This is a genomic window from Massilia aquatica (assembly GCF_011682045.1).
Lineage (GTDB): Bacteria > Pseudomonadota > Gammaproteobacteria > Burkholderiales > Burkholderiaceae_D > Telluria_A > Telluria_A aquatica.
The window spans coordinates 112636-226949 of the sequence record NZ_VVIW01000002.1 but is presented as its reverse complement, the minus strand read 5'-3'; the positions used below and the strand labels follow the sequence as shown (position 1 = coordinate 226949).

102 protein-coding genes, 1 pseudogene and 1 riboswitch (2 of these 104 only partly in view) are annotated in these 114314 nt (G+C 64.7%); of the genes and pseudogenes, 46 read left to right on the top strand and 57 right to left on the bottom strand.

Annotated elements, in window-relative coordinates:
• The 5 genes from F1609_RS04065 to F1609_RS04045 form a co-directional block, all read right to left on the bottom strand.
• Nucleotides 1-462, bottom strand: partial view of a LytR/AlgR family response regulator transcription factor gene (locus tag F1609_RS04065; protein WP_167074956.1) — the 5' portion only. 261 nt of this gene lie to the left of the window's left edge; the window shows 462 of its 723 coding nt (coding positions 1-462); the start codon lies at nucleotides 460-462; its stop codon lies beyond the left edge, outside the window.
• The gene (locus tag F1609_RS04060; protein WP_167074954.1) at nucleotides 450-1511 is read right to left on the bottom strand and encodes a sensor histidine kinase; all 1062 of its coding nucleotides are present in this window, start codon (nucleotides 1509-1511) and stop codon (nucleotides 450-452) included. Before F1609_RS04060 ends, F1609_RS04065 begins: the two co-directional genes overlap by 13 nt.
• Nucleotides 1511-2263 carry a LiaI-LiaF-like domain-containing protein gene (locus tag F1609_RS04055; protein WP_167074952.1) on the bottom strand — a complete coding sequence of 251 codons (753 nt, stop codon included), beginning with the start codon at nucleotides 2261-2263 and terminating at the stop codon, nucleotides 1511-1513. The genes F1609_RS04060 and F1609_RS04055 overlap by 1 nt, the downstream gene beginning before the upstream one ends.
• Complete coding sequence (locus tag F1609_RS04050) at nucleotides 2253-2627, bottom strand: LiaF transmembrane domain-containing protein (RefSeq protein ID WP_167074950.1); 375 nt, start codon at nucleotides 2625-2627, stop codon at nucleotides 2253-2255. The genes F1609_RS04055 and F1609_RS04050 overlap by 11 nt, the downstream gene beginning before the upstream one ends.
• Nucleotides 2628-2742: 115 nt before the next feature.
• Nucleotides 2743-3354 carry a LysE/ArgO family amino acid transporter gene (locus tag F1609_RS04045; protein ID WP_167074948.1) on the bottom strand — a complete coding sequence of 204 codons (612 nt, stop codon included), beginning with the start codon at nucleotides 3352-3354 and terminating at the stop codon, nucleotides 2743-2745.
• 112 nt (nucleotides 3355-3466) lie between these two features.
• Here F1609_RS04045 and F1609_RS04040 point away from each other — a divergent pair, with 112 nt between their 5' ends.
• Nucleotides 3467-4360 (top strand): LysR family transcriptional regulator ArgP, encoded by an 894-nt coding sequence (locus F1609_RS04040; RefSeq protein ID WP_229421635.1) that lies wholly within the window; start codon nucleotides 3467-3469, stop codon nucleotides 4358-4360.
• A gap of 4 nt (nucleotides 4361-4364) precedes the next feature.
• Here F1609_RS04040 and F1609_RS04035 read toward each other — a convergent pair whose 3' ends face one another.
• From F1609_RS04035 to F1609_RS04020, 4 genes are all read right to left on the bottom strand, one after another.
• Nucleotides 4365-5225 carry a hypothetical protein gene (locus F1609_RS04035; RefSeq protein ID WP_167074944.1) on the bottom strand — a complete coding sequence of 287 codons (861 nt, stop codon included), beginning with the start codon at nucleotides 5223-5225 and terminating at the stop codon, nucleotides 4365-4367.
• A gap of 61 nt (nucleotides 5226-5286) precedes the next feature.
• Nucleotides 5287-6114 carry a hypothetical protein gene (locus F1609_RS04030; protein ID WP_167074942.1) on the bottom strand — a complete coding sequence of 276 codons (828 nt, stop codon included), beginning with the start codon at nucleotides 6112-6114 and terminating at the stop codon, nucleotides 5287-5289.
• Between the two features lie 180 nt (nucleotides 6115-6294).
• A complete protein-coding gene (locus tag F1609_RS04025; RefSeq protein WP_164557843.1) occupies nucleotides 6295-6471 on the bottom strand; it encodes a hypothetical protein in 177 nt (58 codons plus the stop codon).
• 95 nt (nucleotides 6472-6566) lie between these two features.
• Nucleotides 6567-6725 carry a hypothetical protein gene (locus F1609_RS04020; protein ID WP_166869967.1) on the bottom strand — a complete coding sequence of 53 codons (159 nt, stop codon included), beginning with the start codon at nucleotides 6723-6725 and terminating at the stop codon, nucleotides 6567-6569.
• Nucleotides 6726-7222: 497 nt separating this feature from the next.
• Between F1609_RS04020 and F1609_RS04015 the strand changes: the two genes are divergently transcribed.
• The gene (locus F1609_RS04015; RefSeq protein WP_167074940.1) at nucleotides 7223-8311 is read left to right on the top strand and encodes an N-acetylmuramoyl-L-alanine amidase-like domain-containing protein; all 1089 of its coding nucleotides are present in this window, start codon (nucleotides 7223-7225) and stop codon (nucleotides 8309-8311) included.
• A 150-nt stretch (nucleotides 8312-8461) separates the two neighbouring features.
• Here the strand turns inward: F1609_RS04015 and F1609_RS04010 are convergent, their stop codons facing one another.
• Together F1609_RS04010 and dnaK are read right to left on the bottom strand one after the other, a co-directional pair.
• Entirely contained in the window at nucleotides 8462-9112 is a 651-nt protein-coding gene (locus F1609_RS04010; RefSeq protein ID WP_167074938.1) for a glycoside hydrolase family 19 protein, read from the bottom strand.
• A 112-nt stretch (nucleotides 9113-9224) separates the two neighbouring features.
• Nucleotides 9225-11141 carry a molecular chaperone DnaK gene (gene dnaK / locus F1609_RS04005; protein WP_167074936.1) on the bottom strand — a complete coding sequence of 639 codons (1917 nt, stop codon included), beginning with the start codon at nucleotides 11139-11141 and terminating at the stop codon, nucleotides 9225-9227.
• 544 nt (nucleotides 11142-11685) lie between these two features.
• Here dnaK and F1609_RS04000 point away from each other — a divergent pair.
• The 15 genes from F1609_RS04000 (at nucleotide 11686) to F1609_RS03930 (ending at nucleotide 28331) form a co-directional block, all read left to right on the top strand.
• Entirely contained in the window at nucleotides 11686-13614 is a 1929-nt protein-coding gene (locus F1609_RS04000) for a polysaccharide biosynthesis protein (RefSeq protein WP_167074934.1), read from the top strand.
• A gap of 76 nt (nucleotides 13615-13690) precedes the next feature.
• Entirely contained in the window at nucleotides 13691-15019 is a 1329-nt protein-coding gene (locus tag F1609_RS03995) for a nucleotide sugar dehydrogenase (RefSeq protein WP_167074932.1), read from the top strand.
• 36 nt (nucleotides 15020-15055) lie between these two features.
• Nucleotides 15056-16117, top strand: coding sequence for a Gfo/Idh/MocA family protein (locus F1609_RS03990; protein ID WP_167074931.1), 1062 nt, complete (start codon nucleotides 15056-15058; stop codon nucleotides 16115-16117).
• Nucleotides 16118-16119: 2 nt separating this feature from the next.
• Nucleotides 16120-16710 carry an acyltransferase gene (locus F1609_RS03985; protein WP_167074929.1) on the top strand — a complete coding sequence of 197 codons (591 nt, stop codon included), beginning with the start codon at nucleotides 16120-16122 and terminating at the stop codon, nucleotides 16708-16710.
• 33 nt (nucleotides 16711-16743) lie between these two features.
• Entirely contained in the window at nucleotides 16744-17859 is a 1116-nt protein-coding gene (locus F1609_RS03980) for a DegT/DnrJ/EryC1/StrS family aminotransferase (RefSeq protein ID WP_167074927.1), read from the top strand.
• A gap of 13 nt (nucleotides 17860-17872) precedes the next feature.
• Complete coding sequence (locus F1609_RS03975; protein ID WP_167074925.1) at nucleotides 17873-19123, top strand: oligosaccharide flippase family protein; 1251 nt, start codon at nucleotides 17873-17875, stop codon at nucleotides 19121-19123.
• Nucleotides 19120-20385: an O-antigen ligase family protein gene (locus tag F1609_RS03970; RefSeq protein WP_167074923.1), complete on the top strand. Its 1266-nt coding sequence runs from the start codon at nucleotides 19120-19122 to the stop codon at nucleotides 20383-20385. Before F1609_RS03975 ends, F1609_RS03970 begins: the two co-directional genes overlap by 4 nt.
• On the top strand, nucleotides 20291-21427 hold the full coding sequence (locus tag F1609_RS03965; protein ID WP_167074921.1) for a glycosyltransferase family 4 protein: 1137 nt from the start codon (nucleotides 20291-20293) through the stop codon (nucleotides 21425-21427). Before F1609_RS03970 ends, F1609_RS03965 begins: the two co-directional genes overlap by 95 nt.
• A 258-nt stretch (nucleotides 21428-21685) precedes the next feature.
• The gene (locus F1609_RS03960) at nucleotides 21686-22390 is read left to right on the top strand and encodes a hypothetical protein (protein ID WP_167074919.1); all 705 of its coding nucleotides are present in this window, start codon (nucleotides 21686-21688) and stop codon (nucleotides 22388-22390) included.
• Complete coding sequence (locus F1609_RS03955) at nucleotides 22387-23160, top strand: polysaccharide deacetylase family protein (protein ID WP_167074917.1); 774 nt, start codon at nucleotides 22387-22389, stop codon at nucleotides 23158-23160. Before F1609_RS03960 ends, F1609_RS03955 begins: the two co-directional genes overlap by 4 nt.
• A gap of 28 nt (nucleotides 23161-23188) precedes the next feature.
• Nucleotides 23189-24418 (top strand): glycosyltransferase family 4 protein, encoded by a 1230-nt coding sequence (locus tag F1609_RS03950; protein ID WP_167074915.1) that lies wholly within the window; start codon nucleotides 23189-23191, stop codon nucleotides 24416-24418.
• Nucleotides 24419-24689: 271 nt separating this feature from the next.
• Complete coding sequence (locus F1609_RS03945; RefSeq protein ID WP_167074913.1) at nucleotides 24690-25910, top strand: DegT/DnrJ/EryC1/StrS family aminotransferase; 1221 nt, start codon at nucleotides 24690-24692, stop codon at nucleotides 25908-25910.
• Nucleotides 25907-26497, top strand: a complete 591-nt coding sequence (locus F1609_RS03940) for a sugar transferase (RefSeq protein WP_167074911.1) — start codon at nucleotides 25907-25909, stop codon at nucleotides 26495-26497. Before F1609_RS03945 ends, F1609_RS03940 begins: the two co-directional genes overlap by 4 nt.
• A 10-nt stretch (nucleotides 26498-26507) precedes the next feature.
• Nucleotides 26508-27101 (top strand): hypothetical protein, encoded by a 594-nt coding sequence (locus F1609_RS03935; protein WP_167074909.1) that lies wholly within the window; start codon nucleotides 26508-26510, stop codon nucleotides 27099-27101.
• Between the two features lie 96 nt (nucleotides 27102-27197).
• Nucleotides 27198-28331 carry an acyltransferase family protein gene (locus F1609_RS03930; protein WP_167074907.1) on the top strand — a complete coding sequence of 378 codons (1134 nt, stop codon included), beginning with the start codon at nucleotides 27198-27200 and terminating at the stop codon, nucleotides 28329-28331.
• A gap of 137 nt (nucleotides 28332-28468) precedes the next feature.
• Here F1609_RS03930 and F1609_RS03925 read toward each other — a convergent pair whose 3' ends face one another.
• From F1609_RS03925 to F1609_RS03910, 4 genes are all read right to left on the bottom strand, one after another.
• Nucleotides 28469-29182 (bottom strand): class I SAM-dependent methyltransferase, encoded by a 714-nt coding sequence (locus tag F1609_RS03925; RefSeq protein WP_167074905.1) that lies wholly within the window; start codon nucleotides 29180-29182, stop codon nucleotides 28469-28471.
• A gap of 54 nt (nucleotides 29183-29236) precedes the next feature.
• A complete protein-coding gene (locus F1609_RS35015) occupies nucleotides 29237-31546 on the bottom strand; it encodes a right-handed parallel beta-helix repeat-containing protein (protein ID WP_167074904.1) in 2310 nt (769 codons plus the stop codon).
• A 238-nt stretch (nucleotides 31547-31784) separates the two neighbouring features.
• Nucleotides 31785-34058: a polysaccharide biosynthesis tyrosine autokinase gene (locus F1609_RS03915; RefSeq protein WP_167074902.1), complete on the bottom strand. Its 2274-nt coding sequence runs from the start codon at nucleotides 34056-34058 to the stop codon at nucleotides 31785-31787.
• A 21-nt stretch (nucleotides 34059-34079) separates the two neighbouring features.
• A complete protein-coding gene (locus tag F1609_RS03910) occupies nucleotides 34080-35189 on the bottom strand; it encodes a polysaccharide biosynthesis/export family protein (RefSeq protein ID WP_167075568.1) in 1110 nt (369 codons plus the stop codon).
• A gap of 177 nt (nucleotides 35190-35366) precedes the next feature.
• On the opposite strand from F1609_RS03910, the gene F1609_RS03905 reads away from it, so the two are divergent.
• The 3 genes from F1609_RS03905 (at nucleotide 35367) to F1609_RS03895 (ending at nucleotide 38458) form a co-directional block, all read left to right on the top strand.
• The gene (locus tag F1609_RS03905; RefSeq protein ID WP_167074900.1) at nucleotides 35367-37442 is read left to right on the top strand and encodes a hybrid sensor histidine kinase/response regulator; all 2076 of its coding nucleotides are present in this window, start codon (nucleotides 35367-35369) and stop codon (nucleotides 37440-37442) included.
• A gap of 123 nt (nucleotides 37443-37565) precedes the next feature.
• On the top strand, nucleotides 37566-38021 hold the full coding sequence (locus F1609_RS03900; RefSeq protein ID WP_167074898.1) for a glucosaminidase domain-containing protein: 456 nt from the start codon (nucleotides 37566-37568) through the stop codon (nucleotides 38019-38021).
• The gene (locus F1609_RS03895; RefSeq protein WP_167074896.1) at nucleotides 38012-38458 is read left to right on the top strand and encodes a Tgi2PP family T6SS immunity protein; all 447 of its coding nucleotides are present in this window, start codon (nucleotides 38012-38014) and stop codon (nucleotides 38456-38458) included. The genes F1609_RS03900 and F1609_RS03895 overlap by 10 nt, the downstream gene beginning before the upstream one ends.
• Before the next feature lie 232 nt (nucleotides 38459-38690).
• Here F1609_RS03895 and F1609_RS03890 read toward each other — a convergent pair whose 3' ends face one another.
• Nucleotides 38691-40523: a TonB family protein gene (locus F1609_RS03890; protein WP_167074894.1), complete on the bottom strand. Its 1833-nt coding sequence runs from the start codon at nucleotides 40521-40523 to the stop codon at nucleotides 38691-38693.
• 135 nt (nucleotides 40524-40658) lie between these two features.
• Nucleotides 40659-41468, bottom strand: a complete 810-nt coding sequence (locus F1609_RS03885) for an EAL domain-containing protein (RefSeq protein WP_167074892.1) — start codon at nucleotides 41466-41468, stop codon at nucleotides 40659-40661.
• Nucleotides 41469-41678: 210 nt separating this feature from the next.
• On the opposite strand from F1609_RS03885, the gene F1609_RS03880 reads away from it, so the two are divergent.
• The 12 genes from F1609_RS03880 to F1609_RS35010 all read left to right on the top strand — a co-directional run bounded on the left by F1609_RS03880 (nucleotide 41679) and on the right by F1609_RS35010 (nucleotide 58985).
• A complete protein-coding gene (locus F1609_RS03880) occupies nucleotides 41679-42506 on the top strand; it encodes a class II glutamine amidotransferase (protein WP_167074891.1) in 828 nt (275 codons plus the stop codon).
• Between the two features lie 47 nt (nucleotides 42507-42553).
• The gene (locus F1609_RS03875; RefSeq protein ID WP_054267531.1) at nucleotides 42554-42772 is read left to right on the top strand and encodes a TOBE domain-containing protein; all 219 of its coding nucleotides are present in this window, start codon (nucleotides 42554-42556) and stop codon (nucleotides 42770-42772) included.
• A 44-nt stretch (nucleotides 42773-42816) separates the two neighbouring features.
• Nucleotides 42817-43557 (top strand): substrate-binding periplasmic protein, encoded by a 741-nt coding sequence (locus F1609_RS03870; protein WP_167074889.1) that lies wholly within the window; start codon nucleotides 42817-42819, stop codon nucleotides 43555-43557.
• Nucleotides 43558-43642: 85 nt separating this feature from the next.
• A complete protein-coding gene (locus tag F1609_RS03865; protein ID WP_167074887.1) occupies nucleotides 43643-44146 on the top strand; it encodes a flavin reductase family protein in 504 nt (167 codons plus the stop codon).
• A 12-nt stretch (nucleotides 44147-44158) separates the two neighbouring features.
• Entirely contained in the window at nucleotides 44159-45541 is a 1383-nt protein-coding gene (locus F1609_RS03860) for an MBL fold metallo-hydrolase (RefSeq protein WP_167074885.1), read from the top strand.
• A gap of 100 nt (nucleotides 45542-45641) precedes the next feature.
• Complete coding sequence (locus F1609_RS03855; RefSeq protein WP_167074883.1) at nucleotides 45642-46346, top strand: FadR/GntR family transcriptional regulator; 705 nt, start codon at nucleotides 45642-45644, stop codon at nucleotides 46344-46346.
• A 200-nt stretch (nucleotides 46347-46546) separates the two neighbouring features.
• Nucleotides 46547-49252, top strand: coding sequence for a TonB-dependent receptor (locus F1609_RS03850; protein WP_167074881.1), 2706 nt, complete (start codon nucleotides 46547-46549; stop codon nucleotides 49250-49252).
• 30 nt (nucleotides 49253-49282) lie between these two features.
• Nucleotides 49283-51106 carry a glycoside hydrolase family 28 protein gene (locus F1609_RS03845; protein ID WP_167074879.1) on the top strand — a complete coding sequence of 608 codons (1824 nt, stop codon included), beginning with the start codon at nucleotides 49283-49285 and terminating at the stop codon, nucleotides 51104-51106.
• Nucleotides 51107-51244: 138 nt separating this feature from the next.
• Nucleotides 51245-51754: a PEP-CTERM sorting domain-containing protein gene (locus tag F1609_RS03840; protein ID WP_167074877.1), complete on the top strand. Its 510-nt coding sequence runs from the start codon at nucleotides 51245-51247 to the stop codon at nucleotides 51752-51754.
• Nucleotides 51755-51769: 15 nt separating this feature from the next.
• On the top strand, nucleotides 51770-55312 hold the full coding sequence (locus F1609_RS03835) for a pectinesterase family protein (RefSeq protein WP_167074875.1): 3543 nt from the start codon (nucleotides 51770-51772) through the stop codon (nucleotides 55310-55312).
• A 155-nt stretch (nucleotides 55313-55467) separates the two neighbouring features.
• The gene (locus F1609_RS03830) at nucleotides 55468-57288 is read left to right on the top strand and encodes a sensor histidine kinase (protein WP_167074873.1); all 1821 of its coding nucleotides are present in this window, start codon (nucleotides 55468-55470) and stop codon (nucleotides 57286-57288) included.
• A 476-nt stretch (nucleotides 57289-57764) separates the two neighbouring features.
• Entirely contained in the window at nucleotides 57765-58985 is a 1221-nt protein-coding gene (locus tag F1609_RS35010) for a PAAR domain-containing protein (protein WP_167074871.1), read from the top strand.
• Nucleotides 58986-59099: 114 nt separating this feature from the next.
• Here F1609_RS35010 and F1609_RS03820 read toward each other — a convergent pair whose 3' ends face one another.
• From F1609_RS03820 to F1609_RS03790, 6 genes and pseudogenes are all read right to left on the bottom strand, one after another.
• The gene (locus F1609_RS03820) at nucleotides 59100-59648 is read right to left on the bottom strand and encodes a hypothetical protein (RefSeq protein WP_167074869.1); all 549 of its coding nucleotides are present in this window, start codon (nucleotides 59646-59648) and stop codon (nucleotides 59100-59102) included.
• 160 nt (nucleotides 59649-59808) lie between these two features.
• Nucleotides 59809-60345, bottom strand: a complete 537-nt coding sequence (locus F1609_RS03815; protein WP_167074867.1) for a hypothetical protein — start codon at nucleotides 60343-60345, stop codon at nucleotides 59809-59811.
• A 33-nt stretch (nucleotides 60346-60378) separates the two neighbouring features.
• A complete protein-coding gene (locus F1609_RS03810; RefSeq protein ID WP_167074865.1) occupies nucleotides 60379-60963 on the bottom strand; it encodes a hypothetical protein in 585 nt (194 codons plus the stop codon).
• A 146-nt stretch (nucleotides 60964-61109) separates the two neighbouring features.
• Nucleotides 61110-61277, bottom strand: coding sequence for a hypothetical protein (locus F1609_RS03805; protein WP_167074863.1), 168 nt, complete (start codon nucleotides 61275-61277; stop codon nucleotides 61110-61112).
• Between the two features lie 142 nt (nucleotides 61278-61419).
• Nucleotides 61420-61797 (bottom strand): annotated as a pseudogene (locus F1609_RS03800) (enolase C-terminal domain-like protein); the annotation flags it as partial.
• A 397-nt stretch (nucleotides 61798-62194) separates the two neighbouring features.
• Nucleotides 62195-62545: a hypothetical protein gene (locus tag F1609_RS03790; protein WP_167074861.1), complete on the bottom strand. Its 351-nt coding sequence runs from the start codon at nucleotides 62543-62545 to the stop codon at nucleotides 62195-62197.
• Nucleotides 62546-62755: 210 nt separating this feature from the next.
• On the opposite strand from F1609_RS03790, the gene F1609_RS03785 reads away from it, so the two are divergent.
• Complete coding sequence (locus F1609_RS03785) at nucleotides 62756-63478, top strand: hypothetical protein (RefSeq protein ID WP_167074859.1); 723 nt, start codon at nucleotides 62756-62758, stop codon at nucleotides 63476-63478.
• Here F1609_RS03785 and F1609_RS03780 read toward each other — a convergent pair.
• The 21 genes from F1609_RS03780 to F1609_RS03680 form a co-directional block, all read right to left on the bottom strand.
• Entirely contained in the window at nucleotides 63475-64047 is a 573-nt protein-coding gene (locus F1609_RS03780; protein WP_167074857.1) for a HupE/UreJ family protein, read from the bottom strand. The genes F1609_RS03785 and F1609_RS03780 overlap by 4 nt on opposite strands.
• A gap of 43 nt (nucleotides 64048-64090) precedes the next feature.
• Nucleotides 64091-65194, bottom strand: coding sequence for a CobW family GTP-binding protein (locus F1609_RS03775; protein WP_167074855.1), 1104 nt, complete (start codon nucleotides 65192-65194; stop codon nucleotides 64091-64093).
• A complete protein-coding gene (gene cobJ, locus F1609_RS03770; protein WP_167074853.1) occupies nucleotides 65191-66744 on the bottom strand; it encodes a precorrin-3B C(17)-methyltransferase in 1554 nt (517 codons plus the stop codon). The genes F1609_RS03775 and cobJ overlap by 4 nt, the downstream gene beginning before the upstream one ends.
• Complete coding sequence (locus F1609_RS03765; RefSeq protein WP_167074851.1) at nucleotides 66744-67499, bottom strand: cobalamin biosynthesis protein; 756 nt, start codon at nucleotides 67497-67499, stop codon at nucleotides 66744-66746. The genes cobJ and F1609_RS03765 overlap by 1 nt, the downstream gene beginning before the upstream one ends.
• Entirely contained in the window at nucleotides 67496-68278 is a 783-nt protein-coding gene (gene cobM / locus F1609_RS03760) for a precorrin-4 C(11)-methyltransferase (protein WP_167074849.1), read from the bottom strand. Before cobM ends, F1609_RS03765 begins: the two co-directional genes overlap by 4 nt.
• A 1-nt stretch (nucleotide 68279) precedes the next feature.
• Nucleotides 68280-69005 carry a precorrin-2 C(20)-methyltransferase gene (gene cobI / locus F1609_RS03755; RefSeq protein WP_167074847.1) on the bottom strand — a complete coding sequence of 242 codons (726 nt, stop codon included), beginning with the start codon at nucleotides 69003-69005 and terminating at the stop codon, nucleotides 68280-68282.
• Nucleotides 69002-70150: a cobalt-precorrin-5B (C(1))-methyltransferase CbiD gene (gene cbiD, locus F1609_RS03750; RefSeq protein ID WP_167074845.1), complete on the bottom strand. Its 1149-nt coding sequence runs from the start codon at nucleotides 70148-70150 to the stop codon at nucleotides 69002-69004. The genes cobI and cbiD overlap by 4 nt, the downstream gene beginning before the upstream one ends.
• Complete coding sequence (locus tag F1609_RS03745; RefSeq protein WP_167074843.1) at nucleotides 70137-71699, bottom strand: precorrin-8X methylmutase; 1563 nt, start codon at nucleotides 71697-71699, stop codon at nucleotides 70137-70139. The genes cbiD and F1609_RS03745 overlap by 14 nt, the downstream gene beginning before the upstream one ends.
• Nucleotides 71696-72400, bottom strand: coding sequence for a cobalt-precorrin-7 (C(5))-methyltransferase (locus F1609_RS03740; RefSeq protein WP_167074841.1), 705 nt, complete (start codon nucleotides 72398-72400; stop codon nucleotides 71696-71698). The genes F1609_RS03745 and F1609_RS03740 overlap by 4 nt, the downstream gene beginning before the upstream one ends.
• Before the next feature lie 28 nt (nucleotides 72401-72428).
• On the bottom strand, nucleotides 72429-74312 hold the full coding sequence (locus F1609_RS03735; RefSeq protein ID WP_167074839.1) for a magnesium chelatase subunit D family protein: 1884 nt from the start codon (nucleotides 74310-74312) through the stop codon (nucleotides 72429-72431).
• Nucleotides 74313-74316: 4 nt separating this feature from the next.
• On the bottom strand, nucleotides 74317-78390 hold the full coding sequence (locus tag F1609_RS03730; protein ID WP_187362916.1) for a cobaltochelatase subunit CobN: 4074 nt from the start codon (nucleotides 78388-78390) through the stop codon (nucleotides 74317-74319).
• Nucleotides 78380-78715, bottom strand: coding sequence for a (2Fe-2S) ferredoxin domain-containing protein (locus F1609_RS03725; RefSeq protein WP_167074837.1), 336 nt, complete (start codon nucleotides 78713-78715; stop codon nucleotides 78380-78382). The genes F1609_RS03730 and F1609_RS03725 overlap by 11 nt, the downstream gene beginning before the upstream one ends.
• A 3-nt stretch (nucleotides 78716-78718) precedes the next feature.
• Entirely contained in the window at nucleotides 78719-79468 is a 750-nt protein-coding gene (locus tag F1609_RS03720) for a CbtA family protein (RefSeq protein WP_167074835.1), read from the bottom strand.
• The gene (locus F1609_RS03715) at nucleotides 79459-79656 is read right to left on the bottom strand and encodes a CbtB domain-containing protein (protein WP_229421633.1); all 198 of its coding nucleotides are present in this window, start codon (nucleotides 79654-79656) and stop codon (nucleotides 79459-79461) included. Before F1609_RS03715 ends, F1609_RS03720 begins: the two co-directional genes overlap by 10 nt.
• Nucleotides 79657-79808: 152 nt before the next feature.
• Nucleotides 79809-80033: riboswitch (cobalamin riboswitch) on the bottom strand.
• Between the two features lie 66 nt (nucleotides 80034-80099).
• Nucleotides 80100-80468, bottom strand: a complete 369-nt coding sequence (locus F1609_RS03710) for a hypothetical protein (RefSeq protein WP_167074831.1) — start codon at nucleotides 80466-80468, stop codon at nucleotides 80100-80102.
• A 67-nt stretch (nucleotides 80469-80535) separates the two neighbouring features.
• A complete protein-coding gene (locus F1609_RS03705) occupies nucleotides 80536-80901 on the bottom strand; it encodes a hypothetical protein (RefSeq protein ID WP_167074829.1) in 366 nt (121 codons plus the stop codon).
• Nucleotides 80902-81142: 241 nt separating this feature from the next.
• On the bottom strand, nucleotides 81143-81895 hold the full coding sequence (locus tag F1609_RS03700) for a YfaP family protein (protein WP_167074827.1): 753 nt from the start codon (nucleotides 81893-81895) through the stop codon (nucleotides 81143-81145).
• 20 nt (nucleotides 81896-81915) lie between these two features.
• Complete coding sequence (locus F1609_RS03695; protein ID WP_167074825.1) at nucleotides 81916-83610, bottom strand: DUF2300 domain-containing protein; 1695 nt, start codon at nucleotides 83608-83610, stop codon at nucleotides 81916-81918.
• Entirely contained in the window at nucleotides 83610-88193 is a 4584-nt protein-coding gene (locus F1609_RS03690; RefSeq protein WP_167074823.1) for an alpha-2-macroglobulin family protein, read from the bottom strand. The genes F1609_RS03695 and F1609_RS03690 overlap by 1 nt, the downstream gene beginning before the upstream one ends.
• Nucleotides 88190-88858, bottom strand: coding sequence for a DUF1175 domain-containing protein (locus tag F1609_RS03685; protein WP_196785393.1), 669 nt, complete (start codon nucleotides 88856-88858; stop codon nucleotides 88190-88192). Before F1609_RS03685 ends, F1609_RS03690 begins: the two co-directional genes overlap by 4 nt.
• Nucleotides 88855-90435, bottom strand: a complete 1581-nt coding sequence (locus F1609_RS03680) for a DUF2138 family protein (RefSeq protein WP_167074821.1) — start codon at nucleotides 90433-90435, stop codon at nucleotides 88855-88857. Before F1609_RS03680 ends, F1609_RS03685 begins: the two co-directional genes overlap by 4 nt.
• 219 nt (nucleotides 90436-90654) lie before the next feature.
• Between F1609_RS03680 and F1609_RS03675 the strand changes: the two genes are divergently transcribed.
• The gene (locus F1609_RS03675) at nucleotides 90655-91413 is read left to right on the top strand and encodes a hypothetical protein (RefSeq protein WP_167074819.1); all 759 of its coding nucleotides are present in this window, start codon (nucleotides 90655-90657) and stop codon (nucleotides 91411-91413) included.
• A gap of 108 nt (nucleotides 91414-91521) precedes the next feature.
• Here the strand turns inward: F1609_RS03675 and F1609_RS03670 are convergent, their stop codons facing one another.
• Together F1609_RS03670 and F1609_RS03665 are read right to left on the bottom strand one after the other, a co-directional pair.
• Nucleotides 91522-93468 (bottom strand): leucine-rich repeat domain-containing protein, encoded by a 1947-nt coding sequence (locus F1609_RS03670; protein WP_167074817.1) that lies wholly within the window; start codon nucleotides 93466-93468, stop codon nucleotides 91522-91524.
• A complete protein-coding gene (locus F1609_RS03665) occupies nucleotides 93465-94208 on the bottom strand; it encodes a penicillin-insensitive murein endopeptidase (RefSeq protein WP_167074815.1) in 744 nt (247 codons plus the stop codon). Before F1609_RS03665 ends, F1609_RS03670 begins: the two co-directional genes overlap by 4 nt.
• A gap of 168 nt (nucleotides 94209-94376) precedes the next feature.
• Between F1609_RS03665 and F1609_RS03660 the strand changes: the two genes are divergently transcribed.
• The gene (locus tag F1609_RS03660; protein WP_196785392.1) at nucleotides 94377-96563 is read left to right on the top strand and encodes a metallophosphoesterase family protein; all 2187 of its coding nucleotides are present in this window, start codon (nucleotides 94377-94379) and stop codon (nucleotides 96561-96563) included.
• On the opposite strand, the gene F1609_RS03655 is transcribed toward F1609_RS03660, so the two are convergent.
• A complete protein-coding gene (locus F1609_RS03655) occupies nucleotides 96560-96877 on the bottom strand; it encodes a histidine phosphatase family protein (RefSeq protein ID WP_167074813.1) in 318 nt (105 codons plus the stop codon). The two genes, F1609_RS03660 and F1609_RS03655, sit on opposite strands and share 4 nt — an antisense overlap.
• Before the next feature lie 115 nt (nucleotides 96878-96992).
• Between F1609_RS03655 and F1609_RS03650 the strand changes: the two genes are divergently transcribed.
• Together F1609_RS03650 and F1609_RS03645 are read left to right on the top strand one after the other, a co-directional pair.
• Complete coding sequence (locus tag F1609_RS03650; protein ID WP_167074811.1) at nucleotides 96993-97472, top strand: cache domain-containing protein; 480 nt, start codon at nucleotides 96993-96995, stop codon at nucleotides 97470-97472.
• Between the two features lie 190 nt (nucleotides 97473-97662).
• Nucleotides 97663-98187, top strand: coding sequence for a hypothetical protein (locus F1609_RS03645; protein WP_167074809.1), 525 nt, complete (start codon nucleotides 97663-97665; stop codon nucleotides 98185-98187).
• Here F1609_RS03645 and F1609_RS03640 read toward each other — a convergent pair.
• On the bottom strand, nucleotides 98163-99614 hold the full coding sequence (locus F1609_RS03640; RefSeq protein ID WP_167074807.1) for an FAD-binding oxidoreductase: 1452 nt from the start codon (nucleotides 99612-99614) through the stop codon (nucleotides 98163-98165). The two genes, F1609_RS03645 and F1609_RS03640, sit on opposite strands and share 25 nt — an antisense overlap.
• Before the next feature lie 104 nt (nucleotides 99615-99718).
• Between F1609_RS03640 and F1609_RS03635 the strand changes: the two genes are divergently transcribed.
• From F1609_RS03635 to F1609_RS03625, 3 genes are all read left to right on the top strand, one after another.
• A complete protein-coding gene (locus F1609_RS03635) occupies nucleotides 99719-101107 on the top strand; it encodes a hypothetical protein (protein ID WP_167074805.1) in 1389 nt (462 codons plus the stop codon).
• 157 nt (nucleotides 101108-101264) lie between these two features.
• A complete protein-coding gene (locus F1609_RS03630) occupies nucleotides 101265-102512 on the top strand; it encodes a hypothetical protein (protein WP_167074803.1) in 1248 nt (415 codons plus the stop codon).
• A complete protein-coding gene (locus F1609_RS03625) occupies nucleotides 102509-103837 on the top strand; it encodes a hypothetical protein (RefSeq protein WP_167074801.1) in 1329 nt (442 codons plus the stop codon). The genes F1609_RS03630 and F1609_RS03625 overlap by 4 nt, the downstream gene beginning before the upstream one ends.
• 10 nt (nucleotides 103838-103847) lie before the next feature.
• On the opposite strand, the gene F1609_RS03620 is transcribed toward F1609_RS03625, so the two are convergent.
• On the bottom strand, nucleotides 103848-104030 hold the full coding sequence (locus tag F1609_RS03620) for a hypothetical protein (RefSeq protein WP_167074799.1): 183 nt from the start codon (nucleotides 104028-104030) through the stop codon (nucleotides 103848-103850).
• 128 nt (nucleotides 104031-104158) lie between these two features.
• Between F1609_RS03620 and F1609_RS03615 the strand changes: the two genes are divergently transcribed.
• Entirely contained in the window at nucleotides 104159-104791 is a 633-nt protein-coding gene (locus F1609_RS03615) for a hypothetical protein (protein ID WP_167074797.1), read from the top strand.
• A 4-nt stretch (nucleotides 104792-104795) separates the two neighbouring features.
• Here the strand turns inward: F1609_RS03615 and ubiG are convergent, their stop codons facing one another.
• Both ubiG and F1609_RS03605 read right to left on the bottom strand, forming a co-directional pair.
• The gene (ubiG, locus tag F1609_RS03610; RefSeq protein WP_167074795.1) at nucleotides 104796-105518 is read right to left on the bottom strand and encodes a bifunctional 2-polyprenyl-6-hydroxyphenol methylase/3-demethylubiquinol 3-O-methyltransferase UbiG; all 723 of its coding nucleotides are present in this window, start codon (nucleotides 105516-105518) and stop codon (nucleotides 104796-104798) included.
• Between the two features lie 34 nt (nucleotides 105519-105552).
• On the bottom strand, nucleotides 105553-105930 hold the full coding sequence (locus F1609_RS03605; RefSeq protein ID WP_167074794.1) for a thiol-disulfide oxidoreductase DCC family protein: 378 nt from the start codon (nucleotides 105928-105930) through the stop codon (nucleotides 105553-105555).
• A gap of 130 nt (nucleotides 105931-106060) precedes the next feature.
• Here F1609_RS03605 and F1609_RS03600 point away from each other — a divergent pair, with 130 nt between their 5' ends.
• From F1609_RS03600 to F1609_RS03580, 5 genes are all read left to right on the top strand, one after another.
• Nucleotides 106061-106378 carry a metalloregulator ArsR/SmtB family transcription factor gene (locus F1609_RS03600; RefSeq protein ID WP_167074792.1) on the top strand — a complete coding sequence of 106 codons (318 nt, stop codon included), beginning with the start codon at nucleotides 106061-106063 and terminating at the stop codon, nucleotides 106376-106378.
• A gap of 105 nt (nucleotides 106379-106483) precedes the next feature.
• On the top strand, nucleotides 106484-107935 hold the full coding sequence (locus F1609_RS03595; protein WP_167074790.1) for a radical SAM protein: 1452 nt from the start codon (nucleotides 106484-106486) through the stop codon (nucleotides 107933-107935).
• A complete protein-coding gene (locus F1609_RS03590) occupies nucleotides 107932-108096 on the top strand; it encodes a hypothetical protein (protein ID WP_167074788.1) in 165 nt (54 codons plus the stop codon). Before F1609_RS03595 ends, F1609_RS03590 begins: the two co-directional genes overlap by 4 nt.
• Nucleotides 108093-108758, top strand: a complete 666-nt coding sequence (locus F1609_RS03585; protein ID WP_167074786.1) for a zinc dependent phospholipase C family protein — start codon at nucleotides 108093-108095, stop codon at nucleotides 108756-108758. The genes F1609_RS03590 and F1609_RS03585 overlap by 4 nt, the downstream gene beginning before the upstream one ends.
• A complete protein-coding gene (locus F1609_RS03580) occupies nucleotides 108755-109759 on the top strand; it encodes a lysylphosphatidylglycerol synthase transmembrane domain-containing protein (protein WP_167074784.1) in 1005 nt (334 codons plus the stop codon). Before F1609_RS03585 ends, F1609_RS03580 begins: the two co-directional genes overlap by 4 nt.
• Here the strand turns inward: F1609_RS03580 and F1609_RS03575 are convergent.
• The 6 genes in view from F1609_RS03575 to F1609_RS03550 are tightly spaced (at most 20 nt apart) and all read right to left on the bottom strand, a layout consistent with a single transcriptional unit that may run on beyond the window.
• The gene (locus F1609_RS03575; protein WP_167074782.1) at nucleotides 109752-110264 is read right to left on the bottom strand and encodes a hypothetical protein; all 513 of its coding nucleotides are present in this window, start codon (nucleotides 110262-110264) and stop codon (nucleotides 109752-109754) included. The genes F1609_RS03580 and F1609_RS03575 overlap by 8 nt on opposite strands.
• Before the next feature lie 20 nt (nucleotides 110265-110284).
• Nucleotides 110285-110986, bottom strand: a complete 702-nt coding sequence (locus tag F1609_RS03570; protein ID WP_167074780.1) for an SDR family NAD(P)-dependent oxidoreductase — start codon at nucleotides 110984-110986, stop codon at nucleotides 110285-110287.
• Nucleotides 110983-112281, bottom strand: coding sequence for an aspartate aminotransferase family protein (locus F1609_RS03565; protein WP_167074778.1), 1299 nt, complete (start codon nucleotides 112279-112281; stop codon nucleotides 110983-110985). Before F1609_RS03565 ends, F1609_RS03570 begins: the two co-directional genes overlap by 4 nt.
• The gene (locus tag F1609_RS03560; RefSeq protein WP_167074776.1) at nucleotides 112281-113048 is read right to left on the bottom strand and encodes an SDR family NAD(P)-dependent oxidoreductase; all 768 of its coding nucleotides are present in this window, start codon (nucleotides 113046-113048) and stop codon (nucleotides 112281-112283) included. Before F1609_RS03560 ends, F1609_RS03565 begins: the two co-directional genes overlap by 1 nt.
• A 20-nt stretch (nucleotides 113049-113068) precedes the next feature.
• Nucleotides 113069-114106: a radical SAM protein gene (locus F1609_RS03555; RefSeq protein ID WP_167074774.1), complete on the bottom strand. Its 1038-nt coding sequence runs from the start codon at nucleotides 114104-114106 to the stop codon at nucleotides 113069-113071.
• A protein-coding gene (locus tag F1609_RS03550; protein ID WP_167074773.1) for an aspartate aminotransferase family protein crosses the window boundary here: on the bottom strand, nucleotides 114094-114314 show its end. The gene runs 1147 nt beyond the window's last position; only the last 221 of its 1368 coding nucleotides appear in the window; its start codon lies beyond the right edge, outside the window; its stop codon occupies nucleotides 114094-114096. Before F1609_RS03550 ends, F1609_RS03555 begins: the two co-directional genes overlap by 13 nt.

The following is a 114314-nucleotide window of genomic DNA, read 5'->3' as shown; positions in this document are numbered from 1 at the left end:
GATCTGGCCGGCGGCGATGATGTGCACGCGAGCCCCGTCACGAATCAAGACCCGCTCCAGCGGCTTGCCGCGCAACGCGGACTCGCGCAGCACCGCGTCGACGCCGCCCTGCTTGACGCTGGTGCGCGCATGCGCCAGCGCCGCGTCCAGGCGCTGCTGGCTGAATGGCTTGAGCAGGTAATCGACGGCGTGGATATCGAAGGCCTTGAGCGCGTACTGGTCGTAAGCGGTCACGAAGATATAGCGCGCCTTGCTGCCAGCCAGTTCCACCACGTCGAAGCCGTTCAGCTTGGGCATCTGGATGTCGAGGAAGACAAGGTCCGGCGCCAAGTCGGTGATGGCCTTGACGGCGTCGAAGCCGTTGGCGCATTCGGCCACGATCTCGATGTCGGCATGGCGCGCCAAAAATTCGCGCACCAGGCCACGGGCCAGGTCTTCATCGTCGACGATTATGACGCGCATGGGTCAATCTCCATGGTCTGAAAGGGCAGCGACAGCGCCACCCGGAACTGGTGCGCTTCGCGCGTCCAGGCGATGCCGGCCTCGTGGCCGTAGGTGGCCGCGAGGCGCTGGCGTACGCTGGCAAGGCCGATGCCATGGCCGCCCACGGCCGGCGGATCGTCGTCGATATCGTTTTCCACGACGATTTTCAGGACCGAACCGGCACGCTGCGCCGCGATGCGGATGGTGCCGCCGCCGGTCAGGTGGGCGATGCCGTGCTTGACGGCGTTTTCGACCAGCGGTTGCAGGATCATCGGCGGCAGCAGGCAGCCGAGCGCGCCGGCGTCGATCGCCTGCTCGATGTTCAGGCGCGCGCCGAAACGCACTTTTTCGATGGCGATAAAATGCATCGCCAGCGCCGTTTCCGCTTCCAGGGTGACCTTGCGGCCCGCCTCCAGGCCAAGGCTGTAACGAAAAAAATCGGCCAGGCGCAGCGTCATGTCGCGCGCGCGCGCCGGGTCGATCGAGGTGAGCGCGCTGATCGAATTGAGGCTGTTGAACAGAAAATGCGGATCGATCTGGGTGCGCAGCATGCGCAGCTCGGCGTCCTGCGCCATGAGCGCCGCTTCGAGTTCGCGCCGTTCGGCGGCGCGCGCGCGCCCGGATTCGAGCGCCAGGTAATGCGCCACGGCGCACAGCGCGTACAGGATCACGCCCATGCCGAAGATTGCCGCCTGCAAGGGCGCGCTCATGGCAATGGCGGCGCACGCGTGGTTCCAGGCGATGCACAGCGCGGTCCACACCACACTGGCCACGACGGCGGCGACCGCGAACACCAGCAACACGGAAATGGCGCCGCGCTCGCTGAGCGGATAGGCGCGGCACAGGTAGTAGCTGGAAAACCCGGTGGCGCAGGCATACAGCAGCGTCACCGGGACGGTAAACAGCAAACCGTCGGTCCATGCGGCGCCGGTGGCGGCCACGATCAGGCCCGCGAACACGATCGCCAGCAGCAGCCACGCGAGCAGGTACAGCCCCGCGCCGCGCCGCGTGGAGAACGGTCCCTGCATCAGTTGCGCACTTCCACGCCGCCCATGATGGCGTAACCGCGGATGGTGAGGCGCTTGCCGGGGTCCGGCGCGGGGGCGGTTTTTTCTTCGAAGCCGCCGAGCACCGGCACGCCCTTGAGGATGATGGTCCAGTCGGGCGGACACCTGATCGTGATGCCGCCCATGACGGCGAACACATTCAGTTCAGCGTCGCCGACGATGGACGACTCGCGCAAATCGAGCTCGCAGCCGCCCATCAGGGCACTGATGTCGCCGCCACGGAAGTCCGGGGTGCTGATACGGCGCTGGAAGCCGCCGAGGATGGCCGTGATATCGACCACGCCGTCGCTGTCGGGAGCGGCGCCGGGCCTGGCCGCGGCGCTTGGGCCTGGGTAGGCGTCGTCCTTGAGCGGCATGCCGCGCGGCGCATCGCGTTTGCGCAGGGCTTTGTGGACCACGCCGATGCCGAGCAAGATCACCAGCACCGGCCACAGGGTGCGGGCGTTGAACAGGTAGCCGTAGCCGAGGCGGTTGAGCGTGAGGACCACGCCGGCGGCGGCGATCAGGCCGAACACCATGCGTTCGTGGCGCGAGCCGGCGTCGGCCACCTTGACCAGGCCGAAGATGACGACCAGCACCGGCCAGTAATGCGTGACCTGGCGGCGGTCGATGATGTACAGGTTGTCGAGCAGGTACAGCATGCCGAAGGCGATCACCGCCAGGCCGACCCAGACCTGGTTGGGTACGCCGGAGATGCGGGCTTTATTTTTCATTGGACGGCTCCGTGCCGGGCGCGAGGCGGCGTTCGATGAACGGTTCCAGGATCATGGTCACGCCGCAGAAAATCACCGGAACCGGCCAGCCGTTGCTGAAGGTCAGTCCGAACAGGTGCTCGAACACGGCGAACAGCCACAGGCTGGCGAACACCATCCACAGGCCCATGGTGAAGTCCTTGGCGGTCGGGAAACCGATCATTTTATTCACGCCCATGACGGTCAGCACCAGCGGCGCGTAATGCCAGAGGCCATCGGCGTAATAGACGCCGAGCCGGTCGAGCAGCACAACGGTGCCGAAGCCGATCAGCAGCAGGCCCCACATCATCTGCTTGCGCCATTCATAAGAGGATTTATTCGACACGATTGCTCCTGTAGTCAGTTCAGGCGCAACGATACAACAGCGCGCAAGCGCTGCCCAGCGGATTTCGGCCAACGGCGGCTGGCGCCCGGTGAATGGCGGCGCCAGCGCGAAGCTCCTAGCCGAACGCCACCGAGGCCGACAGCGCCAGCATCATGGTGCCGGTGATGGCGTCGATCCATTTCCATGCGGCGGGACGGGCAAACAGGCCGGACAGCCGGGTGGCGCCGTAACCAAGGGCGCAGAACCACAGGGCCGAGGCGCTCATGGCGCCCAGCGCGAAGGCCGGGCGTTCTTGCGGCGCAAAGTTGCCGCCGATGGCGCCGAGCAGGACCACGGTATCGAGGTAGACGTGCGGGTTGAGCAGCGACAGCGCGATCACGCTGGCCAGCGCCTGGCGGGCACTGCTGCGCACCGTGGCCGGCCCGGCCGTGAGGGCGGCGTCGGCGAACACGGCGCGCCAGCTGCGCAGGCCGTACCACAGCAGGAATGCCGCCCCGCCCCAGCGCGCCGCACCCAGCAGCAGGGGCGACGATTGCACCAGGCTGCCCACGCCCGCCACGCCGAGCCCGATCAGCGCGGCGTCGATCAGGATGCAGGCGGCCACCGTCAAGCCCACGTGTTCCCGCTTGAGGCCCATGCGCAGCACGTGGGCATTTTGCGAGCCGATGGCGACAATCAGCCCGAAGCACAGGGCCAGGCCGTTGAAAAACGTGGAAAGGTAGGGCATGCAGACTCCGCTCGGTCACTAGAAGATGCGAGTTTGCAATATTGGTGGCGGCAAGTGAAGCTGAATTAACTTTTCTACGTATAATTAAATTTTTCTAATGTGGAGCGTGACCATGCTCGATACGCGCAAGGGCGAAGCGTTGCTGGCCGTGATCGACAGCGGCAGTTTCGAGCAGGCTGCCGTCCTGCTCCACCTGACGCCGTCGGCGGTGTCGCAACGGATCAGCGCGCTCGAGAGCGAGCTGGGCATGCCGCTGCTGGTGCGCGGCAAACCGTGCCGCGCCACGCATGCCGGCCAACGCCTGGTGCAATACCTGCGCCGCAGCCGCCTGCTGGAAGCCGAGTTTCTGGCGGAATCGGCCGACAGCGATGCGCATCCCCTGAGCATCGCCCTGGCGGTCAATAACGATACGCTGGCGACCTGGCTGCTGCCGGGGTTGGCCTCGTTCCTGATCGAGGAACAGATCCTGCTCGACATCGCGCTCGACGACCAGGACCATACCTACACCTTGCTGTCGCAGGGAGCGGCGCTGGCCGGCGTATCGAGCGAAGCGCAGCCGATGCGCGGCTGCACGGTGGAGCAGCTGGGCGCAATGCGCTACCGCCTGCTCGCCACGCCGGCGTTCGCGGCACGCTGGTTTCCGGACGGCTTGCAGCGCGAGGCGGCGCGGCGCGCGCCGGTGATGGTGTTCGACCGCAAGGATGCCTTGCAGGCGGCGTTTTTATTGCGCGAATTGGGACTGCCGCCGGGCAGTTATCCCTGCCACTACATTCCGTCGAGCGACGCCTTCACCCATGCGGTGCGGCTGGGGCTCGGTTACGGCATGGTGCCGGAGCAGCAGTTCAGGGACGATATCGACACCGGCGCGCTGCTCGACCTGGCGCCCGCCAAGCCGACCGATGTGATGCTGTACTGGCATGCATGGCGGGTGCAGTCGCCCAAGCTGGAGCGCCTCAGTGCGCGCCTGATCGAGGTGACGCGGGCGGCGTTGCGGCAGCCGGGGTGAGCGTTTACCGGTTTCTCACACAATTGAGCGATTTGCCGCCGATGCGCATGATGCCGAACTGCGTCATCCGGCCTTGCGCGTCGAGATCGATCGCGACTTGCTCGCCATTGAAGGTCGTTGCGATGAAGTTGAATTTGTCTCCCGGTACGACATTCAGCGTCTCCATCCGCAAATTATTCAAGTCGACACGTTCTTCGCCAGCTTGGATGACCCCATTCGCCAGCGCGTAATCGACACGAACGCTGTCAACACCCGGCGGCGACGTGCACGTCAGCGGCATTTTTGCATCCAGCACCTTGGCATACCGGGCATAGATGCTCTGGCGATACAAGCCGGACGGTTTGCTGTTGGAACATTTTGCCGCGTCTTCATTGATGCGCAACACGCCGTCTGAACGATCCTTGTCCTCTTCGATTGACACCATCAAGGTATCGGTCTTGATCGCTGCGCTGAAGTTAGCAGCGCCGCCGTCGGGAGCTTGCTGCCGCACCATCATGATCGCGCCGGACAGTCCGAGCTCGTAGGCGCCTGCCGGTGCGCTGATCTTGCCGTCCGCGGCAAGCGTGAAAGGCCAAGTCGGCGGGGATTTCTTTTCATCGCCGCCGCCGATCGGGGCGCAGTTGCCGCCGTAAGTGCCCGCCAGCGCGGCGAGTGCCGGCGACATGTAGTCGGCGTTTGGCAATGCGGGCGCGCTGTCAGGTTTGACAAGCTCCGCTTTGGCGGTATCCGCTTGCGCAAGGACGGCGGTCTCGCGGCCATTGTCATCCGGGGTGGTCGGCTCAGTTTGTTTTTTGCCGCACGCGCTCAACAGCAACATGGCCGCCGACATAAGGACCAGCGACGCACGCCGAGAGGACTTGATCATCTTTACTCCATTGCCTGCAAAAATTTGCAATAGCATCATAATCGAAGTGGGCCTTTTGTCATCATTTGGTGGAGCACACGATTGCCCGGCTCTTTTTGCGCGTCAAGAAAAGTTGAGTCAACTGGCCTTGCGCGTCCAATGTGATGATGAGATGCTCCTCGTCGGGCAACTCCGCGCTGTAAACGAATCCGGCATCCGCATGAATCGTCACAATTTCATGGCTTGGATCTTTAAGATCGACAAGGCGCCCCTCAAAGTCAAGAATGCCTTTCGCCAATTTGTAAGGATGCACATCCATTTTTAACCCTCCGGCGCTTATGCATTCCACTTGCAAGTTGGCATCGAGGACCTTGGCATAGGTGGTGTAAAGACTCTGACGGCTGAGCGGCAAAGGGCGGGCTATCTTGCATCGCTTGAGACTGTACGGCATGCCGAACATGATCCAGTTGCGGCGGTCCCGTTGTTCCAGCGAAAACGTCATCATCTTCTCAGTCATTGTGCCCATGGACAGATTGACCGCTTGGCCGGCCTGACGTCTTCGCTCCAGGGTCGAGACGATCTGCGTGCGCAAGTTGAGCGATTGACCTGCGGATCGCACGTTCCCATCGGCCATCACCACGATCGGCCCAGGTAACGGTGGTATCGCCTGCATTCCCGGCACGTTCACATCGACAGGTTCACATTCGCTATCGTAGGTACCAGCGATTCCGGCCAGCAGCGGCGCCCAAAAATCAACTTTTGGCAAAACGGACGCCGCATGGGCCTGCTCGGCGGCCTGCGGAAGCTCTGGTGCTTCCTGTTCCGGTGCCGACTCGTCGCTGTCATCGCTGCATGCGCTCAACAACAGGATGGCGGATATCACCAGAAAGTGCCGGGGAAATATCTTCATGGGTGGACTCCGTTGAATGCAAGAATTTGCAATCAACAGCATAGCCGCGCACTGTCGTCTGACATTGCTTATGGGCAAATTATGAAATCATTCCTGCACATTGCGCCCTTGACGCCACACCGACAACAAAAAACCCGCAGCGTTGCCGGTGCGGGTTTTTGTCGTGACTTCAGGCGGGCATCAGGCCGGTGGCAGGAATGCCTCTGGCGCAGGCTGATTGCGGACCTGATTGCGGTATTTGGAAGCGGCAATTGCCTTCTTGATGGCTTCGCGCGCGATGTTGGTGCGCTTGATATCTTTTTTCTCGGCTTTGCCACGATGTTGGGCGATGTCTTTGTTACCGATTCGATTTGTCATTTGATACTCCTGTGTTGATGTTTTTAGGATTATGGTAGAACGATGCTACAGAAAAAATAGGACAAAGTGCAAGGTTCTTGTAGGACAGGAGGCAGTCAGCGGCGTACCGGCGCCAACTTCAAGCCCGGAAGCAGCAAACCCCATCCGAGTTCGCGCCGGATTTCTTCGGGCGATGGCGGCGGCTTCGGATCGCGCGAGCGGCGTTGAAGATATTCGCGCACGAGATGCTTGGGTGGCTGGCTAATGGCAGGCATGACGACCTCCGCTTCCGTTTGTTGATCACCGCCGGCGCACTGCATGCGCTGGCGTCAAGAATTGGTGCCGATCCTCGAGGCGACCGGCTAACCTGCTGAGGAGGCGTCACCGTTGGACTTTGCCGCTGGGCCCCTCACTCACACAGCTTCATCATAAGTGCTGAGCTGGAACCCAACCGTTCGTTGGCGCACACTTGCGCCAACATCGTGTCCGGGCTTTTCAGGAACCATCGCAGAGATCCTGTACCTGCGGGCGCTATACGATGAGGCGCCGCCGTCAATCGACAGCGAATCGACGCCGTTTTGCTTTCTCCAAAAACAGCTGGTGTCAGGTCTGACACCGCGCGCTGAAGGCGCGCCCATGCCATTTCATCTATCACTATCTGCAATGCCGGAACGGCAAGCTGCAACTTCCTTGTGCGCGCGCAACACATTTCCATTGTCAAACGCAGTGACAGCGGTTAGCTTGTCGCTTTAGCGTTCAAGATTGGTTCCCGATGCGTCTCGCTCCCCTCGTTGTACTTAGTGCCATCCTGGCCGGTTGCGCCAGCGCGCCACCGGCGCCGCCTGCCGTGGCAGCGCCGGCCATCGTGCCGCCGCCTGCCGTACCTGCACCGGCGGCCCTGCCGCCGCCGACGCCCGCGCCGGTGATTGCGGCGCCGTCCGCTCCCGCCGCGCCGCCGTTCGACCTCGCCACATTGCAGCGCAAGCAGATTTACCAGATGACGCCGGCCGAAGTCGGGCGTTACATCGCGTATATGCATACTGCCGAACCGGACCTGCGCAAGCGCATCGCCGCAATCGGCCGCAAGAATATCGGTCAGCCGTATGTATTGAACTTACTGGGCGAGTATCCGTACGAACTGCACGATAACCTGCCGATGTTCAGCCTGCAGGCGAGCGACTGCGTCGTGTTCGCCGAACACACCTATGCGATGGCGCTGAGCCAGTCGTGGGAAGAGTTCTTCTGGATGCTGCAACGCATCCGCTACAAGGATGGCGTGGTTGGCGTGGCGACGCGCAATCATTACACCGAGGTGGATTGGAATATCAATAATGCGTGGCTGGTGTCGGACGTCAGCGCGCTGCTGGCCGGCGCGGACGCCTCGGCCTACGACATGAAAATCGACCGCGCGGCATTCCTGAAGATGCGCCACAACACGGCCAGCAGCACTCCGGTGCAACTGAGCCAGGAAATGTACGTGACCAAGGACAAGGTTGCCAGTGTTGTCGGTCAATTGCAGGATGGCGATCTGGTCAACGTGATTTCCACGCGTGGCGGCAAGTTATGGGCGTCGCACGTCGGTTTGATCGTGGTCGATGCGAATGGGCAGCGTAACTTCTTGAATTCGGCCGAGCCACAAGTGCGCGAGGAAAGCTTTGACGCGTTTTTTGCACGCACGGCGGCACGCGAAGAACGAAATGGCAAGAACGGCATGAAGCTGGCCGGGTTCAAGTTCTTGCGCTTGAATGACCATATCGTGGTGCCGCCGGCCGCGCCGCAGCCGCGTCCTGGACCACCGGCGGCGCTTGTGGGCAAGGCGACGGCGGTTGCAAAAGGGCCAGCGGGGTCGGTCAGCCGTTGATTGTTGTGTAGCAGGCGCTGACCAATGACGCTGGCTCGGACACACGCTTGCGTTTTCAGACACTGGCTACGAAACGAACTTGGACCCCCGCCTGCGCGCGCCTGCGCGGGGGCGACGCGGATTCTCGCCCCACTTTACCCTCGCCAAACTTCAGTTACCCCACACGTCGCGCGTGCGTGCCAGCCAGCGGCGCCGCTCGGCCAGGCCGACCGTGCCGCCGTTGATGCGGGTAGTCACCAGCACGATGTTGTTGGCATCGGCCGCTTCGTTGCACTCCTTCGCAGTCCAGATTGCCGCCGCCGCGCCCAGACACCAGCGTGCCGATAGCACCGCCTCCGGATCGGCCACGAAGTCGGGCGCCGACGGATAGACGCTCTGGAGTGTTGCAGTCGCCTGTGCATAGCTGTCCTTTCCAGTCAGCTGCAACAATCCACGACCGCGGTAAAGATATCCGTCTCCGGGACGGTCGTTGCCCAGCCGGCCGCCATACACCGCATTGGCAAGCCTGACTTCGTCGTCGGCGTAATCGGCAGGATCGAGCGGACCGCGCGGATGAAAACGCTGCGGCCACACCTTCGACAAGCGCTGCGCGCTGTAACGCAAGTTTTCAACCGTGCGCGTCAACGCCGCCGATTCGTGCAAGACCTGCGCCATGAAGTGGCTCACGCGCAATGCGGACGCGGCGATGCCGAACTGCTCAAGGAAATGCTGTTCTTCGCCAAAGGCCATGCGGTAGACCGGGAGTGCGCGTGGAGCAAGCTGGTCGATCTCGCCGAGCGTGATGACGACAGGCCCGGCCATGGCGGCTCCTTCACAGTGCGGTAGCTTCCATCGTATTGATTCTGCCGACAGCGGTCACCAAGCGCATCAAACGATGCCGGTTTACCGGCTCCAGCCCATTCCGCAGAGAATTTCAGCCGTCGCGCACCTCCCGGAAGTCGGCGTCCACCACATCGTCATCCTGCCCGGGCCTGGCTTGCCCGGCGCCGCCCTGCTCCGCCGCGCCCGCTTGCTGCTGGTACAGTTTTTCCCCAATCGCCTGGGCCGCGCCGGACAAGGCCGCGATGCGCGTCTCGATCTCTTCCTTGCCGCCGCTGCGCAAGGCATTCTCGAGACTGTCGATGGCGGCCTGGATGCGCTCGCGCACGGCCGCGTCGAGCCCGGCGCCATGTTCGTCGAGCTGTTTTCGGGTGGCATGCACCAGCGCATCGCCCCGGTTGCGCGCATCCGCCAGTTCACGCGCGCGCCGGTCTTCGTCGGCATGGGCCAGCGCGTCCTGCACCATTTTCTGGATCTCGGTTTCGCTCAGGCCGGAATTGGCCTTGATGGTCACCTGGTTGGCCTTGCCGGTCGCCTTGTCCACCGCGCTGACATGCAAAATGCCGTTGGCGTCGATATCGAAACTGACCTCGATCTGCGGCATGCCGCGCGGCGCCGGTGCGATGCCGACCAGATTGAATTCGCCCAGCAACTTGTTGCCAGCCACGACTTCGCGCTCGCCCTGGTAGACCTTGACGGTCACCGCCGGCTGCTTGTCGTCGGCGGTCGAAAACACCTGGCTGAATTTGGTGGGAATGGTGGTGTTGCGCGGGATCATTTTAGTCATCACCCCGCCCAGGGTTTCGATGCCGAGCGACAGCGGGGTGACATCCATCAACAGCACATCGGAGCGCTCGCCGGACAGCACCGCTCCCTGGATGGCCGCCCCGACCGCCACCGCTTCGTCCGGGTTGACATCCTTGCGCGCATCGCGCCCGAAAAATTCGCGCACCTTTTCCTGCACCTTGGGCATGCGCGTCATGCCGCCGACCAGGATGACGTCAGCGATCTGTTCCCTGGTGAGGCCGGCATCCTCGAGCGCCAGCTGGCATGGCGCGATGGTGCGGTCGATCAGTTCGTCGACCAGGGCTTCCAGGGTGGCGCGCGACAGGCGCAGGTTGAGGTGGGCGGGCGCGCCGTTGGCCATGGCAATGTAGGGCTCGTTGATGTCGGTCTGCTGGGTCGTGGACAGCTCGATCTTGGCGCGTTCGGCCGAGCTCTTGATGCGCTGCAAGGCGATCGGGTCGCGCCCCAGATCGATGCCACTCTGCTTCTTGAACTCGCTAATGATGTGGTCGATCACGCGCTGGTCGAAATCTTCGCCGCCGAGAAAGGTGTCGCCATTGGTGGAAAGCACCTCGAACTGCTTGTCGCCTTCGAGCTCGGCGATCTCGATGATGGAAATATCGAAGGTGCCGCCGCCCAGGTCGTACACGGCCACCTTGCGCTCGCCGCGCGCGGCCTTGTCGAGCCCGAACGCCAGCGCGGCGGCGGTCGGTTCGTTGATGATGCGGCGCACTTCCAGCCCGGCGATGCGGCCGGCATCTTTGGTGGCCTGGCGCTGGGCGTCATTAAAATAGGCGGGCACCGTGATGACGGCGTCGCTGACCGGCCCGCCCAGGTAATCCTCGGCCGTCTTTTTCATCTTGCGCAGCACGTCGGCCGACACTTGCTGGGGCGCCAGGCGCTTGCCGCGCACCTCGACCCAGGCGTCGCCATTGTCTGCGCGCACGATCTTGAAAGGCATCAGGTGGATGTCTTTCTGCACTTCGGCTTCGTCGAACTTGCGCCCGATCAGGCGCTTGACGGCGAACAGCGTGTTTTGCGGGTTGGTCACCGCCTGGCGCTTGGCCGGGGCGCCGACCAGGATGTCGCCATTGTCCAGGTAGGCCACCACCGAGGGCGTGGTGCGCGCGCCCTCGGCGTTCTCGATCACGCGGGCCTGGCCGCCTTCCATTACGGCGACGCAGGAATTGGTGGTGCCGAGATCGATACCGATCATCTTGCTCATATCCTCCTCCTTGAAATAGTTTGCCAACCGGCACACCCGAAGTGCGCGGCGCGGTCGTCATTCAATAGACCGCGCGCGCGCAAAAATGCTCCCGCAAAGATGGGTAGAGTCGATCTATATCAAACTTAGCGGCTTTTACGATGCGTGCATCGGCCGGGTCCGAATGTATCAGCCCGCTGTTTGCTGCGCCGTTTCCCACAGCCGTTCGGATAATCCACCGTTTTCTCCTCTACGCATCGACAATTATTATTTCCATTTGCAATTCATTCTAAATCCCAATCAAAGCCAACAGGCAATTTTTAAGCTAAGTCAGCCGTTGAGGATGATCAAATCAACATCATCAAGCAGGCAGGATAATAAACTTACGCGTGGATAAGTGATCTAAGCGGCGCATTATATTAATATCGGAATGTAAATACGCGAGCAATCCAAACCGGCAGCACATGATATTCACTAGATAAACCACGCTAATTGATCGCCCATTTCAGCCATGCAGACGCTTATTCGCAAACCGCTCAGCCAATTCTGTACCGAATTGGTCACCATGCACCGCACCGCCAAAATCGCGCTGATGGTCGTGGTCGATCTGCTGGCGCTGCCGCTGTGTTTTCTGGCGGCGATGCTGCTGCGCGTGGGCGACGCCGCGTCGGCCATGCAGTACCCGCTGGCCGCGTATGTGCTGGTGCCGCTGCTGACGGTGGGCGCATTCTCGCTGTCGGACCTGTACCGCGCGGTGATCCGCTTTATCGACCAGCGCATGCTGGCGGTCACCGGCTGCACCCTGGCATTGGCGACCCTGTCGGTGTATCTGATCATGATCGGCATGAACGACCAGAGTTTCCCACGCAGCGCGCTGGTGATTTACTGGTTTATCGCGTTTTCGTACGTGGTCACCTCGCGCATGACGGTGCGCAACTTCTTGCGCCGGCAGATGAACGATGCGGCCCAGCCCGATCATGCGGTGGCTATCTACGGTGCCGGCGAGCCCGGCGCGCAACTGGCGCTGACCATGCGCACCAGCAATGAGTACCGTCCCGTTTGCTTTTTCGACGACAAGCGCGCCCTGCACCAGCGCACCATCGCCGGCCTCCGGGTGTTTCACACCAGCAACCTGGCCGAGACCGTGCGCAGCCTGGGCGTGCGCTCGGTGATCATTGCGCTGCCGTCGGTGTCGCCGCAGCGCTTGCGCGAAATCATGCAGCGCCTGGCCATGGTGGGCGTCAACACCCGCATCCTGTGCCGCCTGCTCGACCTGGCCGATGGCGCGAGTCCGGTACATGCAGTGCGCGACCTCAAGTTCGAGGACTTGCTGGGGCGCCAGCCGGTACCGCCGCGCACCGACCTGTTCGACCGCTGCGTGCGCGGCAAGCGGGTGCTGGTCACCGGCGCCGGCGGCTCCATCGGAAGCGAGCTGTGCCGCCAGATCGCCACCCTGGCGCCGGCCGAGCTGCACCTGGTCGACCATTCCGAGTTCGCGCTGTACACAATCCGCCAGGAGTTGCTCGGGCGCCACCCGGAGATGCGCATCAAGGCGCACCTGGGCTCGGTATGCAGCGCGCGCCTGGTCGATCGCATCTTCCAGGAAAACCCGATTGACACGATTTACCATGCGGCCGCCTACAAGCACGTGCCTCTGGTCGAGAGCAACATCGTCGCGGGGCTGCGCAACAACGTGCGCGGTTCGCAGGTGATCGCCGCCGCCGCAGGCAAGTTCAAGGTGCCGACCTGCGTGCTCATTTCCAGCGACAAGGCGGTGCGCCCGACCAATATCATGGGCGCGAGCAAGCGCATTGCCGAGCTGATCTTCCAGGCGGCTGCCGCCGTGCACGGGCCGGAAACGACCTTTTGCATGGTGCGCTTCGGCAATGTGCTGGGGTCGTCCGGCTCGGTGATTCCCCTGTTCCAGCGCCAGCTGGCCGAGGGCGGGCCGCTCACCATCACCCATCCGGACGTGACGCGCTATTTCATGCTGATCGCGGAGGCGGCGCAGCTGGTGATCCAGGCCGGCGCCATGGCCAAGGGCGGCGATGTGTTCGTGCTCGACATGGGCGAGCCGGTCCGCATCGTCGACCTGGCGCGCACCATGATCATGATGTCGGGCCTGACCGAAAAGACGGCGCAAAACCCGGCCGGCGACATCGGACTCAAGTTTGTCGGCTTGTTTCCTGGGGAAAAACTGTACGAGGAATTGCTGACCGACGGCACGGTTTTTCCAAGCGACCATCCGCGCATCATGCGCATGAAAGAACACGCGCTCGATCCCGGCGTGCTCGACACCTATATCACTTGCCTGATGCTTGCCTGCAATACGCACGACCGCGGCATGATCGAATCGATGGTCAAGGCAATCGTATCCGATTATACCCCGCAGCCAAATGCAGCACGCCCGGTTATTCCGCCGCCGATGGTGGCGCCGCTTGACAAAAACCGGCCGGCATTATTACGCAATTTCTCGCCGCACCGCATTGAATAAATACCGGCCATTCTCAAACGCCAGGGCTGCGTTTTTATCGGGACCCCATTCACGATTCTGTACGGAGATATTATCCATGCGCGACCAACATTCAAGCAGCCATTTGACGAAGCTGATCGACAAACTCGACAACCGGACTGCCGTGATCGGCATTATCGGCCTCGGTTATGTGGGTTTGCCGCTCAGCCTGCGTTATTCGGAAGCCGGTTTCCGCGTGCTCGGCATCGATATCGATCCGTCCAAGGTCACGCGCTTAAATACCGGCGTCAGCTATATCGAGCATATTTCCAGCAGCGCCATCGGGGCCGCGCTGGCGGCCGGCTTCGAAGCGACCAGCGATTTTGCCCGCGCCGCCGAGGCCGACGCCCTGATCATTTGCGTGCCGACCCCGCTGGGTGCCTACCGCGAGCCGGACCTGTCGTTCGTGCTGGCCACCGCCGACGCCCTGCTGCCGTATGTACGCGCCGGCCAGGTGGTCTCGCTCGAAAGCACCACCTACCCCGGCACGACGGACGAGGAACTGCGTCCGCGCCTGGCAGCGCGCGGCTTGAGCGTCGGCGAAGACATCTTCCTGGTGTTTTCGCCCGAGCGCGAAGACCCCGGCAACCCCGACTTTGAAACCCGCACCATTCCCAAGGTGTGCGGCGGCGACACGCCAGCCTGCCTGCGCGCCGGCGTCGCTCTGTACAGCCCGGCCATCGACCAGGTGGTGCCGGTCAGCTCTACCCGCGCCGCCGAGCTGACCAAGCTGCTCGAAAACATCCACCGCGCCGTCAATATCGGCCTGGTCAACGAAATGAAGATCATCGCCGACAAGATGGATATCGATATCCACGAGGTGATCCGCGCCGCCGCCACCAAGCCGTTCGGCTTCACGCCCTATTATCCGGGGCCGGGCCTGGGCGGGCACTGCATTCCGATCGACCCGTTCTATCTCACCTGGAAGGCGCGCCAGTACGGCCTGCACACGCGCTTCATCGAGCTGGCCGGCGAGATCAACAGCGACATGCCGCACTGGGTCATCGGCAAGCTGGCCGACGCCCTCAACGAACGCTCGCGCTCGATCCGCGGCAGCCGCGTGCTGGTGCTCGGCATCGCCTACAAGAAAAACGTCGAAGACATGCGCGAATCGCCTTCGGTCGAGCTGATGGAAATCCTGCGCGCCAAGGGCGCCCTGGTCGACTATTCCGACCCGCACGTGCCGGTGTTTCCAAAGATGCGCGAACACCATTTCGACCTGGCCAGCGTGCCGTTGACGGCGGCGTCGATCGCGTCCTACGACGTGCTGCTGCTCGCCACCAGCCACAGCGCCTTCGACTACGCGCTGATCGCCGAGCACGCCGCCCTGATCGTCGACACCAGGGGCGTTTACCTGGACCGGATGCCGAACGTGGTCAAGGCCTGACCGGCCGTGCCTGAACCACAGCCAATGGAGAACCTCATGCGTACCTACCCGCCCCCCGTCACCGACCGCCGCATCCGCTTCGCGCTGGTCGGCTGCGGGCGCATTGCCAACAACCATTTCAACGCCATCGCCCAGCACGAAGACCGCTGCGAACTGGCCGGGGTGTGCGATATCGACCCGGTGGCGCTGGCCGCCGCCGCCGCCCGCACCGGCGCCCGTCCCTACCGCACCTTGGCCGAGATGCTGGCCAGGTGCAGCGCCGACGCCTTCATCATCTGCACCCCGTCCGGCCTGCATCCGGAACAGGCGGTCCAGATCGCCGGGGCCGGGCGCCATGTGATCACCGAAAAACCCATGGCCACGCGCTGGGAAGACGGCAAGCGCATGGTGGCGGCGTGCGACACGGCCGGGGTGCGCATGTTCGTGGTCAAGCAGAACCGGCGCAATGCCACTTTGCAGCTGCTCAAAAGCGCGGTCGATAAAAAGCGCTTCGGGCGCATTTACATGGTCAACCTGAACGTGTTCTGGACCCGCCCGGACGACTATTACAACAGCGCCAGGTGGCGCGGCACCTGGGAATACGACGGCGGCGCCTTCATGAACCAGGCCAGCCACTACGTCGACCTGATCGACTGGATCATCGGCCCGGTCGAGAGCCTGCAAGCCTACACGGCCACCCTGGCGCGCGATATCGAGGTGGAAGACACGGGCGTCATCAGCCTGCGCTGGCGCAACGGCGCGCTCGGGTCGATGAACGTGACCATGCTGACCTATCCGCGCAACCTGGAAGGCTCGATCACCATCCTGGGCGAGCGCGGCACGGTGCGCATCGGCGGGGTGGCCGTCAATGAAGTGCAGCGCTGGGAGTTTGCCGAACCGGACGAGGACGATGCGCGCGTGCATGAGGCCAGCTACCAGACCACCTCGGTCTACGGTTTCGGCCATCCGCTGTATTACGACAATGTGATCAAGGTGCTGCGCGGCGAAGCCGAGCCCGAAACCGACGGCCGCGAGGGGCTCAAGTCGCTCGAAGTACTCATTGCCGCCTATAAATCGGCGCGCGACGGCAAGCGCGTCGCCTTGCCTCTGGAGTATTGACTATGGATCAAGCCATTATCGAAGCGAGCGCCATTGTCGACCGCGGCGCCATTCTGGGCGCGGGTACGCGGGTCTGGCATTTCGCCCATGTGTGCGGCGGCGCGCGCATCGGCGCCGGCTGTTCCCTGGGGCAAAACGTATTCGTCGGCAACGACGTGCGGATCGGCGATCGCTGCAAGATCCAGAACAATGTGTCGGTGTACGACGCCGTGACCATCGAGGACGAGGTGTTCTGCGGCCCGAGCATGGTGTTTACCAATGTCTGGAACCCGCGCGCGGCCATCGTGCGCAAGGATGCCTACCGGCCCACCCTGGTCAAGCGCGGCGCCTCGATCGGCGCCAACGCCACCATTGTGTGCGGCGTGACCATCGGCCGCTACGCCTTCATCGCGGCCGGGGCCGTGGTCACGCGCGACGTTCCCGATTTTGCGCTGATGGCGGGCGTGCCGGCGCGCCAGACCGGCTGGATCGGCCGCTTCGGCGAGCGACTGGCGCTGCCCAGGGGCGCGGACGGCGACGCCACCTGCCCCTACACGGGCGAGCGCTACCAGGTGCGCGGCGGCGTCTGCCGCCTGCTGGACGAAGCCCATTGACCCCTTGACCTGTCAGCGATCGGACCTCTCATCATGGAATTCATCGACCTCAAAGCGCAATACCAGGTGGGCCGCGACAACATCAACGCCCGCATCCAGGCCGTGCTCGACCACGGCCAGTACATCATGGGACCGGAAGTGGAGGAACTGGAAGCACGCCTGGCCGCGTTCAGCGGGGCGCGCCACTGCATTACGGTCGCGTCCGGCACCGAAGCGCTGCTGATATCGCTGATGGCGCTCGGGATTGGACCGGGCGACGACGTCATCACCACGCCGTTTTCCTTCATCGCCACGGCCGAAGCCATCGTGCTGCTGGGTGCAACGCCCGTGTTCGTCGATATCGACCCGGCCACCTGCAATATCGATCCCACCCTCATCGAAGCAAGGATTACCGAACGCACCAGGGCGATCATGCCGGTGTCGCTGTACGGCCAGCCGGCCGACATGGAAGCCATCAATGCGATTGCCTGGCGCCATAAACTGCCCGTGATCGAAGATGCCGCCCAGAGCTTCGGCGCCACCTACGGCGGCAAGCGCAGCTGCAATCTGTCGACCATCGGCTGCACCAGTTTCTTCCCCAGCAAGCCGCTCGGCTGTTACGGCGACGGCGGCGCCATCTTCACCAGCGACGACCAGCTGGCCAGCGCCATGCGCGAAATCCGCGTGCATGGCCAGTCGCGCCGCTATGTGCACACCCGCATCGGCGTCGGTGGCCGGATGGACACCTTGCAATGCGCGATCGTGCTGGCCAAGCTCGACTACTTCGAGTGGGAACTCAACGAGCGCGTGCGCGCCGCCGCCAGCTACGACGCCCTGCTGTCCGGCAAAATCGGCATGGTGGCCCGTCCGCGCGACCGCAGCAGTGTGTTCGCGCAATACACGGTGGTGGTGGAACAGCGCGAGCAGGTGCGCGCCGCCCTGCAGGCAGCCGGCATTCCGACCGCCGTGCACTATCCGGTGCCGATGCACATGCAGCCGGCCTATGCGCGCTGGAGCGATGCGCGCAGTGCGCCGGTGGCGAGCGCCATGGCCGCCAGGGTGCTCAGCCTGCCGATGGGGCCGTATCTGGACGACGCCAGCATCGCCAGGGTGTGCGCGGTGCTGCTCGGCGCGGCAGGCGCGGCACCCGCTTCGTGTCCCAAGGCTTGAGGGGAGCGGCGCCATGACAGCACGGCTACCGGCTTACTGGCGCAACGTGATGACCGTGCTCGGCGGCGCGCTCGGGGCGCAAGCCCTGCCGCTGCTGGCCGCGCCGCTCATCACGCGCCTGTGCACGCCGGCCGAGGTGGGCGCCTTCAGCGTCTGGCTGGGCATGGTGGCGGTGGCCGCCATCGGCGCCACCTTGCGCCTGGAAGCGGCCATGATCCTCGACCACGACCGCGCATCGCAGCGCACCTGTTTTTCGGTGGTGGCCTACAGCGCCAGCATCACTGCCGTGTTGATGACCGCGGCGGCGGTGCTGGCGCGCCTGTCCGGGCTGCCCTTCGCCGCGCAATTGTCGTGGCCGGCGCTGCTGACGCTCGGCGTCGCCACCTTCATGACCGCCTGGATGCAAACCACCCTGGCCTACGCCACCTCGCACAACGCCTTCGGCAAGGCGGCCCGCGCGCGGGTGTGGAGCGCAGGCAGCATCGCCGCCGCGCAAGTGGGACTGCTGGCGCTGGGCATGGGCGGCGTCGCCCTGGTCGCCGGCCAGCTGGTCGGACTGGCGGTCGGGCTGCTGGCCGCCACGCTGCTGCTGGCCCCGCCGCTGGCATGGCCCGGCTGGCTGCCGCACGCCCGCCAGCGCGCCTACCTGCGCCGCCACGACAAGTTCTGGCGCTTCTCGCTGCCCTCGAACCTGCTCAACGTCATCGTCAGCCAGTTGCCGCTGCTGATGATCGGCGCGCGCCATGGCGCCATGGCCGCCGGCCTGTTCGCCCTCACCCAGCGCGTGCTGGGCGCGCCGATCGCCCTGCTGGCCTCGTCGGTGCTGGAAGTGTTCAAGCGCCAGTCGGTGCACGATTTCCAGACCCAGGGCAATTGCCGCGACGCCTATCGCTACACCTTCAAGGCGCTGGTCTTGCTCGGCATCGGCCCGTCACTGGTGCTGCTGCTGTTTTCGCCGGACCTGTTCGCCTTTGCTTTCGGCGAGAACTGGCGCGCCGCGGGCGAGCTGGCGCAAATCCTCGCGCCCCTGTACTTCCTCAATTTCATCGCCAGCCCGCTCAGCTATGTGTTCTTTGTCGCCGGCAAGCAAAAGGTCGACCTGCTGTGGCAGGTGGCGCTGTTCGTGATGACCTTGTCGGTGTTCCTCGCGCCCGGCACCTTGCAACTGAGCGTGCTGTGGTACGCGATCGGGTATTCGCTGCTCTACCTTGTCTATCTGCACATGTCGTACCAGTGCTCTCAAAACCGCATGGTGGCCGCATGAACCCGATCGCACGCTGCGGCGGCCGCGAGCAATGGGTCGGCATGCTCGGCTTTTTCGCCCTGTTTCCCGGATTCTTCTTCTATCACACCGCGCTGGGACTGGGGAAAATCCCGGCCGTGCTGGGCGGCTATTTCGCGCCGGTATCGCTGCTGCTCCTGCCGCTGCTATTTTTCTTCTACGCAGGCAAAGTCCGGCAAGACCGCAATTACCTGGGCAAGACCGACGTGGCGTTTTTCCTGTACCTGGCCTACTTTGCGCTGATCGTTGGCATCAATGCCATCGCCGGCGCAAAGCTGGCGATTGTCACGAATCATCTGCTGGGGATCATGTTCATGCTGAATGTATTCTTTGTCTTTCGCATGAGCGCCCCCGGCGAGCGGCGTTTTCGCCTGATGGCGCTGGGCAGCCTGCTGGCCATGTCGGCCATCGTGTTCGCGTATGCGGTCGACGGCGCGTTCTACCTGGCGCCGCTGGGCAACGCCAGGAATCCCGAGAGCCTGGCTTCGTACCAGGGGTTCTCGCGCTCGTATCTGTTTACCTTTGCGGTGGCGATTGCCTGCACCCGCGCGCTATCGCTGCGCGTGCCGCTGTCTTGCCTGGCCGCGTCCACCCTGTTCATCAATACCGCGCGCAGCGAATTTGCCGCCATGCTGTTCATGATTCCCATCATCGAGCTGTATTTCACCCGCCACAAAGTGCTGATGGCGACCGTGTTGCTGTTCCTGGTACTGATGATATATTCGAATCTGGCGCAAATCTTGTCCGCGCTACCGAGCAACCGGGTGCTCGAACTGCTCGACCTGTCCCATTCGACATCTGCCAATACCCGCCATCACCTGAGCACCTATGCGCTCAATTCGATTGCACAGTTTCCCGTCTTTGGCGATTACGCCAGCTATTCGCCCGGCATGTATTCGCACAATGTGCTCTCGGCCTGGGTCGATACCGGCATTTTCGGATTCCTGTTTGTGCTCGGCATCCTGATCGTGCCGGCGGTTCCCCTGTTTTTCAAGGGCTACTTCGCGCGCGAGCGCTCGGGTGAATTCATCCTGGCGTTTTCGCTGTGCTGCATCACCGTGCTGCTGCTGATTACATCGCATTATTTTACCGACATGCTCATCGGCGCCACCATGGCGGCCTTTTCCTCCTACCGGTATGGAATGACACATGCTCACCATCGCACATCTGACATCGGCCCATCCGCGCCACGACACCCGCATCTTCGTCAAGCAATGCCGGGCGCTGGTACGGCAAGGATATAAGGTCACGCTGGTCGTGGCCGACGGCCTGGGGGACGAACGCGACAGCGGCGTCCACATCACCGACGTCGGCCACATCCCGGGCCGGCTGGCGCGCATGCTGGGCAGCACCCGGCGCGTGCTGCGGCGCGCGCGCCAGATCGATGCCGACATTTACCATCTGCACGATCCGGAACTGATGCCCGCCGGCCTGGCCCTCAAGCGCCTCGGCAAGACCGTGATTTTCGACGCCCATGAAGACTTGCCGCTGCAGTTGCTGGGCAAGCCCTACCTCACGCCCGGCCTGCGCAGCCTGCTCTCACGCGCCAGCGCCGCCTACCAGCGCCATGCCTGCCGCCAGTTCGACGCCATCGTTGCCGCGACGCCGTTTATCCGCGACAAATTCTTGCAGATCAATCCGAACAGCATCGATGTCAACAACTACCCGGTGCCCGGCGAATTCGATGCCGAGGCGCCCTGGAGCGGGAAGCGGCAGGAAGTGTGCTACGTCGGCAGCCTGTCGGCCATGCGCGGCATCGGCGAGCTGGTCGCGGCGGCGCAGTTGCTGCAGTCGCCCGCGCGCATCACCGTGGCCGGGCGCTTTTCGGAGGTCAAGCTCGAAAACGCCCTGAGCGCGCAGCCCGGCTGGCAACGCCTGAACCGCCGCGGCCACCTGGACCGCGACGGCGTGCGCACCGTCATGGCCCGGGCCCTGGCCGGCCTGGTCACCCTGCATCCGGAACCGAATTATCTCGACGCGCTCCCGGTCAAGATGTTCGAATACATGGCGGCCGGCATTCCCGTCATCGCCTCCGATATTCCCCTGTGGCGCGGGATTATTCAAAACCACCAATGCGGCGTGTGCGTCGATCCGCGCGATCCGGCCGCCATTGCCGCCGCCATCGATTATTTCGTGCGCAATCCGCAGATTGCCCAGCGCATGGGACGCAACGGACGGCGTGCCGTGATCGACAACTACAACTGGCCGACCGAAGCCGAAAAACTCATCGGACTGTATCGCCAATTGCACGCGTCGATGGGCAATCCGCGCCGCGCCGCCACATGAATTCGTGCATTCGTATCTTCACCGACATGAATAAACGCCGATGCGCTGAGCGATCACAAACAAGGCCGCTCAGGCCGCTTCGACTTACGCCACTTCAAACACGCCATTGCGGCGTCTGGCTACAGTAAGAAAAACCCGAGCGGTTTTTTGACCGCGATCGTGCAGGCACCCATGCACGCGACCCTCATTCGATTAACACGTCCGGACAGCCAACTCCCGACCAACAAGAAAAGGCGGTTACCGCCGCGATGAACTGCAATGACTACCTTACTCGCCACCGTCTCGGACCACCTTGCCACCGTCAAGCAATTGCTGCGGCTGCCGCTGGCCGATTTGTATTTCGACGAAGCCATCGCACCCGTGAATGTGCGCTCGACCTACCGCTATTACACCAAGCGCCACCCGCAATACAAAATCATCCAGCATAAAAGCTGGGGCGCCGCCCTGATCGACCTGCAACGCTTCCGCAACCGCGGCGACTACCTCGACAGCATCAAGGGCCGCAACTGCGGCGCGCACCACATCAAACGGGCCCGCGCGCGCGGCTACCGGCTGGCCGAAATCGAGCGCAACGACTACATCGACGCCATCTTCGACATCAATACCTCGGTCGAGGCGCGCCAGGGCCGCGCCATGGACCAGAAATACCTGGAAAAGAAGCAATGCTTCGACAAGCTGGCCAACTTCACCTACTACGGCGTGCTGAGCCCGGACGACCAACTGGTCGCCTACGCCAATGTCGGCCATTACGGCAACTTCCATGCCTTCGAACAATTGATGGGCTACCGCAACAACGACGGCATCATGCACTTGCTCGTCGGCGATATTGCCGCCGGCCTGATCGAGCAGGGCCTGACGCGCTACCTGATGTACGACACCTACTTCGGCGCCTTGCCCGGGCTGCGCCAGTTCAAGACCATGCTCGGCTTCACCCCCTATCGCGCGCGCTACCACCTCCGATGAACACCCTGTTCCGACGCCTCTACAGCGATTACCTGATGCCCTCGCGCCTGCCCGAGTACGAGGCCCTGCTGCGCGAAGCAACCGAGCGCGGCTACGCACAGGTATCGGTGCGCGAATTCCTGCGCCCGCCGCCGCCGGGCACACGAGCGCCCACCATCGTGCACCGGCACGACATCGACAGCGACCTGCGCACCACGGCCAAACTGTTCGCGCGCGAAGTGCGGCGCGGAGTGCGCTCGAGCTTTTATTTCCGCCTGTCGACGCTCGACTTCGGCCTGATGCGCGACATCGAAGACTACGGCAGCGAAGCGAGCTACCACTTCGAGGAAATCGCCAGCTTCGCCAAGCGCCACCACCTGCACGATGCGGCGGAAGTGCGGCGCCACCTGCCCGCCATCCGTGAAGAGTTCGCCGCCAACCTGCGCCGCATCGAAGATGGCCTCGGCAGCAAGATCAGCACGGTGGCCAGCCATGGCGACTTTGCCAACCGCAAGCTCAAGCTGATCAACAACGAAATCCTGGCCGACAGCAGCCTGCGCGCGCGCTGCGGCATCGCCTGTGAAACGTATGACAGCGCCCTGCTCGACAAGTTCGACCTGTATATCAGCGACCGCCCACCGCCGCTGCTGTACCACCCGCTCAGTCCGCATGCGGCGCTGGGGCGCTACCACAGCATCTGCCTGCTGACCCATCCGGTTCAGTGGGAAACCAACTGGCGCGAAAACACGCGCTGCAACCTGCGCCGCCTGATCGAGGGGCTGACATGGTAAGCGCACCACGCCTGCGGGAGCCTGGACGATGAACATTCTCCTCATCAATCACTACGCCGGCTCGCTCAAGCACGGCATGGAATACCGCCCTTTCTACCTGGCGCGCGAATGGGTGCGCCTCGGGCACCGGGTGCGCATCATCGCCTCGTCGCAATCGCACATCCGGGCCCAGGCCCCGCAACTGCACGGCCAGAACCAGCTCGACGACACCGTCGACGGCGTCGGCTACCGCTGGGTGGCCACGCCGGCCTACCGCGGCAACGGCGCGGCGCGCGTGGCCAACATGCTCGCGTTCGTCACGCACCTGCACCTGCACGCGCGCCGCCTCGCCGCCGAGTTCGCACCAGACGTCGTCATCGCCTCGAGCACCTACCCGCTCGACATCTGGCCGGCGCACCGCATCGCCCGCTTCGCTGGCGCGCGCCTGCTGTTCGAACTGCACGACCTGTGGCCGCTCTCGCCGATCGAGCTGGGCGGCTATTCGCGCTGGCATCCCTTCATCATGCTGCTGCAGGCGGCCGAAAACTACGCCTGCCGCAACGCCTGCGCCATCGTGTCGATTTTGCCCAAGGTGCGCGACCACCTCGAAGCGCACGGCATGGCGCCGCACAAGCTGCACATCGTGCCCAACGGCGCCGACCCGGCCGAATGGCTGGCCGCGCCGCCCGCGCTCGGCGGCATCGCCGGCGCGCGCCTGGCCGCATTGCGCCGCGACGGCAAGTTCATCGTCGGCTACGCCGGCACCCACGGCCTGGCCAACGCGCTCGATACCCTGCTCGACGCCGCCCGCCTCATGGCCGACCAGCGCATCGCCTTCGTGCTGGCCGGCGGCGGGCCCGACAAGCCACGCCTGGTGCAACTGGCCATGCAGCGCGGCCTGCGCAATGTGCATTTCCTGGACCCGGTGCCCAAGCGGGAGGTGCCGGCCCTGCTGGCGTATTTCGACGTGGCCTACATCGGCTGGCAGCGCCAGCGCCTGTACCGCTACGGCATCGCCCCCAACAAGCTGATCGACTACATGATGGCCGGCCGCCCCATCCTGCATTCGGTCGAAGCCGGCAACGACCCGGTCGCCGACGCCGCTTGCGGCCTGACCGTGGCGCCGCAGGACCCGGTCGCGGTGGCACACGGCTTGCTGGCCATGTTCACGCTCGACCGGCAGGAACGCGCCGCCGCCGGCGAACGCGGACGCGCCTACGCCATGGCCAACCTGAGCTACCCGGTGCTGGCGCGGCGCTTCTTGCAGGCGTGCGCATGATGAACGCCGCCTGCTTCCAACAGCCGCCACGTGCTGGCGCATCGACCGCAAGCGCGGGCGCCATGTCAAGGCAAGCGCGCCAGGCGGCGAAGCGGTCCGTGGGCGTGGCGACGGCGGCCATGCAACGCATCGATACAGCGGCGCACCGGGCTGCGGCACGGCGACCTCAAGCGCAAGGCGCTCTTGCAGGCGAGGCCTCACTGTCGGCCGAACAACACATCCGCGTGCGGCGCAGCCGCGCCGCCCCCCCAAAACTCATGGAGCCTTGATCATGCCTGACAACCTGACACCCAAAACGGATGCGGCCGCGCCCGATTCACCTCCGCTTGCACCTCCGCTTACACCTCCCTTTCTGCCGTTTGCCCTGCCCGACATCGGCGATGAAGAAATCGCCGCCGTGGTCGACTGCCTGCGCTCGGGCTGGGTCACCACCGGCCCGCGCACGCGCCAGTTCGAGCACGCCTTCGCCGCCTATCTCGGCGGCAAGGTGGAAGCCATCTCCGTCAACTCCGCCACCGCCGGCCTGCACCTGGCGCTGGAAGCGCTCGGCATCGGCCCCGGCGACGAAGTCATCGTGCCGACCCTCACCTTCACCGCCACTGCCGAGGTGGTGCGTTACCTCGGCGCGCACCCGATCCTGGTGGACGCCGACCCGGATACCCTGAACCTGTCCCTGACCGCCGTCGAGGCCGCCATCGGACCGCGCACCCGCGCCATCATTCCCGTGCACTACGCCGGCCTGGCCTGCGACATGGACGGCATCCTGGCCCTGGCCGCCGCCTACGGCCTGAAAGTCGTGGAAGACGCCGCGCACGCTTTCCCCACCCTGTACAAAGGCCGCCTGGTCGGCACGCTGGCCAGCGACGCCACCGTATTCAGCTTCTATGCCAACAAGACCATGACCACCGGCGAAGGCGGCATGGTGGTCACGCGCGACGCCAGCGTGGCGCGCCGCGTGCGCCTGATGCGCATCCATGGCATCAGCCAGGACGCCTTCGAGCGCTACACCTCGCGCACCCCGGCCTGGTTCTACGACGTGGTCGCGGCCGGCTACAAATACAACCTGACCGACCTGGCCTCCGCCATGGGCATCGAACAGCTGCGCAAGATCGACCGCTTTCTTGTGCGCCGCGAGCAGTTGGCGCACGCCTACAACAGCGGCCTGCAAGGCTTGCCGCTGCGCCTGCCCCCTGCGCCCGCGCCCGGCAGCAGCCATGCCTGGCACCTGTACGTGGTGCGGCTGCACGCCGGCGCCAGGCTGGGCCGCGACGAACTGATCGCGCGCCTGGCCGAGGGCGGCATCGGCACCAGCGTGCACTTCATTCCCCTGCACCGCCATCCATTCTGGCGCGACAGCTGCCGCCTCGGTCCGGAACAGTTCCCGGTGGCCGAGGCCAGCTTTGCCTGCATGCTGTCGCTGCCCCTGTACACCCGCATGAGCGATGCCGACCAGCAGCGCATCATCGATAAGCTGCGCGAGCTGCTGACATGATCAAACGCCTCTTCGACCTGACAGCGGCACTGGCCGGGCTGCTGGTGCTGGCGCCGCTGCTGGCCATCGTCGCCCTCTGCATTCGATTGGACTCGCCAGGGCCGGCTTGGTTCCGTCAACAGCGCATCGGCCGTCACGGCGTGCCGTTCAACATCATCAAGTTCCGCACCATGCGCGTGGACAAGGGCGACGGCGCCCAGCTCACCGTCGGCGCCGATGCGCGCATCACGCGGGTCGGCAGGTTCCTGCGGCACTACAAGATCGACGAGTTGCCGCAGCTGATCAACGTGGTCCAGGGCAGCATGAGCCTGGTTGGACCGCGCCCCGAAGTGCCGCGCTACGTTGCCAGCTATCCACCCGAGGTGCGCAGCATCGTGCTCTCGGTAGCACCCGGCATTACCGACTGGGCCTCGATCTGCTACAAGGACGAGAACGCCATCCTCGGACGCAGCCTCGATCCCGAACGGACCTACCTGGAGACGATCCTGCCCGCCAAGCTCGCCTACAACGTGCGCTATGTGCGCGAGCGCGGTTTCTGGACCGACCTGCGCATCATTTTCAGCACGCTGGCCGCGCTGCTGCGCTGACGAGCCGGCCATGAGCGCGCTGACCTTCCTCCTGCACCTGGGCGACCCGCGCGTGACGATGCCGCTTGGCCTGGCCCTGCTGGCGTGGATGCTGGCGGCGCGCGCATGGCGCCTGGCGCTCTGGTGGGGCCTGCTGCTGGGCGCCGGACTGGCCTTGGTGGGCGTGAGCAAGATCGTCTTTCTCGGCTGGGGCGGCGGCGTGCCGTGGCTCGGCTACAAGGCGCTCAGTGGACACGCGGCCGGTTCAAGCGCCGTGTGGCCGATGCTGTTCTGGATGCTCGCGCATGGCCGCGCCGATGGCTGGCGGGCGCGCGCGCTGCGGATCGGCCTCGGCACGGGCGCACTGATCGGCGCGCTGCTGGTGGCGGCTGACCAGCACAGCGTGGCGGAGGCGCTGGCCGGCTGCCTGCTGGGCGCGGCGGTCTGTCTCGGCAGCATCCGGCTGGGGGCCGCCGGCATGCCCGCCTTGCCACTCAAAGGCCTGCTGCCGGGCATGCTGGCGCTGTGCACGGCGGCCTGGCTGATGAAGTGGGCGCACCTCGGCTACTGGATGATCCGCGCCGCACGCCTGCTTACTGGCAACACCCACGTCTACCCTTTGTAGACCGATAACCTATACATCATGGGAAAACGCATCATGAACCCACATCCGATGCCCAGCATTCGCTTTCTGAGAGAAAGCCAGCTGGGGGAAGACTCCTTGCACTCCCTGCTTATTTCCTTGCTGCGCGGCCTGGCTGCCATCGAGGTGGCCGCCGCCCACTTGCGCGCCGGATTTTTCCCGGGTCTGCGCACGCTTGAAGATCCCGCCTTGTGGTACCAGGCGTTGGCGTTCCTGACCGGTTTTGCGCACCAGGCCGTCGTGGTGTTTTTCCTGATCAGCGGCTGGCTGGTGGGCGGCAGCCTGCTCAACAAGCTGGGTCAGCCGCAGGCCATCAAGATGTATGCGATCGACCGCGTGACGCGCCTGTGGACGGTGCTGCTGCCGACCTTCGTGCTGATCCTGGCGACCGGCATCGTCAGCGGCGTGATCGATCCGCACACGCCCGACTTTTCGCGCACCAACGATTATTCGTTCACGGCGCTGATCGGCAACCTGTTCGGCCTGCAAACCATCGCCGTGCCGGAATTCGGCGCGAACTTCCCGCTCTGGAGCCTGTCCAACGAGACGTGGTACTACGTGATGTTTCCCTTGCTGGTCATGTGCGTGGCGGCGGGGAGCGGCACGCGGCGGGTGCTGGCGGCGCTCGTGCTGCTGCTGATTGGCATGCTGCTGCCGTTCGACATGGTGCTGTACTTCACGATCTGGCTGCTTGGCGCGGCGTTCTCGCGCGTGCGCGTGGAATGCGGCATGCCTTTGCGGGCGCTGCTGCTGGTGGTGCTGGCGATTGCGTCGGTGGTGTTCCGTTTAAAAGGTAGCAATGATGACATGGTGCTTGCCTCGTTTCCGCAAGACCTGTTGCTGAGTGTGCTGTTCCTGCTGTTTTTGTCGAGCACGGTGAATCCCTTGCCGGCGGACCAGCGGTTTATTGCGCCATTGCGGCGCGTGGCGGTGTTCTTCTCGAATTTTTCGTTCACGCTGTACGTGGTGCATATTCCGCTGCTGGGCATCATGGGCTACCTCGGCATGACCTTGTTCGGACGCCGGCAGTTCTCCGCCGACAGCCTGGGCGACCTGGGAATCTACCTGGGCATGCTGGCGATGGTGATGGTATGCGCGTATGGCTTCTATCTGCTGTTCGAAGCGCGCACATACGCGGTGCGGCGCTGGGCCAGGCAATTGTTGATGGGCCGGCCAGACATGGCGCCGCGCTCGGCGCCTGCCAAGCGCTGAACGACGGGCGGCCGCCGCTACCACCAGCGCACCGGCCCCGTCCCACCCGCGCAGGCGGGTGCGATGGTGGTTCTACGGTGGTGGCCGGAGGGGAAAGTGATGGGCGGTCCGAGCGCGCCGGGCGGATCCGGCGCTGCTCAGCCAGGCTTGCGCGCCATATAGATAAAGTGCGAGCGCAACGGCGGCGCGAACGTCACCAGCAGCTCGGACAGGATGCGCGGCGCGCCACCGAGCCGCCGCGCAATGGGCGGCGCCAGCAGCAAGGTGCGGTAGCGGCTCTCCGCCGCCGGCCACATCTTGCGCAACTCGCCACGCGTGACGCGGCGCACGTTCGGATTGCGCGGGTTGTTGTAGCGGAAGTCGAACAGCATGCACCAGCCGCCCGGCGCGGCGCTGCGCCACATGTCTTGCGCCAGCGCCGCCCGCGCATCGGCGCCAAGGATCGATGAAAAGACGGTGTTGGCCACCACCAGGTCGAAGCTGCCCGGTGCGGCAAAGTCGAGGTCGCCCAAGTGCCAGCGGATCCCCGGCGCACTGCGCATGCGCGCCAGCACCAGCCGCTGTTCCTGGTATTCGGTACCCGCCAGCCGGCAGGGATCGGCGCCCCAGTCGACCAGCTGGCGCAGGAAACCGCCCGAGCCGCAGCCGACATCGACCACGCGCAGCTTGCCCAGCTCGGCGCCGAGCGTCTGCGCCAGCAGGCCGCCGGCAACCCGCGAGCGTGCCGCGTCCTGCTCCATCACCTCCGGCCGGTGCCAGGCGTACGCGGCGATCCGCTCCTCCGCCAGCCAGGCGCCGTAAACGGAACGGATGCGTTCCTGTTCGATGCTATGTTCGTCAAGTAAGCCCATGCCATCATCTTAACCAGCATGGCATGGGCTTTCCTTGACACTGCCCACAAGCACTCAATGCTGGTATGCGCCCATGTCATAGCCCGTGGTCGCATTACGCGGCCGATTGTCGAAATCGACGGGCGGGGCATTGGTCGGCGTCCCTTTTCCGATTGCCGGGGAGGTCGGGCGCAGGTGCAGGTCCGGCGTTCCGGTGCGCGTGTAGGAAACGAATTGCGGATCGGCACTCACCGTCCCACTGTGCGTCAGGCCGTTCTTCAGGCTGAAGTTGTAGGTCGGGTTCTGGAATACCAGGTTGTTGGTGTAGCGGTTGCGCGTGCCGGTCTGGCCCTGCTCCGAAATCCCCATCGCGTTGTCATACACGATGTTGTTGGCAACGATGGTGTCGTTGTTCGGGCCGGTGGTGTGATAGTAGTCGCCGCCGCCGACAATGATGCCGGTGTGCGATGCCGTGACCGTATTGTTGGTGATGATCACATTGTTGGCATCGTGCCAGAGGTGGATTCCTCCTTCGGCAACGCGGTACACCACATTATTTTTCACCGTGCCCGAGGTGCTCACGTAAATACCTTGAACGAAGCGGCAGCCCACCGGTCCAATATCATGAACAAGATTGCCGACAACGTCGGATTTGATGCCGCGATAGTAGCTGTCCACGCCCATGGCGGAACCGCCCGCGCTGGTGCACGGGACGTTTTTGGCGATATGGTGCACCCAGTTACCGCGAATCATGTCGTAGGAGCCACCGTTGTAGATGCCGTGCGTCCATTTGGTACCGGCCTGCGAGGCGGTGCCGTCGATATGGAAGCCGATGATGTCGGTATAGTTTCCACGGTTGTCCCATGCGGTGTCGTTCGATGAGCTGGCCGGCGGTACGATTTTCGCTCCCCATTTCGTGCTGGACACATAATAAATGCGGCCAGCCGCAGTGCCGCTGACGGTTGTCTTGAAGCCGCCCGGATACGTGCCTTCCGCCACGTGGATCGTGGTGCTCGGAAAGGCGGCGCGCGAGGCCCGTGCAATCGTCTTGAACGGTGCCGACTTGGTGCCGGCGGCCGTATCGGAGCCATTCGGCGTCACGAAGAAGTTGTAGGTCGTCGCCGGGATGGGCGGCTCCGGCGTTGGCGTTGGCGTCGGCGTTGGCGTGGGCGTGCTACCCGCATGCTGATAGGCGCCGATGTCGAAGCCGGTTTCAGCCGTCCGTGGCTTGCCGTCGAGGTCTGTGGCGGGCGCATCCGCCGGCAGTGCCGCGGCGTTGGCTGGCGAGGTGCTCGCCGGGCGGTAGTCGCCGCCACCGGCGCGCACGTAGTTGACGAACTGCGGTTCGGCCGCCACCGTGCCGACCGGCTGCAAACCGTTGTTCAGCATGAAGGGCGTGCCATTGCCGAAAATCAGATTGTTGCTGTAGCGGTTGTTGAGGCCCGTGGAGCCGACTTCCTGCACGCCGTAGCGGGCGTTATCGTAAAGAATGTTGTTGCTGACCCGCGTGTTGTCATTCGGCACGCTGCCGTTGTAACCACCGTCGCCGCTGACCACGATCCCGGTGGCGGCGTTGAACACCGTGTTGTTGACCACCACGACGTTGGTCGCGTCGTGCCACAAGCGGATGCCGGCGTCGCTGACCGCATACACCAGGTTGTTGTCGACCCGGCTGCCTGCGGTATTGACGTAGATGCCGAGATAGTTGGCGCAGCTGGCCGGCCCGACGTCGTGCACGACGTTCGCGCTGACGTCGTTCGCGCTGCCCTTGTAGTAACTGTCCGAGCCGATGCCGCCGCCGCTGGCGGCGCATGGCACCGTGCGGGCGATGTGATGCACGTGGTTGTTGCGCACCGTGCTGAAGGAGCCGGCGGTGTACAGGCCGGTCAGCCATCTGGTGCCGGCCTGGACGGTGCTGCCGTCGACCTCGAAACCGTCGATCTCCACGTAGCTGCCGCGATTATCCCAGCCCAGCGCAGTGGCGGAATTGGCGGGCGGCACGATCTTTGCACCCCACTTCACTTCCGACACATAGCGGATCCGCGCTTCGGCCGTACCGCTGGCGGTGGTGCGAAAGCCGCCGGCATAGGCGCCCGGCAGCACGCGGATGGTGGTGCCCGGCGTTGCCGCCTGGGCCGCGCGGGCAATGGTCCTGAAGGGCGCCGCCTGCGTGCCCGCATTGGTATCGGCGCCCGAGGGGGACACATACAAGTCGAGCGGCGCGAATGTTCCGTTGTAGGTGACGGCCGCGAACTGCGGCGCCGCTGTCGGATTGCCGCCATTGCTGCTGGTACTGCCACCGCAAGCGGACAGCAACACGGCGATGCCGCCGCAAATGCGCGCGTTAAAGCGGAAATCCGACGCAAAACTGGATAGCTTGTTCATCAAAAGTTCCTCGCTCAATCAAGTAAATGAGCAAGGTTTGATCTATATCAAATGATTAGGTTCATTGTTTACTGAAGTAAATTTACCTGTGTAATCAAATGATCAAAGTCATTTTCTTCAAGGTAACGTCGAATGACAAAAACGCGGCAAGCCCCTGTCGGCCTGCCGCGTTTCAAAGATGAAATTAATTGGAAGAGTGCAAGCGCCGGAGGATGGCGCTCAAGACCATGCCGGTGCCTCACTGCTCCAGCTGCGGCACCTGCGTGTATTTGAACTGATACGCGTAGCTGCCCACGCGCAAGGCCATGTCATTGAACAACACGCCCTGCGGCACGATGCCGGCGTGGTTCAGGCGCTTGATCGACTCGGTGATTTCGACCGCAGTGGTCACCCCGGCCCGCGCCAGGATGAACACCGCCCCGGCATGCGCGCCGATCATCAGCGCATCCGACACCGCCAGGATCGGCGGCGGATCGATCAGCACGATGTCGTAGCGGCTGCCCACCACCTCCAGCAGCTTGGAAAAATCGGGATGCTGCAAGAACTCCGAGCGGTTCGGCGGCAGCGCGCCGGTCGGGATGACATCGAGATTGTCCAGCACGCCGCGATGAATCACCTCGTCGATCGTCTGCGCGCCACCGATCGCCTGGGTCAGGCCGCGCTCGCGGCTGATGCCAAAATAGCGGTGCAGGTGACCGTTGCGCAAATCCGCATCGATCAGCAGCACGCGCTTGCCGCTGGCCGCCAGCACGGCGGCAAAATTTACCGACAAAAACGATTTCCCCATCGCCCTGCCCGGTCCGGCCAGCATCACGATGTTGTTCTTCAGCGAAGGCATGGTGTACATCAATGCCGCGCGAAAACTGCGCAGGCTTTCGATGGCGATGTCTTCCGGCGCCACCTGCGCCAGGATCGGCAGCACGCTGCCACCGCGCGCCTTGCGTTCCAGCTTGTCCTGATGGGTGCTGTGAGGAATGCTGGCGTACACGATGCGCGCCCCGAGGATGGTTTCGATGCGCTGCGGATTGTCGATCCCGCCCACGAAGGCCTTGCGCGCAAACGCCAGCAGCACGCCCAGGAACAGCCCGGTGACCACCGCCAGCGCCACGATCAGCGGCCGGTTCGGTTTGAGCGCGCGTTCGGGCGCCATCGGCGCGTCGATCAGGCGCACATTGCTGACCCGGCCCACCGAAATCAGCCGCAGTTGCTGGGCGGTATTCGAAAGCGCCGTGTACAGGTCGGTATTGACCTTAATCTCCCGCAACAGGCGCGATTCGTCCTGCTCCAGCACGGGCAAGGTGCGGATGCGCCTGGCCACTTCGGCGATCTCGGCCTCGACTTCGCGGCGCTGCTGGTTGATCCCCTGCACGATCGGATGGTTTTCCGTAAAGCGCTGCAGCAACTCGGTCTTCTTCTGCTCCAGTTCCAGGCGCCGGGTCTGCGCCGCGGCCGCCTGTTGCAGGCTGATACGCGCTTCTTCGCGCATATCGATGCTGCCCTTGCTGTTGCGGAAACCGTTGTACTTTTCCTCGGACTCTTCCAGCTGGCGTTTGAGCGCAGGCAACTGCAAATTCAGGAAGGCCAGCGATTTTTCGGCTTCCTCGGTCTTGCGCGCCAGGTTCTGGCGCATGTACTCGCGCCCGATTTCGCCCAGCAGGCTGTTGATGCGCTGCGCATCCGGCCCCTGCAGGCGCACTTCGATGATGCCCGACTGCTTGCCCTGTTCGGTGATCACCAGCGCCGTCTGGATCCGTTCGATCGCGGCCAGGCGCGAGCTGCGCGTGAGGCGGAACTGCGCTCCCGGCAGCGCGCGCAGGCGGTCGACCCGCAGCTCGAACGCGGCCCCGGCCACGCTGGCGCGCAAGGTGGTGCCGACCACGCCTTCGTAGGCCGTCGGCAAGCCGCCGCCGGACAGGTGGTAGCGCCCCTTGCCCTGCGCGGTCAAGGTGAAGGTGCGGTTGTACCAGGCTTCGGGCACCTCGAACAGCGACACCTCCGCCTTTTCCGGCCCCCACACATAGCCGCCCCGGCCAAAAATGCCGGGCTCGGTCAGCTCGTTCGACTTGCGGTTGGCAAACCAGAAGCCGACCACCGGGAAATACTTGGGCCGCACGTCGACAAACAATTGCAGGTTGTCGACCGCGTGCGACACCACCAGGCGCGAGCGCAGCAGTTCCATCTCGGCAATCGCGGCCTTCTTGGTTTCGAACAGGGAGGATACTTCACTGAGGATATTTTTCGACGCGTTCGGACTTTCTTCCTCGACGTGGATCATCAGGTTGGCCTCGTACACCGGGCTGGCGACCAGCGCATAGATGATCGCCAGCATGGTCACCACGGCGGTGACGGCGCCGATCAGCCAGCGGCTGTCGTACAGGATATTCACGTAACCCTGCAAGTCGATCTCGTGCGCCTCCGGCTCGCGCCCGGGCGGCGGCGCCGGCGGTGGCAGGCTGGGCACCGGCAAGGGCCGGGGGGCGGGCATGGGACGCAGGTCGTCGGCATAGTTCATGAGAATGTCCTCGATGCAAATTCAGGGGCGTGTGATCGTCACCGCTTGCGTCAGCGCGCCGGGGAACAGCATGCTCACGCTGCGGTACCAGTTGGCCAGCGGCGAGGCTGCCACATAGATCAGGTCGCGCGGTTCCAGCTCGAACGCCTCGGCCATCGCCAGCGCCCCGGCGCGGCGCGCATCGAGCTGGTAGACGCGGGTGCCCTCGGGCGCGCGGCGCACCACGTATACCTGGCGCGCGTCGCCGCTGAGCGGACTGATGCCCCCCGACTCGCCCAGCGCCTCGTTCAGGGTCAGGCGCCCGTCGTGCATGGTCAGCGCCTTGGGCGTGACCACTTCGCCCGACACGAACACCTTGCTCTCGTCGCGCGAATGGACCCGCACCACGTCGCCATGGGCCAGCAGGATGCTGCCCGGATTGATGCCGCGCGCCACCAAACCGCGCAGGCCGACCTGGTAGCGCGCGTCGCCGCGCTCGAGCACGATGCGGCTCTGGTCGGCGCTGGGCAGCATGCCGCCGGCGCGGTTGAGCGCCTCGACCAGGGTCATCGGAATGTCGTTGATCGACTGCAAGCCCGGCAAGCGCACTTCGCCATCGACATACACGCGCTTGCTGCGGTAAGCCTGCACGCGCAGGGTGACCAGCGGCCTGGTGATGTAGTGCGCCAGGCGCTTGGTGAGCAGCGCGCGCGCCTGTTCCTCGGTCAGGCCGGCCAGCATCAGCGCGCCGGCGAACGGAAACTGCACCCGCCCCTCGTGGTCGACCACGAAGCCGGCCGGCGGCGGCGCGCCCGGACTCTGCGGGTCCACCGCCGTGGACGAGGCGGCAACCCCCTGCCCCGCCAGCTCCGGATGGTCCCACACCACGATCGAGAGAATGTCGCCCGGACCGATCGCGTACGGCGGCGGCTTGCGCACCACCAGCGGCGCCAGGCTCTGGCTGCTGCGCCGGGCGCGCAAGGCCTTTTCGGTATTGATCAATTGCTCTGTGATCAACTCGGTGGGCGGCACCGGGCCGCTGTCCACGGCGGACAGCCTGGCGCCGCCGATGCGGTAGCCGGAGCAGCCGGCCAGCGTGGCCAGCAACAGCAGGGCCGGCAGGGTCTTGGAGAGGTAGGTTGGCGTTTTCATCGTGCTTATCAAAATAAACATTGTCCAGTCCAGAGTAAGTGAGCCCCACCGGCCCGGTCTTGCTCCACATCAAACCCCGTCTGCACGCCTTTTTTTACAGCAGTGGCGACAGGAAAAACCCTTTTCTGGCAAGCTCGTGGTTAAATGCGAGCGACCAACTTTCCGTAAAAAAGAACCATGCCCCAAGTCTTTCCGCCGATCCCTGCCAGCCCCACCGACACCACCGAGCTGGAGGCGATCCACCACGCCGCCGAGGCCCTGCGCGCCAGCGAAGCACGCTACCGCTCGCTGGTGCAGGCGAGCAGCGCCATCCTGTGGCTGGCGTCGGCCGCCGGCCGTCTTGAAGGGGAGCAGTTGAGCTGGAGCGCGTTTACCGGGCAGTCGCAGGAACAGTTCAACGGCTGGGGCTGGCTGGAGGCGATCCATCCGGACGACCGCGAGCGCACCGCCGCCGCCTGGACCGGCGCGCTGGCCGCCAGCAGCATGTACCAGATCGAACACCGGCTGCGCCGCGCCGACGGCCAGCACCGCTATATGAATGCGCGCGCGGTGCCGATTTTCGACGCCGCCGGCGCGGTTACCGAATGGGTCGGCATCCATATCGACATCGATGAACGCAAGCGCGTCGAAGAGCGCCTGCGCCTGCTCGACGCCATGAGCCAGGCCACCCGCAACGCCGACGACCCGAAGACCATCATGGACGTCACCACGCGCATGCTGGGCGAGCACCTGGGCGTCACGCGCTGTCCCTACGCCGATGTCGAAAGCGACAATGACCGCTTCACCATCCGCCACGACTGGACCGCGCCCGGCGCCATCAGCACGGTCGGGGTGTATTCGCTCGACCTGTTCGGCGCGCGCGCCGCCAGCGACATGCGCGAAGGCCGCACCCTGCGCATCTGCGACGTCGACCGCGAACTCGATCAAGCCGACGGCGGCGCCATGTTCAACGCCATCGCTTGCCGTGCCATCATCTGCTGCCCGCTGGTCAAGGAAGGCAAGCTGGTGGCCATGATGGCGGTGCACCAGGACTGTCCGCGCCAATGGACCGATCCCGAAGTGGCGCTGGTCGAACAAGCCGTGGAGCGCTCCTGGGCCCACATCGAACGATTGCGCGCGACCGAGGCGCTGCGCGAAGCGGACCGGCGCAAGACCGAATTTTTGGCGATCCTGGCGCACGAACTGCGCAACCCGCTCGCGCCGATCCGCAATGGCTTGCAGGTGATGCGCATGGCCGAACACGACCAAGCCACGGTGGCGCGCGTGCGCGACATGATGGAGCGCCAGGTGACCCAGATGGTCACCCTGGTCGACGACCTGCTCGACATCGCCCGCATCACGCGCGGCAACCTGGAACTCAAACCGGTGCGGGTCGAGCTGCGCGAACTGATCGCCAGCGCGGTCGAAACCAGCATGCCGCTGATCGACGCCAACCGCCATACCTTGACGCTCGAGGTGGCGTCCGAATCGCTGCTGCTCGACGCCGACCCGACCCGCATCGCCCAGGTGATAGGCAATGTACTCAATAACGCCGCCAAGTACACCCCGGCCGGTGGCCGCATCGACGTGCTGGCCTGGCGCGACGGCGCCCAGGCGGTGCTGTCGATCCGCGACACCGGCATCGGCATCCCGTCCGAATCGGCGCTGACGGTGTTCGAGATGTTTTCGCAGGTGGGCGCCTCGATCGACCGCGCCCAGGGCGGGCTTGGCATCGGCTTGTCGCTGGCGCGCCGGCTGGTCGAACTGCATCGCGGCAGCATTGACCTGGTGCGCGACGCGACGGTCAGCGGCAGCCGCTTCGACATCCGCCTGCCGCTTGCGCCGGATGTGGCAGCGCAGTCGCCCGGCGCCGCCACCCCGCCCGCCAGCGCCGCCGGCGGCCTGCGCGTGCTGGTGGTGGACGACAACGTCGATGCCGCCGACATGCTGTCGGAGCTGATGGACATCATCGGCCACGCCAGCCGCGTTGCCAACGACGGGCCGCGCGCGCTGGTGCTGGCCGAACAGTTCCGGCCCGAGGTGGTGTTCCTCGACATCGGCATGCCCGGCATGAACGGGTACGAGGTGGCGCGCGCGCTGCGCGGCATGACACACCTGGAACCGCTGGTGCTGGTGGCATTGACCGGCTGGGGCGACGACAAGGACCGCGCGCGCAGCAAGGAGGCCGGTTTCGACCATCACCTGATCAAGCCGGCCAACCTGGAGGCGGTCGAACGGCTGCTGACCGAGCTGGTCGAACAGCGAAAAGCTTAGCCGGCTGACACCAGCGGCGCCAACAGCAAGAGGACGTCGCGGCGGGTCCTAAAATGTATAAAATGGTGGGCCGTGTTAGTGATAAAATATCATCTTTAATAAAACAATAACCCGGGCTTAACAATGTCAAATGCGTGCAACGTTCATGTAGCCGTCAGATTCGTTTCCCTATATGAAGATCAAGCAGCTGAGGTAGCTGGCCAACTCGATCTCCCGACAGAAAATATTCTCGGCCTCGCAGCCCATGAGTGTCGACATGGGATTGGGCGGTTTGCGGTTGAGGGCAACAGTTTTTTCTCGATGCGCTCTCCCGCCAGTTACGAAATCGGAACAATGACAGCAAAGGGCGATGCAAAAGTCAAATTAGCGAAGTTCGCATCATTTGAAATGGCAGCGAAGTCCTTTAAGGATCGTTGGGGTGAGGGAGTGCGCGGCAAAAAGGATGCGGGCGAATTCAGCAGAACTCTTGTGACAATCGGTTTTAATACAGGTAAGTCAAGCAACGGCGGGACCGACAACTATGCGAAAATTTTGGAAAACATCATCCGCATGGTCAAAGTGAGGATGCAATGCCGTTAATTTGCCAGCTTAAACCGTTGACCGCTGTTGTCGGTCTGCTGACCTGCTCACTGGCGTTCGCGGTGGAGTTAAATACGAAGAACGTCAAACCTTCCGGCTTGACTGTGGCTCAGGCGGAACAGGTTTTGCGGGTGGTGCTAAAACACGAGGGCTACAAGATGTCCGATCCGCATTTGTGGATTGACGGTCCGAGGCCAGGCAGTCCGCCATTTATTCCGGGATATCACAGCTACGGTTTGGCGTATGTGAACAATACGCAGGGACATTACTCGGTCAACATCTTCACCGGAGATGTCTGGCAAACAGAAAGTTGCACACGCTACATTTTTCCGGCATTGTCGAGAATTCAACGACGTATATCGGAGCGGAGTGGCAAGACACTGCTCAGCGATGAGGAAGCGCGAAGCGAGGTTGGCTGTCCTGCTGATTCCCCCTAAGTTGAATTTACCAAATTCAGGCCTGCCACCAGCACTCCTCAGCCGGAGGCCTGACCCGTATCATCCTTCGCAACGGCAAGCAAGGCAGTGGACTGCGTTAAGGACGCCAGAGTCCAGGGCATGCCTGCTTTCCGGCGCGTATAGAAAATTCCGATAAGCGTCGGGATCGACAATTAGGGCAATCGCGATATCTGGTTGCAACGCTGACTTGCGCGTTTTGAATTCGTTTCGCCTAGCGCACTTCTTCCATCAGCTTCAGATTATCGCCAAACTGCCACACGCGGCGAATGTCGATCACATCGTAGCGCGAGGCGATATTCGGCGGGAACGGTGCGTAGCGCGCATTGACGCGCACGATGCGCAGCACTGCTTCATCCATGTCGGCGCGGCCGCTCGAACGCAGGATCGTCACGTCCTGCACGGTGCCGTCGCTGCGCACCGCCACGTTGACCAGCGCGTGCGTGTGCTCCACGTCGGCCCAGCCACGCGGGTAATTCGCGCTGCCATTGCGTTCGATCTTCTGGCGCCAGCTCTCCACGTACATGCGCAAGGGCAGATCGCGCTCGGCCGCGCCCACGGCCACGCGGCGCTCGTCGCGCATCGGCGGCGGCGGCGTGCCGGAGAGGATATCGAGGCCCTTGACCATCTCGCGCGCGCGGTTCGACAGTTCGCTGCCCAGCAGGTTCTTGGGGATGACGGCCTTGCCACCGGCGCCGCTGCCGGCACCGGCTGCGCTGCCGCCGGCCGGCGTGTTGGCCGCCTGGGTACCGCCGCCTTCGCGCCCGCCTTGCAGCGCGGCCTGGCGGGCCGTTTCGGCGGCTTGCGCGGCCTGGTCGGCCTTTTTCCGGGCGGCCTGCTCGGCCAGTTTTTGCGCAGCCTGTTGTTCGGCAGCCTTCTGCGCGGTCTGCTGTTCGGCCAGTTTCTGCGCAGCCTGCTGTTCGGCCAGTTTCTGCGCCGCTTGCTGCTGGGCCGCGAGCCGTTCGGCGCGTTGACGCTCGGCCTTCGCCTGCTCCGCGCGCAGCTGTTCAGCCTTCTCCTGCTCCAGCTTCTGCTGCTCCACTTTCTGCTGATCGGCGCGTAACTGCTCGGCCTTCTGCAGGTCGGCTTTTTGCTGATCGACTCGTTGCTGATCCACGCGTTGCTGCTCGGCCTTCAGTTGGTCGGACTTCTGCTGCTCAAGCTTGCGTTCAAGCGCCAACTGCTCCGTTTTCTGCTGCTCGGCCTTCACAAGGCTGGCGCGTTCGCGCGCGGCCTCGGCCTCCATCTGCGCCTGTTGCGCCACCCGGGCCTGCTTTTCCAATGAGCGCGCCGTCTCGGCGGCGGCCGCCGCGATCGTGTCCTGCTGCTGGCGTGCCTGCAACTCGGCCAGCTTGCGCGCCTCCTCCTCTTCTTTCTCCCGCTTGCGCTGCGCCGCCAGCTGCTCGGCTTGCTCCTCCTGGCGCCGGGTTTCGGCCTGCTGGGCCGCGCGCGCCGCTTCCGCGACCTCGGCGGCGCTGGTCGCCTCGGTGCCATCGTCGGTGCCGTGCTGGGCCTCCTTGAGATCGATGGTTTTCTGCTCGGCCTCTTCCGGGCGCGGCATTGGTACCGCGAAATCGTTCACCACCGAATCCTGGACCATGACGCGCGAATCCATCGCCAGCGCATCGGTCGCCGGCAGCGGCGGGCTGATGCGTTTAGCCTTGCGCGGCTTGTCCTTCTTGACAGCCAGGCGCGGCGTGACGGGAGTGGGAACCGGCGCCGGCGCCGGTACTGGCGCCGGTACCGGATCAATCAGGCGCATGCCGCCGGCTGGCGCTAAAGGCTTGCCGGGTTCGGGAAGTGGTGATGGCAAAGGCAATGGCGCAACGGGAACAGGCGTATCAAGCGGCGGCGTCGGCTGCTCGGCCACATCGGCCAGGCGGACCTCGATCGGCGTGGCCGAGCCGGGCAAACCGAGTGCCGGAATGCCGAACTGAAGCGACAGAATCAAGCCATGCACCAGCAACGAAACGAGCACTGCGCCAACCAGGCGCCGGTTGCCCTGGCCCGGTGGCGAACGGCGCTGCCCTAGCACGCCAGAACGCATGCGACTATATTCTTACGCCAACCCGCCGCTGATGCCATACCTGCCCCTGCCCGAAATTCGTTAATAGCCCCCGAATTCTAAGCGAAAAGACACTGCGGCTGAGAAATAATGCGTGCCGTGCACACCCCCCCGGGGTCAGGCGGCCAGGGCGGCGTCGCTTACCAGCGCCGCTTGCGGCTGGTCGAGGAAGAAGCCTTGTGCGTACAGCGGCAGGTCGGCCACGACCTCGGGCGAGGCAAGCGCCGGCGCGCTTTCGACGCGCTTGAAGATCAGCCGCACGCCCGCCGCCCTCGCCGCTTCCAGCAGCGCTTCGAGCGAGACGCCGCCCGACAGGTAGCGCGCGTCGAGCTTGATCGCGTGCGGCCGCTGTTCGGCCACCATCGCCTGCGCCTGCGCCACCGAGGCCGCATTCAGCGCCAGCCGGAAGCCGTTGCGCCGGTAGTTGTCGGCCACGTAGTTGAGCAGCCATCCCTGCTGCGGCGTGGTGGCCGGCAGTTGCAGTACGATGCGCCCGACCGGCAAGTCCAGCGCGTCCAGGATGCGCTTGAAGGCGTGCCCGTGATTGCTGCTGACGGCACTGAGCAGGCGGTCGTGCACGTTCAGGTACAGGTCGCTCTGCCCGGCCGCGTCCTGGCGGAAGAAGTTGATCGCGTGCAGCATGCGGCATAGCCGGTCGAGCTCGATCGATTCGTCGTCGCTGGCGGCGTGGTCGAGCAGTTTCCACAGCGACAGGCCGGCATCCCCCGCCGAGGCACTGCGCGCCAGCCCTTCGTAGGCGACGATGCGGCTGCTGCCGAGCGCGCGGATCGGCTGGAAGGCGCTCGTGATGGTGCAGTTGAAATACTTGCCCTGGGCGCGGCCCGCCGAGTCCAGCCACACGCTGCTGGCCGGACGGTCCGGGTCGGACAAATGGGCCAGGTAGGTGTTCAAGGTAGGGAAAGGCATTGCATCTCTCGCTGTAGGGAAAGCGGAAAGTCTAGTCGCGCCGGTCTCAAGGGCGAAGGAATCGTTTCGCCAATTGATATGCGGCCGGCGTATATCGACCCACTGTGCTTATGCGCAAAATGTGTCTATCGAAACGCGAAAACATTCGTTTGCAGACGCGCCGGGCGCGACTACGCTGGAGGCAACAGATGCAACAAGGATGCGACGCCCATGTGTGAATTACTCGGAATGAACAGCAGCAAGCCAGCGGCGCTGAACTTCAGCTTCGCCGGTTTCAGCGAGCGCGGCGGGCGCACCGGCGTGCATCGCGACGGCTGGGGCATCGCCTTCCACGAGCCGTCCGGCTGCCGCCTGATCATCGACCATCGTCCGTCCATCGATTCGCCGCTGGCCCATGCGCTCAAGGACCATCCGGTCAAGGCCAAAAACGTGGTGGCGCATATCCGCAAGGCCACCCAGGGCGAGGTGGCGCCGCAGAACAGCCATCCATTCACCCGCGAGCTGTGGGGCACGACCTGGTCGTTCGCGCATAACGGCGACCTGAGCACGTTCAGGCCGGCGCCCGATCCGCACTTCGCCCCGGCCGGCGAAACCGACAGCGAGCGCGCTTTTTGCTATCTGCTGGCCGGGCTGCGGCGCCGTTTTCCGGTGCAGCCGCCGTCGCGCGCTGCTTTGTTTACCGCGGTGCAAACCATGGCGGCGCTGATCGCGCGTCACGGCAGCTTCAATTTCATCTTGTCGAATGGCGACTTTTTGCTGGCGCATTGCTCTACGCAACTGCACTACGTGGTGCGCGCCTATCCGTTCGCCAGCGCCAGCCTGGTCGATTGCGACGTGCAGATCGATTTTCGCCAGCATAACCACCTGGACGACCAGATCGTCGTCATCGCCACCCTGCCCCTGACCACCGGGGAGCAATGGCACGCTTTCGCGCCGGGCGAACTGAAACTGTTCGCCGGCGGCGCGCCGCAAGCGGTCCACCCCGGTCCCGGCAGCGACAGCGGCAGCAAACCGCTGCGCCTGTTAATGAGTTACTGAAAATGAGTTACTGAAACACCCCCTCCTCACCCACGTAAAGGAACAGCATGGCTATCTCGGAAATCAATGTACGCAATCAGTTCAGGGGCAAGATCAAGGAAATCATCGCCGGCCCGGTGGTGTCGGAAGTCGATGTCGAAACCGCGCATGGCATCGTCACCTCGGTCATTACCAGCCGTTCGATCCAGGACCTGGACCTGAAGGTCGGCAGCGAGGTCATCGCCCTTGTCAAGTCAACGGAGGTGTCGATCGCCAAGATCCAGTAAGCCGGTGTGCCCCGCCCCAAGCGGCGGCAATGTATGATGGCGGCATGAAGATTGGCTTGTTGCTGCTGTCGTCCCTCTGTTCCATTTCACTGGCGCTGCCCGCGGGCGGCGCCGAACTCGTCTTTGCCGTCTCTACCGGCAGCGCCATGCCGATGACCCGCTTTCACGGCGATGAACTCACCGGCGGCCTGCTCAAGGATGTCGGCGACGCCTTGGCGCGCGAACTGAACGCGCGCCCGCGCTACCTGACCTTGCCGCGCAAGCGGGTCGAGGGCGCGCTGGCGGACGGCACGGTCGACCTGCTGTGCGACCTGCGCCCCGAATGGCTCGACAGCAAGCGCTGGCAATGGTCGGACACGGTCTTTTCCAACAACATGATCATTGTCGGACGCACCGGTACCGCGCCGCTGGGCAAGCTGCGCGAGCTGGCCGGCGCCCGCACCGGCACCATCACCGGCTACCGCTACCCTGTGCTCGATCATGAACTGGGCCCGCAATTCGTGCGCGACGATGCCGCCAGCGACGACCTGAACCTGCGCAAGCTGCTGCGCCACCGCTTCGATTACATGCTCACCAATTCCCTGTATTACGATTACCAGCGGCGCGCCCACGCCGAACGCGCACGCCTGAGCCGCGCCGTGCTGGCCGTCGAACCGTTCGACACCTACTGCGCGCTGGCGCCGGGCGGCAAGGTCCTGCTTGCGCAAGTGAACCGCGCGCTGCTTGCGCTGCGTAAAAATGGCCGGATGCAGGCCATCCTGGAGAGCTACCAGCCCCCCAACTGAGCCGTTCAGGCCGCTTGTGCGAGATCAAAACCGCGCACCCGACCGCCTTTAGTATGGGTAAACCTCCATTCCGCGCAGGCCAGCCATGCAAGCCCATCCTCCGTGTGCCCCGTCCGCCGATTTCGACAGTCACTACTTCCGCAAAGCGCTGTCGCAGTTCGCCACCGGCGTGACCATCGTCACCGCCGCCCTGCCCGACGGCCGCCTGGCCGGCGTGACCATCAATTCCTTCAGTTCGGTCTCGCTCGATCCGCCGCTGGTGCTGTGGAGCCTGGCGCGCACGGCCGGCAGCATGGCCGCCTTCGAACAAGCCGAGGGCTACGTCATCAACGTGCTGGCCGACACCCAGGCCGCGCTGGCGCAGCGCTTCGCGCGTCCGTCCGAGGACCGCTTCGAGCAGGTCGGCTTTACCCCCTCGGCGCACGGCCAGCCAGTGCTGGACGGCGCCGTGGCCTGCTTCGAATGCCGCCCGCGCAGCCGCTATGTGGAAGGCGACCATGTGATTTTCGTCGGCGCGGTCGAGCGCTGCCAGTTCCATCCGCACCGGGCGCTCGGCTTTCACCGCGGCCGGTTTATCGCTCTCAGCTGACCCGGTGCCGCCATGAACCATAATCTGCTCACCTTCGTCAACCACGCCTGTTTCCACATCGCCAACGAGCACACCGTGCTGCTGGCCGATCCCTGGGTCGAAGGCGCGGTCTTCAACAACGGCTGGAGCCTGCTCGATTCGAGCACCTCCAACACGGCCCTGATCGCCGAACTGGCCGCGCAGAAGCGCAACACCTTCATCTGGTTTTCGCACGAGCATCCCGACCATTTTTCGGTGCCCTTCGTCAAGCGGCTCAAGCGCGACTTTGCCGGCAAGGTAACCATGCTGTTCCAGCAGACCAAGGACAAGCGCGTGGTCAACTTTTTGCGCGCCAATGGCTTCGATGTGATCGAATGCGCGCCCGGCATCCCGGTCGCGCTCGATGGCGACATGCGCATCACCGTGTTTCCGCATGCCGATGGCGACTCCTACTGCCTGATCAGTTCCGGCGGGCGCCACGTGCTCAACATCAACGATTGCGCCCTGACCAGCGCCGCCCAGTGCGAGCTGGTCAAGGACAGCATCGCCCTGCTATGCGAGCGGGTCGATGTGTTGATGACCCAGTTCGGTTACGCCAACTGGGTCGGCAATCCATTCCAGGCCGACCTGCGCTGCGCCGCCGCAGCCGAAAAACTGCACCGCATCAAGCTGCAGATCGCCGCGTTCGCGCCCAGGATCACGGTGCCGTTCGCCTCGTTCGTGTCCTTTGCGCACATCGACAACTGCTATATGAACGACCACCAGAACACGCCGCAGCGCCTGGCGCACTGGGCGCGCCTGTCGCGCGCGACCGATTCGCTGCGTTTCCTGCAGCCGCGCGACACCATTGCGCTCGGGGTGGATACCGCCGAAAGCCTGGCCTGGGCCAGCGACGCGGCCGTCGAGCATTGGGAACGCTTGCTCGGCGTGCCATGCGAGCTGCTGCCGTCCGAGCCGCCGGCGACCCCGGCGCAGGTGCGCGCCGCCGCCGAAAAGTACCGCAAGGGGGCCAATGCCAACCTGCTGGGACTGCCTTGCCTGCTGGAACTGGCCGGATTGATCCAGCCGCTCACCATCCGCATTCCCGACATCGCCCTGACCATCCGCGGCTCTTACCTGCGCGGCTGCACCCAGCTGCACGACGACGAACTGGCGGATATCTCGATGACCTCGCCCAGCGCGGTGTTTCTGTTCGCCAATGAATATGGTTTCAACACCACCCATGTCAACGCCCGCTTCCGGGCCGGCGGCAGTGGCGCGCTGCAGCGCTTCAGCCGCTTTTTCATGCCGCAGAACCTGGGCCGCCAGGGCTACGGCGTGCAGCATCCGCTGGCCACGCTGCGCTATCTGTTGAGCAATTTGATGGCGCGGCTGGGACGGCGCCTGGCCGCCATGCAGCGGCGTCTGGCGAAGTAAGCACCGGAACGGAACACCGGCGCACTATTTTGGCCCGAGCACCTTGCGCGATTGGTCAGACCACTTTAGAATGGCCTGACCAAAAGATGTGCAGGCCGCCATGCTCAAGAAAGTCACACCCGCTCCCGACAACGCCCTCGCGCACGAACCGCGGCTGTACCGCATCGTGGCCGGCCGCATCGAGGAGCTGATCCGCGACGAAGGAATCGGCGCCGGCCAGCGCTTGCCGCCCGAACGCGAAATGGCAAGCCGCCTGGCCGTCAGCCGCGCTTCCCTGCGCGAAGCCCTGATCGCCCTCGAACTGCGCGGCGTGGTCGACGTGCGCGGCGGCTCGGGCGTCTACGTCAGCCGCGTCCAGCCGCCCCGCTCCGAGCTTGAGGAAGCCGGCCCCGGCCCCTTCGAAGTGCTGGCCGCGCGGCGCCTGGTCGAAGCCGAGGTATGCGCCACCGCCGCCCGCATGGCCAGCGACAGCGCCATCGAGGCGATCCATAGCGCCGTCGCCGAGATGGAACGCCAGCACGACAATTACAGCAGCAACGAACAGCTCGACCGCGAGTTTCACCTGTCGATCGCGCGCGCTACCGGCAACAGCGCCATGGCCGGCGCGGTCGACCACCTGTGGAAACAGCGCGGCCGCCTCTGGCACAAGCTCAAGGAGCATTTCCAGACCGAAGAACTGCGCCAGGCCACCCTGCTCGACCACCGCCGCATCCTGGAAGCCATCGTGGCCCACGATCCGGCCGCCGCCCACGCCGCCATGCGCGCCCATCTCGACAGAGTCACGCGCACTTTTTCGCGAGGATAAGCACCGAACCAGATAGACCAGTGGACAGCAGGCGCAAAGACGCCGCACCACAAGAGAAGTGAACACCATTATTGACCACGTCGACCCCGGCTCACGCCCTCGTCGCCGCGGCACAGGATACGCGAGGTGTCCTGACCAGCTTGCGCGCCGTTGCCGGAAGCTCTTAATGTCAAACAATAATCCGCAGGAGACTGTCTCACATGAACAAGCACACCAGCTCGATCCACTCGACACTCGTATTGTCGTCCATCACCCTTGCGGTGCTGACGGTGATGAACCAGGCTGCGGCCCAACAGCTTGATGCCGGCATGCAGCGCATCGAAGTGACCGGGTCGAGCATCAAGCGCCTTGCCACCGAGATGGCCTTGCCGGTCTCGACCATCAAAGCCGAGGAATTCACCAAGCGCGGCATGACCAGCCTGGCCGATGTGATGATGGCGCTGCCGCAATCGAACTCGCTGGCCCCGTCCAACGCCGGTTCCGGCACCAACATCAACCTGCGCGGCCTGGGCGTGAACCGCACCCTGGTGCTGCTCAACGGCCGCCGCCTGGCCAATGAAGCGATCGCCGACGGCTACGCCAACCTCGACGTGATTCCGATGAGCTCCCTGCTGCGGGTCGAAATCCTGCGCGACGGCGCCTCCTCGATCTACGGCTCGGACGCCATCGGCGGCGTGGTCAACTTCATCACCAAGAACAGCGTCGAAGGCGGCTCCATCACCGCCCAGTACGTGCAGCCCGAAAAATCGGGCGGCGGCGACGAGCAGCGCCTCTCGGCCACCTTCGGCAAGGGCAACCTCGCCACCGACGGCTGGAACCTGTACGGCACCATCGACGGCCGCCAGCGCAGCCGCCTGGCCGCGCGCGACCGCTTTGAGCTGAGTTCGCCCGAACTGCTTGCCAGCATCGGGCGCGCCCAGACCCTGGGCACCGGCGGCTATGCCAGCCCGGCCAACTTCACCACCGCCACCAACAAGACCGCCGCCAACCCGTACTTCAAGTCCGGCTGCGCCGCGCCCTACTCGATCCAGGGCGCCAAGAACACCTGCGTCATCGACAACAACGAGTACGGCACCGCCCTGCACGAAACCGAGCAGCTGACCTTGTACGCGCGCGGCACCAGGCAGATCTCGGACGACCACACCATCAGCCTGGACTACATGCGCGGCCAGTCGACCATCATTGCCGCCCGCAATCCAACCAACAGCGTCACCGCCAAGGGCGTCACCGCGCGCGTGCCGTCGAGCAGCAAATGGTATCCGGGCGGCGCCGGCGGCGTACCGGCGGTGGCCGGTTTGAAAGGCGAGCCGCTGATCGTGACCTGGAGCGTGGCCGATCTGGACATGGCCAGCAACGAAGACGTGCAGCTGAACCAGCGCCTGGCGCTGGTGGACGAAGGCAAGATCGGCGAGTGGGACTACAAGGCCGGCCTGGTATACGGCCACAGCAACCGCAAGAACTACTACCACACCGGTTACGTCAGCGGCCCGGGCCTGAACGCGGGCCTGGCCAGCGGCGCGCTCAACCCGTTCGGCATGCAGGATGAAGCCGGCAAGAACTACCTGCGCGAGATCTCGGTCGACGGCCAGATGAACCGTAATTCGACCAGCACCTTTGCCGGTATCGACGCCACCGCCAGCCGCACCCTGATGCAGCTGCCGGGCGGATCGCTGGCGATGGCGGTCGGCATCGACATCCACCGCGACACCACCAAGGACGAACGTCTGGCGATTACCAATGAAGTGAGCTACGCCAATGCGTCGTCCTCGCGCGGCAGCGGCCAGCGCAATGTCTCGGCCCTGTACGCCGAGCTCGATATTCCGATCAGCAAGCAACTGAACGTCAACCTGGCCGCGCGCGACGATTATTTCAGCGACTTCGGCAACACCTTCAATCCGAAAGCCAGCTTCCGCTACGAACCATCGAAAGCGCTGATGTTCCGCGGTTCGGCCAATACGGGCTTCCGCGCGCCGACCCTGTTCGACCGCTACGGCTACCGCCTGCCTGGCACCAATGGCAACACCTCCGGCAAATGGGACGATCCGGCCCTGTGCCCTGGCGGCAAACCGGGCGTGGCCGGCAGCGGCACCGCCGTGGCCGGCGCGGTATCGTCCGAAGTGTGCAACGTGAACCTGCCCAAGCAGACCGGCAGCAACGACCAGCTGACCCCGGAGACCTCGCGCGGCTGGACCCTCGGCATGGTGGTCGAGCCGGTCAAGAACCTGACCGTCTCGCTCGACTACTGGAACATCCGCATGAAGGACATGCTGGCCAACCTGCCCGAGCAAGTCTACTTCCAGGACCCGGCCAAGTACAAGGACCTGTTCGTGCGCAATCCCGACGGCACCCTGGCCTACATCAAGAACGTGACCATGAACCTGGGCGGCCAGAAAACCGCCGGTATCGACGTTACCGCCACCTACGCGCTGCCGCGCATGGACATCGGCGAGTTCAAGTTCCAGCTCGACGGCACCTACCTGACCCAGTTCGACAACCAGCTGGAAAAAGACAGCGGCTTCGTGTCCAACGTCGGCCGCTTTGGCCTGGCCAGCAACGGCACCACCAGCAGCTTCCCGATCATCACCTACCGCTGGAAGCACACCCTGTCGACCAGCTGGAAACGCGGCGACTACAGCGCCCAGCTGACCCAGAACTACAACTCGCACTACGACGACCAGAACCTGGTGGCGGCCGAATTCCACCGCGAAATCAAGCCGTATTCGGTGTGGAACCTGACCGGCACCTACACCGGCTTCAAGAACATCAGCATCGTGGCCGGCATCACCAATATGTTCGACGAGAATCCGCCGGTCACCAACCACAGCGGCTACACCTTCGGCTACCTGAGCAGCGCGGCCAACCCGATCGGGCGCTCGTACAATCTGCGCATGACTTATAACTTTTAATGCACAACTTCTGATCAAGCGGGAACCTTCATGAACAAGCATCCGATCGACTCCCGGCGCCGCGCCCTCCTGCGCGGCGCCGGAGCCGCCAGCCTGGCCCTGGGCGGCGCTGGCATTTCCCTGCCGGCAATGGCCGAGGAAAAGCCGTCCGACCCGTGGCAGCAGGCGCAAACCATTGCCGCGCGCTTCAAGCAGCCGCTGGTATTTCGCAAACAGGACTTCGTCATCACCGCGCACGGCGCCAAGCCGTGCAAGGTGAGCAAGGTCAAAGGCTTCATCGGCCATCACGAGCCGGGCATGGTCAGCACGCCGGCCGCCGGCGCGCACGACTGCTATCCGGCCATTGCGGCCGCGATCGCCGCCTGCGCCAGGGCGGGCGGCGGGCGCGTGGTGATTCCCGCCGGCGCCTGGCTGTGCAAGGGTCCGATCGTGCTGCGCTCGAACGTGCATGTGCACCTGAAATCCGGCGCGCACGTGTTCTTCAGTAATGACCCGGACGATTTCGCCAAGTACGGCGAGGTCGACTGCGGCCCGAACGGCAAGCTGACCCTGTCGCGCTGGCAGAGCAACGATTGCCTGAACTATTCGCCGCTGGTGTACGCGCACAAGCAGAACAACATCGCCCTGACCGGCGAGGACTGGACCAGCATCCTGGACGGCCAGGGCGGCGTGCCGCTCAATCGCGGCGACTGCTGGTGGGACTGGAAGAACAAGCGCACGGGCGCCAGGGAACTGGTGTCGCAGGTGGCGGTCAACCCGGCCAATCCGCCGAGCATCCTGACCGTGGCGCCGAATTTGACGCCAGCCCAGGTCAAGCTGATCGAGGGCGACTCGAACCGCTGGCGCAATGATGAATCCTACCTGCCTTCGCTGTCGGAAGCCGGCGTGCCGGTCGGCAAGCGCGTGTTCGGGCGCGGGCATTACCTGCGTCCGTGCATGGTGGAATTCATCGGCTGCGACAAGGTGCTGCTCAAGGGCTACCAGGTCAACCAGGCGCCGTTCTGGCTGCACCACCCGGTGGCCTGCCGCGACCTCGAAATCCGCAAGGTCCACATGGACAGCATGGGCCCGAACAGCGACGGTTTCGACCCGGAAGCGTGCGACACCGTGCTGGTGGAAGACTGCACCTTCAACACTGGCGACGATTGCATCGCGATCAAGGCCGGCAAGAATCTCGACACCCAGTTCGGGCCGACCCAGAACGTGCTGATCCAGAAATGCATCATGAACAGCGGCCACGGCGGCGTAACCCTGGGCAGCGAAATGTCGGGCGGCATCCAGCATGTGTATGCGCAGGATGTCGAGTTCCGCAACGTGAACTGGGCCACCAGTCCGCTGAGCACCGCGATCCGCATGAAGACGAACATGAACCGCGGCGGCTTCCTGAAGCATTTTTACGTGCGCAACGTCACCATTCCGAATGGGGTGCAGACCACGCCGCAGTACTACAACCCGCTGCCGGGTTCGCCAATCGCCCCGAAAAGCGTGTCGTCCTCGGCCGGCGCGGTGATCACCATCGACTGCGACTACGCGCCCACCGCCGACAACGTGCGCACGAGGCCGCCCGTGGTGTCGAACGTGCACATTTCGAACGTCAAGGTCGGCAACGTGAAGACCAAGGCGGGTTCGTTCTCGTGCTTCCAGGCCATCATGCTGCTCGGCCCTGTCGCTTTCGATTACAACGGCGACGACCCGTCGAAGATCGTACCGATCACCGATGTCACCATCACCGACTGCGACTTCGGCACCCCGGCCAATGCCGGGAGCCCCTGGTTCGCCTACAACGTGACGTCGGCAAAACTGACAAACGTGACCATCGCCGGCAAGGTCTATAACACCACCGTGACGGCGTGATTCAACAAGTTTTTGATGAGGTACTGACGATGTAGCCTGCTGTTTCACTTAACGGACCACAAAAAAATGAAAACAAGAAGATTGTTGGAGACACTCGCGGTCGTGGCATTGACCGCGGGACAAGCAAGCGCAGCGGTTTTGCCGCTGCAACACACCACCATCAGCGCGACCTACAACGGGTCCTCTGCCGGCATGCTGGGGCTGGACCAGCAGTTCGCCCCGGTTGCGGGGTCGAACATCACGGCCATCGACTCGACCGGCAGCGGCGGCGTCGAGTTCCTCAGCGCCGACTTCCTGTTCGGCATCGACTTTGCCGAAGATGGCGTGATGACGGTGTATAACAATGGGCAGGTAGCGGCGGGCGCGTACAGCATGCGCTTCGATTTCGGCGCCAGCCTGGGCGCGCCGCTCACGCGTTTCAGCCTGCTCGACAGCGCGGCCATCGGCGGCCTCCCGGTCCTGAACCTGATCGACGGCCACACCATCGGCCTGGACCTCTCCGGGCTCGACTGGGGCAATGGTTTTACCAGCTTCAGTGCGCGCCTGGAAGCGGCGCCCTCGCCGGTGCCGGAACCGGGCAGCGTGACCCTGATACTGGCCGGCCTTGCCGCCTTTGCCCTCATGCGCCGCCGCGCCACCACAGTCTAGCCACCGGAGAATCGAATGAAAGAAGCACCGATCAGGGCCGCGCTCAGCGCCGCCCTGCTGACGGCGTTCGCCTGTCAGCAGGCCCATGCCGCCACCAACCCCGCACGCCAGGCCGCGCCGCTTGACGGCTGGGCCAGCCAGTCTGGCGGTACCGTGGGCGGCGCCAACGCCGTGCCCGAACAAATCTACACCGTGGCCGACCGCGCCCAGTTGCTGGCCGCCCTGCGCAACGGCGGCAACACCAGCAAGATCATCAAGCTGACCGGCATCATCGACATGAGCGGCGGCGTACCCTACGCCAGCACCGGCGACCAGGCCGCGCGCGGGGCGATCCGCCTCGGCAGCAACACCACCCTGATCGGCGCCGGAGCCAGTGCCGGCATCGTCAATGGCCACATCGCCGTGCAGAACGTGGAACAGGTCATCATCCGCAACCTGAAGATCATGAGCCCGTGCGATGTTGGCCCCATCTGGGACCCGCTCGACGGCGCCAGCGGCAACTGGAACTCCGCCTACGATGGCATTGGCGTGTCGAACTCGCACCACGTCTGGATCGACCACAACAGCTTTACCGACGCACCAAAAACCGACGACCAGCTCCCCATCGAAAACGGCAAGCAGAAGCAATGCCACGATGGCGCGCTCGATATCACCAGCGCATCGGACTTCGTCACCGTGTCGTACAACCATTTCGGTCAGCACAACAAGAACAACCTGATCGGCGGCGGCGACGGCGCCACCGCCGACGAAGGCAAGCTGCGCGTCACCTACAGCAACAACGTCTTCGCCGATATTTCGCAACGCGCGCCCCGGGTGCGCTTCGGCATGGTCCACCTGTTCAACAACTATCATTCCGGCAGCAAGACGGCGCCGGTCTACCACCACCAGTACAGCGTGGGCGTGGGCAAGAACGCCAAGATCCTGTCGCACAACAACGTGTTCGCCATCGCCGGCGCCACCGGCTGCGACGATGTGATCAACGCACCGGGCGGCGACGGCGGCGCCTGGAAGGACCAGGGCTCGCAACTGAACGGCGTCGCGCTGCAAGGCTGTTCGGTGCCGGCCACGGTCAGCTGGACCGTGCCGTACGCTTTTACCCCGCGTCCGGTAGCGCTGGTCAAGGCCAACGCGCTGGCGCAGGCCGGTGGCGGCAAACTCAGCACCAGCATCACGGGCAGCGGCGACACCAGCACCGACACCCTGCCGACCCTGTTCTGTCCGCCAACCGGCCTGTACTTCTGCGACGACTTCCAGGATGGTTCGGGCGCGCGCTGGAGCCTGCTGCCGCTGGCGGGCCCGAACGGCAGCTTCGCGGTCCAGCCCGATACACCCGGCGCCAGCAACAAGGTGCTGCAATACACGGCGGCGAGTAGCGGCGGCATCCTGTCGCTGGTCAAGCCGGAGGCCTTCAAGGGCGTGCCCTCGGGCGATTATTTTGTCGAGGCGCGCATCCGGCCGCTGACCAACAGCACCACCGGCAACAAGCAGCTGTACCTGATCGCGCGCTACGTCGATCCGGCCAACTGGTACGGCGCCGGACTGAACGTGCAGAACGCGACCACCAGCACGCAGGTCGAGATCGCGCGCATGCTCGGCAACAGCTTGAGCAAGATCAAGCAAAGCAAGCGCGCCATTGCCATGGATGCGCAGTTCTACACCGTGCGTTTCGAGATGATCGGCAGCACCCTGACCGTGTATCTCGATGGCGAAAACCTCGGCGCGGTGACCGACAGCAGCTTTGCCGCGCGCGGGCTGATCGGCCTGTACACGACCAACAAATCGTTCCAGATCGACGATGTGCGGGTCGGCGACCCGGCCCTCAAACCGGTGCAGCTCACGCTCAACCCGCATCCGCTGGCGTACACGGCCGAAGCGGGCGATGCCCCGCTGGTCATCAACGTGGGCGCGAAAAAAGGCGACGGCAGCGCCGACAGTTTCACCGTGGAGTCCAGTAAACCTCGCGTGGTGGGCGTGAGCATCGAGGGCGCGACCGTCACCCTCACCCCGCTGGCGGCCGGCAGCGCGAAAATCGTGTTTACCAGCGGCGCCGACCCGACGCTCACGCGCAGCATCGGCGCCACCATCGCGCCCGCCTTCGTGCAGCCGGCCCAGACCTACCGCCTGGACGGCGCCAGCTTCCCGCCGGCCGGCGCGGTGGACCAAGCCATCGACAGCCCGCTCACCCTGACCTTCGACAATCCACCGATCCTGGGCAGCGGCGGCACCATCCGCATCTTCCGCAAGAGCGACGATGCGCTGGTCGATGTGATCCGGCCCGCTGAGGATGTGGACGCCATCGGCCACGCCGGCCAGGACCGCCTGCGCCGCGTGCGCTATGCGCCGGTGCGCATCAAGGGCAACACGGTGACCATCAAACCGCACAACAACCGCCTCGCCTACGGCAGCGCCTACTACGTGGCGATTGCCGATGGCGTGTTCAACGGCGCCACCCTGGGCGGCACGCCGTTTCGCGGCATCGGCAAGGCAGGCGGCTGGGGTTTTACGACCAAGGCCGGCGCGCCAAGCAGCGCCAGCCTCGTCGTGGATGACGACGGCCCGGCCGATTTCCGCACCGTGCAGGGCGCGCTCAATCACGCTACAAGCGCCTTCGCCAACGCCGATCCGGTGACCATCAGCGTGCGCAACGGCAGCTACGAAGAATTGCTGTACCTGCGCGGCAAGGACAACCTGACCATCCAGGGCGAAAGCCGCGACGGCGTGCTGATTCACTACACTAACTACGACACCCTGAACCCCGGCACCGGCGCCAGCGAAGCGCCGGGCAGCGGCGGCGCGCCTCTGGGCGGACGTTCCGTGCTGCTGGTGGAAGCGGCCGACCTGCTCACGCTCGACAAGCTGACCCTGAAAAACACCACCCTGCGCGCGCCCGCCATCTCGGCCCAGGCCGAAACGCTGTACTTCAACAGCGAGGGCCGCCTGGTGGCCACCAACGCCGCCTTCCACAGCGAACAGGACACCTTGAACCTGAAAGGCTATGCCTGGTTCTACCGCTCGCTGGTGGCCGGCAACGTCGACTTCATCTGGGGTGGTGCGCGCGCGGCCCTGTTCGAGGAAAGCGAAATCCGCAGCGTCGGCGACAGCACCAGCGCCAGCGCTGGCGGCTACGTGTTGCAGGCACGCGTGCCGAATGCGGGCGACAAGGGCTTCGTGTTCCTGGGCAGCAGCCTGACGCACGGCCCCGGCCCCGGTCCCGCGCAGGGCGACGTGCCCAACGGCGCCACCTGGCTGGCGCGCAGTCCCGGCGGCACCGGCAGCTGGGACAACATCGCCTTCATCAACTGCAAGATGGATACGCACATCGCCCCGGCCGGCTGGGCCGGACTTGGCGTGAACGGCCAGCCGGCGCCCAATCCGGTGCAGCCGAGCGCGCTGTCGGGCTGGCGCGAGTTCGGCACTACAGACGTGCAGGGTGCGCCTGTGAACCTGTCGGCACGGGTCGGCGGCTACCTGCTGAGCGAAGATGAGGTGGCGGCCGGATTTGCCACACGCGCCAAGGTGTTTGCCGCCTGGAACAACGGCCTCGGCTGGAATCCTTAGAGCGCATGGGGAACGCCGCGTCAAGTGGCGTTACCCCAATCCAACAGTAGAGAAATACTAATAGGAATCTTGAACGTAAAGACATGCTAAGCTTGATGGGATGCAATGCATGAGCGAGTCCGCTCGCGCTGGCGCGTTCTCCCGGAAGAGTTATCATGAAGATTCGGTCCTTCCTTGCCTTGATGATCGTGGCGGCGCTGGCGCCGGTGATTCTGTTTTCCACCGTGCCGTTGAGCCGCCTGATCCAGGCCGAGCGCGACGCCGCCGTGCTGTCCATGAAACTGGCGGCGCGCGCCACCTCGATCGCCGTTGATGGTCAATGGCACCAGGCGATCGGCCTGATCCGTGGTCTGAGCAGTTCCAACAAGCTTGAAGCCGGGCAAATCGCCCAGTTCGGCATCAAGGCGCGCACCATGGCCGGCAACGACGGCGCCTGGATCGAGCTGTACGACGACAGCGGACAATTGCTCGTCGACACCACCCGAGCGCCCGACGCCGCCCTGCCCGACACCCGCGCCCGGGAACGCCCCCGCGTCGACCGCATGCTCTCGAGCGCGGCGTATGCCATCTCCGACCTCTTGCCCGGCAAATTGCCCGAAAGCTATGTGGTCAAAGTCGACTTTCCGGTCTTTCTCGACAACGGCGTGCGCTACGTGCTCGGCTATGGCTTCGACGTCGACGACCTGCTGCGCGCCCTGCCCGCGCCGGATGCCGAGGGCACCACCTTCACCGTGTACGACCGCCAGGGCCGCCTGCTGGCCAGCAACGGCAAGCACGCGGCCGTGGGCAGCCTGGCGGCGCCGCCGGTGCTGGTTGCCATCCGCCTGGGCGAAAACGGCCTGGTGAGCACGCCGGACGGACGCTATGCGATGCTGACCGCGTCCACCGTGTCGGGCTGGTGGGTGTCCATGTCGGCCCCGCGCGCGGCCATCGACGGCACCGCGCGGCGCACGGTGCTGTATTCGGTGTCGGGGCTGCTGATCGCCCTGCTGCTGGCCGGCGCCGCCGCGCTGCTGTTCAGCGCCCGCGTGACGCGCGCGATTGCCCGCACCGGCGATGCGGCGCGGGCGATGGTGGGCGGGCCGACCCGGCTGCCGCTGTATTCGGGCATTACGGAAGTCGACCGGCTCGACCAGAACGTGTACCTGGGCGCCCATCTGCTGGCGAGCGCCTCGGCCGAGCGCGAACGCTTGCTGGCGGAAGCGCAGCAGGCGCGCGAAATCGCCGAGGGCCAGAACCGTTCCAAGGATGAATTCCTGGCCATGCTCGGGCACGAGCTGCGCAACCCGATGGCGCCCATCAGCACCGCCGCGCACCTGCTCAAGATGCCGAATATCTCGCCCGAGCAGATGCGCCAGGCCGGCGACATCATCTCGCGCCAGGTCGATCACATGAATCACCTGGTGAACGACCTGCTTGACGTGTCGCGGGTCACGCGCGGGCTGATCACGCTGGAGAAAATACCGGTGTCGATGCGCGCCATCCTGGCCGCCGCAGTGGAGCAGACCATGGGCGCGATGCACAAGGGCGCGCACCAGTTCGACACTGTTTGCGGGGAAGAAGAATACTGGGTGCGCGGCGACGCCACGCGTTTGATCCAGGTGCTGACCAACTTGCTGGTCAACGCCGCCAAGTATTCGCCGCCGCAGTCGTCGATCCGGGTAACCCTGGCGCGCGAAGGCGAACGGGTCAGCGTCGAGGTAAGCGATAACGGCAATGGCATCGAGCCGGAACTGCTGCCGCGCGTGTTCGAGCTGTTTTCGCAGGGACGCAGGACCCCCGACCGGGCCACCGGCGGGCTTGGACTGGGGCTGGCGCTGGTGCGCAAACTGGTGGAGCTGCACGGTGGCAGCGTGAGTGCGTACAGCGAGGGCGCGGGCAAAGGCAGCCGGTTTACCATCGAGCTGCCGGCGGCGGATATGCGCGCGGTCGAGGAGGCTGGATTGGCCGTGACGGAAGGGGCTGGGGTTGCGTGAATCTGCGGCAAATCATGTGTTACGCATCTGATTTTTCTTTTGGAATCAACCTTGATTCTCGCGTCAAACCGTTTTTTCAAGCTGCCCTGCCTTGCCGCCAGGGCATCCTGAGGCTTGTAGCGGATTGATTAACGTGCACCATCCGACCTTGTTGCGGAATGGCGACTTGCATTTCTTGGTTGCATGATCGAAGCCGTTCACGTAGCATTCAACATATGGTTTTTTGATTAAGCTTAACATTCAATCACCTCCGAATCGGGCACCCTGCTTGTCGCTGGCGCCCCACGACATTCTCGCCCTTCCCCTGGTTTTGCAAGACCCGGATGGTCACCATGAAAGCACGGCCCACGATGAAACGTTCTTCCCGATACGCGCGCTTTGAATTTTCCGCGCGGCTCGCCTGCCGCATGGCGGGCGGATATGCGCCGCAACGATGCACGGCATCCTTTCGCGCCCACACCGGGGAGGGTTAAAGCATGCCTCAAGCAGCACGGTTAGGCGATCCGATCGGCCACACGCCGCCCGGCGACGGTCCCAAAGGAAGCGGTGGCGGCGACAAGACCGGCAAAGTCATCGGACCTTGCTCCGGGAATGTGTTCACCAACGGCATCAAGGCCGCGCGGGCGCACGTCGACAAGACGGTGTGTTCGAAGCACGACCAGGCGCCACCGCCGATTGCGACCGGCAGCCCCACGGTCTTTATCAACGGGCTCCCCGCAGCGAGGGTAAGCGACAAGATCGCGTGCGGCGCGTTCATTATCGAAGGATCGAACAATGTCTTTATTGGGGGAGGCGCGGTCCAGACCGACCCGGTCATGCCCGAGGGGATGGGTTCGTCCGTAGCGGACGATATCTTGTCGATGGTGGAGGCCGGTGCTACCGCCGTTTTCCAGGGTCCAGTCACTGATACGCTGGCTGCGATGGTCCGAAACGGCCTCGGTTCCGATCTGTTCGAGAACGCAGAGTCGCACATTGGCATGACCGGGCAGACTGCCGCGACTTCATCCGCGCAGCTCGGCCGCGGCTATGACGCGATGGGAAATTACAATGGAGAAAGAGCAAACCCGAACAATGCAGAAAGGCATTTCAAAATCGGGGAAAAAGACTTTATCGTGAAAGGCGGGACGGCTGCTCAGCAGATAGAAGCTGAAAAAGGTCTCAGGGAGATTTTTGGCACATCCGTCGGCGACAAGGCCTTGAAACAACTGGAGCAACGCCGGACTATGATCATGAGAGACCCTGTACCGTTTGTGGTCGATTTTCGACGAACCAGAAACGATGCGAATGTAAAGGATCTCGGTGGAGACAAAATCGATATGGATCCGTATTACAGGCCGAAAATCAACACCGAGACAGGTCCTGTTTATGCTGATATGCGCCGATCGCTGTATCACGAAATAGGGCACGCCGCCATGAGCATTGACGATACAGCGCTACACCCTAAAAAAACATGGTACTCATGGTTTTACACTGAGAAGGGGGATCAGATGCTGAACGTCGTTACATGGGAAAACGAGGTAGCGAAAGAATTCAACGAGCCGAAAAGGACCACCTATCTTTATAAAGAAGATGATCCCCTGAAAGTTCCTGTCGCGAAGCCTGCTGTCGCGAAGCCTGCTGCCACGAAGCCTGCTGCCACGACGCCTGCTGTTGCGAAGCCTCCTGTCACGACGCCTCCTGTTACGAAGCCTAAATAATGCTATCGGTTCACCGGCGGGCACATCAATCGCTGGTTTCCGGCACGTTCACTGAGCCAGAACACGACCTGGTGGGCCGCCTGTACCCGCTTGTCTCGGCACAGAAAAGGAAAGCTATTTGTTATCGCCAGGATTGTTATTGCGCAGTGCAGGCATGCTATTGATCATCACGCCAACAATCTGCATGAATAACCAGAAAAACAGCAGCACCGCCAGCGTGAAAATCGCCCCTGTCACCCGGTACGAGCGCCGCTGCTTATCCAGTTCTTTTTTCGCAGCGAGCAGCTCGGCTGGCGTCTGAACCAAAAGCTCACCGGTTCGACGCATGTATTGTTGCACCTCATCCGAGCGTGGAATGTTCCTGCCGGTGAGTCCATCCGCATTTTTATACTCGACCAGCATTCTGCCGTCCGCTGACTCATGTGCCAGGAAACATAAAGTGACGCGATAAGTACGACCGTCATCGGTTTCTCTCCGCATAGAGTGGCCTCCATGCACATTGAATTCACAGAATTCCACGGATACTGGTGGCTTATCAACGCCATCGATTTCATAAATAAACTCGACGAACGGTTTCTCGTTCCAGATCACTGCAGCTGCGGCAATGACCGCAATGCAGGACAAGACGGCTACAACGCGCCGCATACCATCAAAAATAGTCATTTCCGTTTCTTTCTATACGCTGTCGCGTTCCCAGGGATATTTTTCGCACATCCGGCGGCAATAACACCTTGAAACAACTGTGATCAATTCAACGATCACGAAGCTTGAGTTATTCTGTCGGATCAGCGGCCGGCACACCACTTGCTGTTGTCGGGCACGTTCACTCGCCATGATTGATATCGCGCAGTGCCGGCATGCTGTTGAGCATCAAGCCGACAATCTGCATGAATAACCAAAAAAACAGCAGCACCGCCAGCGTGAAAATTGTCCCCGCCACCCGGTACGAGCGCCGCTGCATATCCAGTTCTTTTTTTGCAGCGCGCATCTCGGCTGGCGTCTGATCCAAAAGCTCACCGGTTCGACGCATGTAATGCTGCACGGCATCCGAGTACCGAATGTTTCTTCCGATGACGCCATCGGCATCCTTATACTCGACCAGCATCCTGCCGTCCGTTGACTCATATGCCAGGAAACATAATGTAACGCGATAAGTACGACCGTGATCAGTTTCTCTAAACAGCCCACGGCTTCCGTGCACATTATAATCACAGTAGTCCACGACGACTGCTGGCTTATCGACGCCATCAATCTGGTAAATAAACTCGACGGGCGGTTTCTCGTTCCAGATCGACACAGCTGCGGCAATGACCGCAATACAGGACAACACGGCTGCCACGCGCCGGATACCATCAAACATCGTCATTTCCGTTTCGCTCTATAAGCATTCGCGTTACCGGACTCTGTTTTTGATCATCGGGCCGATCATCCCGATACATAACCAGGAAAAGAGCAATGCCGCCAGTGTGATCGTTGCTCCGGCAATCAAGCGCGAGCGCCGCTGTTCATGCACGCCCGTTTTTGCAGCGAGCAGTTCGTCCGGCGTCTGAGCAAAACGCGCTGCGGTCCGCTGCATGTATTGCTGCACCTCAGCCGAGTGCGGCGTATTCATCCGGAGATGCCCCTCCGCAGTTCTGTATTCAACCAGCATGACGCCTTCCGTTGACTTACCTGCGAGGAAACATAATATAAGGCGATAAGGACGACCATCATCGGTTTTCCTGGGAATGACGTACGCGCCGTGCACCTTGTCATCGCAGGACGCCGCCAGTACTGGTGGCCTGCCGGGGCCGTCGATGTCATACACAAGATCAAACAACGGTTTCTCGTTCCAGATTATTGCAACTGCGGTGATGACCGTCAGCAAAACAGCCACACGCCGGATGCCATCAACAATAGTCATATGCGTTTCTTTCTTTGTTTCTTCTTTGTTTCTATCTTTTAAAATTTCACGTTGCCAAGGCAGCGCTGAAGGCATTCCCCGCCCTGCGTGAGAGCAGCGGCATCGGCATGATCAGGATTCATTTGAACTTTTCACTGTACCTGAAAGTCGGTGCTATGCGCCGGGCATGGCAAGAGAACAAGCCCAATAGATGAATTGCTTGGTGGCAGCAGCTTGCCAGATCAGCCAGCAGTCATGCCACTGCCTCGCCAAATTGGTGATTGCGCAAGAATGCCGTGGCGGCCGACGTCGGCGGGATCGGGCGGCGAGGCGAAATAGGCATGCAGTTCGGCGATGAAGGGCCCCAACGCGGTCGGGTCGGGGTTGTCCAGACCAGTCGAGTCCGACATGTCATGCCTCCTGAAAATAGTGACGATTTAGCAAAGCTTACCATGCCGCGCAGTTTCGTCGCCGTAGCCACCAGTCTGGCGCTGAACAGACACGTCACTCATCTTGAAAACCGTGTCTGTTTGACAAAGTTCATCACGCGCCTCATCGCACCAGGCTAGGTCGCTTGTTGTCGAAGCGCCAGCCCGGCACCAGATACTGCATGGCCAGCGCATCGTCGCGCGCGCCCAAGCCCATGCTGTTGTAGAGCGCATGCGCCGCCTCCACCGCATCCATATCGAGATCGACGCCCAGCCCCGGCGCACTCGGCACGTCGATCATGCCGTCGACAATCCGCAGCGGCGCGCGCGTGAGGTGCTGGCCGTCCTGCCAGATCCAGTGGGTGTCGATGGCGGTGATGTTGCCCGGCGCGGCCGCCGCCACATGCGTGAACATGGCCAGCGACACATCGAAGTGCTTGTTCGAATGCGAACCCCAGGTCAGGCCCCACTCGTGGCACAGCTGCGCGACCCGCAACCAGCCCCAGCAGCATTTTCGACAGCACCGGATTGGGTGCTGTCGAGAGCATGCGCACCATTTCCAGCTCGACCGACAGGCGCAGGAAATGCGCCTCGCGCACGGACGTAATATCGACGCTGCGCACGCGCGTGACATGCTGCGGAAAAATGTCGACCAGCCCCTCTTCGCCAAGCCGGGTCAGCGCATCGCGGATCGGCGTGGCGGACAGGTTGAAGTAACGCGCCAGTTCATCGCGCGCGAGGATGGCCCCGGTTCCAGCGCCAGCGTCACGATCATCTCGCGCAGATGCTCGAAGACCTGCACGGTCGCGTTCCTGGACCGGTCCAGCTGGAAGGTTCCCTGCAGTTTATCGTTGTTCATACGCTTGTCTGGTGGCAGTAAGCCGGGATACTAGCATTGCTTATACGTCTGGCGACTGATGCCACGAGTGACCGCACTTCAGGCATTGCCTGGCGCGCGGGGTTCTTAGCAGCTTGCCGCACGACGGGCATGCGTTGGCGAATATCAGTTCCTTGTGCAGGCCGAGCAGCTTGTCGGCACACGCGAACCTCAGGGCCTGCTGGCCATTGGCGAGTAGCGCCAGGATGTGCCCGGGCGCCTCACCGCCGCTGCGCATGACTGCGTATGTGCGGGTGTCCCCGCCCATCCTGAACGTCACGCACTCGACAGCAGCGCGCTCATCGTCCGTTAGAAGATGGCTGAAGTTGTCGAGTACATAAGACACCGTTTCCCGCCGTTCACGAGTTTCCATCAATATTCCTGATCATTAAGTTCGCAACTTTTCGCGCAGTGGGCATGTTAGCGCCCCCAACCTGCGCATGACAACGCCAACAACGAAGATCCGCTGTCGTGTTTACACACGGCAAGCCACAAGCTTGGCCTGCCTCATGCTCACGTCCGATTCTTCACGGTAACGTTATCTGAGGGAATGTTGCGGTGAACCAATCAACAGGGAAAATCAATGTCCTACTTCAGCCAGGCAATCGCAACGCACAAAAGCGGGTTCACGCAAGCGCACGACCTGATCCAGCGGATTTTCCACGCCCTGCCCGCGCCGCGCGCGCGCGCGCACGTGCCGCAGCCTGCCTGTGCCCCCGACCGGATCGCGTTTCATGCCGCCATGCTGGCCCACGCCCTGCCCTCCCCGCGCGTGGCCGCCCTGTTCAGGTGCGGCGCTTGCGTGATCGCTGGCGTGCGCCCGCTACACAGCGCGGCCGAAGCGCGCCGCTACCTGCGCGACGCGGCGGTCTACCCGCTACAGTTCGTGCCGGCGTCGGATGATGGGGATGCGGAGATTTTTTCAGCGATCAGTTACGAGAAAAGCAGTGACGCCGCGGTGCTCGGCAACGGTGCGCTGATTGCGCTGGCCGACCTGGTGCAACTGCTCGATCTGCCATGCGCGCGCGGCTACCTGCTGCAAGAACTGCCCTCGCCACACCGCCTCGGCGGCCTGCGCGTGACAGTGGCGATGCGCGCGCACGGCGCGTACATCGTGCGCGCCAGCTGGAAGCTGGCCGGCGCCGACGCCGACATCCCGCTCCCTCTGTGGAAAGCGACCAGCCGCCTGGTGCTGGCCGGCGCCGCGCTATTCCCTTCAGTACAAAACCAGCACTGGGACATCGCCCTGTGCGAACGCGGCCCGCTGGCCATGGGCATGAGCGCAGCCCACGCCCAACTTGTTTAGAAAGCGGCGCCGATCCAGACGCCGCCCAGCGCGATCACCGCACCAACACCGCGCAGCCACGCCTGTTGCTGGCGCAGTACCGCACCGGCGACCATGCCGCCCGCCAGCAGCGCGACGCTCGACGCCACGATGCCCGAAAAGTACATGGCGGCGCTGCCCACGTGCGGCATTTCCGCGCCATGCGCCAGGCCATGGACGAGCGCGAACGCGCCGACCATCAACGCGCCCAGCGCCGGCATCAGCTTGACCTTGAAGGCGATCGACAGGCCAAGCACCAGCACCGACGCGATGATCGCGCTTTCCAGCGCGGCGATACCCACGCCCGCCATGCCCATCATGCCGCCGGCGGCGAGCAAGGCGATGAAGCTCAGTGGCAGCAGCCAGCGCGCGCGCCCGCCCAGCTGCGCGGCCCAGATGCCGACAGCGACGGCGGCCAGCATGTGATCCAGGCCCGAGAACGGATGCGCCAGGCCGGCCAGCAAGCCGCCGTCATGGCCGGGATGGGCCAGCGCCGCGCCGCAGTAGAACAAGGGCGCCAGCGCCAGGGTACGAATGAATTTGGTTTGCATGTGAAGCTCCAGGATAGAAAATGATTAAATGGTTGATGCAAGTTTAGTGCCAGGCAGTTCCGGTCAGCTCCGACAGTACCGCCGCCACGCGCGTGCGGCTGGCGTGATAACCGATGATGACCAGTTCGGAGCGGCGCGCCGCCGGCCGCACCGCGTCGACGCTGATCATCACGCGCGAACGCACGCCTTGTACCAGCACCGCCTGCCCGGTCTCGCTGGTGCGAATGAACCCTTTGCTGCGCAACACAGGTTCCAGCCGCACCGCTTCCTGCAAGGCGTGGCGCACCTTGTCGGCGCTTTGCGGCGCATCGCTGCGCAGCACGAACGACAGCCAGCCCGGGTCCTGCTCGTGAAAATGCTTGTGCGTGGCCAGTCCGTGCGAATGCGCGGCCAGACCCGAATGCGCATGCCCGTTCAGGCGCCCCTGCTCGGCCAGCACGCCGGTATTCGGGCCGGGCATGGTCGCCAGCGGCGTGTAGGTGTGGGTGTGCTCGGTGCGGGTCGGCTGATGCAGGCGCAACCCGAGCGCGAGGCGGATGTCGAGCTGCGCCTTGTACGCCAGTTCCAGGAAACGCACCTTGGGAGCGCGCTCGCGCACCCGCGTTTCGGCCAGCAGCAGCGCGTCGTCGTCAAGGTCATCAATTTTATTCAGTACCACCACATCGGCAAATTCGAGCTGCTGGCCGAACACCGTGGCCGCCGCATCGCTGCCAGTGCCGGTCTCGAACTGGTCCGACAGCAGCAGCGGCGTATCGACCACCGCCAGGGTGGCGTCGAGAATGAAGTCCTCGGCCAGTTCAAGGCTTTGCAGCATCTCCATGATGGCCGTCGGCAGGGCCAGGCCGGAGGTTTCGATCAGCACGTGATCCACATTCGCGCGGCGTGCGGCGATCGCCTGCATGGTCGGCAAAAACAGTTCGTCGTCGCCATACGCGATCAGGCCATACGGAAAATCGTGCACCCGCACCTGATCGTCCGCGCCAGCTTCGCCGCGCACCAGCGCGCCGTCGATCGAAATTTCGCCGAACTCGTTGATCAACAGCGCCAGGCGGCGGCTCTGGCGCTTTTCGATCAGGCTGCGCAAGAGCGTCGTTTTACCGGAGCCCAGGAAGCCGGTCACGATGGTGACGGGGATCGGCTGCTTCATGCCAGGTCCAGTTTCGCCAGTTGCGCGATCAGATCGTCGAGGCTGTTGCACATGGCCGGGTAATCAACCTGCGGGCGTTGAATCACCAGCAGCGGGATACCGAGAGCTTTCGCCGCCTCCACCTTGGCCGCATAGCCGCCGGCGTCGCCCGAATCCTTGGTGATCACACAGTCGATCCGCCAGTCGCGCCACAAGGCGATGTTGAAGTCCTTCGAGAACGGCCCCTGCATGGCGCAAATGCGCTCGCGCGGCACGCCCAGCGCAACGGCGCGCTCGATGAATTCGGGTTCGGCCGTCAGGCGCGCGAACCACTCTTTGTCGCCGGCGCCGTCGGCATGCAAGAAGGTCGCCAGGTCTTTCGACCCGGTGGAGAGGAAAATGCGCTGGCCGGTCGCGATGGCGCGTTCGGCGGCGTCTTGCGGCGACGCACACAGGGTGCCGCCGTCCGCATTGAAGCTGCTTGGCCGCTCGTAGCGCAAATACGGGATGCCCAGTTCGCGCGACAGCCCGATCAACTGCTCCGACATGCTGGTCGCGTAAGGATGGGTGGCGTCCACCAGAACCCTGGCGCCGCTGGCCACCAGCGCCTGGCGCCGCGCCTCGATGCCCTGGCGCCCGGCCCAGACGGTCGCACCCGGGCAGGCCTTGATCGCCACGTCGCCGCCATGATCGGTCGCCGCCGACACCACCACAGGACGGTGTTGGCCCGCCGCCAGCCGCGCCGCCAGCGCATTGCCGTCGCTGGTGCCGGAAAACACCCACACGCCGCCATCGGGCAGCTCCTGGCGCTGCGGCAGCGTGCTGTCGGCCTTGGCGTCCCAGTCGTTGTAGCCGCGCGGCGTAAAAATCTGCCCGCGCTTGCGCTGGGTGAAGCGGTTGCCGACCACGATGGTGGTGAGCATGTCGAACTGCAGCGACGGCAGCTCGTCGAGCCGGTGGATGCTCACTTCCTGACCCGGGCGGTAGGCGTTCTTGACCACGCCGCAGAGGGTATGCGGCGCCTTCGATTCGAGCATCAGCTGCAGCACGCGGTACACGCCCTGCTGGCGGCTGGCGCTTTGCACGTTGTACATCACGCACGCAAGGTCGGCCTTGGCGATATGGCGCGCGCGGTGCTCGATCCACTCCCATGGGCACAGCAGGTCCGACAGACTCAATGTGGCAAAGTCGTGCGACAGCGGGGAGCCAAGCAGCGAGGCGCAGGCGTTGGCCGAGGTAATCCCCGGAATCAGGTTGACCTGGTAGGTATCAATCTCGCTCATTTCTTCGTATGCCAGCGCGGCCATCGCGTAAATACCGATGTCGCCGCTCGAAATGAGCGACACGCGCGCGCCGCCACGTGCTTTTTCGATCGCCAGCAAGGCGCGTTCGCGTTCCTGCGTGAGCGGCGGCGTGTGGATTTCCTTGCCCTCCAGGTGCGGCATGATCCAGCGCAAATACAGTTCGTACGCCACGATCACATCGCTGTCTTTTAACGCCGCAATCGCGCGCGGTGCGATCAGGTCCTCGTAACCGGGACCGACCGACACCAGATTCAATACACCACTCATCAGATCTCCATCCATTTATCTTCAACTACCGCGACGGCCACGCCGTCCAGGCACGTTTTTGGCACCAGCAGCGCGCCGCGCGGACTGGCGACCAGCGCGCACGGCTCGCATACGCCATCCAATCCCACATTGCTGCGCACCCAGTCCGACGGCACGCTGACCCACGGACGCGCCGCCAGGGTGGCGCGCGCGAACACGCGCAGCGGCAGCTCGTGCCGGCTGCAAAATTCCAGCAGACCCGGTTCGTTCGCTTTCAGGTCCACGGTCGCCATTTCGCGCACTTCTTCAATGCCGCGTTGGCCGAGCGCGTGGCGCACCGCCGCCTCGATCCGTTCCGCCGGCACGCCCTTGCGGCAGCCGATGCCGACCACCAGCGGCTTCAAGGCCTCGGTGGCGGTGGTGACCACCGGGGTTGCACCGACCGCCCGCGCGACCTTGTAGGCCAGCGCATTGGCGCCGCCTTCATGCCCGGCCAGCAGAGAAATGGCAAAGCGTCCCGCTTCGTCCAGCACCACGACCGCAGGGTCGGTGTGCTTGTCCGCCGTAAGGCCATCGAGAAAGCGTACCGCGATCCCGGTCGCGCCAATCACGATCCATTGCGCATGGCGGCGGTAGATTTGCGCAAACTGCGCCTTGTGGCTGACGCCTTCCTGCAACCACGGGCGATACACCTCGGCGTTCAAGCCAGCTTGCAGCACCGCCGCCAGCTCCTCGCCATGCGCGCGCACCAGCCAGATGGCCGGCGCTGGGTTCACGACGCCGCCTCCGCCTTGTTCTTCTTGACGACCCGGAACAGGTGCGTGAAGTCTTTCGAATACAGGCTCGATTCGACCGCCACATCCTTGTCGAGCGCCGCGCCGACCAGCATCATCGTGGTCAGGTTCCACTCGCCGCGCTTGGTGTCTTCCAGCACCGTGCCGAGCGTGCCCTGATAGATTTTCTGTTCCGGCCAGGTGGCGCGGTACACCAGGCGCACCGGCGTGTCCTGCGGATAGTGCAGCGACAGGTCGCCGACAATCTTTTTCAGGTGTGGCCCGGACAGGAAGATGCACATGGTGGCACGGTGTTCGGCCAGGCGCGCAATCGATTCGAGCTCCGGCACGGCCGATGCGCGGCCCGATACGCGCGTAAGGATCACGCTCTGCGACACTTCCGGCTTGGTCAATTCGGCGCTGATGGCCGCGGCGGCAGCGGTGAACGACGATACGCCCGGCACCACCTCATACGCAATGCCCAGCGCATCGAGGCGGCGCATCTGTTCGGCGGTGGCGCCGTAGATGGCCGGGTCGCCCGAATGCAGGCGCACCACGTCGATATCCATTTCCTGTGCGCGCACGTAGCAAGCCTGCTGCTGCTCCAGATCGAGCTTGGCGGTGTCGATGATTTCGGCGCCAACGCGGCAGTGCGTGAGCATTTCGGTCGGCACCAGCGAGCCGGCGTACAGCACCATGTCGACGCTGCCCAACAGGCGCGCGCCGCGCAGGGTAATCAAATCGGCGGCGCCGGGGCCCGCTCCAACGAAGTACACTTTCATCTTATCTCTCCTGCCGTGGTTGACGGCGCACCAGCAAGGTGGCCAGGTAGCCCATCGCGTCGTTGGCGACAAGGTCGCCGACGCCGGAGGCCAGCAATTCGCCGGGCAGGCCGATGCGGCGCGCAAAGGCGCAGTGCTCGGCAATGCCCATTTCGCGCAGCAGGTCGAGCACCCAGCCGAGGCGCGCGCCGACCTTCATCAGCACCACGATATCGTGGCTCAGGATGTCGCTGCGCAGTTCTTCCGCCGTTTCGGGGCATGGGAGGATCAATACCCGCTCCTTGCCCTCCCCCAGCGGCCAGGCCAGCGCCGATGCGGCGGCCGCGTAACTGGTAATGCCCGGGAAGGTGCGCTGCGGCAGATCCGGAATGCGCGCGCGCAGGGCTGCCAGCACGTAGCCATAGGTCGAATAGGTGAGCGAGTCGCCGATGGTCAGGTAGGCCACGTCGCGCCCGGCGCGCAGTTCCAGTGCGATGCTGTCGGCCAGCTGGGCATAGTGCTCGCTCAGGACCGAACGGTCCGGGTCCATGTTGAATTCGATCTCGCGCAGCCTGGCCGGGTCGATGTCGATTCCGGCCAGGCATTGCAAGGCGACCGACAGCTCGGCCCCGCGCGCACGCGGCGCGTAAATCAGGTCGGCGCGGCGCAGTGCCTCCAGCGCCGCCATCGGCAGGTAGCCGGCCGGGCCGGGACCGACGCCGATGCCCCACAAGGTACCGGTGCTCACGCGTCCACCCCGAGCGGGTTGCCGGCCAAATCGAACAGGCGCACTTCGAGCCGCTTGACCGACGGTACGCGCGCGTGCGCGAGCATGCCGATGCGGCGCTCGATCTCGATCCACACCGCCTGGGCGAAGGACTCACTCTTTAAACGTTCCATTGCTGCTTCCACTGTGTTTGCATTTTCTATGTCGTGTACCAGTTGCGTATCGCCGCCCATCGCGGCCACCACGCGCGCGACACCGGCCATTGCCATGTTGCTCTTGCTCGAATGCGTATCCCAAAACCCGTCCAGCACCTTGGCCAGCTTGCCGGGGTGCCCTGCGAGCCACAGCACATCGAGACTGCGATCGGCTTCGCGCAGGGCGTTTTCGGTGAAGTCCAGGGCGTCGCCGAGAAAATTTGCGATCTGCACCGAGCGTTCATCCGGCAGGCCCAACACCCCGCTGGCGAACTCGCGCCCGATTTTGCCGGGCAGGTAGGCCACGCTCTCGGTGCTCGCCGCCAGCGCCACCCGCACATACACCTCGACCGACGCGATCCAGGTCGACAGCGACATCGGCTCCACGATCCCCGAGGTGCCGAGAATCGAAATTCCGCCCAGTATGCCCAGGCGCGGATTGAAGGTCTTGCGCGCGATGACATCGCCGTTTTCGCAGCCGATCACCAGATCGAACCCGCTGTCGGGCGGCTCCGCCATGGCGTCGTCGAGCATTTCTTCCACCGCGCGCCGCATCATCTGGCGCGGCACCGGGTTGATCGCCGGCTCGCCCACCGCCACGCGCAGGCCGGGGCGCGTCGCCGTGCCCACGCCACGCCCGGCAAAAAAGCGCACCACGCGCGCATCGTTGCGCCGAACCTCGGCAAAGATGGTGGCGCCGTGCGTGTTGTCCGGATCGTCGCCGCCGTCTTTCAATACCTCGGCCCGCGCTGTGCCGTCATCCGTCCAATCGACCATCTGGATTGGCACGTCAAGAAAATGCACGCCGTCCGGGAGGCTGATCCTGGCGGCGTCGCAGCGCGCGCCGTGCAGCAGCAAGCCGAGTGCGGCTTTTACCGCCGCCGTGGCGCAGCTGCCTGTGGTGCGGCCGCGCCGCAGCCCGTTTAACGCCGGGATGGCGAGGTCGAACCGGACCCGTTCAAGGTGCTTCATACCCTGCAAGCTGATTGAGCGCGTCAATCATCAGGCCATTGACCACGCTCGCCGCCCACGGCGAACCGCCGCGCGTGCCGCTGTTGGTAATGCGCGGCACTTGCAGGCAGCGCCGCAGTTCGTCCTTGGTTTCGCGCGTGCCGACAAAGCCGACCGGCAGGCCGATGACCAGTTGCGGGCGCCAGCCATGGTCGCGGATCAGGCGCACCGCTTCGGCGATCGCGGTCGGCGCGTCGCCGATCGACAGCACCACGTCGTTGCCGAATTTTTGCCAGCCACGCCGGATGCCGGCCGCCGAACGCGTAATGCCTTCCGCCGCAGACATCAGATGCGTTTCGCGGTCATGCACGCCGCACCAGGTGTCGATGCCGAGGGTTTCTAACAATTGGCGCTTGAGGCCCGTCTGCACCATGGTCACATCGGTCAGCACGCGCTTGCAGCGCAGCAGCGCCAGGATGCCGCTTTCGACCGCGCCCGGCGAAAAATACATATCGTCCACCGCGCCGAAGTCGCCGCTGGTGTGCACCAGCCGTTGCAGGATCGTCATCTGCGAGGCCGGGAAGCCCGACCAGTCGCGTCCCGCGCCGATGATCTGGAAGCTCTCGGCTTCGATCGGGTGCGGCTCGTACGGCGCGTACGTGGGCGCGGCCGCCACTGCCGGTTCCTGCGCCAGCAAGCCGCGCACCGCAAGGTGGTGCGCCTGCTGCGGCTCGCCCACTTGCTGCTCGAAGCCCACGATCTGCACGCGGTATTTGCACAGCGAACAGTTCATGGCGGCGCGTCCGGCAACCGCCTCGCGCGCGCGCTCGATCATCACGTCGGCCACGTGCGAGTGCACGCCGAAGTAGCCGGCCTTGAGCACTTCCAGAGCCGGCTCGCGCTCGCGCAGGTCGTCGGCGGCCGCGTAGATGCGTTTGACCAGCACCCCGTCGAACAGGAAGAACGGCAGCACCACAAGGCGTTCGAAGCCCATGCGGGAGGCGGCGCGCAGGCCGTCGGCCACCAGCGGCGTGGCCGTACCCGAATAGCATACGTACACACCGCCGAAGCCCATGCCCTCTTCCAGCATGCGCGCCAGCTTGGCCACTTCACCATTCGCGTCCGGGTCGGTGGTGCCGCGCCCGACCAGCACCAGGCAGGTGTCGGAGCGGCGCACCGTCAGCGGCGAGGTGGACTCGGCTTCGACGATGCGTTCCTGCGCCAGTTGCAGCAGTTGCGGGTGCAGGTTCATCGGCGCGCCGAAATGGAAATCGATGTCCGGATAATCGCGCGCCATGGCCTGCACTTCGGCCGGCATGTCGTTCTTGGCGTGGCGGGCGGCCAGCAGCACGCCGGGCACCACCGCCACCTGGCGCGTGCCAAGCGCCAGGTTGGCCCGCACCGCTTCGGCGATGGTCGGGCTGGAAAACTCCAGGTAGCCATGCGTGACGACGTCGTTCGGCGCGCGCGCGCGCACCAGTTCGACCAGCGCTTCGAATTCGCGCACGGCGTCCGGATCGCGGCTGCCGTGGCCCGCAACGACGATGCCGAGTTTTTCCTGTTGGGTCATGGTGCGGGGGCCGCCTCGATCTGGCTGGCCATCGGCGCGAGCGTACGAATCAGCATGATGCTCATGTCGGAACAGGTATGGCTGGCGCATTCGAGCAGGCTGCCATGCCATTCGGCTTCGCCACGGGTCAGGTTTTCCCACACTTCGGTCGGATGATCGGGCGAAATGCCGTGTTCCAGCAGATAGGCCGCGATATGCCAGGGCATGAACGAGCGCGCCGCGTCCCACGGGCACGGGATCACGATCGCGTTGCGCTGGTCCTGGAGCACGTGCACCAGATGGCGCTTGAACGGATCGAGGTCGCCCCGGCGGTGGAATGTGATGAAGGTGGTCTCGTCGAAGCAGACCTTGGCGCGCGAGGCCAGGATCTGGGCCGACGATATGCCGGGCAGCGATTCGACCGGGTGGCCGCAGGCGCGTTCGACCCGTTCCAGGTACTGGAAGCCGCTGAAATGAATGTCGCCCATGAAGACCACCACGCAGCGCTTGCCCGCGTGGTGCAGGCGCGCCACTTCATCGAGCTGCGCGACCTGGTCGCGGTAGGCCATGCCAATGACGTGGGCCTCGGCCGGGATCAGGCTCTGGACCACGTTCAGTACCGCGTCGAAGCCGGCGACAACGTCAGCCTCGCGAATGAGCTGCGCGCCGCGCTGCGTCAGGTAGCCGACGTCGCCGGGGCCGGCGCCTATGCAAATGATCATCTTGAAAGTGCTCCTAAATTTTGTCGTGTCAGGTGGGTGCCAGGCGCGCGCGAATCGTCAGCGCCAGGTTGTCGGCCGACAGCTGTTCCAGCGTCAGGCATTCGGCGCCCAGGGTTTGCGCCAGTTGCGCGGCGCGTCCGAGGCGCAGATAGCCGCTCTCGGTATCGAGCACCAGCGCGGGCACGCCGCGTTCGGCCAGCTTGCCGGCCAGGTCGAGCGATTCGCGCCAGGGGTCGCCATCGCCCGCCAGCGCCACGTTGGCCTTGCCGTCGGTGAGCAGCACCAACAGCGCCGGGGCGCGATTGGCTGATTTTTCCAGCGTGTCGAGCGCCAGGTGCAGCGCGTGCGGCAAGGGCGTGCGCCCGCCGGTCGGCAGGTCGGACAAGCCCTGCTCCGCGCGCTCCACGCTGCCCGTCGGTGCCAGCAGCAGGTGCGCTGATTGGCCCCGGAACGCAATCACGGCCACCGTGTCGCGCCGCTGGTAGGCGTCGGTCAGCAGCGCCAGCACGGCGCCCTTGACCGCTTCCATGCGGCGCTGCGCCGCCATCGAACCGGAGGCGTCCACCACGAACAGGATCAGGTTGGCGCTCTTGCCGACGCGGATTTGCTGGTGCAGGTCGGCCCGCGTGACCTGCACGTGGCCCGGCTCGCGCATGGCGGCGCTCAGTAAAGTCGCGCCGATGGCAATGCTGGTTGGGTTCTCGTCGGGCACGGCGCGCACCACGCGGCCACGCGGCGCGCCCATCGCTTCGCTGCGGCGGCCCGCGTTGCTGTGGCCCGAGGTCGATTCGACCACGATGCGCGGCGCGGCGGCGCTGGGGGCGGCTGCGAATACCTGTTCTTCGCCTTGTTGGTCGGATGGTGCTTGCTCGCCATCTTCCGGTTCGCTGGCCTCATCCTGCGCTGGTGGTGGTGGCGCGGCGTCACGCATCAATTCGTCGAGGCGGTCGTGATCGAGGCCGGGTTGTTCGAACGGTTTGCGGCGGCGCCGGTGCGGCAGCACCAGTTCGGCGGCGCTGCGCAGGTCGGCCGGGGTGACGTGCAGCCGTCCGTCCAGCGCCGCCAGGGCGCGCGATGCTTTGTGCATGACGATATCCGCACGAAGGCTGGCCACCTCGAACTCGCAGCACAGGTGGCTGATCAGGTCCAGCATGGTGTCGTCGAGCGCCACCTGGGGCAGCAGGCGCTGGGCTTCGGCCAGCTGGCGGTGCAATGCCTGTTGCTGTTCATCCCAGGCTGCGCTGAACGCTGCGGGATCGGCCTCGAAGGCGATCCGGCGGCGCACCACTTCCGAACGCACCTTCTTGTCGCGCGGCGCCGTCACTTCGACCATGAGTGCGAAGCGGTCCAGCAGTTGGGGGCGCAAGTCGCCCTCTTCCAGGTTCATGGTGCCGACCAGCGTAAAACGCGCCGGGTGGCGGATCGACAACCCTTCGCGCTGCACCGAGTTGACGCCCATGGCCGCCACGTCGAGCAGCACGTCGACCAGGTGGTCGGCCAGCAGGTTGACTTCATCTATATACAGTACGCCACGGTGCGCCGCCGCCAGCAGGCCTGGCTGGAACACGCGCTGGCCGCCTTGCAGGGCGCGCGCCAGATCGACGCTGCCGATGACGCGGTCTTCGGTCGCGCCCAACGGTAGCGTCACGAAGGGCACCGGGGCCAGGCGCGGCTTACCGGTGGCGCAAGCATCGCAGTGCTCGGACACCGCACCGGCGCCGCAGTTGTAGGCGCAGCCGGCCACGGTGTCGATATGCGGCAGCACATCGGCCAGCGCGCGCGCCGCCGTACTCTTGGCGGTGCCCTTGTCGCCGCGGATCAGCACACCGCCCATGGTCGGATCGACGGCGCACAGCATCAGTGCTTTCTGCAACTGCGGCTGGCCGACGATGGCGGAAAACGGAAAATTCATGATCTTATCCATTGCGCGCCGTTTCGCCGCGTGCTTCGAGCAGGGTTTCGCTATCGAGATATAGTTCGCGCAGCTTTGCCAGCGTTTCCGGACGCGGCTCGGCCCACATGCCACGGCTGGCCGCTTCCAGCAGGCGCTCGGCGATCGCGTTCTGCGCCCACGGATTGGCGTCTTCCAGGAAGCGCTGCATGTCTTCATCGAAGCCGTAGGCCTGGGCCACGTCTTCGTACATCCAGTCGTCCATCACCTGCGCGGTGGCGTCGTAGCCGAACAGGTAGTCGACGGTGGCGGTCAGTTCCAGCCCGCCTTTGTAGCCGTGGCGCTGGATGCTGGCCAGCCATTTGGGATTGACCACGCGCGAGCGGAATACGCGCAGGGTTTCTTCCTTCAGGTCGCGCACCTGCGCGCGCGCCGGGTCGGCGCTGTCGCCAACATAGTGGCGTGGCTGCTGGCCGGTCAGGGCGCGGATGGTGGCGATCATCCCGCCGTGGAATTGCAGGTAGTCGTCGCTGTCGAAAATGTCGTGTTCGCGGTTATCCTGGTTGTGCAGGGCGACCTGTACGCCGGACAGGCGCACCTTGAAGGCGTCGCGCTGGTCGGCGCCCTGTTCGCCGCGCGCATAGGCGTAGCCGCCCCAGTTGACGTAGGCTTCGGCGAAATCGGCGTCGGCTTCCCAGTTCTTGTGCTGGATCAGCGGAAGGATGCCGGCGCCATAGCTTCCCGGCTTGGCGCCGAACACGCGGTACGATGCGCGCCGCGCCGCTTCGTCGTTGCTCAGGCCTTGTTCGATCCAGCCTCCGAGTTCGGCCAGGTAATGCTTGCGCACGAAGTTGTGCGTGAGCGGCTCGTCGAGGGCGATGACGGTGTTCACCGCATCGTCGATCAGGTCGATCAACTGCGGGAACGCATCGCGGAAAAAGCCGCTGATGCGCGTCGTGACGTCGATGCGCGGGCGTTTCAGTTCGTCGAGAGGAATGACTTCCACGCCGCTCACCTGGCGGCTTTCGGCGCGCCATACCGGGCGCACGCCGAGCAGCGCCAGAATCTGGGCCACGTCGTCGCCATGTGTGCGCATCGCGCTGGTACCCCAGATGCTGATGGCGACGCTCTCGGGATACTCACCGGTTTCGCGCTGGTGGCGCGTCAGTACTTCGTGCGCCAGTTGCAGGCCGACGCGCCAGGCCGACTGCGACGGCACGCTGCGCGGGTCGACCGAATAGAAATTGCGGCCGGTCGGCAGGATGTGCGCCATGCCGCGCGTGGGCGAACCGCTCGGGCCGGCCGGCACGTATGCCCCGGACAGTCCGTTGATCAGGTTGTCGATTTCGTCGGTGGCGCGCGCCAGGTTCGGCACCAGCTGGCTGCACGCGAAACCGAGCACCTTGCGCAGCGCGTCGAAGCGATTCAATGCCGGCGCGACGGGAACGACAGGTGCGCGCGCAGCGACTGGGCGCGCTTTGCCCATTTGCGAGAGCATGCTCGATTTGGCGCGTACCGCCGGTTGCAGCAGCGGCGCGGCCACCGCATCGCCGTCGATGTCGGCGAAAACCAGATTGAGCACGTCATCGATGCCGGCCGGACGGTAATCGCGCGCGGCCAGTTCTGTGAACAAACGCAGGCACAGGGCGTCGATGGCGTCGAGCGCGTCGGAGCGCGTGACCACGGCGCATTGCGCCAGCCTTGCCAGCGCGGGCACCACATTGATGCGGCGTCCCTTTTGATCGAGCAGCAGGTCCATGGTCAGGCCGAACAGCTTCGACACTTCGGCTTGCAGGCCCGGAATATCCAGGTTGGGCAGGCGCGTGAGCGATACCAGCATGGCCGGCATCTGTTCGGCGTCAGGCCCACCGCCGAGGATATGCAGGCCGTCGCGGATCTGGGCCGAACCCAGCTCGCACAGATAGCCGTCCAGGTCTTCGATCAGGTGGGCCACGTCGGAGCCACCCATCGCCGCCAGCGCGGCCGGCAGTTCGCCGTCTTCTTCATGGTGATGATCGTGATCGTGATCGTGATCATGGTCGTGATGGTGGTGATGGCCGTGCCCGTGATCGTGGTCATGGCCGTGATCATGATCGTGATGCAGCAGGCGTGCCTGCAGGTCGGCATTCAGGTTGGTTTGCTTGACCAGTTCCCAGATCTGCTGCTGCAACAGCGGCAGTTTGGCCGGGTCCAGCACCTCGACCTGATAGTACTCGTCGACCAGTTGGGTAAGCTGCGCCAGCGCGCCGTAGGTATCGGCGGTGGTCATCGGCGGCGTCAGGTGGTCGACCACGACCGCATGCGCGCGCCGCTTGGCCTGCGAACCTTCGCCCGGATCGTTGATGATGAACGGGTAAAACAGCGGCAGGTCGCCCAGCAAGGCGTCCGGAAAGCAGTTCTGCGACAGGCCTACGCCTTTACCGGGCAGCCACTCCATCGTGCCGTGCTTGCCGACGTGGACGATGGCGTCGGCGCGCCAGACGTCGCGCAGCCAGCGGTACAAGGCATAGTAATGGTGGGTCGGCGGCAAGTCGCTCTGGTGGTAGATGGCGTCCGGGTCCATGCCGTAGCCGCGCGGCGGTTGCAGCGCGACGAAGGTATTGCCCAATTCGATGCCCGCCAGCGCCAGGTGGCCGTCGCACACATAGGCTTCGCCCGGTGCGGCGCCCCACTGGGTGCGCATTTTCTCCTGCATGTCGGGCGTGAGCTCGGCGAACCAGCTTGCATACTGCGCGGCCGGCACGCGGCCGGCGGCGTTGCGCAACTGCTCGGTGGTCACGTAAATCTGGTCGTACGAACAGCGTGCCACCAGGTCGTGGATCAGCGTCGTGCCATCGGCGGGCGGCTGGCCGACGTCGTAGCCGGCATCGCGCATGGCGTCCAGGATGCGCATCAGCGAGGCCGGGGCGTCCAGCCCGACCGCGTTACCGATCTGCGAGGCCTTGCTGCTCGAATTGGTGAACATGAAGGCGACGCGCTTCTCGGCGTTGGGCACGTGCTTGAGCCGTGCGAAGCGCGCGGCGATGCCCGCCACGCGCGCCACCCGGTCCGGCACCGGCTCGTATTCGACCGCGTCGCCCTGCAGGCCGGCGGCGCGCGATTTGAACGACACCGGCGCGGTGATGATGCGCCCGTCGAACTCGGGCAGCACCACGTTCATGGCGGTATCGAGCGGATTGAGGCCGCGTGCCGATTGCTCCCATTGCGGCAGGGTCATGCCGCTGGTGATCGCTTGCAGCACCGGCACGTTCAGCGTTTCCAGCACGCCGACCGACCAGCCGGCCGGCGTGGGGCCGCCCGGCGTGATCTCGCCCATCGCGAACGATGTGGTATTGATCAAGACGTCGATATGCACGCCGCGCGCGTCGCTGAAGTAGCGCAGCGCGTCGGGCAAAGCGCCGTTGCCACCCGCGCCACTGCGCAGGGATGAGGTGAACACCGGCAGCACATTCATGCCGCGCTTTTCCAGCGCATCGAGCAGCGCATCGATGAAGCGCGTGTTCCCGCTCATCCAGTGCGCGCGGTAAAACACGATGCCGGCACTTGGCGCGCCAGCCTTGCGCAGCGCCAGCCAGTCGTCGATGCCGGCCCCCTGCGCCAGGTCGGGATGATAAATACCGTGTTCCGGCAGCGCCAGCGCGCTCTCGTAGCCAAAACCGGTCAGCAGCAGATGGTCGGACAAATAGCGCAGCAACTGCGCCAGGTTGCCGCTGCCGCCGCAATGGAAGTAATTGAGTGTCTGTTGCAGCACATCGGGGGCGACGGTCGATACCGCGGCCAGCTCGGGATCGGGCTCGCCGGTGCCGCTGATGGCGATCAGGTGCTGGCCGGTGCGGCGCGCGTGGCTGACCAGGTCCGCAAAACCGGGCACGCTGCCGAGTCGTCCCAACACGCGCAGGATGATGATGCGCGCGCCCTGCACCTCGCGCGCGAGCAGCGCCGTGGCGCCGTCGGCGTCGAGTCCTTGCAGGTTCACGCCCGCCACCGCGCCGAACTCCGGCGGGAGCTGGCTTACTGCATGGTGCAACACCGTCAGGTCGTTCGATGCGTGGGTAAGCAGCGCGATGGGCGCCGGGCCTTGAGGAAAATCAGGTGTCATTGTCCGCCACGAGTGTGTCGCCTTCGCCGATGCGATGGAAAATCAGGTCGGTCACTTCCGCGCCGCCAATCAGGTGTTCGGCGACGATGCGCCCGGCCGCCGCTTCGTCCACGCGCCGGTACCACACGCCTTCCGGGTACACGACCACGATCGGTCCTTCATTGCGGCACGCAACCATGCAATGCGTGCGGGTGCGCTTGACGCACAGCTCCGGGTGGGCGTCGATCTCGCGCCCCATGTGCTCGAACACGGCCTGCGCCTGCACGCCGTTTTCGGTGCAGCGCGGGCCGACGCACATGAACACGTGCCGGTCATGGGTGCGCATCGGTCAGCCGAACTTCTTGTAGAAGTAACCCGCCAGCGCGCCCATGGCCAGCCAGAAGGCGGCATTGGCCAGCAAGGTCGCGTACAGGAAGCTGCGTGCCAGCTCGGCCGGCGCGGTGCTCGAATGGACCGCCGGCTGGGGCGAGCCAACCAGGTGCGGCGCCAGCAGCATTAACGCGCCGCCGATCTTGAGCGGCCAGTTTTTTGCGAACACCAGCAGCGCCAGGCCGCCGGCACTGGCGGCGACGGTGGCGGTCCACCACAGCTGGCGCGCCAGCAGCGGTGCGGCGACGGTGCCGGGGAGCTCAGGCGGCAAGCCGATCGAGGGCGCGACAAAAAACGCCGTGTAGCCGGCAGCGCCCCACAGCAGGCCCGCGCGCCAGTTGCTGGTGCGGCCAACCAGGCTGATGGCCGCGGCCAGCAGCAGCGCATAACCGACACCAGCGCTGATATTCGCGACTGCGGTGTAGAAGGTGCGTTCAAAACCATCGTCCGGCTGCCAGCCGCCGTGCTCATGCGCGCCTTCGGCATGTTCGTGCGGCGTGGCGTCGGCGTGGCTGTGCGTTGGGGCCACTTCCAGTGCCGCGGGCGCGGCGCTCTCGAACACCTCGGCCTGCAGGATGATGGGCGCCACCTGCACCTGCTGCACGCCGGTCAGCAGCAGGCCGGCAAGGATGCCGGCCGCCGCCGCGCTGGCGATGATGCGGTTAAAGGTGCCCAGGCCCGCTGCGGGCGCGGTGCGAATCAGTGGCATGGAAAACCGGCCGAGTGACGGCTGTCGTGCGCCGCGTTGTGCAGCGTTTCCATGGAGGCGAAGCCGGCGCCGAACAGCAGCACGGCGCCAAGGCTGGCGGCGCACAGGGCTTGCACGATGCGTTCCTTGAGGGCGGCAAACGGGACTTGTTCGTCAAAGGTGGGGGTGACGCTGCGGATCGACGACATGGCATTCCTTCCAAAAGCACTGCGCATAGAGCCGGGCCAATGCAGACGCGCGCGTCTTGCCATGGCCGGCAACCGGGGGCTTGTACGGGGAGAAGGAACGTGAGATGGGAGTGCGGTACGCAGCGATCCACCTGGATCGCCCTCCGCGATACAAACGACTTACCGCTTCGGCTGGTTTCCGGGCTGGCGAGTGGCGGGGCTAAAGCCCACTTCCCGGATATGCGCCTTCCCATGCTTTGCACAGTGGCGTGATGCACATCCTTGACTCGCTTACCGTTGCGGGGGCAGCGCCGGCTTTGCTCCGTGAAGGAGCGCACCGGCTTCCCATTTAATCCGGCAAACGATCGTTTACCGGAACCAGAAGCTTGACTACCGGCGAAGTATAGGTCTGGACTATATAAATTGCAAGGTTACGCGCGTCGTGCGCGCCAGCGCGCGCGTATTTACCAGTCGCGCCACTCTTCGGTGATGTCTTCGTCGGCTTCCAGGCCGGCGTCCTTGGCAACGAGGTAAATGATGTCGCACAGTTTTTCGCGTTCCTCGGTTTCGATGATGCCGCCGCCGCGTTCATCGAACTCGTTGAGGGCCACGACGACGCGTTCAACTTCTTTCATGATCGCTTCGCGCTCGGCAGGCTTGGGGAGCTTGTCGATGGCGGCGGCGTACGCATCGAGAATGCTCGCGCACTCGTCGATTTCGGCCTTGCCGTAAGGAGGTTCCTCGTCTGCGTCTTCGGCGCAGCGCTCCATGTAGGCAGTCATCTCGTCGAGCAGGTCGGCGCGGATCGAGGCGATGTCGGGATTCGGTGGCATGGCGTGGCACTCCTTCAAAATTGAGAGGGTGCCAATGTAGCATGACGCGGCGCGGCGAATCCTTACATTACTCGCTGAATTCGATGTCCATCTGCTTGCCGTCGTAGCAGAACGTCATCTGCTCCCCTTCTTCGTCGCGGATCTCCAGCACACCGCCTGGTTCGACGAAAGGACCGAGCGTATCGAACAAGCGGATCAGCCAGTTGGTGATGATGTCGATATCGCCGCCGTCGATCAGCAACGCACCTTCCTGGACCTGGCTGGTGAAGCCGATCGACTCAAGGAAGGCCGGGAAGTCGCGTTCGGCGCGTGCGCGTACGGCGAAAAAAGAGTCGCAACCTTCGAACGATGTGCGAATCGCGTTGAACGCCGCCGGTTGCCGGGCGTTCCTGATAACGATGCTGGCATCGTAGATCCATGCTGCAGTACTCACTTGCACTCCAATTCGTCAGAAGACTGGCGCGGTCTGTGCGCAGCCAGGATCGTATTTCCTGACGACAGTTTTACATGCCGTTCAAAAACTGTCAAAGCGCCGATGAAGGGCGTTGTTTTCGGAGCGTGGCGAGAAGCTTGATGGCTTGCTGGTTGCCTTGTGCGGCGGACAACCTTAACCAGGCGACCGACTGAGGAAGTATGCCATTTGCATACCTCCTTGCGCGGGCGCCGGTCTCGCGTCAGGGATAAACAAACGACTTGACCAAGGTCAGTTCACCCGGCGCGCGCAAGGGCACGCGCACGACTTCCTGGCGCTCGTTCGGCGAATTTTCGTTGGTGATGATTGCCACCTGCGCCACCGTCACGATGCCGGTGTCCTGGCCGGCGCCGTAGTAGTTCACGTAGACGTGATAGTTCCCCTTCGGTGGCGCGGCGCTGGAGAAAATCTCCGGCCCGTACCCGGTGGTGACGTCGACATCGAGCGCGCCGCCGTTGGGCATGACGCGGCTGCCGTACCACGAGTGACCGCCGTCGGGCGCGACCACGTGCAGGTCCACGTCGGTACCGTCGCTGTCCCACGACAGCACCACGCGCAGGCGCGAGGCGGTCTTGCCGGCATACGAATCGAGGAATTGGCTGCGGCTGCGCACCTTGCCGTCGGGCGAGCGCACTTCCACGCTGTTCGAGCCGCGCCCGAAGGCGTACGGGCGCGCAAAGCTGCCGTCTTCCTGCACCGCCATCGGCATCGCCACGCCGTTGACCACCAGGGTGGCCGGCTTGCTCTTGCCCTTGCCGGCGATGCGCCCGCGAATTTCGGCCGTCGGGCTTTGCCCATCCTGCACGCTGACCGAGGCCGCCGGATAGTTCACGTCCTGCGTGTAGGCCTCCTTGGCGCCCTTCGAATTGCGCCAGCCGCTGTTGGGCGAGTCGATCTTCACCTGGGCCAGGGCGGCGGTGGACAGCAGCAGTGCGGGTATCAGCAGTATTTTCATGATCGGATTCGGTTAGTTTATTAATGCACTTCCAGGCGCGCATCGACCAGACGCCGCGCCAGTTGTTCAACCAGTATTTCATCCTGCCCGCTCGGGTGATTGCGCAGGCCGAGATGCAGGAATTCGTGCGCCAGCGTGATGCGGTCTTCGCGGCTGGCCAGGCCGCGCACATAAATCCGGTTGCGCGACTGCTCGGAATACGGCGTGCCGCGCACCAGCTGGCACACCACCGGCAGCTCAAGCGGCGTTTCGTAGCCCGCCTGCTTGCGCAGCAGGCGTTCCCACTGCGGCAGCTCGCGCGCCAGCCACGCCTGCGCAGCGGGCAGGCGCACGCACTGCTGCGAGTCGCCGCCCGAGAGCGTGGTCAGATCGGCGCCGGGATAGGCCGCCGTCAGGATGGCGTCGAAACGCATCCCCCGCTGCGCCTCGGCCACCGCCTCGCTCCACGCCATCGTGTCTTTCGACGCTGTATCGGCGTGATAGCGCACGTTCACGCCCGACAGCACCAGCTGATCGGTCCAGTTGGCGATGGCGCGCGCCGCCACGCTGGCCGGCTGCGCAGCGACACGCTGCGTAGCGCTGCTGTCTGCGATGCGCTGGCAGCCCTCGGCCCACTGCGCGTTCTGCTGCAAATAGGTGCGCGCCGCCACCGCCAGCGCCTTGGCCGCCTCGGGCGCGCTGGTGCCGCCTTCACGGTCGATCACGCGCGCCACGTATTCGTTCACGCCCAAGCGCCCCGTCAGGCGTATGCGGCCCTGCGCATCGCGCGCCAGCACCATATCGTTCTGGCTGAAGAACGCAAGGCTGCGGCCGTTCTCGAAGCGCACCTGGTAAGACCCGTTTAACAGTCCCGGCACGGCGGCGCTGCGCCCTGCCGCCACGCTCTTGATCGGGTAGCGCGCAAAGTAATCGACGACCACGCAGCCTGCGTCAACCGGCGTTTGCGCCGCCGGCAAGGTGCCGGCGAGGCGCGGTGCCCATTTTTCCAGGATGCGGCTGCTGGTGTCGGCGCCGCCGAACCAGAGCGGCGTGCCGTCGGCCAGCCAGCCGGCCGCGCCGCCCAGCCGTTCGGTGCTGCGCTGCGGGTGATGCCACGAATAGGTCTTCACGCGCAGGCGGCTGCCGAACCAGCTGGCGGTGTTGACGCCGCGCGCGCCCAGCACCACGTGCAGCAGCGCCGACTCGGCGTCCCTGCGGCTGGCGGCCGGAATACTCGCCAGCGCCAGCATCAGGCTGCGCAGGCTGACCAGGCGTTCCGGCGTGAAGTTCGACGGGTCTGCCAGCCACTCGTATTCGCCGCTCGCGGCGCGCCCGAGCCGCTCGCTCCAGTATTGCTGCCACGGGCGGCGCGTGAGCATCAGCCGCGCAGGCGAGAAAAACAGGCCGCACGACTGCGCCAGCGCCAGGTCGCGCGCGATGCTTTTACCGGCCGTGCAGCAGTACACTTCCTCGTTCTTTTGTCCGCCGCAGGTATAGTCCGGCGTCGGCACTTTTTTGTCGATCGCATAGACGTACACGAACAGCTTCCACAGGCTGCCCAGCGGCACCTGGCGCGCGCCGTCGAAGGACGCACTCCTGCTGCCGCCCTTGTCGTCGAGCTGCAGCGCGGTGAGCTGGCCATCGCGCCACCAAGCCACATCGAGCGTGGCCGCCTGCGCCAGCGGTGCGCACAGCGCCAGCGCCACGGCGCACCCGCGTGACAGCCATGCCGGCATTATTCGACCTTGAGCGTGCGCATGGTCTTGCCCTCGCCTTCCAGCGCCTTGTTTTCGGGCTGGTACATGCGGTAGTAGCGGGCCGGCGGCAGCACGTAACTGCCCTTTTGCGCAAAGCGCAGCAGGTGGCGCAGGCGCAGCGGTTCAGCCAGCGGCTCGACAGGCACCACATAGCCTTCGCGGCGCGATTCGTGGCGCGCGGCTTCCAGCGCTTCTTTTTTCTCGCCGGCGAAGGTCATGCCCCAGGTGGTCGCTTCGACCGAAGCGCCCGGCGGCAGTGCCACTTCCAGCAAACCATAGCGGTACTTCGCACCGGCCGCCGGCGTGAGCGTGATTTCATCGAGGTACAGCGCGTCGGTGCGCAGCGCCTCGCCGTTCTTGACCGGCACCGGGTTGAAGGTATTGTCCTTCTGCTCCATGCGCATCAGGCGCCGTTCGATCCTGACCGGCAGCGTATGCGTTTCCGCTTCGCGGCTGTCGTAGTGGATGATGGCGACGGTGTTGGCCGGCGCTTCTTCGGCCAGTTGCAACTGGGTTGGCACGCCCTTGGCCGGCTGCCAGCGGAACAAAGCCTGGCCGAGCGGGCTGGCGCTCTTCTGCCAGGTGCCGGTGAGCGCGACGCCGGCGTCTTTGGCCGCCGGTGGGCCGCCCAGCTTCTTCTGCACCCACACCAGGGTCAGCGCGCGGTCCAGGGTCGGCATGTCGGCGCGCACCGCGCCCAGCACGGCATCGGCCTGGCTTGCCGGCAGCTGCCCGCCCAGCATCAGCAAGGCTTGCGCAAGCGGCGCTGGATTGGCGCGCAAGGTGGTCCACGCGGCGCCGACCTGCTGTTCCAGTTCGGGAGCGAGGGTCACGCCATCGTTGGCGGCGACAACCGACAGCAGCGCCAGGGTCAGCGCCTGCGAATTGCCGCTTTCGGCGGTGAGCAGCATGCTGCTGGTCGGCGCCAGCGCGGCCGGTTTGGCGTCGAGTTTTGTTTTTACCAGTTCGTCGGCCAGGCCGGAAGCGAGCGTCTTGACCGGCAAGCCCATTTCCTGCGCCAGCCACAGGGTCAGTACGCGGTGCAGCACCGGCTCTTTCAGGCCTTCCTTGCCGTACATGGCCAGCAAACCTTGCCAGTGCTCGGGCGGCATCTCGATGCGCAACGCGCGCGCCGCATACCAGTCGGCGTAGTAGGCGTAGGCCGTCATCAGCGAATTGCCGGCGGTGGCGTTGCCCCACCAGCCGAATTGCGCTTCCGGACCGGCCATCGACACCAGCCGCAGGCGCTGCGCCTGCAAGGTGTTCAAGAGGCGCAGCTGGACCGGGCCGGCCTCGGGGCCGAGGTTCTGCAATCCGAGCGCCAGCGGAATCAGGCGGCTCGATGTCTGCTCCACGCAGCCGTACGGATATTCGATCAGGTCGTCGGCAATGCGCGCAAAATGGCTGGCTGCCCCGCTGGCGAACGAGACGCGGATATTGCGCGCGTCCGCCGGCAGCGCGACCGGCACGGTGGCGCCGGTCAGCGGCACGCTCAGGGTGCGCGGGCTGTTCCAGGCGGCCGGCAATGCCTGCACGTCGGTGTCGAGCGCGTCGACCAGCTTGCCATCGTGCTTCATTTCCAGGCGCATCGGACCGCTGTAGGCCGGCAGCGGAAACTGCACGTAGTTCACGCCACGGCGGGCGGTGATCTTCTCGGTCTTGACCACGCTGCCCGCGGTGAGTGTGACTTCAATGGCCTGGTCGCTGGCGGTCTGGTTGAACACCGCCACCGATGCCTGCGGAGCGTCGCCCACACGCATCCAGTCCGGCGCCGTCCACTTGGCGAAGAAGTTCTTGTCCGAGCGCAGATAGCCAGTGCGCTGGCCGACCCGGCCCTGCGCATCCATGGCGCGGCCGGTGATGCGCCAGCGCGTCAGCGCGTCCGGCATGGTGAAAGTGACGCGCGCGCGGCCGTCGGCATCGGTCTTGAGCGCGGGCGCCCACAGGGCCGTATCGACGTTGTCGCGGCGCGGGCGTTCCAGCACCTTGACGCCACGCTCGTTGTAGTTGTGGCGCGCGGGAGCGCCGGCGCTGCGACCGGCGGCCATGTCGTAGCTGATGAACGACAGGCTGGCCGTGGTGCGCACGTTGTTGCGGCGCGGGTGGTAGAAGAAGTCGCCGATGTCGGGCGCGATCTCCGGCTGCAGCACGTAGATCATTTCGTCGACCACGCCCAGCGTAACCAGGGTCGATACCGGCTTGCCGTCCATCTGTGCGCTCACGTCGATGGTGACCTTCTCGCCCGGCTGGTAGACTTCCTTGTCGGTTTTGAACTGCAGCGCGATGCGCGGTTCGATGATCTGGATGCCGGCGTTCTGGAACACGAAGTCGCCCTTGCGCGTGTACGCCACCGAGAACGTGATGTTCGGGCCGTAGTCGTCCTTGACCGGGATTTTCACGCGCCACTGGTTGGGCGCCACGCGCACCGGCTTGATCCAGTCGGCGCCGGCGGTGAGCAGGCCAAGCTGTTCGACCTTGTCGCGCTCAAGCGTCAGCAAGGCCTGGTCGACCGGGTCGGCGAAGGTGATCAGCGCTTCGGCGGTGTCGCCGGCGCGATAGCGTTCATGGTCAAGCACGATTTCGATGCTGCCCGGCGTGGCCGCCAGGCCCTGGCCGCTGACCCAGTGGCTGGTGCCGCCGACCAGGTTGTTCTGGGCGTCGCGCAGGCTCAGTTGATACGAGCCCGATGCCGGGAAGTTCACATCCCAGGTCGGCCTGGATGCGTCGAATACGCCTTCGGTCCTGGTCTGCTTCTCTAACTGGATCATCTCCCAGCGCACCGGTTTGGCGCCGGCCGTGGCTTCGGCCGCGACGTCGAAGCGTACCGTTTCGCCAGGTGCGGAAAAGCGCCGCTGCGCCTTGAGCGTGTACTGGCTGGCCGAACGCTCGATCATCAGTTCGCGGGTACTGCGCACGCGGTAGGCCGCGCCGTCCGACGCGAGCACTGTGAGAATGTAACGCGATGGGTCCTTGGCCTGCGGCAGCACGAAATCGACATTGCCCTTGCCGTCGCTGACCAGTTCCTGGGTCTTCAGTTCGACCGGGAACGCGCCGCTGTAGCGCAATTCGCCTTCGACCATGGCGTTCTTCTGGGCGCGCAGGGACAGCGACAGGCTGGCCTTGGCCACCGGCGTGCCGTCCGGGTAGCGCAGTTCGATGCGGCCCTTGACGTCTTCGCCGGTCTTGAAGTCGGCCTTGGCCGGCACCAGGTTGATCTCGAAGTGCGGCTTGACGTAGTCGGCCACGCGGAAGGCCGCGCCGTACTGGGTGTCGCGGTAGGTGAAACGCAGCTCGTAGCCGCCGGCGCCCGCATTGTCCGGCAGGCGAAAGCGCGTATCGCTGCCGGTTTCCGCGGTCAGTTGCAGCGACTGCGTCAGCAGCGGCGTGCCGTTCGGGTCGAACACGGTGAGCGCCAGCGGCGCCGTGACAGCCGCCTGCGAGGCGCGCGCACCGGTAAATTCGCGGCCGATGAACTTGACGCTGACTTCATCGCCCGGCCGGTACAACGGACGGTCGGTCACCGCGTAGACCTTGGTGTTGTAGATTTCGCTGTCGTAGTAAAAATTCTCGGACACGAACACGCCGCCGCTGCGGTCTTCGCCCATTACATAGGTATGCTCCGGGCTGCCGCGCTCTAACGAGACGACGCCGTTGGCGCCGGTGCGGCCCGATTGCAGCACGCCGCTGCCGTCGGTCCATGTGACATCGACGTCGGGCACCGCCGCGCCGTTGTCGCGCCGCGCCGCCCACACCAGCATCTGGTTGGCCGACACCTTGGTAATGGCCATCGTATCGGATACGAACACCAGGGTGGTGGCGCGGTGTTCGCCAATGATCGCCTCAACCAGGTACAGGCCCGGTTTGCGCTGGCCGATCGGGATCATCACGTTGCCGGCGCTGCTGGTCATGAATTCGCTGCTCGACCCTTCCATCTTGATGCCGGCCGGCGGCGTGATCATCTTCGCCTCCCACACCGGATAGCGGAAGCGGTCGACCAGGTCGTAGCCCTTGAGCGGTTCGTACTGCGGCTGCTGGCGGAACGGCACCGGACGCGTGATCGCCGCGCTGGTGGCCAGCTTGGGCTGGGCGCTGGTGACCGCCTCGCGGGCTTCGCTCGAAAACAGCTTGCGCCAGGCCATGCGCGACTGCTTCCACCAGCGGTCCCACAGCATGGTCAGGGTATTAAGCAAGCCTTCGCCCTGGTAATTGCCGCTCACCTGCACGCGGTGCAGGTTGCGCTGCTTTTTCAGGAATTCGAGCGGCTCGGGAACCCGGTACACCAGCACGTCGACGCCGCCGTACTGCTCCAGGTTCGATCGCGCATAATCGCGCCCCGGCACTTCCAGGCGCACCTTGGCCACCTCGCCGCTGCCATAGGCCGCGTCGGACAGCAAGAAGAACGGTTCGCCCTTGAAGCTCGTGTAGTTGGTCCCCGCGGGTGCGCTGCCCGCTTCTGCCGGCGCGGCTGCCGGCGCCTCGGTTTCCTGGGCTGGGGCCAGCGCGGGCAGCAAGCCGCACAGCAGCACCAGCAGCGCCAGGGCGCGTGTGATTGGATTGTTCATGTTAAAAACGCCAGCCGGAACATGCCGGCGAAATTGGGATTGTCGACCGCTGGTTGCCACCGCGTGTCCTTCCAGGTTTTGAGTTGTGGGACATCAACGGTACGCAGTCCGTTGTCGTTCGGGGTAACGGTGCCGGTGTGGTAGGCGATGCGCGCGCCCATCCAGACCATCAGATGGTGTTCGTCGCCCTGGTCGAAAAACAGCAGGTCGCCGGGCTGCGCCTGATTGACGTCGCGCCCGATGAAGCGGCTGTTGTTCTGCACCAGGCCGATGGCCGAGACGTAGTGGCCGACCGCGCCGCCGGTCTGCACCCAGCGGTTGCGCAGCACTTGCTGGGCCGCTGTCAGTTCGAGTTCGGGCGGCAGTTGGCGGTCGCTGGCGATGCCGTTGGCGCGCATCCATCTGGCGTCATGCACCGTGAGTGCCTCGTTCACGGCAAAGCGCACCAGGCCCGCGCAGTCGCGGTGCTGCCAGCGCGGCGACGGGCCCTGCTCCATCTGTGCGTTCACGATGCGCAGCATCCATGCCTGGAAGGCGCGGCTTTGCGCCTTCGACAGGTAAGCCGGCATGGGGGCGGGCGGCACGCCGGTGAGCGCGCGCGCCCAAGGCAGCACGGCGCAGCCGGCGGCAAGGCCCAGCAGGTGACGGCGGGACACTGCCATCATTTATCCATCGCCTGCCACTCGACCGGCTGCCAGCTCACGCCACTGGCGGGCAGCGACTTGAGCACGAGACGGTACGGCGGATATTTTTTGAGCGCGTTCAGGCGCGGCACCAGGTGCGCGTCGGCGGCGGCGCGCAGCACCGGTTCGCGCGCGGACGGCAGCGCGTCGAAGGCTTCCTTGCGAATTAATTCGGCCAGCGAGGCCGGCGCGATCAGGCCCACCGTGCGCGACGGATCGTTGAGGCGGTCGGCGATCGCCGGGGCCTGCTTGCGGGCGACGGCCAGCGCCTGTTCGACCAGCTTGCGGTCCGGCGAAAACAGCACGGTCTGGCCGCTCACGGCCAGGGTCGGATGCTGGGCCCCGATGCCGGTGGCCACTTCGCGCTGCCAGAGAACAGCGCCATTCGGGCCGGCCGACTTTTGCACCGCCCCGCTTTTCTTGTTGCCGATGGCGGCCGAAAACAGCGCCCCATACAGTTCGTCGCTGCCGCCGGCCTTGCGGGTCGCCACCACCAGCGGCGTGTACAGGCGCGAAGTGCCGTACCAGCACACGGCGGCCGGGCCGGTCAACTGTTCCGACAAGGGCGTCACGTTGGACGACGCGTCGACATCGCCCAGCACCGACGCCATGGCGGCCCAGTCGGCCGGCAGGGCGAAGCAGGCGGCCGGGTTATGCGGCAGCACCGGCCACAGGGCACGGTTGTCGTAGCCGCCGGCGGCCAGCTTGCCGGCATCGACCAGCGCGCGCGTCTGCCACTGGCCTTTGGCGAAATCAAAGCGCAAGGCGGCGAGCGCGCCGAAAAACGGCTGGTAGCCGAAGGCCAGCACGTCGGCCTTGACCGCCACGCTATGGCCGTCGGCCGGCTGGGCGTCGAGCTGGAACTGCTGGCGCAAGGCCTGCTGTTTTTTCGGATCGGCGGCGAGCAGGTTGGCCACCGTGGTTTCGGCCTTGCCGTCGGCCTTGCCCTCGTCGTCGAACAGCATGCCCGGATCGGACAAGATGACCATGCGGGTGCCGCGCGCGCCGATCAGCAAGGTGCGCTTGTGGGCGTAATTGAGCGAATACATCGCGACCTTGTCGCCATCGACGCGGATCTCGCCGGCCAGCTTCATCTGGGTGTCCTTGAGCGCGACCTTGCCGGCTTGTTCGAGCAGGCGGGTCATGCTGTTGCGCGAGACGGCGATGGCAAAGTGCTTGAGCGAGCCATCTTCCTCGCGCCACAGGGCCACGTCGGCCGGCTCGTCGAGCACCGTGCGGATCAACTGGTCGCCCCAGCCCAGTTCATGTTCGTAGGCGATGCGGCGCAAGGCGCCCTGCAAGCCCAGTTTGTCGCCGTTCTGCTCATAATAAAACACGAAATCCTCGCGCAGCACGTCGCGCGCGAGCGGAATGGTGAGCAGGTCGCGCGGCAGCGAAGACAGGCTTTTGGTCACGATCAGCGCGTCGGGCTGCGACAAATCGAGGTCGAGGCCCGCGCCGTGCTGCGTCTTCTTCCAGCCGAACACGGCGTAGCCTGCCACGGCGGCGGCGCACAGGGCGACGGCCGCGGCGATGATTCCCAACTTTTTCTTGTTCATAGTGTGTCGATGATGGCTGGCGGCGGAGGCAATGATGTTTTTCGCATAATAGCGTAGCGTACCATTTTCATGTCACCGAAGAAAGTAAACATTCCGACTGGCGATGCGTTAGGCCCGCTGCGTGAGTTTTTGGCCACAGCTTGTGAGCGTATCGTCCGGGAGGCGGCAACCTTGCCATTGAGGTAATATGGCCGATTCGTTAATGGCGAAGGAGGAGCGATGGCCACGAAGGAAGAAATCAAGCGTGTTTTCATGACCTTTATTTCAACAGAAGAAGTCGGCCTTGCCCAAGGTGTCGACCCCGACTGGTATCCGCAGAATTGGCCGAGCGTCGTGGACAACATCAAGAAAGCGCCATCGCTGCTTGACGAAAGCGAACTGGCACAGCTCTACTACTTTCTGTGCCGGCGCAATCGCCTGCCCGGCGCCGAGGTCGGAAAGCACTATCGTCTGCTCGATGACGCCTACCGGCGCCATGCTCCCCTGATGAAAAAGCCGTGCGCCGGCTACTTCACCAGCTCGATAAGCCGTTTGCAGGGACTGATGATCTTCGGCGCCGACCATCTTGGCCACATTGCATCCAACGCCGGCCTGGAAGACTACCTCCTGCATCGCGCGGCACACCAGCAAATCAGCAAGTACTCGCGTATACCCGGCATGCTGGCCAAGCCGGAGCGCTTCGTGCCAGTCGCTGGCGACAAGCGCGTGGTCGAGCGCATCTGCGCCGCGCTCGATTTCCTTGGCTTCATCCAGGATGACTGGCACACGCCCGCCAGCCCGCGCAGCCCTGAGTACTTCAGCTGCGTCTCGCTGCCGTTCTGGGGCGCCATGTTCACCCTGATGTTAAGTCCCCTGCCCCTTGCGCAGCAATCGGTTGCGCAATTCAAGGCGCTGGAGCAGCTACCACGCCGCGCGGAGCAGATGGAGATACTGGCCCGGTTCGAGGACGCCAGCAAGGCCTACCTGGAGCGAACCTGAGCGGCCCGCCGTGGCCGCCCTCAAGATGAGACTTCGGCAATCGTCTTGTAAGCGTATCTTCCGGATGAGGGCCACCTTGCCGCTGTAGCGATCAATCACCGCAGTTGTTCAGGCGATCAGCGCGCGCAGGCTGGCAACGCGCTGTTGCAGGCGCTCGGCGATATGCCGGTGCGTGGCATGCGTAGCGACGTCGCTGTCGATCGCCGCCAGCAGCGCCGCCGCGCCAGCGTGGTCGGGAACCTCGCGCCGGATCAGCCACCATGCCTGCGTGAGCTGGCAGTCGGCATGGTCGCTCCCCAGTTCATACCCCAGGCGCCACAAGGTGGGCACGGACACGCCGGCGTAGCGCGCCATCATGGTCGAGGCCCAGCCGGCGGCCGCGCCAATCTGGCAGCGCTTGCGTGGTGCATCGGTGCAAAGGCGTGCCCTGGCGCTGAGGATATCGAGCTTGCGGCGCAAAGGCCCTTCGTGGTCGGTCGCGGACAGGCAGGGATAACGGCCGCCCGTGCCGGCGATGTGGTGCTCCACCGCAATCAAGGCTTCATCGAATCTATCGTGATGGATCAAGCAGTCAATCTCGCGCATCGCGCTCCCTGCCCCCTTCTCGCCCACGGTATTCCAGCGGATCAGGGTGGCAGGCAAGGCCGCCCGCAGTGCTGTCAGGAAGGCGCATCCCGGTTCGCAGTAGCTGAACTGGACCGCTTCCAGCCAGGGCATGGCCGACAACACCCGCAAGGCCGATGGCGTCATCGTCCCGGCGATCTGCAAGTCCAGCGAGCGCAGTTCCGGCATGCGCGCCAGGCATTCGGGCAGGTCGCCGTCGACCTCGGGCGCTATGTGCAGGTGCTCCAGGGTCGGGCTGTACCAGCCTTCATGCGCAGCGTCGATGCTTGCACCATCCTTGATATTGAGCCGGTTGGCGAAACGCCGCAGCGCAGGAAAGCCGCGCAGCGACAAATTGAAAGCCCACTCCACATGCGCGTCGCTGCGGCTGAACGAATGGCCGATATTGAGTTCCTCCAGCGCCGCAAAGCCGCCGTCGATCCCTGGTAACGCGGTAAGGTCGTTCCCGGCCACATTCAGCACGCGCAGCTTCGGCAGGCTGGCCAGCCAGTCGGGCAGCGTCGTCAAGCCGCACTCGGACAGGTTCAGTACCTCGAGTTCGCGCAGCGCAGCGACGCAGTCGGGCAACTGGCCGATGCGGTTACCGGCAAGACTGAGCCAGGTCGCGCCGCTGAATCGGGTAATCGCCTCGGGCACGGTCTTGAGGTCGCAGCTGGCGAAATCGAGCCTGGCGGCTGGCCCGTGGGTGGCCTGCACATCGAGTTCCGCCAGCCTGGCGCGCCCCGCACGGCTGACCGTGAGGAGCGGTTTCTGGCCGATCTGTTCGGGCGGGAGCAGCACCGAACGCCCTTGTTCGAGCGTGTGCCTGACCAGTTCATCGATCGGCCAGTTGGCCGAATCGAGCAAGTCGGGCTGCAGCAGGCGCTCGATCGCTTCATCCTTGAAGTGCACCGGGATGTCGAGCCACCCGCGCGTGCAGGCCACATGCGCGCAGTCCACCGGACCGGCGAACCTCATGAAAAAATCGGCGCAGACGATGGCGCCGGCGCGAGTGGCGCCTTTCACATCGAGCGAGCCGTGGTTGTAAAAGCCGTAGATGGTGCTCCCGGCTGCCAGGTCGCCGCCGATCCGGGTAGCGCCCCCGCCCAGGCTCAGGCTGCGCGCAGTGACGTTGCCGCCGACGATGAGCGACGGCGCCCATTCAACGTCGCTGTCGCACAACACCACTCCAGGCGCGTGCAGGTTGCCGGTGATGACAACCGCGCACAGGATCTTGTCGTCCGCCAGTAGCGCGGCCAGATCGCCGCACAGCTCCTCCATCGTCAGCGGCCCCTCGTTAGCGCATGACCAGTCGCCCTCGACCAGGATGGCGACCATCTCGTCATCCTCCATGGAATACGCGCCCAGAAGCGCCTTGAGATCGGCGCCCCGTCCAAGCACCGCTTCCACCGCGACGCCGCCCGGAACAATACGCGGTAAAGCGATCGTCACGGCTGGCGGCCCGCGGGTGCGGCGCCGAGCGGCGCGCAGGCGAGCTTGAAGTCGACATGGAAATGCTCGTCGTGGCGCACCCACGGTGTGCCCTTCATGAACGGAATGTGCGTTCGCAGCCACGGCCCGCGCGCGCTGGCCAGCAGCGCCGGCATGAAGCGCGGATCCACGATCACCAGTCCCAGCGCGGCGCCGTGCGCCCTGGCGGCCGCGTCGAGCTGGTACAGGTGCTCGGCGTAGGCGGAAAAATCGATGCGGTAGTCCTGGTAGCGGCCCTCGGCGTCGAATTCGATGTCGTAGCCAAAGCGGTTTTGCGCGCTGCTGGGCAGCGATGCCGCCGCGCCGCGCGCATCGCGCACCGGAACGAAGAAGTCGACCGACAGCCCGTTCTGGTGCGTCTTGTGCGGTGCGAACGGCCCGCCGCCGGCCATGCCGGTTTCGCCGTACACGTACCTGGCGGACGGCGCCGACGCCTGCGCGCCCGCATACGCGTCCATGATAATGCGCGCTACCGTCGCATGCACATGGGTGCGGCCGGCGGCAATCGCCTGGGCGCTGTAGGCCGAAAAATTCGGCCCCGCCACCGGCAGCCTGACGCCGCCATCGAGCCGTCCCTTGCTCACGCTGCCAAAACACTGGCTGGCCGGCCCCGCGTGCGCGCTGATGGCGGCCATGCCAAGCGCCAGCAGCGCGATGGCGCGGGGCGGGCGGATAAATACAGAAAAAGTTGGACGCAACATGAAGGCGGGCCGCGCACGCAGGGCGCCGGCAGTGTCGTTAAAGGAGGACCATTCTTGCGCATCGCGCCCGCATGCGCAAGGTGACTGTCATGCGCAGGTCATTTTGCGATGCAAGAATGCGCGCTTCCCCACCCCGCCGGCCTCGTGCCGGACTTCTGGAGTCGATGCATGAGAATCACATCGTTCGTTCGCCCGTCCCTTGGCCTGGCCGCCGCCTCGCTGTTGCTGCTGGCAGCTTGCAGCAGCGATGACGAACCGGCCGCCGCGCCGGCGCCCGCCCCTGTCGTGCCACCGGCCGCAACGCCCGCGCCGGCCGCCTCGCCCAGCGTCGCCTTCATGACGGATGTGCACTTCGAAGACGTGTACGGCGACTTCAAGAATGCCCAGTTCAGCGGCATCCCGACCAAGGATGGCAAGAACGCCACCATCCGCACCATGTACGCGCAGCTTACCTCGACGCGCCTGTTCAACGAAAACTACTTCGCCTTCCGCGCGGCCCTCGACGACGCCTTCGCCAAGGGCATCCGCCTGGTCGCGCTGCCGGGCGACTATTCGGACGATGCGCAGCCGATCAACATCAACGGCATCAGCGCCATCCTGCACGAGTACCAGGCCAAGGGCATGCGCTTCTTTATCGCGCCGGGCAACCACGACCCCAATGAGCCGTACGACGATGACGAAGCGGGTAAAAGCGACTTCCTGACCCGTGATGGCAAGGAGCAGAAGGTGTTCGCCACCGGGAACGCGGCCTGCAAGGCCAAGGATCCAACCGTGATCTGCACCAACGAGCTGCTGGAGATGGGCTATGAGAAGCTCATTACCCAGCTGTCCGATTTCGGCTACATGCCGAACAAGGCCGACCTGCACTGGGAAACCCCATTCAGCAAGTACCCGGGCGGCAAATACAGCTACGCCGAAGCGATGGTCAGCGGCGACGTGCGCAACCGTCAGTTCGAAATGTGCGCCGAAGGCGAAGGCGGCGTGTACCGGGCCGACGGCGAAAAAGCCCTCGGCAAGCCTTTCACGAAGTGCAGCGACATCATCGATTCGAGCTATCTGGTGGAACCGGTCAAGGGCTTGTGGCTGCTGTCGATCGACGCCAACGTGTTCATCCCGAACGGGTCGTTCGATCCGGCCAACCCGAAGGCATTCAAGGGTTTCGACGGCGCCGGCAACGCGGGCTGGAACAAGGTGCTCACGCACAAGCGGCACCAGATGGAGTGGATCAAGTCGGTCACCGCGCGCGCCAGGGCCGAGGGCAAGCAGCTGATGGCGTTCTCGCATTATCCGACCATGGATTTCTACGCCAACCAGACCGACGCCATGAAAGCCGTGTTCAAGCCGGGCGCGTTCCAGACGGCGCGCGTGCCGGCGGCGGCCACCACGGCGACCCTGGCGGCCACCGGCCTGCGCCTGCACGTGGGCGGCCACATGCACTTCAACGGCACCAACGACTACCAGGATGCGGCGGGTAACTTCCTGGTCAACGTGCAGTCGCCGTCGCTGGCCGTGTACGGCGCCTCGTACAAGGTGGTCACCTACAAGGATGCGGACACGGTCGACGTGAGCACCGTGGCCCTGACCAGCGTGCCGCGCTTTAACGAGCTGTTTGCGCTGTACGAGAGCGAATACGCCTACCTGCAAGGCAGCAGCGCCGAGGCGGATATCAAGAAGCGCTGGAACCATGCCATCCTCGATACCCGCTCGTACGGCGAATTCACGCGCTACTATTTCGGCGAGTTGTCGCGCCTGCGCTTCATGGATGAATACTGGCCGTGCGAGATGAAGGAGGCAGCAACGAGCCTGAACGCGAAGCAGATGCTGATCCTGTCGCAGCTCGAGACCAGGGTCACGCTGGCGCAACTCAAGGACGCGCCCGGCGTCGTGCCTTTGAGCGCGTCATGCGCGGCCAAGGGCACGGTGGTGGGCACGCCTGCGCCGGCCACGCAACTGGCAGCCGACTGGGCCGACGCCAGCACCCGCGCCGGCAAGCTGGCGGCAGCGGCGGGCCTGAAACTGGACGACTTTGCCAATGTCAGCGCCTATGACTTCCATGGCGATTTCCACCGCACCGTGTACGCGGGCGAACTGGCCCTGCGCGACATGGGCGCGGAGCGGGTGCGCATGTACAAGGTGCTGATGGCGGCATTTCCGGCCAAGCCGGCGGCGCCGCTCAGGGTGGGGTCCCAGCCGTCCGACCAGAATCCGGTCCACGTGCTGTTCCAGGACCAGTTCAAGCAGGTGTTCTCGATCTTCAAGGGACTCGGTTCGGCCAAGCCGAGCGACCACTTTACGGTGGACCTGAAGGCGAAAACGGTCACCAACGCCAATCCGGGCGGCTTGAGCTTCAATTAACGGCCCGGCATGGCCCGCAACCAGCGGCTCGATAGCACCTCGGCGACCGGCACGCCGTGATGGCGCAAGCGCTCCCCGGCACGAACCGCTTCGGTACGGCCCCGCGCCGACAGATTGCGCTGGGTGCTGCACTCTTCCAGCACAAAGCCCGGCGGATCGCCGATGCCGGCGTCGGTCTGCGCATGGCGCATCAGCACCACATTCCCGCCCTCTTTCAACAGCGCCCAGAAGGCCTCGTCATCGGACGCCCGCGCGCAAGGCAGGACCATGCAGGCAAGAAGCGCGGGTAGCGAGAGGCATAAACAAGTTTTCATCGCGTCTTTCGGTGCGCCAGCGCTTGGCAACTAGCAGTACAGAGTGTACCGCCGCACCGGCACCGCTGCTAGCGTGGATCTTGCGCCACCCCGGCGCTCTTTCCAAGGAGCTTCAATGTACATCGTTCAAGCCTTGCGTGCGCGCACGTTATTGCCGCTGACCCTACTCTGTGCGTTTGCCTTTCCCGCCGGCGCGGCCGCCGACGCCTTCGTTACCAAGGCGGAGGCCGAGGCGATGGTGAACAAGACGGTCGCCTACATCAAGGCCAACGGCAAGGAGAAGAGCTACGCCGAAGTCAACCGCAAGGATGGCCCGTTCACCGACCGCGACCTCTACATCACCGTGTACGGAACCGATGGCGTGGTGCGCGCCCACGGCGCCAATCTGAAGATGATCAACCGCAACCTCATGGATATCAAGGATGTGGACGGAAAGGAATTCGTGCGCGAACGGCTCGAACTGGCTCGCAAGAAAGCACCGTTCTGGCAGGAATACAAATTCACCAATCCCGTCAGCAAGAAAACCGAACCGAAAGCCATGTATTGCCAGCCGCACGACGATGTGATCGTCTGTGGCGGTGTCTATCTGAAATAGGCTGTCCAACTGCTAGGCTTTCGCTCGCCTGAATCAACCAGAAGGTCTGCGTCCGCACAAAGTTCCCCTGTCCCGGCGGCCTACCCTGAGAGTGCGCATCAACGCCCTGCCCGACCGATTGGTCGTCAGAAACGTCTGCGCGAGGTAGCGGCAAGCAGCAATCACAGCGGGACTTTCAAGGGGCATTACCATGAATTTATCACTCAAACAGTACGCCGGCACACTGGCGGTATGCGGAGCGCTTTTCTGCGCAGCCGGAACGGCCCAGGCCAATCCACAGTCCTACGGACCGCAGTTCTCCGGCAAAGTCACGTCGTCGATCGATCCAAAAACCGGCGACGTGAAAATTTGCTTCAAAGAAACCGGCCTGAAGAAAGACAAGGAGGTCGCTTATCTCGCCAAAGGCAACGTGACGGCGTCGTATGCCTGTCGTAACCCCGGCGGCAACTGCCCGAAAGGCCAGGAGTCGTCCATCAAGCAAACCGTGACTGCAACGGCCAAATATGCGGCCGACAAGTACGGTACCGTATCGGCCTGCATTACGCTGAATGTACCGCAACCGAAGCACAACCCCTGCCCGGGTCCGATGAAACTGGTGCTGCAAAGCGTGAGCTGGACAGACCTGAGCATTACCGACACGACCAACAAGGTCGGCCCTGTCTCCGCGTATCCGTCCAAGCAGTCGGTCAACTACGGCGCCTGCCCTGCCAAGTAAGCGCGGGCTTGCGGCGTCTTGCCCGCCGCGGCCCACAGGTCGCGGTAGTGGCGGTACCAGTTACTCTGGAACCGCTGCTGCGGGTCGAGACGCCTTTTCCATTCCAGGAATTTGCCGAAGGCCGGATGGCAGGCCTGCAGCTGGCGCAGGCTGGCCGCCGCCGCGTAAGTGAGGTAGTAGCTGCCGCCGCGCGCAATGGCCAGGTCGATCAGGCGCCGGAAGGCGTCGTTGGTCGCTTCGACGCCGTGCGCGCTATGCGCCGTGTGCAGGTTGAAAATGACGCAGGCATAGTCCTGGCGCGCCCATGGCAGGAAGCTTTCGCGGTCCGCGTCGATCAGGCGGATGGTGCCGTAAATGAGGTCCACGCCATGCTGGCGAAAATCGGCCGCCGCCTCGCGCATGAAGTCGCACAGGCGCTCGCGCGGCACGTACAGTTCACCGATCATCTCCGAACCGCAGTGCCCCAGCTTGACGTCGATGGCGCGGTGGTAGCCGTCCGGGTAGGTGCTTTGCTGGAGCCGGTCGCTCCAGTCCACCTGGCCGTCTGTGGACAGATAGTGCGCGGCGTATTGCGCAAAAGCGTCCGTCTTGTGGGTGTGGGCCAGTTCCAGCAGGCCGCGCCAGTCCTGTTCCGACAGTTCCCTGCCGCTCGCGTCGAGCGGCGCCGCATCGTCCACCGGCAGATAGCACGAGAACACGCCGCGCTGCAGGAAGTCGCTGCTGGCCGGGTCGATCGCGAACTGGAAGTCGCCGTAGACGTAGCCGGCGTCGATACGCTGCGCAAAAGCGGCCGGCAAGTCATCGAGGCCGATCACGCTCACGTCGCGCCGCATCTTGCGCAGCGGCGCCAGGCGCAGGGTGACGCTGGCGATCACGCCGAACAGGCCATAGCCGCCGATGGCCAGGTTGAACAACAGCGGATTGCGCTGGCGGCTGCAACTGTGCAGCGTGCCCTGGGCATCGACCAGCTTGAACGCCTCGACGTCGGCGATGAAAGGCGCCATGCGCAGGCCGCGTCCATGCACGTTGGCCGACAAGCAGCCGCCCAGGGTCAGCGCGTCGGCGCCGGTCTGCTTCTGGCGGATGCTCCAGCGCCGGGCGGTCGACGGCGGCGCGGCGTGCAGATAGTCGATCAGCGCCGGCCACTGCATGCCGCCTTCGACTTCGATCAGGCCATTGACGTCGTCAAAAGCGAGCACGCGGTTCATGTGGCGCATGTCGAGCAGCAGCGCCGCTGCGCCGAACTGCTGCCCGCCCATCGCGTGGCGCGCACCGCAGATGGCGAGCGGCAGATTGTGCTCGGCGGCGTGGGCGATCGCCGCGCCGATGCCGGCCACGTTGCGCGGCGCGATGATGTCGGCCACGCGGGTGGGGTTCAGGCCGGAATGGACATCGTTCACCAGCGGGAAGTCGTTGGAATGGTTCATGGCAGGTTCTCAAGGAAGGCGACCGGGCGATTATTGCTGCACCGGGGGCGGCGGCCAACCGGTTCCGTTCAGGTGCCGCCTGGCGCTACCAAAGGTGGCGCCGCGTGAGCATCGCTTACAATGGCCGCACCCATGTTGAACGTTCTGGAGCCACCCATTCAATCGACCAGACTTTCGCGCGAGGCCTTTGCCACAGCGCTGCGCCACGGACGCGGTTCGGCCGTGATGCACTTGCGCGACCATGGCATGGACATGTCGAGGACCTGGTGCTGGCAGCCTGTCTTGCGGACCAGTGCCTCGACAGCCAGTGCGAAGGCAGCCGCGCCCCCTGGATGTACAGCCTGTTCAAAGGCACGCCGGCCTACCCACGCTTCGTGCACGCGATCGTGGCGGCGCTCCCCCACAGCCTGCGCGATTCCGATGGCGACCACCTGCGCACACTGGCAGGACTGATGGCCCGCGATGGCGACGCGCAGGCTGCGGACGCACTGCGCAGCTTCGTCTGGTCGCAGGATTTCTCCGCTTCGGGCATCGTCGGCGCCGCCGAACTGACGGCACTCGACGGCATGCCTGCCGTGGTCGAGATGGCGCGTCGCCTGGGAACGGTTATCCAGCAGGACCCCGAGGCGTCTGTCCATCTGCTGGGTAATTTGATCGACGATTCCCTGTCGTTTGAAACCGTCGTGGCAGAGCTGAAGTGGGTTGCCGCTGGCAACGCGGCGGTAGCGGCGTATATCGCCAACAAAGATAATGGCGACGCCATCTACGCCAGATGGGACTATTCGCATTCCGCGCGTCAGGCTGGGGCCTGGAAGCGTCACCAGAGGTTCATGGACAGGAATCCGGTTGACACCATCCTGGCGGCGGCCTCCTGCAAGTCCAGCCACCATGACCAGTTTCAGAAATTCGGGTCACTGGCGTGCCAGGAAGACCTGGAGCGTGTGCTCGAACGCCTGCGCATCGAAAGCGACCCGGATGCGTGCGAAAAATTGCTGGTCGTGTTCTACAGGGCGGAGCTGACGCACCTGGACGACCGTATCTGCGAGCTGGCAAGCCACAGCGCGCCTGGGGTGCGCGCCGCGGCGGCAATGGTGATGCGCCGCCTGGCCGATCCGCGTGTGCGCGAACTGGCGCGCCGGCGCGTTGGCGATGCTGCCTTCTCGAGCAAATCCGCATGGGACCTTGAGCTCTTCGACCTGAATTACGGTCCGGGCGACGAAACGCTGATCCTGGCCGCGCTGGATCGCCAGTCGGTCGACGGCATCGAAGCGTACGGCCTTGCCTACTACGCCGTGCAGCTGTGTACCGAGGCCAGGTCGCCAGCGCTGGCCGGGGTAGCGCTGTGGGTTTACCACACCTGCCCCTGCACCATTTGCCGTCGCCTGGCTGTCGAAATGCTGCTGGAGTGGGACTGCCTGCCTGCGCACATCGCGGCCGAATGCCGCTACGACGCCTCGGACCAGCTACGCGCGCTGATGCACGCCAGATCCTGACACGCATTACCGCCCGCCTGCCGTGGCTTACAATGGCCCCTCGCCCGATGAACTTTTTGGAGTCCCCATTCAATCGACCAAACTCCCGCGCGAGGCTTTCGCCGCTGCGCTCAAACATGGACGCGGCGCCGTCGTGATGCACGTGCGCGATCACGGCATGGACGACGTCGAGGATCTGGTGCTGGCCGCCTGCATCGAAGACCAATGCTACGACCGCCAGTGCGAGGGCAACCGCGCCGAATGGATGTACAGCCTGTTCAAGGGGACGCCGGCATACCCGCGATTTGCCGGACCGATTTTAACGGCGCTGGCCAGCAGTGTGGATGACTACGATGGCGATCAGCTGCGCGAACTGGCCAGCCTGATGGGGCGCGATGGCGACCTTGAGGCTGCATGCGCGCTGCGCAGCTTCGTCTGGGCGCAGTCCTTTTCAGCCGACACGGTTCTCGGCGCCGCCGCCCTGTGCGCGCTCGATGGCATGCCTGCCGTGCTCGAGATGGCCCGGCGCCTGGGGGAAGTCGTCCAGCAAGACCCCGATGCGTGGGTCGATACCGTGGATCGCTTGACCGGTTACGCACTCCCCTTCGACGCCGTGTTCGCAGAACTGAAACGCGTCGCTGCCGGCGATGAGGCAGTCGCCGCCTATGTCGCCAGGGAGGACGCGCGGATCGCCAGCGACGCCGCGCACGACCGGCCGCCCGAAAGCCAGGCTGCGCGCACCAAGCGGCGCGGCGAGGAGTTCATGAAGCAGAACCCGTGCGACGCCATCCTCGCTGCCGCCACACGCGAGTCGGCTGGACGCGGGTACTTTCTGCTGTTCGGCCGCTGGGCGGGCGAGGAAGACCTGATCCGCATCCTCGACCATCTGCGTGTTGAACCCGATCCCAAAGTAGCAACAAAGCTGCTTTGGATATTCAGACGGGCGACCCTGCCGTACCTTGACGAACACGTATGGGAACTGGCCAGCCACAGTGATATCGGCGTGCGCAATGCGGCAGTGATGGCACTGTCGAACCTGAGCCACCCGCGCGTGCGCGCACTGGGACATGCACGTCTCGGCGATCCAAAGTTTTCGAGCGCATTTTCCGAGGAAATCGAACTATTCAAAAACAGCTTCCAGCCAGGCGACGAAACGCTGATCCTGGCCGCCCTGGAACGCCAGTCGGTCGATGGCGACGAAGCGCACGCCCTCGGAAGCCGCGCAATCGACGTGTGCATCAGCGTCAGGTCGCCCGCGCTGGCCGGGGTGGCGCTATGGGTCTGTCGCACCAACCCATGCAGCGTATGCCGCCGTCAGGCCGTCGAACTGCTGCAGGAATGGGACTGCCTGCCCGCCCATATCGCCGACGAATGCCGCTACGATGCCTCGGAAGAGCTACGGGCGCTGATCGGCCAAGCCCCATGAAGCTCTCGCGCGAAGATTTCGCCGTCGCCCTGCGGCATGGCCGCGGCTGCGTCGTGATGCACTTGCGCGAGCACGGCATGGATGGCGTCGAGGACCTGGTGCTGGCCGCCTGTCTCGAAGACCAGTGCATCGACAGCCAGTACGGAGACTATCGAGCCCCATGGATCTACAGCCTGTTCAAAGACTCCCCAGCTTATCCGCGCTTCGTCGATGCAATCGTCGCGGCAATCCCCCACAGCCAAGATGATACCGACGGCAGCCAACTGCGCGAACTGGCGAGCCTGATGGGCCGCGATGGCGACCTGCAAGCCACAAGCGCCCTGCGCGACCTGGTCTGGACGCAACCCTTTTCCAGCAAGCGCATTATCGGCGCCGCCGATCTCTCCGCAGTCGATGGACTTGCGGCCGTGGTCGAGATGGCGCGACGACTGGGAAGGTTCATCCTGCAAAACCCGCATGAATGCGTCGATACATTAGGATGCCTGGCCGGATACGCCATTCCTGTCGAGGCAGCGCTGGCTGAACTGAAACGGGTTGCGGCCAGCGACAGGGAAGTGGCGGCCTACCTTGCCGCGGACGCGGATTTCGATACCGTCATCGCCAGATACGATTACATGAGAGAGCAGCGGGCTGCGGGAGAGCAGAAACGCGGTGAGAGGTTCCTGCGCAAAAATCCAGTCGAGTCCATCCTGGCGGCGGCATCATGCAAGTCGAGCGACCTTTACCTGTTCCAGCAGTTCGGCCGCTGGGCAGGCAAGGAGGACCTGGAGCGCGTTCTTGAACGCCTGCGCGTCGAAAACGAGACGGAAGCGTGCAAAAAACTGTTGCGCGTGTTTAGCTTCGCGACAGTGACGCACGTGGACGAGCGTATCTGGAAACTGACAAGCCACAGTGCGCCCGAAGTGCGCGATGCTGCGGAAGGCATCCTGTTCAACCTGAGCGACCCGCGCGTGCGCGACATGGCGCGCCAACGCGTCAGCGATCCCGCATTCTCGAGCAAAAAGGCATGGGAACTGGGTCTGTTCGAACTCAATTTCGAGCCAGGAGATGAATCGCTGATCCTGTCCGCGCTGGAACGACAGACAGTCGACGGCGAAGACGCGTACGACCTCTGTTCCTACACGATGGGGATCTGCACCAGCGTCAGGTCGCCTGCACTGGCGGGGGTGGCGCTGTGGGTTTACCGTACCAGCCCGAGCGCGGTTTCGCGCTGCAAGGCGGTGAACATGCTGCTGGAATGGGACTCTCTTCCGGCACACATCGCAGCCGAATCCCGCTACGACGCATCGGAAGAGCTACGCGCACTGTTCGGCGCCACGCCTTGATGCGCGCTTGTCACGGGCGGCCGGTCCCGGCCAGCGCCCGCTGCGGCACGCGCACCAGCCACGCCCCCGCCGCCGTCAGAACAAGGCCACTGATGCCCAGCATGGCCGCAACATTGTCCGGCCACCAGCTTGCGGCCGACATCAGCAAGCCATAAAATGCGCCGGTGAATACCATCTGCACTCGCCCGCGCATGCGCCTCGTGCCCATCGGGTATGCGGGCAAACAGCGCCGATGTATATACCGGCCGCTTACGCCATACTACTGGCACGCGTGCGGCAGCATGACGATGGACTCTATTTACTGCAAGGGATCACACTTCATTGAATACCACCAAACTGCAATTCAAGGCTGCACTGGCCGCGCGGCTCGGCGAACCGCGTTCCGACATCGTGCTGCTCAAGCCACTCAAGAACGGTATCAAGGTGCTGGACAAGGCCACGAAACAGCATCTGGGCGGTCTGACGTTCGACTATCTGCGCAACGCCGGCGGCGTGTATGTGGCGTGCGAGGTCACCGGCGGCGTCGTGCACGACGTGCTGGCCGGCCTGGTGCTGCCGTACGAGAGCAATCTGCTCATTCCCGCCACCATGAGCTTTAATTCGTTGTCGGAAGATCGCAAGGAATTCAGTCCGGATATCGGCGGCGTGGTGCGGGTACACGACGGCATGGATATCGACCGGACCTGTGGCGAGATCATCGAGCGCCTGAGCAAATGGCATATTCCGAAGATGGAGCGCCTGATCGCGGCCAGCGAGGGCTTGATCGACGACGTCGTCGCTTATCCCGATCATTACGCGTATCCGCTGCCAATCATCGCCATTTGCCTGATCCAGAACGGCTGCCAGGATGTCGACGCCGCCCTGGCGCCGTACGCCCGCAACAAACGGATAGCACGCAACAGGAACCTGGACTTTTTAACGGCACTGAAGGTACACCCGCTTCTGGCGCAATGAAAACTTATGCGGCCTTTTGCATGGCAAGCAGATAACCCACGCCCATGAAGCGGTGCAGGCGAAAGCGCTGCGTCAGCGGGTTGTAGCCGAGGCCGCGCTGATCGGCCAGCACCAGGCCAGCCTCGCGCGCCATGCCGGCCAGTTCCGCCGGTTTGATCAGGCGGCTGTATTGATGCGTACCGACCGGCAGGATGCGCAGCACATACTCCACCCCGACGATCGCCATCAAATAACTGAGCGCGTTGCGGTTGATCGTCGAAAAGAACACCCAGCCGCCCGGCTTGACCATGGCGGCGCAGGCGTCGACCACCGCCGCCGGCTGCGGCACGTGCTCCAGCATCTCCATGCAAGTGACCACGTCGTACTGCGCCGCGTGTCCGTCCGCCCAAGCTTCGGCGCTGCTGTAGGCGTAGTTCACATCGACCTCCTGGTCCTGCGCATGCCAGCGCGCGATCTGCAAGGGCTTGTCGGCCAGGTCGATGCCGGTGACGCTGGCGCCGCGGCGCGCCATCGATTCGGCCAGGATGCCGCCGCCGCAGCCCACATCGAGCACCTGCCTGCCCGCCAGTGAGCACAGCGAAGCGATCCAGTCCAGCCGGTGCGGGTTGATGCGGTGGAGCGGCTTGAACTCGGACTGCTCGTCCCACCAGCGCGCGGCGAGACTGTTAAAACGGGCCAGTTCGGCCGGGTCGGCATTCGGGTGACGCTCGGAAGTTGGTGTGTGCATGGTCGTGGTCCGTGAAGTATTTTAGAAAGGGGCATTACCAGTTGCCGCGCCAGCGGTTCCAGCGGTACAGCAGGCGCGCCACAACCTTGTACAGCGGTCCCGCCAGCCAGTGCAGCGAACGCACCAGGCGCGCCAGCCAACGCTGTCCCGGCGTGCGTGCCCACAGTGCGGCAAAGGCCTGGTCGCCGACCAGCATGCGTCCGCTGGCGTCGCGCACATGCAGGCGCTCGCGCAGCGCTTCGAGATCGATGCCCAGTTGCGCCGCCAGTTCCGGTTCCGCATTCACATCGCGCCACTCGATGGCGCAGCCCTGCATGCGTTCGCGCTGGCCACGCACGCCGGCGTCGCACACCGGGCAGGCGCTGTTGTAATAGACGATAGCCTCGGGGGCCGCTGGCTCGGGAGTTTGCATGGTGATCTCGCAATCGCAAAGTGGGTCGATGCGGCTATTATGCACTACATTTAGCTAACTAGCTAATTATCTAATTAGGAAAGCATGGTGTATCATGGCGCTTTACCGTCCAGCAGGCGCACCGTACATCATGGATCAAATCTTCGCCGCCCTGGCATCGGCGCCGCGCCGCAAAATCCTGGCCTACCTGTCCGAAACGGAGCTGTCGGCGGGCGACATCGCGACGCGCTTCGAGATGACCAAGCCATCGCTGTCGAAGCACCTGCGCATTCTCGAATCGGCAGGCCTGATCGCCAGCGACAAGCGCGGGCAGTTCGTGTTCTACCGCCTGCAGGGCGACAACCTGGCAAATACACTCGCCTCGTTCATGCAGGCGGTATGTCCGGTATCGCAAGAGCTCAAGCAAGAAAGCCGCGCACTGGCGCGCAAGAAGGCGGTCAAGGAGTAAGCAAAGGAATAAACCTTCCGCGATCGCCGCTTTGCGATTGAGAGCGTTGCCATTACAATCACAGCACACCGCCGGATTGGTCCGGCATTTGCCAAGTGGATCTCAATGAGCGACGAACTGGTACGTGCAACGACAAGCCTGTGTTCGACCTGCAAACGCAGCGTGGACGCCGCCATCTGGCGCAGCGAGGGCCGCGTGGTCATGCGCAAGCGCTGCCCGCAGCACGGCTCCGAAGAAGTCATCGTCTCGTCCAACGCCGCCTGGTACGACGCCACGATGAATGAGGCGCCGATTCTCACGCCGCCTTCCGGCGCCGCGCCGGCCAGCCAGGGCTGCCCGTTCGACTGCGGCCCATGCACCAGCCACGAACAGCAGGTCCTGCTGCCGATCGTGCCGATTACCTCGGCCTGCAACCTCGATTGCCCGATCTGCTACACGCACAACCGCAACGAAGGCGCGTTCCACATGTCGCAGGACCAGCTGCGCGCCATCCTCGGGCACATGCGGCGGGCCGACCCGAGCAACCGCATGATCAACCTGACCGGCGGCGAACCGACCCAGCACCCCGACTTCGAGCGGCTGGTGGAACTGTGCCACGCCGAAGGCATCAACCGCATCACCATCTCCACCCACGGCCTGCGTTTTCTCAAGGATGAATGGCTGCTCGAACGGTTGGCCGCGCTGGACGCGCGCATCGTGCTGTCGTTTGACTCGTTCACGCCGGGAACGAATATCGACATGTTGGGCGGGAATTTCTACCAGGCGAAGATGCGGGTGCTGGCCCTGCTCGAAAAGCACAAGGTCGACACCACCCTGCTGCCGGTGCTGGCGCGCGGCAGCAACGACCATGAAGTGGGCGCCTTTGTCAGACTGGCGCTGGAAAAGGACTTCATCCGCAGCGTCGAACTGCACACGATGACCTTCACCGGCCAGGGCGGCTCGCGCTTCGACCGGCGCGGGCGCTACACCACCTACGACGTGCTGGCCGACCTGGAACAGCAGACCGGGGGCGCGCTGCGCATCAGCGACTTCGTGCCGTCGCCGTCGAGCCATCCGATGTGCTACCTGATCACCTACATGCTGCGCCTGGACGACGGCCGCTGGCTCCCGTTCACCCGCTTCATGGAACGCGCCGACCTGCGCGCCCTGCTGACCGGCACCTTGTACCTGGAACCGACGCCGCAGGTGGAACTGCGCCTGCAGGACGTGATCACGCGCCTGTGGGCCGGTGAGATGGAAAGCCCCGACAGCGACATGATCCTGGCCACCCTTAAAGGCCTGCTGGCGCGCATGTTCGCACCGGGCCTCTCGACCGAGCAGCGCATGCGCATCGGCGAGCAGAGTTCCAAAGCGATCTACGTGCACTCGCACATGGATGAAGAAACCTTCGATACCGACCGTATACGCCAGTGCTGCGTGGGCATTCGCGAGCCGGACGGGCGCAATGTGCCTTCCTGCGCCTACAACATCCTGTACCGCGACCGCGACACCCGCTTTTCGGTGGCGCCGGGTGCACCGGTGGCCACCCTGGGCAGCGGCAGGCTGACGGTCGCATGAACGACCGGCACGACATCCTGCGCGCGCTCGACCTGCCCGAGGAAGCCATTCCCCTGTTCCTCGCCCATATCGCGCAGTTCTGCCAGGACCATGGCGGCCGGCGCCACTACGGTGAGCTGCTTGCCCTGCTGGCGCGCTACCAGACGCCGGTCGAACAGTGAGATACAACGGTTTGCAGCTGGTGATCGGCCTGGCCGTGGGTAAACTCGACGACGCGTGGTTCAACCGCTTCCACGATGCGCTGGTGCTGGGCGCGATCCGCGAAGACGTAACGTACCTGCCGCGCCGCGGCAAAATCTGGGAGCACTGGTCGCTCAGCCACTTCGCCGGCCGCCATCTCGCCGGCGGCTTCATTCCCTTCCTGACGGCCAGCGCACCGGCCAGGACGCAGGACTATGTCGACAGCGCAGTGACGGCATGGCGCGCCGGCCAGCATGCGCGCGCCTTCGTGCAACTGGGGATGGCATCGCACCTCGTCATCGACATGGCATGCCCGGTCCACGCCAGCCGCGTGGCGCACCTGACCGACGGCTACGAATGGTACGTCGAAGCCAATGGCGCGCAACTGGCGGCACTGCCCTTCGACGTGCCGCGCCAGTATGCCAGCGCGCACGATGCCGCCGCCGGCCTGGCCGCCTTCACGCAGCGCTTCGCGCCCGACCGCACCAACCACCACTGGGGGCGCCTGCTCAAGCGACTGGGCCTGCGCCGCTCGCTCACGCGCGCCGAATTCGCCGCCCAGGCCGAACAGATCATCCCCACCGCCGCCGGCCACCTGGCGGCGGTCTACCTGACCTTCATCGAAGCGACCCGACCCTCTTGAAAAAAATCCTGTTCGCCGTCTTGTTCGCGCTGACCGTCTACCTGACCGCGCGCTTTTTCTCGCATGCCAGCGGCGCCAGCCTGGGTGGCGTGGTGGCCCTGATCGGCACCATTCCACTGCCCCTGTGGCTCGGCCTTGCCGTCCTGACCTGCCTGTTCTACATGCTGGACTGGATCCGCCTGCGCAGCATGCTCGCGGTGCTCGGCCACCCGCTGCGCTTTGCGCAGGGCCTGCGCCTGACCTGCGTGAGCTACTTCGTCACCAGCATCACGCCCAGCGCCGAACTGCACACCCCCGCCATGATGTTCGTGCTCGGGCGCCAGGGCGTGCCGATGCCGCATGCGCTGGCGGCGTCGGTCAGCAAGAGCATCTACATGACCTTGTGGATTTGCCTGGTCTCGTGCGTCACCCTCACCTTCGGCCACGCCGTTCCCCTGCCGGCACCGTTGCAGGCCGGCTTGCCGCTGCTCACCGCGCCGTTGCTGGGCATTGCGCTGCTGCTCGCGCTGATGGCGTTTTTTCCGGGACCGGTGATGCGCTGGACCGAACGGCGCGCCGGCGCAATGAAAAATGGCGGCTTGTGGCAAAAGACCCTGCTCGGCGTCGGCCAGAGCGCGCATGCCATATCCGCCATCGGCAAGTCGACCGACGTGCAGCATCTGGTGTGCCATCTGGCGTCGGTGGTTTTTTTGCTGACCTACGTGGCGATCGGCTGGCTGCTCGCCACCCACTTCGGCTTTGCGCTGACCTGGCTGCAAGCGCTGACCATCTTCTCGACCAGCCTGATGATTGCCTACCTGGCGCCGGTGCCGGGCGCGATCGGCGTGGCCGAGGTGGCGACCAGCTACATGCTCGACCCCGCGCTCACGCCGCAGGGCATGGCCGTGGCGGTGACCTTGCGCGTCTTGTGCTGGTATCTGGTGGCCGTTCCCGGCGCAGTGGTGCTGGCGCGCGAGTTCCGCCTGGCGGGCGCGTGGAAGCTGCCCAAGGTGTTCAGCTAGCGGTGGCAGGCACGCTGCGGTTCCAGAGCCAGCGCGCCGCCTGCAACTGCGCCAGCATCAGCGCCAGGTTCAATAGCCGTACCGGCCAGCCAGAGGGAAGAAAGCCTGACAGCGGGTCCCACGGGCGAAACGCCAGGTTGACGTTCATGCTCTCTGGCGTGAAATCCTGGCTGAGCACAACAAGCAGCTGGTAGAGCGCCAGCGCGACCCACGGAATCGCGGCGGGAATGCGCTTGCCGCGCCATGCCAGCGCCCCCAGCACCGGGGCCGATGCATGCAGCAGGAACGAGGCGACCGAGGTATGGCCGCCGGCCGCCACATGCAGCACGTAGGCCGGCAAGGCGATCGCACCCTGGCACAGGAAACCGGTGACGATCAGCGGCGCGGCATTGGCGAGCAGGCCCAGTGCCAGCATGGTGCTGGTGACGTGGCACATCCACAGCAGTTCGGGCGCCAGCCCGTCCTGCGTCTTCTGCACCGCCAGGACGGCCAGCAACAGCAGCATACAGACACCGCCGGCTCGCTTCATCCCAAGCCGCCCGTGAGCGGGAACTGGGCGCCGTTCAGGTAGGTATTCTCCAGCGCGAGCCAGCGCAGGCCGCGCGCGGCCTCAAGGCAGGTGCCGGTGCGGCCCAGCGCGGCATAGCGCCGGTAGGATTCGCGCAGCTTCGGGTCGAGCGCTTGCGCAATGCCGCCATCGAGCACGCCCACCACCGCCAGATTGACCAGGATGCCCTTGGGGCCGAGTTCCTTGGCCAGCGCCATGGTCAGGCCCCACATGGCGGCCTGACTGGCTGCGTAATGCGCGGGCGCGGGTACCGGCTGCACACCATCGAGGGCGGCGACCAGCACCAGCGCACCGCGCAGGCCGCGCCGCGCCATCTGCTGCGCGCACAGCAGCGCGGCGCGTCCGTGCACCGCATGCACGGCGTCCCACGACGCCGCCGTCACCGCACCGAGCAAGGCGACCGGCGCCACGCCGGCGCAGTGAATCACGACGTCCGGCAGGCGCTCGTCGCGCGCGAGCGCATCGAACAGCAAATCGACCGCGTCGGCCTGCTCGAAATCGGCGGCGTAAGCCGGGAAGCCAAGTTCCTCGCCGAGGGCGGCGGCAAGCTCCGCGCGGCGGCAGTAGGTAAAGGCCACATCGGCGCCGCTGCGTTTCAGTTCGCGCAGCAGGGCCGAGCCGAGGGCGCCGCTGCCGCCCAGTACAAGAACGCGTTTCATTGAAGGTCCCACAAGAAGTCGAGTGCATCGCGCAGCGCGTGCACGCACGCCAGCAGTTCGTCGTCGGAGATCGTAAAAGATGGCTGCACGCGCAGCACCTGCCACGCGTGCCCGCAAATCTGCGAGATGTAGCCGGCCTTGTACAGCCGGTGCACCAGCAGCATCCCGATGGCCGGCTGCGCCGCCAGTTCGGGCACGCCCAGGTAGTCGAACTGGTAGCACGGATGATCCGGCGCTTCCAGCTCGATGCCCAGCATCAGGCCTTCGCCGCGAATCGCCCTGACCAGTGGCGACGGCAGGACGACGTCGTCCAGCGCATCGCGCAGCAGGCGGCCCTTGCGTTCCACATCGGCCAGCATGGCGTCGTCCAGCAGGTCGAGTGCCGCCAGGCCGGCCACGCAGGCGAGCGCGTTGCCGCTGAAGGTGGACGCATGCGCCTCGGCCAGCGCGAATTTGCCGTACACGCCGTCAAAAATCGGGCGGCGCGTCAGCATCACCGACAGCGGCATCAAGCCGCCGCCCAGCGCTTTGCCCAGGGTGACCACGTCGGGCCGGCGAGGCCATGCCTCGCTCGACAAAAAGCGCCCGGTGCGTCCGAGGCCGGTCTGGATTTCGTCGGCCACCAGCAGAACGCCGCGCTCACCCGTGCCGTGGCACAGGCGCGCCAGATACGCCGCGTCATGCAGGCGCACGCCGGCTTCGACCTGGATCGGTTCGAGCACGATGGCGGCCAGCGACGGATCGGCCAGCGCATTGTCGAGCGCCTCCATCTCGCCGAACGGCAGCGCGTCGACCATCGGCAAATGCGGGCCGAAGATGTCGCGGTACGGGCCGGCCTGCATCATCGCCACGCTGCCGAAGGTGCAGCCGTGGTACGCGCCCTGGACGCAGGCGATGCGCGGCCTGCCGCTGGCGCCGCGCACCAGCTTGAGCGCCGCCTCCACCGCTTCGGTGCCTCCACTGGCGAAAAAGGCCGCGTCGTAGCCAGTCCGTTCGTACAAGCGGCCGGCCAGTAACCCAGCGTGCGGGCTGATGCCGGATGGGTAGAACGACGGCGCGCGGCCTTTGAGGAAGTTCATCAGCGCCGCCTCGATGGCCGGCGGACGATGGCCGAACGCCTGCGTGCCCCAGCCGGCCAGCAGGTCGATGTACGCTTTGCCGTCGTTGTCGATCAGGTGGCCGTGCTCCACGCGCTCGAGCAGATATGGTTCGCTGCTCAGGCGCGCGCGCATTGCCACCAGCGGATTGACGAAAGCGCGAAAACCATCGTATCCCTCGTGCAGGAGCGGGTCCATTACAGGCCTCCGTCGAAGGTCAGGCGCGCGCCGCTCATGAAGCTGTTCTCGTCCGACACCAGCCAGGTGACGAAAGCGGCGGTTTCCTCCAGCGTGGCGGTACGCCCCAGCGGGCAGTGCGTGGTGTAGTCGTCCAGCCGGTACTGGGGCGCCTGCTGGCCCATGCCCGCCTCCAGCAGGCCGGCCGACAGGTCGTTGACTGCGATCCCGTAGCGCCCCACTTCCTTGGCCAGCGCCCGCGTGAAGCCCTGCAGGCCGGCTTTGGCTGCCGCGTAATGCACGGGCGACTCCACTATCCGCTCGCCGGCAATCGAGCCGATGTTCAGGATATGCCCTTTTTTTGCCCGCAGCATGGGCCGCAGCGCGGCGCGCGAAAAAATGTAAGCGCCTTTCAGGCAGGTATCGAGCACCAGGTCCCAGTCGTCTTCTTCCAGCAAGGCGATCGGGAGCACCTGCATCACGCCGGCGTTGTTGACGAGGATGTCGAGCCCTTCCCATTCGGCGACGATGGCGTTGACCGCGCTGCGGGCGTGGGCCGCATCGGTCACCGATCCCTTGAACACCAGCGGCTCGGCGCCGAGTTCGCGCAGCATGGCGCGGGTGACTTCGACCTGCTCGTCGTCTTTTATATAGGTGAACGCCACGCGCGCACCGGCGGCGGCGAAGGCCAGGCAGATGGCGCGGCCCAGGTTGCGCGAGCCGCCAGTCACCAGGCAGCGTTTTCCCGCCAGCCGCAATGGCGGCGCGGAGGTGTCGAAGTCAGTCACAGGGTGGTCCGTTTCATGGTTCATTGGGAGCGCATGCGCGTGGAGAGGTCCGACAGCGAACGCAGGGTCGCGCCCTGCCCCAGCGCCTGGGTAAAGCCGCGGCACAGGGTCCAGCAGTCCTGGCAGCGCGCCACGGAGTCGAGCCCCTGCATGCGCTTAATGATCTGCGCCAGCGCTTCGTCGCGCACATTGCCGACCACTGAATCGATGCGCTCGATGCAGGGCGAGACGTTACCGAGATGGTCGATATTGAATGACTGTTCCCCGGCGTGGCAGGCCGGCATGGGGCCGCGTTCGACAAAGGCATCCATGCGCTCAAGGTAATCGCGGAAGGTGCGCAAGTGCGGGTAGCGCTGCCACAGGTCGAGCATTCTGGCGCTGAGCGAGGCATCCGGCAGCTGGTCCTGGTCGCTCTTGCCGCGCCTGAAGCCGTCGGTCGAGAGCAAGGTGACGCAGTGGCCGACGCCGCGCGCCGCGCTCATTTGCAGCAGCTTTTCGATGTCGTCCTGGTTTTCCTTCATCAGGATCGTCATCACATGCACCTGGGCGCCGCCGTGGGGCGCGTGCGCCAGCAAGGTGTCCACGGCGCGCCAGGCCTGGTCGAAAGCACCGTCGAGCCGGCGTTTCTGGTCGTGGCGCGCGCAATCGGCAAAGTCGATCGACACGCCGACCTGCGCCACCCCGGCCGCGAACAGCCCTTGCGCCTTGGCGTCGTCGACAAACCAGCCGTTGGTATACAGGACCGGCGCATGGCGCTTGCCGAAAGCGCGCACGATCTCGATGATGTCGGGCCGCAGCAGCGGTTCGCCCCCTTCGACCGATACCAGGAAGGTGCCAATCCGCGCCAGTTCGGCCGCCACGCGCTGGTAGTCGGCCACGGTCAATTCAAGGCGCGGCGCCACGCCGTTGGGCCAGAAGCCGCAGAACGAACAGCGCATATTGCAGCGGTTGGTCACCTGCACCAGCACCTGGAACGGATGCTTGCGCAAGATGCCGCCCATGAAGCGCAGGTCGCGGCTGGTGCGGGCCAGCAAGCCAGGGCCTTTCAGTATTGCCATCCACCCCTCCATTGCGCGCCTGCGCGGCGCGTCACATCCGCCACGATGGGCGCGATTGAGCGATAGTCGTCAAGAATCGCGCCGACCGCGTCCACCACCGTATCGATGTCTTCATCGCTGATCGTCAGTGGTGGTTCAAGCCGCAGCACGTTCCAGCGCGACGACGCGGGTTGCGCCAGGATGCCCGCCTCCAAAAGTCGGACCGCGA

Excerpts from the sequence above, each read along its gene's own strand:
- ubiG (WP_167074795.1), bottom strand. The coding sequence starts at position 105,518 with ATGCACACACCAACTTCCGAGCGTCACCCGAATGCCGACCCGGCCGAA.
- F1609_RS04060 (WP_167074954.1), bottom strand. The coding sequence starts at position 1,511 with ATGCAGGGACCGTTCTCCACGCGGCGCGGCGCGGGGCTGTACCTGCTC.
- F1609_RS03805 (WP_167074863.1), bottom strand. The coding sequence starts at position 61,277 with ATGTCGGACTCGACTGGTCTGGACAACCCCGACCCGACCGCGTTGGGG.
- F1609_RS03735 (WP_167074839.1), bottom strand. The coding sequence starts at position 74,312 with ATGAATTTTCCGTTTTCCGCCATCGTCGGCCAGCCGCAGTTGCAGAAA.
- cbiD (WP_167074845.1), bottom strand. The coding sequence starts at position 70,150 with ATGAAGCACCTTGAACGGGTCCGGTTCGACCTCGCCATCCCGGCGTTA.
- F1609_RS04055 (WP_167074952.1), bottom strand. The coding sequence starts at position 2,263 with ATGAAAAATAAAGCCCGCATCTCCGGCGTACCCAACCAGGTCTGGGTC.
- F1609_RS03965 (WP_167074921.1), top strand. The coding sequence starts at position 20,291 with ATGCTCACCATCGCACATCTGACATCGGCCCATCCGCGCCACGACACC.
- F1609_RS04030 (WP_167074942.1), bottom strand. The coding sequence starts at position 6,114 with ATGAAGATATTTCCCCGGCACTTTCTGGTGATATCCGCCATCCTGTTG.
- F1609_RS03775 (WP_167074855.1), bottom strand. The coding sequence starts at position 65,194 with ATGAAGCAGCCGATCCCCGTCACCATCGTGACCGGCTTCCTGGGCTCC.
- F1609_RS03815 (WP_167074867.1), bottom strand. The coding sequence starts at position 60,345 with ATGTTTGATGGTATCCGGCGCGTGGCAGCCGTGTTGTCCTGTATTGCG.
- F1609_RS03990 (WP_167074931.1), top strand. The coding sequence starts at position 15,056 with ATGCGTACCTACCCGCCCCCCGTCACCGACCGCCGCATCCGCTTCGCG.
- F1609_RS03925 (WP_167074905.1), bottom strand. The coding sequence starts at position 29,182 with ATGGGCTTACTTGACGAACATAGCATCGAACAGGAACGCATCCGTTCC.
- F1609_RS03910 (WP_167075568.1), bottom strand. The coding sequence starts at position 35,189 with ATGAAAACGCCAACCTACCTCTCCAAGACCCTGCCGGCCCTGCTGTTG.
- F1609_RS04015 (WP_167074940.1), top strand. The coding sequence starts at position 7,223 with ATGCGTCTCGCTCCCCTCGTTGTACTTAGTGCCATCCTGGCCGGTTGC.
- F1609_RS03710 (WP_167074831.1), bottom strand. The coding sequence starts at position 80,468 with ATGCCACCGAATCCCGACATCGCCTCGATCCGCGCCGACCTGCTCGAC.
- F1609_RS03865 (WP_167074887.1), top strand. The coding sequence starts at position 43,643 with ATGCAAGCCCATCCTCCGTGTGCCCCGTCCGCCGATTTCGACAGTCAC.
- cobM (WP_167074849.1), bottom strand. The coding sequence starts at position 68,278 with ATGAAAGTGTACTTCGTTGGAGCGGGCCCCGGCGCCGCCGATTTGATT.
- F1609_RS03810 (WP_167074865.1), bottom strand. The coding sequence starts at position 60,963 with ATGCCTTCAGCGCTGCCTTGGCAACGTGAAATTTTAAAAGATAGAAAC.
- F1609_RS03625 (WP_167074801.1), top strand. The coding sequence starts at position 102,509 with ATGAAGCTCTCGCGCGAAGATTTCGCCGTCGCCCTGCGGCATGGCCGC.
- F1609_RS03555 (WP_167074774.1), bottom strand. The coding sequence starts at position 114,106 with ATGGCAATACTGAAAGGCCCTGGCTTGCTGGCCCGCACCAGCCGCGAC.
- F1609_RS04010 (WP_167074938.1), bottom strand. The coding sequence starts at position 9,112 with ATGGCCGGGCCTGTCGTCATCACGCTCGGCGAGATCGACCAGCTTGCT.
- F1609_RS03895 (WP_167074896.1), top strand. The coding sequence starts at position 38,012 with ATGCCGTTAATTTGCCAGCTTAAACCGTTGACCGCTGTTGTCGGTCTG.
- F1609_RS03600 (WP_167074792.1), top strand. The coding sequence starts at position 106,061 with ATGGATCAAATCTTCGCCGCCCTGGCATCGGCGCCGCGCCGCAAAATC.
- F1609_RS03740 (WP_167074841.1), bottom strand. The coding sequence starts at position 72,400 with ATGATCATTTGCATAGGCGCCGGCCCCGGCGACGTCGGCTACCTGACG.
- F1609_RS03960 (WP_167074919.1), top strand. The coding sequence starts at position 21,686 with ATGACTACCTTACTCGCCACCGTCTCGGACCACCTTGCCACCGTCAAG.
- F1609_RS03905 (WP_167074900.1), top strand. The coding sequence starts at position 35,367 with ATGCCCCAAGTCTTTCCGCCGATCCCTGCCAGCCCCACCGACACCACC.
- cobJ (WP_167074853.1), bottom strand. The coding sequence starts at position 66,744 with ATGAGTGGTGTATTGAATCTGGTGTCGGTCGGTCCCGGTTACGAGGAC.
- F1609_RS03945 (WP_167074913.1), top strand. The coding sequence starts at position 24,690 with ATGCCTGACAACCTGACACCCAAAACGGATGCGGCCGCGCCCGATTCA.
- F1609_RS03820 (WP_167074869.1), bottom strand. The coding sequence starts at position 59,648 with ATGACTATTTTTGATGGTATGCGGCGCGTTGTAGCCGTCTTGTCCTGC.
- F1609_RS03675 (WP_167074819.1), top strand. The coding sequence starts at position 90,655 with ATGGCCACGAAGGAAGAAATCAAGCGTGTTTTCATGACCTTTATTTCA.
- F1609_RS03590 (WP_167074788.1), top strand. The coding sequence starts at position 107,932 with ATGAACGACCGGCACGACATCCTGCGCGCGCTCGACCTGCCCGAGGAA.
- F1609_RS03885 (WP_167074892.1), bottom strand. The coding sequence starts at position 41,468 with ATGCCTTTCCCTACCTTGAACACCTACCTGGCCCATTTGTCCGACCCG.
- F1609_RS03575 (WP_167074782.1), bottom strand. The coding sequence starts at position 110,264 with ATGCTGCTGTTGCTGGCCGTCCTGGCGGTGCAGAAGACGCAGGACGGG.
- F1609_RS03985 (WP_167074929.1), top strand. The coding sequence starts at position 16,120 with ATGGATCAAGCCATTATCGAAGCGAGCGCCATTGTCGACCGCGGCGCC.
- F1609_RS03790 (WP_167074861.1), bottom strand. The coding sequence starts at position 62,545 with ATGGAAACTCGTGAACGGCGGGAAACGGTGTCTTATGTACTCGACAAC.
- F1609_RS03995 (WP_167074932.1), top strand. The coding sequence starts at position 13,691 with ATGCGCGACCAACATTCAAGCAGCCATTTGACGAAGCTGATCGACAAA.
- F1609_RS03665 (WP_167074815.1), bottom strand. The coding sequence starts at position 94,208 with ATGTTGCGTCCAACTTTTTCTGTATTTATCCGCCCGCCCCGCGCCATC.
- F1609_RS03690 (WP_167074823.1), bottom strand. The coding sequence starts at position 88,193 with ATGAACAATCCAATCACACGCGCCCTGGCGCTGCTGGTGCTGCTGTGC.
- F1609_RS04025 (WP_164557843.1), bottom strand. The coding sequence starts at position 6,471 with ATGACAAATCGAATCGGTAACAAAGACATCGCCCAACATCGTGGCAAA.
- F1609_RS03620 (WP_167074799.1), bottom strand. The coding sequence starts at position 104,030 with ATGCGCGGGCGAGTGCAGATGGTATTCACCGGCGCATTTTATGGCTTG.
- F1609_RS03605 (WP_167074794.1), bottom strand. The coding sequence starts at position 105,930 with ATGCAAACTCCCGAGCCAGCGGCCCCCGAGGCTATCGTCTATTACAAC.
- F1609_RS03855 (WP_167074883.1), top strand. The coding sequence starts at position 45,642 with ATGCTCAAGAAAGTCACACCCGCTCCCGACAACGCCCTCGCGCACGAA.
- F1609_RS03870 (WP_167074889.1), top strand. The coding sequence starts at position 42,817 with ATGAAGATTGGCTTGTTGCTGCTGTCGTCCCTCTGTTCCATTTCACTG.
- F1609_RS03845 (WP_167074879.1), top strand. The coding sequence starts at position 49,283 with ATGAACAAGCATCCGATCGACTCCCGGCGCCGCGCCCTCCTGCGCGGC.
- F1609_RS03650 (WP_167074811.1), top strand. The coding sequence starts at position 96,993 with ATGTACATCGTTCAAGCCTTGCGTGCGCGCACGTTATTGCCGCTGACC.
- F1609_RS03685 (WP_196785393.1), bottom strand. The coding sequence starts at position 88,858 with ATGATGGCAGTGTCCCGCCGTCACCTGCTGGGCCTTGCCGCCGGCTGC.
- F1609_RS03700 (WP_167074827.1), bottom strand. The coding sequence starts at position 81,895 with ATGAAAATACTGCTGATACCCGCACTGCTGCTGTCCACCGCCGCCCTG.
- F1609_RS03565 (WP_167074778.1), bottom strand. The coding sequence starts at position 112,281 with ATGGACCCGCTCCTGCACGAGGGATACGATGGTTTTCGCGCTTTCGTC.
- F1609_RS03975 (WP_167074925.1), top strand. The coding sequence starts at position 17,873 with ATGACAGCACGGCTACCGGCTTACTGGCGCAACGTGATGACCGTGCTC.
- F1609_RS04035 (WP_167074944.1), bottom strand. The coding sequence starts at position 5,225 with ATGATCAAGTCCTCTCGGCGTGCGTCGCTGGTCCTTATGTCGGCGGCC.
- F1609_RS03940 (WP_167074911.1), top strand. The coding sequence starts at position 25,907 with ATGATCAAACGCCTCTTCGACCTGACAGCGGCACTGGCCGGGCTGCTG.
- F1609_RS03695 (WP_167074825.1), bottom strand. The coding sequence starts at position 83,610 with ATGCCGGCATGGCTGTCACGCGGGTGCGCCGTGGCGCTGGCGCTGTGC.
- F1609_RS04020 (WP_166869967.1), bottom strand. The coding sequence starts at position 6,725 with ATGCCTGCCATTAGCCAGCCACCCAAGCATCTCGTGCGCGAATATCTT.
- F1609_RS03835 (WP_167074875.1), top strand. The coding sequence starts at position 51,770 with ATGAAAGAAGCACCGATCAGGGCCGCGCTCAGCGCCGCCCTGCTGACG.
- F1609_RS03915 (WP_167074902.1), bottom strand. The coding sequence starts at position 34,058 with ATGAACTATGCCGACGACCTGCGTCCCATGCCCGCCCCCCGGCCCTTG.
- F1609_RS03745 (WP_167074843.1), bottom strand. The coding sequence starts at position 71,699 with ATGACCCAACAGGAAAAACTCGGCATCGTCGTTGCGGGCCACGGCAGC.
- F1609_RS03980 (WP_167074927.1), top strand. The coding sequence starts at position 16,744 with ATGGAATTCATCGACCTCAAAGCGCAATACCAGGTGGGCCGCGACAAC.
- F1609_RS03890 (WP_167074894.1), bottom strand. The coding sequence starts at position 40,523 with ATGCGTTCTGGCGTGCTAGGGCAGCGCCGTTCGCCACCGGGCCAGGGC.
- F1609_RS03655 (WP_167074813.1), bottom strand. The coding sequence starts at position 96,877 with ATGAAAACTTGTTTATGCCTCTCGCTACCCGCGCTTCTTGCCTGCATG.
- F1609_RS03680 (WP_167074821.1), bottom strand. The coding sequence starts at position 90,435 with ATGAACAAGAAAAAGTTGGGAATCATCGCCGCGGCCGTCGCCCTGTGC.
- F1609_RS03950 (WP_167074915.1), top strand. The coding sequence starts at position 23,189 with ATGAACATTCTCCTCATCAATCACTACGCCGGCTCGCTCAAGCACGGC.
- F1609_RS03830 (WP_167074873.1), top strand. The coding sequence starts at position 55,468 with ATGAAGATTCGGTCCTTCCTTGCCTTGATGATCGTGGCGGCGCTGGCG.
- F1609_RS04040 (WP_229421635.1), top strand. The coding sequence starts at position 3,467 with ATGCTCGATACGCGCAAGGGCGAAGCGTTGCTGGCCGTGATCGACAGC.
- F1609_RS03860 (WP_167074885.1), top strand. The coding sequence starts at position 44,159 with ATGAACCATAATCTGCTCACCTTCGTCAACCACGCCTGTTTCCACATC.
- F1609_RS03660 (WP_196785392.1), top strand. The coding sequence starts at position 94,377 with ATGAGAATCACATCGTTCGTTCGCCCGTCCCTTGGCCTGGCCGCCGCC.
- F1609_RS03785 (WP_167074859.1), top strand. The coding sequence starts at position 62,756 with ATGTCCTACTTCAGCCAGGCAATCGCAACGCACAAAAGCGGGTTCACG.
- F1609_RS03715 (WP_229421633.1), bottom strand. The coding sequence starts at position 79,656 with ATGTCGTCGATCCGCAGCGTCACCCCCACCTTTGACGAACAAGTCCCG.
- F1609_RS03970 (WP_167074923.1), top strand. The coding sequence starts at position 19,120 with ATGAACCCGATCGCACGCTGCGGCGGCCGCGAGCAATGGGTCGGCATG.
- F1609_RS03900 (WP_167074898.1), top strand. The coding sequence starts at position 37,566 with ATGTCAAATGCGTGCAACGTTCATGTAGCCGTCAGATTCGTTTCCCTA.
- F1609_RS03875 (WP_054267531.1), top strand. The coding sequence starts at position 42,554 with ATGGCTATCTCGGAAATCAATGTACGCAATCAGTTCAGGGGCAAGATC.
- F1609_RS03850 (WP_167074881.1), top strand. The coding sequence starts at position 46,547 with ATGAACAAGCACACCAGCTCGATCCACTCGACACTCGTATTGTCGTCC.
- F1609_RS03720 (WP_167074835.1), bottom strand. The coding sequence starts at position 79,468 with ATGCCACTGATTCGCACCGCGCCCGCAGCGGGCCTGGGCACCTTTAAC.
- F1609_RS04045 (WP_167074948.1), bottom strand. The coding sequence starts at position 3,354 with ATGCCCTACCTTTCCACGTTTTTCAACGGCCTGGCCCTGTGCTTCGGG.
- dnaK (WP_167074936.1), bottom strand. The coding sequence starts at position 11,141 with ATGAGCAAGATGATCGGTATCGATCTCGGCACCACCAATTCCTGCGTC.
- F1609_RS03640 (WP_167074807.1), bottom strand. The coding sequence starts at position 99,614 with ATGAACCATTCCAACGACTTCCCGCTGGTGAACGATGTCCATTCCGGC.
- F1609_RS03780 (WP_167074857.1), bottom strand. The coding sequence starts at position 64,047 with ATGCAAACCAAATTCATTCGTACCCTGGCGCTGGCGCCCTTGTTCTAC.
- F1609_RS03570 (WP_167074780.1), bottom strand. The coding sequence starts at position 110,986 with ATGAAACGCGTTCTTGTACTGGGCGGCAGCGGCGCCCTCGGCTCGGCC.
- F1609_RS03935 (WP_167074909.1), top strand. The coding sequence starts at position 26,508 with ATGAGCGCGCTGACCTTCCTCCTGCACCTGGGCGACCCGCGCGTGACG.
- F1609_RS03880 (WP_167074891.1), top strand. The coding sequence starts at position 41,679 with ATGTGTGAATTACTCGGAATGAACAGCAGCAAGCCAGCGGCGCTGAAC.
- F1609_RS03645 (WP_167074809.1), top strand. The coding sequence starts at position 97,663 with ATGAATTTATCACTCAAACAGTACGCCGGCACACTGGCGGTATGCGGA.
- F1609_RS35010 (WP_167074871.1), top strand. The coding sequence starts at position 57,765 with ATGCCTCAAGCAGCACGGTTAGGCGATCCGATCGGCCACACGCCGCCC.
- F1609_RS03725 (WP_167074837.1), bottom strand. The coding sequence starts at position 78,715 with ATGCGCACCCATGACCGGCACGTGTTCATGTGCGTCGGCCCGCGCTGC.
- F1609_RS03595 (WP_167074790.1), top strand. The coding sequence starts at position 106,484 with ATGAGCGACGAACTGGTACGTGCAACGACAAGCCTGTGTTCGACCTGC.
- F1609_RS35015 (WP_167074904.1), bottom strand. The coding sequence starts at position 31,546 with ATGAACAAGCTATCCAGTTTTGCGTCGGATTTCCGCTTTAACGCGCGC.
- F1609_RS03730 (WP_187362916.1), bottom strand. The coding sequence starts at position 78,390 with ATGACACCTGATTTTCCTCAAGGCCCGGCGCCCATCGCGCTGCTTACC.
- F1609_RS04000 (WP_167074934.1), top strand. The coding sequence starts at position 11,686 with ATGCACCGCACCGCCAAAATCGCGCTGATGGTCGTGGTCGATCTGCTG.
- F1609_RS03955 (WP_167074917.1), top strand. The coding sequence starts at position 22,387 with ATGAACACCCTGTTCCGACGCCTCTACAGCGATTACCTGATGCCCTCG.
- F1609_RS03630 (WP_167074803.1), top strand. The coding sequence starts at position 101,265 with ATGGACGACGTCGAGGATCTGGTGCTGGCCGCCTGCATCGAAGACCAA.